The sequence below is a fragment of the Paenibacillus sp. S-38 genome, assembly GCF_049942825.1.
Lineage (GTDB): Bacteria > Bacillota > Bacilli > Paenibacillales > NBRC-103111 > Paenibacillus_G.
The window spans coordinates 6,367,995-6,483,337 of record NZ_CP187970.1 but is presented as its reverse complement, the minus strand read 5'-3'; the positions used below and the strand labels follow the sequence as shown (position 1 = coordinate 6,483,337).

At 53.9% G+C, this 115,343-nt stretch carries 83 protein-coding genes and 1 pseudogene (2 of these 84 cut by a window edge); 72 read left to right on the top strand and 12 right to left on the bottom strand.

What is annotated here, in order from left to right; genetic code table 11:
• The 12 genes and pseudogenes from ACP26L_RS28320 to ACP26L_RS28265 all read left to right on the top strand — a co-directional run.
• Positions 1-1,156, top strand: the 3' portion of a protein-coding gene (locus ACP26L_RS28320) for a GBS Bsp-like repeat-containing protein (protein ID WP_426448484.1). It extends 551 nt beyond the left edge of the window; only the last 1,156 of its 1,707 coding nucleotides appear in the window; its start codon lies beyond the left edge, outside the window; the stop codon is at positions 1,154-1,156.
• A 23-nt stretch (positions 1,157-1,179) separates the two neighbouring features.
• Positions 1,180-2,277: an RICIN domain-containing protein gene (locus ACP26L_RS28315; RefSeq protein WP_426448483.1), complete on the top strand. Its 1,098-nt coding sequence runs from the start codon at positions 1,180-1,182 to the stop codon at positions 2,275-2,277.
• 69 nt (positions 2,278-2,346) lie between these two features.
• A complete protein-coding gene (locus ACP26L_RS28310) occupies positions 2,347-5,262 on the top strand; it encodes a S8 family serine peptidase (RefSeq protein ID WP_426448481.1) in 2,916 nt (971 codons plus the stop codon).
• 32 nt (positions 5,263-5,294) lie between these two features.
• Entirely contained in the window at positions 5,295-10,481 is a 5,187-nt protein-coding gene (locus tag ACP26L_RS28305) for a polymorphic toxin-type HINT domain-containing protein (RefSeq protein ID WP_426448479.1), read from the top strand.
• Complete coding sequence (locus ACP26L_RS28300; protein WP_426448477.1) at positions 10,468-11,358, top strand: hypothetical protein; 891 nt, start codon at positions 10,468-10,470, stop codon at positions 11,356-11,358. The genes ACP26L_RS28305 and ACP26L_RS28300 overlap by 14 nt, the downstream gene beginning before the upstream one ends.
• A gap of 174 nt (positions 11,359-11,532) precedes the next feature.
• Positions 11,533-12,579: an FG-GAP repeat domain-containing protein gene (locus ACP26L_RS28295; protein ID WP_426448476.1), complete on the top strand. Its 1,047-nt coding sequence runs from the start codon at positions 11,533-11,535 to the stop codon at positions 12,577-12,579.
• An 18-nt stretch (positions 12,580-12,597) separates the two neighbouring features.
• Positions 12,598-15,252, top strand: a complete 2,655-nt coding sequence (locus ACP26L_RS28290) for a hypothetical protein (RefSeq protein ID WP_426448474.1) — start codon at positions 12,598-12,600, stop codon at positions 15,250-15,252.
• A 110-nt stretch (positions 15,253-15,362) separates the two neighbouring features.
• The gene (locus tag ACP26L_RS28285) at positions 15,363-16,889 is read left to right on the top strand and encodes a hypothetical protein (protein WP_426448472.1); all 1,527 of its coding nucleotides are present in this window, start codon (positions 15,363-15,365) and stop codon (positions 16,887-16,889) included.
• Between the two features lie 50 nt (positions 16,890-16,939).
• Entirely contained in the window at positions 16,940-17,989 is a 1,050-nt protein-coding gene (locus ACP26L_RS28280) for an RICIN domain-containing protein (protein ID WP_426448470.1), read from the top strand.
• 480 nt (positions 17,990-18,469) lie between these two features.
• On the top strand, positions 18,470-19,174 hold the full coding sequence (locus ACP26L_RS28275; RefSeq protein WP_426448468.1) for an ABC transporter ATP-binding protein: 705 nt from the start codon (positions 18,470-18,472) through the stop codon (positions 19,172-19,174).
• The gene (locus ACP26L_RS28270; RefSeq protein WP_426448466.1) at positions 19,174-21,498 is read left to right on the top strand and encodes an ABC transporter permease; all 2,325 of its coding nucleotides are present in this window, start codon (positions 19,174-19,176) and stop codon (positions 21,496-21,498) included. Before ACP26L_RS28275 ends, ACP26L_RS28270 begins: the two co-directional genes overlap by 1 nt.
• Positions 21,499-21,559: 61 nt before the next feature.
• Positions 21,560-21,664 (top strand): annotated as a pseudogene (locus ACP26L_RS28265) (hypothetical protein); the annotation flags it as partial.
• A gap of 191 nt (positions 21,665-21,855) precedes the next feature.
• Here ACP26L_RS28265 and ACP26L_RS28260 read toward each other — a convergent pair.
• Together ACP26L_RS28260 and ACP26L_RS28255 are read right to left on the bottom strand one after the other, a co-directional pair.
• Complete coding sequence (locus ACP26L_RS28260) at positions 21,856-24,960, bottom strand: S-layer homology domain-containing protein (RefSeq protein WP_426448464.1); 3,105 nt, start codon at positions 24,958-24,960, stop codon at positions 21,856-21,858.
• Positions 24,961-25,311: 351 nt separating this feature from the next.
• Complete coding sequence (locus ACP26L_RS28255; protein WP_426448462.1) at positions 25,312-26,670, bottom strand: jacalin-like lectin; 1,359 nt, start codon at positions 26,668-26,670, stop codon at positions 25,312-25,314.
• A gap of 292 nt (positions 26,671-26,962) precedes the next feature.
• On the opposite strand from ACP26L_RS28255, the gene ACP26L_RS28250 reads away from it, so the two are divergent.
• From ACP26L_RS28250 to ACP26L_RS28125, 26 genes are all read left to right on the top strand, one after another.
• Entirely contained in the window at positions 26,963-29,329 is a 2,367-nt protein-coding gene (locus tag ACP26L_RS28250; RefSeq protein WP_426448460.1) for an AraC family transcriptional regulator, read from the top strand.
• Positions 29,326-30,942: an extracellular solute-binding protein gene (locus ACP26L_RS28245; RefSeq protein ID WP_426448459.1), complete on the top strand. Its 1,617-nt coding sequence runs from the start codon at positions 29,326-29,328 to the stop codon at positions 30,940-30,942. The genes ACP26L_RS28250 and ACP26L_RS28245 overlap by 4 nt, the downstream gene beginning before the upstream one ends.
• Positions 30,943-31,161: 219 nt before the next feature.
• A complete protein-coding gene (locus ACP26L_RS28240; protein WP_426448457.1) occupies positions 31,162-32,151 on the top strand; it encodes a hypothetical protein in 990 nt (329 codons plus the stop codon).
• Between the two features lie 228 nt (positions 32,152-32,379).
• Positions 32,380-33,978: a xylulokinase gene (locus ACP26L_RS28235; protein WP_426448455.1), complete on the top strand. Its 1,599-nt coding sequence runs from the start codon at positions 32,380-32,382 to the stop codon at positions 33,976-33,978.
• Between the two features lie 381 nt (positions 33,979-34,359).
• Positions 34,360-35,319 (top strand): ABC transporter permease, encoded by a 960-nt coding sequence (locus ACP26L_RS28230; RefSeq protein WP_426448454.1) that lies wholly within the window; start codon positions 34,360-34,362, stop codon positions 35,317-35,319.
• 20 nt (positions 35,320-35,339) lie between these two features.
• Positions 35,340-36,221, top strand: a complete 882-nt coding sequence (locus tag ACP26L_RS28225) for a carbohydrate ABC transporter permease (RefSeq protein ID WP_426448452.1) — start codon at positions 35,340-35,342, stop codon at positions 36,219-36,221.
• 50 nt (positions 36,222-36,271) lie between these two features.
• Positions 36,272-37,792 (top strand): extracellular solute-binding protein, encoded by a 1,521-nt coding sequence (locus ACP26L_RS28220; RefSeq protein ID WP_426448451.1) that lies wholly within the window; start codon positions 36,272-36,274, stop codon positions 37,790-37,792.
• Positions 37,793-37,805: 13 nt separating this feature from the next.
• The gene (locus tag ACP26L_RS28215; RefSeq protein WP_426448449.1) at positions 37,806-39,263 is read left to right on the top strand and encodes an aldehyde dehydrogenase family protein; all 1,458 of its coding nucleotides are present in this window, start codon (positions 37,806-37,808) and stop codon (positions 39,261-39,263) included.
• Between the two features lie 41 nt (positions 39,264-39,304).
• Positions 39,305-40,234: a dihydrodipicolinate synthase family protein gene (locus ACP26L_RS28210; protein ID WP_426448447.1), complete on the top strand. Its 930-nt coding sequence runs from the start codon at positions 39,305-39,307 to the stop codon at positions 40,232-40,234.
• Positions 40,231-41,400: a mandelate racemase/muconate lactonizing enzyme family protein gene (locus ACP26L_RS28205; RefSeq protein WP_426448445.1), complete on the top strand. Its 1,170-nt coding sequence runs from the start codon at positions 40,231-40,233 to the stop codon at positions 41,398-41,400. Before ACP26L_RS28210 ends, ACP26L_RS28205 begins: the two co-directional genes overlap by 4 nt.
• A gap of 109 nt (positions 41,401-41,509) precedes the next feature.
• On the top strand, positions 41,510-43,786 hold the full coding sequence (locus tag ACP26L_RS28200) for a helix-turn-helix domain-containing protein (RefSeq protein WP_426448443.1): 2,277 nt from the start codon (positions 41,510-41,512) through the stop codon (positions 43,784-43,786).
• Positions 43,787-43,807: 21 nt separating this feature from the next.
• Entirely contained in the window at positions 43,808-44,974 is a 1,167-nt protein-coding gene (locus ACP26L_RS28195) for a glycoside hydrolase family 88/105 protein (protein WP_426448441.1), read from the top strand.
• 176 nt (positions 44,975-45,150) lie between these two features.
• The gene (locus ACP26L_RS28190) at positions 45,151-46,521 is read left to right on the top strand and encodes an MFS transporter (protein ID WP_426448439.1); all 1,371 of its coding nucleotides are present in this window, start codon (positions 45,151-45,153) and stop codon (positions 46,519-46,521) included.
• Positions 46,522-46,875: 354 nt separating this feature from the next.
• Positions 46,876-47,847 (top strand): ABC transporter permease, encoded by a 972-nt coding sequence (locus ACP26L_RS28185; protein ID WP_426448437.1) that lies wholly within the window; start codon positions 46,876-46,878, stop codon positions 47,845-47,847.
• 15 nt (positions 47,848-47,862) lie between these two features.
• Positions 47,863-48,768 carry a carbohydrate ABC transporter permease gene (locus tag ACP26L_RS28180; RefSeq protein ID WP_426448435.1) on the top strand — a complete coding sequence of 302 codons (906 nt, stop codon included), beginning with the start codon at positions 47,863-47,865 and terminating at the stop codon, positions 48,766-48,768.
• 119 nt (positions 48,769-48,887) lie between these two features.
• The gene (locus ACP26L_RS28175; protein ID WP_426448433.1) at positions 48,888-50,462 is read left to right on the top strand and encodes an ABC transporter substrate-binding protein; all 1,575 of its coding nucleotides are present in this window, start codon (positions 48,888-48,890) and stop codon (positions 50,460-50,462) included.
• A 107-nt stretch (positions 50,463-50,569) separates the two neighbouring features.
• Positions 50,570-53,470 (top strand): beta-galactosidase, encoded by a 2,901-nt coding sequence (locus tag ACP26L_RS28170; protein WP_426448431.1) that lies wholly within the window; start codon positions 50,570-50,572, stop codon positions 53,468-53,470.
• A 37-nt stretch (positions 53,471-53,507) separates the two neighbouring features.
• Positions 53,508-54,524, top strand: a complete 1,017-nt coding sequence (locus tag ACP26L_RS28165) for a glycoside hydrolase family 43 protein (protein ID WP_426448429.1) — start codon at positions 53,508-53,510, stop codon at positions 54,522-54,524.
• 217 nt (positions 54,525-54,741) lie between these two features.
• Complete coding sequence (locus ACP26L_RS28160; RefSeq protein WP_426448428.1) at positions 54,742-56,235, top strand: sugar ABC transporter ATP-binding protein; 1,494 nt, start codon at positions 54,742-54,744, stop codon at positions 56,233-56,235.
• Between the two features lie 18 nt (positions 56,236-56,253).
• Positions 56,254-57,243 (top strand): ABC transporter permease, encoded by a 990-nt coding sequence (locus ACP26L_RS28155; RefSeq protein WP_426448426.1) that lies wholly within the window; start codon positions 56,254-56,256, stop codon positions 57,241-57,243.
• Positions 57,244-57,306: 63 nt separating this feature from the next.
• Positions 57,307-58,341: an ABC transporter substrate-binding protein gene (locus ACP26L_RS28150; protein WP_426448424.1), complete on the top strand. Its 1,035-nt coding sequence runs from the start codon at positions 57,307-57,309 to the stop codon at positions 58,339-58,341.
• A 138-nt stretch (positions 58,342-58,479) separates the two neighbouring features.
• Complete coding sequence (locus ACP26L_RS28145; protein WP_426448422.1) at positions 58,480-60,114, top strand: helix-turn-helix domain-containing protein; 1,635 nt, start codon at positions 58,480-58,482, stop codon at positions 60,112-60,114.
• Positions 60,111-61,901: a cache domain-containing sensor histidine kinase gene (locus ACP26L_RS28140; RefSeq protein ID WP_426448420.1), complete on the top strand. Its 1,791-nt coding sequence runs from the start codon at positions 60,111-60,113 to the stop codon at positions 61,899-61,901. Before ACP26L_RS28145 ends, ACP26L_RS28140 begins: the two co-directional genes overlap by 4 nt.
• Complete coding sequence (locus ACP26L_RS28135) at positions 61,898-62,887, top strand: substrate-binding domain-containing protein (protein WP_426448418.1); 990 nt, start codon at positions 61,898-61,900, stop codon at positions 62,885-62,887. The genes ACP26L_RS28140 and ACP26L_RS28135 overlap by 4 nt, the downstream gene beginning before the upstream one ends.
• 137 nt (positions 62,888-63,024) lie before the next feature.
• Positions 63,025-64,626: a sensor domain-containing diguanylate cyclase gene (locus ACP26L_RS28130; RefSeq protein ID WP_426448416.1), complete on the top strand. Its 1,602-nt coding sequence runs from the start codon at positions 63,025-63,027 to the stop codon at positions 64,624-64,626.
• A 94-nt stretch (positions 64,627-64,720) separates the two neighbouring features.
• Positions 64,721-65,788, top strand: coding sequence for a LacI family DNA-binding transcriptional regulator (locus ACP26L_RS28125; protein ID WP_426448414.1), 1,068 nt, complete (start codon positions 64,721-64,723; stop codon positions 65,786-65,788).
• 123 nt (positions 65,789-65,911) lie between these two features.
• On the opposite strand, the gene ACP26L_RS28120 is transcribed toward ACP26L_RS28125, so the two are convergent.
• Positions 65,912-66,592 carry a cupin domain-containing protein gene (locus tag ACP26L_RS28120; protein ID WP_426448412.1) on the bottom strand — a complete coding sequence of 227 codons (681 nt, stop codon included), beginning with the start codon at positions 66,590-66,592 and terminating at the stop codon, positions 65,912-65,914.
• A gap of 307 nt (positions 66,593-66,899) precedes the next feature.
• On the opposite strand from ACP26L_RS28120, the gene ACP26L_RS28115 reads away from it, so the two are divergent.
• The 6 genes from ACP26L_RS28115 to ACP26L_RS28090 all read left to right on the top strand — a co-directional run bounded on the left by ACP26L_RS28115 (position 66,900) and on the right by ACP26L_RS28090 (position 78,139).
• A complete protein-coding gene (locus tag ACP26L_RS28115; protein ID WP_426448410.1) occupies positions 66,900-70,559 on the top strand; it encodes a discoidin domain-containing protein in 3,660 nt (1,219 codons plus the stop codon).
• Positions 70,560-70,762: 203 nt separating this feature from the next.
• Entirely contained in the window at positions 70,763-71,755 is a 993-nt protein-coding gene (locus tag ACP26L_RS28110) for an ABC transporter permease (protein ID WP_426448408.1), read from the top strand.
• Positions 71,756-71,788: 33 nt separating this feature from the next.
• A complete protein-coding gene (locus tag ACP26L_RS28105; RefSeq protein WP_426448406.1) occupies positions 71,789-72,676 on the top strand; it encodes a carbohydrate ABC transporter permease in 888 nt (295 codons plus the stop codon).
• A gap of 89 nt (positions 72,677-72,765) precedes the next feature.
• Entirely contained in the window at positions 72,766-74,463 is a 1,698-nt protein-coding gene (locus ACP26L_RS28100) for an extracellular solute-binding protein (protein WP_426448404.1), read from the top strand.
• 312 nt (positions 74,464-74,775) lie between these two features.
• Positions 74,776-76,356 (top strand): response regulator transcription factor, encoded by a 1,581-nt coding sequence (locus tag ACP26L_RS28095; RefSeq protein WP_426448402.1) that lies wholly within the window; start codon positions 74,776-74,778, stop codon positions 76,354-76,356.
• Between the two features lie 4 nt (positions 76,357-76,360).
• Positions 76,361-78,139 (top strand): histidine kinase, encoded by a 1,779-nt coding sequence (locus tag ACP26L_RS28090; RefSeq protein ID WP_426448400.1) that lies wholly within the window; start codon positions 76,361-76,363, stop codon positions 78,137-78,139.
• A gap of 244 nt (positions 78,140-78,383) precedes the next feature.
• On the opposite strand, the gene ACP26L_RS28085 is transcribed toward ACP26L_RS28090, so the two are convergent.
• Positions 78,384-79,289: a LysR family transcriptional regulator gene (locus ACP26L_RS28085; RefSeq protein ID WP_426448398.1), complete on the bottom strand. Its 906-nt coding sequence runs from the start codon at positions 79,287-79,289 to the stop codon at positions 78,384-78,386.
• A 145-nt stretch (positions 79,290-79,434) separates the two neighbouring features.
• On the opposite strand from ACP26L_RS28085, the gene ACP26L_RS28080 reads away from it, so the two are divergent.
• Together ACP26L_RS28080 and ACP26L_RS28075 are read left to right on the top strand one after the other, a co-directional pair.
• Entirely contained in the window at positions 79,435-79,845 is a 411-nt protein-coding gene (locus tag ACP26L_RS28080) for a tautomerase family protein (RefSeq protein ID WP_426448396.1), read from the top strand.
• Entirely contained in the window at positions 79,845-80,585 is a 741-nt protein-coding gene (locus ACP26L_RS28075) for an SDR family NAD(P)-dependent oxidoreductase (protein WP_426455122.1), read from the top strand. The genes ACP26L_RS28080 and ACP26L_RS28075 overlap by 1 nt, the downstream gene beginning before the upstream one ends.
• A gap of 320 nt (positions 80,586-80,905) precedes the next feature.
• Here ACP26L_RS28075 and ACP26L_RS28070 read toward each other — a convergent pair whose 3' ends face one another.
• From ACP26L_RS28070 to ACP26L_RS28060, 3 genes are all read right to left on the bottom strand, one after another.
• Complete coding sequence (locus ACP26L_RS28070) at positions 80,906-82,027, bottom strand: IS110 family transposase (RefSeq protein WP_426448395.1); 1,122 nt, start codon at positions 82,025-82,027, stop codon at positions 80,906-80,908.
• Positions 82,028-82,723: 696 nt separating this feature from the next.
• Complete coding sequence (locus tag ACP26L_RS28065; RefSeq protein ID WP_426448393.1) at positions 82,724-83,053, bottom strand: YnfA family protein; 330 nt, start codon at positions 83,051-83,053, stop codon at positions 82,724-82,726.
• Positions 83,054-83,064: 11 nt separating this feature from the next.
• On the bottom strand, positions 83,065-83,460 hold the full coding sequence (locus ACP26L_RS28060) for a MerR family transcriptional regulator (RefSeq protein WP_426448391.1): 396 nt from the start codon (positions 83,458-83,460) through the stop codon (positions 83,065-83,067).
• 350 nt (positions 83,461-83,810) lie between these two features.
• On the opposite strand from ACP26L_RS28060, the gene ACP26L_RS28055 reads away from it, so the two are divergent.
• The 3 genes from ACP26L_RS28055 to ACP26L_RS28045 all read left to right on the top strand — a co-directional run bounded on the left by ACP26L_RS28055 (position 83,811) and on the right by ACP26L_RS28045 (position 85,781).
• Complete coding sequence (locus tag ACP26L_RS28055; RefSeq protein ID WP_426448389.1) at positions 83,811-83,987, top strand: hypothetical protein; 177 nt, start codon at positions 83,811-83,813, stop codon at positions 83,985-83,987.
• A gap of 104 nt (positions 83,988-84,091) precedes the next feature.
• Positions 84,092-84,502, top strand: a complete 411-nt coding sequence (locus ACP26L_RS28050) for a DUF6157 family protein (RefSeq protein ID WP_426448387.1) — start codon at positions 84,092-84,094, stop codon at positions 84,500-84,502.
• Between the two features lie 334 nt (positions 84,503-84,836).
• A complete protein-coding gene (locus tag ACP26L_RS28045; protein WP_426448385.1) occupies positions 84,837-85,781 on the top strand; it encodes a diguanylate cyclase domain-containing protein in 945 nt (314 codons plus the stop codon).
• A gap of 142 nt (positions 85,782-85,923) precedes the next feature.
• Here ACP26L_RS28045 and ACP26L_RS28040 read toward each other — a convergent pair whose 3' ends face one another.
• Positions 85,924-86,367, bottom strand: a complete 444-nt coding sequence (locus ACP26L_RS28040; RefSeq protein WP_426455121.1) for an AraC family transcriptional regulator — start codon at positions 86,365-86,367, stop codon at positions 85,924-85,926.
• Positions 86,368-86,598: 231 nt separating this feature from the next.
• Between ACP26L_RS28040 and ACP26L_RS28035 the strand changes: the two genes are divergently transcribed.
• The 10 genes from ACP26L_RS28035 (at position 86,599) to ACP26L_RS27990 (ending at position 100,591) form a co-directional block, all read left to right on the top strand.
• Positions 86,599-88,143 carry a response regulator transcription factor gene (locus ACP26L_RS28035; RefSeq protein WP_426448383.1) on the top strand — a complete coding sequence of 515 codons (1,545 nt, stop codon included), beginning with the start codon at positions 86,599-86,601 and terminating at the stop codon, positions 88,141-88,143.
• Between the two features lie 21 nt (positions 88,144-88,164).
• Positions 88,165-89,949: a cache domain-containing sensor histidine kinase gene (locus ACP26L_RS28030; protein ID WP_426448381.1), complete on the top strand. Its 1,785-nt coding sequence runs from the start codon at positions 88,165-88,167 to the stop codon at positions 89,947-89,949.
• A 189-nt stretch (positions 89,950-90,138) separates the two neighbouring features.
• Positions 90,139-91,437 carry an ABC transporter substrate-binding protein gene (locus tag ACP26L_RS28025; protein WP_426448379.1) on the top strand — a complete coding sequence of 433 codons (1,299 nt, stop codon included), beginning with the start codon at positions 90,139-90,141 and terminating at the stop codon, positions 91,435-91,437.
• 129 nt (positions 91,438-91,566) lie between these two features.
• On the top strand, positions 91,567-92,466 hold the full coding sequence (locus tag ACP26L_RS28020; RefSeq protein ID WP_426455119.1) for a carbohydrate ABC transporter permease: 900 nt from the start codon (positions 91,567-91,569) through the stop codon (positions 92,464-92,466).
• Positions 92,459-93,283, top strand: a complete 825-nt coding sequence (locus ACP26L_RS28015; protein WP_426448378.1) for a carbohydrate ABC transporter permease — start codon at positions 92,459-92,461, stop codon at positions 93,281-93,283. Before ACP26L_RS28020 ends, ACP26L_RS28015 begins: the two co-directional genes overlap by 8 nt.
• Before the next feature lie 243 nt (positions 93,284-93,526).
• A complete protein-coding gene (locus ACP26L_RS28010) occupies positions 93,527-94,477 on the top strand; it encodes an ABC transporter permease (RefSeq protein WP_426455117.1) in 951 nt (316 codons plus the stop codon).
• Positions 94,478-94,495: 18 nt separating this feature from the next.
• Positions 94,496-95,374 (top strand): carbohydrate ABC transporter permease, encoded by an 879-nt coding sequence (locus tag ACP26L_RS28005; RefSeq protein ID WP_426448376.1) that lies wholly within the window; start codon positions 94,496-94,498, stop codon positions 95,372-95,374.
• An 80-nt stretch (positions 95,375-95,454) separates the two neighbouring features.
• Positions 95,455-97,044 carry an extracellular solute-binding protein gene (locus tag ACP26L_RS28000; protein ID WP_426448374.1) on the top strand — a complete coding sequence of 530 codons (1,590 nt, stop codon included), beginning with the start codon at positions 95,455-95,457 and terminating at the stop codon, positions 97,042-97,044.
• A gap of 77 nt (positions 97,045-97,121) precedes the next feature.
• Entirely contained in the window at positions 97,122-98,993 is a 1,872-nt protein-coding gene (locus ACP26L_RS27995) for a histidine kinase (protein ID WP_426448372.1), read from the top strand.
• Complete coding sequence (locus ACP26L_RS27990; RefSeq protein WP_426448370.1) at positions 98,978-100,591, top strand: response regulator transcription factor; 1,614 nt, start codon at positions 98,978-98,980, stop codon at positions 100,589-100,591. The genes ACP26L_RS27995 and ACP26L_RS27990 overlap by 16 nt, the downstream gene beginning before the upstream one ends.
• Positions 100,592-100,647: 56 nt before the next feature.
• Here ACP26L_RS27990 and ACP26L_RS27985 read toward each other — a convergent pair whose 3' ends face one another.
• The gene (locus ACP26L_RS27985; RefSeq protein ID WP_426448368.1) at positions 100,648-101,124 is read right to left on the bottom strand and encodes an Lrp/AsnC family transcriptional regulator; all 477 of its coding nucleotides are present in this window, start codon (positions 101,122-101,124) and stop codon (positions 100,648-100,650) included.
• Positions 101,125-101,272: 148 nt separating this feature from the next.
• Here ACP26L_RS27985 and ACP26L_RS27980 point away from each other — a divergent pair, with 148 nt between their 5' ends.
• The 7 genes from ACP26L_RS27980 to ACP26L_RS27950 all read left to right on the top strand — a co-directional run bounded on the left by ACP26L_RS27980 (position 101,273) and on the right by ACP26L_RS27950 (position 108,338).
• On the top strand, positions 101,273-102,094 hold the full coding sequence (locus ACP26L_RS27980) for an alpha/beta fold hydrolase (protein WP_426448366.1): 822 nt from the start codon (positions 101,273-101,275) through the stop codon (positions 102,092-102,094).
• Positions 102,095-102,459: 365 nt separating this feature from the next.
• The gene (locus ACP26L_RS27975; protein ID WP_426448364.1) at positions 102,460-102,942 is read left to right on the top strand and encodes a DUF2975 domain-containing protein; all 483 of its coding nucleotides are present in this window, start codon (positions 102,460-102,462) and stop codon (positions 102,940-102,942) included.
• A 367-nt stretch (positions 102,943-103,309) separates the two neighbouring features.
• On the top strand, positions 103,310-103,951 hold the full coding sequence (locus tag ACP26L_RS27970) for a hypothetical protein (RefSeq protein ID WP_426448363.1): 642 nt from the start codon (positions 103,310-103,312) through the stop codon (positions 103,949-103,951).
• A 43-nt stretch (positions 103,952-103,994) separates the two neighbouring features.
• Positions 103,995-104,417, top strand: a complete 423-nt coding sequence (locus ACP26L_RS27965; protein ID WP_426448361.1) for a hypothetical protein — start codon at positions 103,995-103,997, stop codon at positions 104,415-104,417.
• A 106-nt stretch (positions 104,418-104,523) separates the two neighbouring features.
• A complete protein-coding gene (locus ACP26L_RS27960; protein WP_426448359.1) occupies positions 104,524-105,408 on the top strand; it encodes an RCC1 domain-containing protein in 885 nt (294 codons plus the stop codon).
• 18 nt (positions 105,409-105,426) lie between these two features.
• Positions 105,427-105,645, top strand: a complete 219-nt coding sequence (locus ACP26L_RS27955; RefSeq protein ID WP_426448358.1) for an MOSC N-terminal beta barrel domain-containing protein — start codon at positions 105,427-105,429, stop codon at positions 105,643-105,645.
• A 644-nt stretch (positions 105,646-106,289) separates the two neighbouring features.
• On the top strand, positions 106,290-108,338 hold the full coding sequence (locus ACP26L_RS27950; RefSeq protein WP_426448356.1) for a serine hydrolase domain-containing protein: 2,049 nt from the start codon (positions 106,290-106,292) through the stop codon (positions 108,336-108,338).
• A 561-nt stretch (positions 108,339-108,899) separates the two neighbouring features.
• On the opposite strand, the gene ACP26L_RS27945 is transcribed toward ACP26L_RS27950, so the two are convergent.
• Positions 108,900-109,421 (bottom strand): GNAT family N-acetyltransferase, encoded by a 522-nt coding sequence (locus ACP26L_RS27945; protein WP_426448355.1) that lies wholly within the window; start codon positions 109,419-109,421, stop codon positions 108,900-108,902.
• 292 nt (positions 109,422-109,713) lie between these two features.
• Between ACP26L_RS27945 and ACP26L_RS27940 the strand changes: the two genes are divergently transcribed.
• From ACP26L_RS27940 to ACP26L_RS27930, 3 genes are all read left to right on the top strand, one after another.
• Positions 109,714-110,304, top strand: coding sequence for a hypothetical protein (locus ACP26L_RS27940; RefSeq protein ID WP_426448353.1), 591 nt, complete (start codon positions 109,714-109,716; stop codon positions 110,302-110,304).
• Between the two features lie 33 nt (positions 110,305-110,337).
• Entirely contained in the window at positions 110,338-110,796 is a 459-nt protein-coding gene (locus ACP26L_RS27935) for a hypothetical protein (protein WP_426448352.1), read from the top strand.
• A 250-nt stretch (positions 110,797-111,046) separates the two neighbouring features.
• A complete protein-coding gene (locus tag ACP26L_RS27930; RefSeq protein WP_426448350.1) occupies positions 111,047-111,493 on the top strand; it encodes a VOC family protein in 447 nt (148 codons plus the stop codon).
• A gap of 17 nt (positions 111,494-111,510) precedes the next feature.
• Here ACP26L_RS27930 and ACP26L_RS27925 read toward each other — a convergent pair whose 3' ends face one another.
• A complete protein-coding gene (locus ACP26L_RS27925) occupies positions 111,511-112,452 on the bottom strand; it encodes a helix-turn-helix transcriptional regulator (protein ID WP_426448348.1) in 942 nt (313 codons plus the stop codon).
• A gap of 190 nt (positions 112,453-112,642) precedes the next feature.
• Here ACP26L_RS27925 and ACP26L_RS27920 point away from each other — a divergent pair, with 190 nt between their 5' ends.
• The gene (locus ACP26L_RS27920) at positions 112,643-112,894 is read left to right on the top strand and encodes a GNAT family N-acetyltransferase (protein WP_426448346.1); all 252 of its coding nucleotides are present in this window, start codon (positions 112,643-112,645) and stop codon (positions 112,892-112,894) included.
• A gap of 466 nt (positions 112,895-113,360) precedes the next feature.
• Positions 113,361-114,512, top strand: a complete 1,152-nt coding sequence (locus ACP26L_RS27915) for a DUF418 domain-containing protein (protein ID WP_426448345.1) — start codon at positions 113,361-113,363, stop codon at positions 114,510-114,512.
• Between the two features lie 210 nt (positions 114,513-114,722).
• On the opposite strand, the gene ACP26L_RS27910 is transcribed toward ACP26L_RS27915, so the two are convergent.
• A complete protein-coding gene (locus ACP26L_RS27910; RefSeq protein ID WP_426448343.1) occupies positions 114,723-115,151 on the bottom strand; it encodes a YybH family protein in 429 nt (142 codons plus the stop codon).
• A gap of 118 nt (positions 115,152-115,269) precedes the next feature.
• Between ACP26L_RS27910 and ACP26L_RS27905 the strand changes: the two genes are divergently transcribed.
• On the top strand, positions 115,270-115,343 hold the beginning of the coding sequence (locus tag ACP26L_RS27905; protein ID WP_426448341.1) for a winged helix-turn-helix transcriptional regulator. The gene runs 277 nt beyond the window's last position; only the first 74 of its 351 coding nucleotides appear in the window; the start codon lies at positions 115,270-115,272; its stop codon lies beyond the right edge, outside the window.

Sequence of the window (115,343 nt, the reverse complement as noted above, 5' to 3'; positions counted from 1 at the left end):
TGAGGTTAATGTGTCGCCGGGTTCTTATGAGATCTTTATTGAGAACGTAAGTGAGCAAGTTAGCAAGGTGCGCTTCCCGACATGGACCGCATCCGGGGATCAGGATGACCTGGAATGGCCTTGGGTGGAAGGACAGCAAGTAGCTCCTCGAACCTGGAAGGTTAACATCCCCTTCAGCAAACATAACTATGAAGCAGGGAGTTATATCACCCACATCTATACAGAAGATTCGTATGGTAACAAACAATTTGTGGGGGCACATACGGCCACTGCTAAGACAGCTTTGTACGCTCCTTCCAAAGTGGATTTGTCCAACGCATCATACGACGTCTATGTCTATGGAGTATCGAAAACCGCAGGCAAGGTTCAATTGCCGACATGGACGGATTATAACGGTCATGATGACCTGGAGAGCCCATGGATCGAAGCGGCCAAGGTCAGGGATGGAGTCTGGAAAATCAATATTCCATTCCATAAGCATAAGAACGAAACAGGTCTCTACGTAACTCATGCCTATATTGATGGGACAGGCCTGCCTGCAGGCAATATAACGGAAGTGGTTCCTACGTCTGCAGTGGTAAGGGGCCCGGCTGAGACGAATGTCTCTTCAGGATATTATGAGGTATATGCCGACAACGTGAGCGAAGGGGCGGCCAAGGTCTACTTCCCTACTTGGACGATATACGGAGGGCAAGACGATATTGAATGGATGGAAGGGCAGCGGGTTAACGAACGGACGTGGAAAGTCCAGGTTCCTTTCGGCAAACATAACTTCGAAGCTGGCAGCTATGTTACCCACGTTTACACAGAAGATATTCACGGGAATAAGCAGTTTATTGGTCAGAATACGACCAACGCGAAGACAGCTGCTGCCGGTCCTTTGCAGGTAAGCTTGTCCAGCAAATCCTATGATGTTTATGTCTACGGTGTAGATAAGGCAGCCCAATCGGTTACGTTCCCTACGTGGACAGAACTTAAAGGCCAAGATGATCTGGAGATCCCCTGGGTTGCCGGCACGAAAGTCAGCGACGGGGTCTGGAAGATCAATATTCCCTTCTCTAAGCACAATAATGAAACGGGGAATTATATCACCCATGTTTATGTCGATGGCAAAGGACTTTCTACGGGCAGTGTAACGGAGGTTACGAATCCCTAAATTAAGATAAAAGGGGAATATGAATGGGTTCTTTAGGAGAGAACAAATGGCGTTTGTGTGCAAGGATAATGGTACTTGTCCTATTCGTTTTCTGCTTCGGTTCAGTTACATGCTATTCAACTGGCTACACATATGACAAGAACGGAAGATTAGATAGCGTAATGATAAGAACCGGGGAGAACATCAATTACTACTATGATAAGAATGGAAATCTGCTTACGCGGCTCAAAGCAATCAAGACCAATACCTACTATAAAATTCAATCGAAAGTCAGTGGCAAGTTCTTGGATGTAGCAGGCGGATCTATTGACAATGGAATCGAACTGCAGCAGTGGGAGAACTACAATGTAGACAATCAAAAATGGAAGTTAGAATACAGCGGAAATGGATACTACAAGATTCGGGCAAAGCACAGTGGAAAAGTTTTGGATGTAAACAATTCCAATACTCAGGATGGTGTATCCGTCATCCAATGGGTTGATACAGAAGGAGATAACCAGCTCTGGCGACTTGTCGATGCGGGGGATGGTTACTACTTTATCCAAGCCAAACATAGTGACAAGGTTCTGGATCTCTACGCTTTATCCGATCTAAATGCTAATGGTGTCCAAGTAAACCAATGGACCAAGCACGGAGGAGATAATCAGAAGTGGAAGCTTATCCAAGTCGAAGAAGTGATCAAAACCGACGTCTATTACAAGATTCAGTCGGCTGTAAGCGGGAAGTTTTTGGATATTCCCGGAGGTTCGTTAGACAATGGGATCGAGCTACACCAATGGGAAGATTATAACGTGGATAATCAGAAATGGAAATTGGAGTATGCCGGGAACGGATATTATAAGATCCGTGCTAAACACAGCGGTAAAGTATTAGATGTAACAAACTTCCACACTGAAGATGGAGTTGCCGTAATTCAATGGCTTGATACAGAGGGAGATAACCAGCTCTGGAGATTTATAGATACTGGCGACGGTTATTTCATGATCCAAGCAAAGCATAGCGGCAAGGTTCTTGATTTAAATGCGTTAACCGATATGAATGCTAATGGCGTGAAGGTAAGGCAATGGACAAGGAATAATGGCGCCAATCAAAAGTGGAAATTAGTGCAGCTTCTTAATTGATATTTACCTCTTGCTAACCCAAGAGTTGAATATATACTTGCTTGCAATTACAGGTAAAGGAGTTATCACATGACCCAAAGTACCATCAAAAGAAAAGTGCCGGCCATGCTTAGTGCGTGCCTGCTGGCTAGTTTAATCCTGCCTCAGCCCAGTTACCTGGAGCATTCTACTGCTCTTGTGGCGAATGCCAGTGCTAGTGAGCTGCCGGTAGTCTCGCCTTCTCTCATGAGTGCTGCTAAGAAAGGCAAGGACAAGCGGATAATCGTCACATTCAAGAAGAAAGCGGACAAGACTGTTCTTCAAAAGGCAAAGGGAAAGATTAAGCGGGAGCACAAACATCTTCCGGTTATTGCAGCAACCGTGACAGATACGGAACTGGAAGCTATGAAGAAAAATCCGCTGATTCAATCCATTGAGGAAGATATCCAGTTGAAAGCGGAAGAGCAGGTTCAGGACTGGGGAGCAACCGTGTCCGGCGCAACCTATGCATGGAGTTCAGGTTTCACAGGTCAAGGGGTTAAGGTAGGGGTCCTTGATTCGGGGATCTCACTGAATCATTCCGATCTATCGGTTGCAGGTGGCGCTTCGTTTGTAGACTATACCACTTCGTACGATGACGATTACGGGCATGGCACCACGGTTGCAGGGGTCATCGGGGCCAAGAATAACGGGATTGGCATGGTTGGCGTAGCTCCGGATGCATCTTTGTATGCTCTGAAGGCACTGGATTCCAAGGGTGTCGGTTACCTGTCGGACGTGATCGCAGGGATTGATTGGGCGATTCAGAATCAACTCGATGTTCTGAACATGAGTTTGTCCACCACCGTCGATTCACCTGCCCTTCATCAGGCTGTGGATCAGGCAAATGCCAAAGGAATGCTGATTGTAGCGGCTGCCGGTAATAACGGGAATGCGCAGGGATCGGGGGACACCGTACTGTATCCCGCCAAGTATGATTCTGTCATAGCCGTCGGCTCTGTCGATAAAGAAAACAACCGTGCTGCATTCTCAGCAACGGGAAGTGCTCTGGAGGTAATGGCCCCAGGGGTTAACGTCTACAGCACGACACTCTCCAACGGATACAAGTACGCGAACGGAACTTCGATCTCCTCAGCGTTTATTGCGGGTCAACTTTCATTGCTCAAGCAAAGCAGTCCTGGGGCAGACCAAGCAGCGCTGCGTGCAAAACTAATCGAAAGTGCGAAAGACCTGGGTACAGCAGGCAAAGATATGCTTTATGGCCACGGACTGGTTCAGTATGGTTGGGTGAACGGGAATGAGCAGCCGGCCGATCCCGATCCTACAGTTAATGGGGATGTATACGGCTCCGTAACAGAAGATGTGTACAGTGTCACGGGAAATGTGTATGCCTATGCTGCCGCAACAGGTCCTGTGGTTTGGTGGAAATCTGGCGACCTAGGGCCCACCGATTATACGAGTTTTTTTCCTGATTTATCGAATGCGAAGTCAATTACCGTAGACTGGTATGATTCGTATTCAACAGATTATCATACCTACTATGCTCTCTATGAAAACAATACTGTCCGTTCGGTAAAGATTGATAAGGATGGGTATATTAGTAGGGAGGATTTGACTTTCGAATTTCCTAATCTGGAAAATTCAAAATCAATAGCAGTTGATAGTGTTCAAGGAGGCGTCTCTTATTTTGTACTTTCATCAAAAGATAACACGAATAGCGTTAGACTTTTAAAGAATAATTCTAATACAGATGTTACAGCTAAGTTTCCTTCTCTGGTTGGAGCTAAAGCTATTGCTGTTAAAAATGTAAACTATCCTACTGCCCAATATTATGTCTTATACAATAACAATACTATAGTGACGCGAAATAACTCAGGTGTCGATAATGATGTAACAATCGAATTTCCGAACGTAACAAGTCAGACTGATTCAATCGTTGTAGATCGAACCCATTCAGGGGCAGTCACATATTACACTGCGGTTCTTAATCTACTGCCTAAAATTCAAGTGAATACGGTAAATCAGAATGTAATTAAGGGCACTTCGACAAACCTTATTACGATCACTGGTACAGTCCAGGATGCAGATATGGATACTCTCACGGTCAAAGCAAGCGTAAATGGTGTAGAAAAAAGTGCAGTCATCTCGAATGCAAGAGATGCCCAGCCGTGGTCCCTTACCTGGAATGCAGATACGGACAATATTCCGGTAGGAACCTATAACAACATCCGGGTTTCGGTAACGGATGGCGTATGGGGCAGCGATTCAAAGCTATATAAGGGCATGATCAATGTATCCCAATTGCCTGGTGCGCCTACGAATTTGACAGCTATGCGTCCAAACTTTAGCGTGGCCTCTACCACTACACCTACACTGCGCTGGACATTCAATGACCCTGACGCAGATGACGGGCAGTCCGCATTTGATTTGTATCTATACAACAGCGCGGGAACTGCAGTTCATACTACCGGATGGAAGAGTTCAACGAATACAGCCTATACCGTACCGGCAGACATTCTTCAGCGCGGCTCGACTTACTCCTGGAAGGTGAGAACGAAAGACAGCAAGGGAGTGATCTCTCCAATGTCTGGTTCCAATTCGTTCAAGGTCAACGCGCTTCCGGTTGCAGCTGTAACTTCCTACACGGAAGGACAAACATTAACCGTAAACACCCCGAAGCTGACTTGGAATTTCAGTGATGCGGACAGCCAGACACAGGCTGCCTACCAGGTGTGGGCCTCGAAGGATAACTGGGCAACCATCGGATACAGTTCAGGTATTGTCAAGGGAGATGTGAAGGAGCATACGACAAAGGCATTATCCGGGGGAACTTGGACATTCAAAGTGGTAACTTTTGATGGCCTCGAATGGTCCCAACCAGTATACCGCAAGTTGGTTATTCCTGCGGGTGCTCAGGATCCGGCAAGCCCTACCTATAACCCGGTACAGACTCAATATCAATACGATGCAAGAGGCAACATTATCAGCAAACAAACGAATCCGTAACCGTAATCGTGATATGTCAGGAGGATAACACTTTGAGATTCAAGAAGGGTTTCATTATATCGGCCATGATTTGGAGCGTTCTGCAACCCAGCCTGCTCCCTTTCCTGGCGGAATCAAGCGTGTATGCGGCGGAGAAGAAACAGGAGAAGCAGCAGGAAGCGGCGGAAGACAAACGTCTGAAGCTAGCCAAACAATATGGGGTTAGTGAGGAAGACATTCAGTCGATACTGAATCAAGGGTATACGCTAGATGAAGCGGAGCAAGCATTCAAGAGAAAGATGGAGACAGGGCGCGACTTGATCCAAAGCCTCAACGAAGTCAACCCCAAGTTCGTAAACAACTCAGCTGAAGTAGAAAGTACCGTTAGCGGGGACGTCTACGTTCCGGAAGCATCTGCCGCTGAGGTAATAGCAGCAGAAGAGGTTGTCCAAACGGTGAATACCAAGCCTTCTGAAGCACCTTATATGATTAATTCGGAATACGAATCGGTCTCAACTGTATCAGGTGGCCTTTCTCTTCAGGCCACAGATATGACCATTTCCTCAAGGAATGGATTGTCCTTTGCTTTAACTCGAACTTATGACAGTAATAACGCACAGACCGAATATAACATTAGACGATTGGGGTTTGGCTGGAATTGGGATTTGCCTTATATTTCTGGTGAGTTTCTGCATCTAGCCGGAGGATTAGGATCGGGTGCCTATAGGATGCATTATGAGAATGAAGATGGCTGCACATCTTTGGGGTGCCCGAGCGTTCTCAAATTAAAAGGATACCCCTACGCAAATTTAAAGTTGTACACTGAATCCAATTACAAAGTAGTACAAACTTTAGACGGAACTAAATATTATTTCGGATTTGAGGGCTTGTTAGAGAAGATAAGTGATGTATATAATAACACACTTGAATTTTCTTATACTAACACTGATTATTCTAGATGGCATGATGTAAACAGCTTGTCTTCTATCAAGAGTGACACCGGACAAACCATTACAATCTCAGACGAAGCTCAGGGACTAGTTATTACCAAGGGAGAGCAACAGGTAAAGTTGCTAAAAAAGCAGTTTGGCAATGAGCGTTATTTTTATATTGCACAAGCTATCGATCCGGAAGGCCGAGTTACTACCTATGATTATAAAATTGGTGCTGCATATAAAGATTACTCGGATTCCAGTACTGATACGTACGCACCTTATCTTCTGCTAACCGGGGTTACACACCCTACAGGAGCTAAGAGTGTATATGTATACGAATCTTCGCCAACTGAAATAAAAGATCCAAATACGGCATTGCAATTTGTCAATGAAGCTTATAGAGTTCAAGAGAAATATTTGACTGCTACATTAATGGATGGGACAAGCAAAATCTTTAATCGTCAATCTTATAGCTATTTTGTTCCGGCTGACAGCTATAGAGACATGACCATATCTACAACGGTTGATGATGGCTTGTCCAAGACAAAGTTTACTTATGACAAGGTGCTCCGGTCGGGGATCTATGAGGAAATTCCGGTATATTACAATACCAATACGACCAAAAGTGCTTCTTACAACAATATTACTTACACCATTTCAACGGATTACACGCATGATCGGGCTAGACTATACTTTATTGAACCGATCAATGAGAAGATTACCTACAGCGCTTCAGGGCAATCAATCGAGTATACAAGCTCACGGCAGTACGATTCTTACGGCAACGTACTGTCGTCGACCAATCCACTTGGTGTAACAACAAATTATGCTTATGAGGCAGGGCTGCTTAGGAGTGTAACCGAACCAATCACTGATACACAGAAGCGTTTCACGCTGATTACTCGCAATGCACAGAAGAAAGTGATTAAAGAACAGGTATACGATGGCAGTGAGTCCGGTACCCTGTTGTCCGAGAAGACCTATGAGGACATTGACGCATATGGGAATACTCGAAAAATAACAAGCAAGACAGGCACAGCCAAGAGCAGTGTTGTAACGATCGAGTATGCTGATGCGTACCAGAACCGGTTCCCAACCAAAACGAAGTCGACCGTAACGGATGCGGATGGGAAAGTATCGACAGTTGTGAACAGCTATGAGTATAACTCCAATACTGGTCAGGTTACCAAGCTTTACGATGGCAAGAATGCTGCTACCACTTATCAATATGACTTGCTCGGACGGATTATTAAAGTTACGAATCCGGATAACAGCACATCACTTATTCAGTATAACGATACAAATAACTCGCTCCAGCTTACGGATGAGACAGGCGTTCAGACGTATACGCAGTGGAATCCGATAGGCTGGAAGATCCTTGCGGGCTTTAATGAGAAGCTGATCAAGGCAAAGATGGGTTATGACGATTACGGACGGCTGGCGTGGACAGAAGACGCCAAGGGCAACAGAACAACATACGGATACGACCAGTGGAGTCGCCAGAACAAAGTAACAGCGCCAGATGGCACCTATTCAACGGTAGAAACGAATGATGTAGGTCTCACCAAGACAACGACAGATGCAACAGGATACAAAGTAACTGAAATCCTGGACAAATTAGGACGTGTGACAGAGCAAAAAGAAACAAAGAAAGTGATTGTTAATGGACAAAGCACGGACGAGACTACGGTACTGTCTACTTCGATTTATGACTATGCGGGACAAGTTCGCGAGGCGACGGATGCGCTCGCAAACAAAACCAAGTTCGATTACGATACAATTGGCCGGTTGATCAGTGTAACCAATGCCAAGCAGGAAGTAACGAAGTACGATTACTCGGCTTCAGCAGACAGCTTCAACCAGATGAGTATTGTATACCCGGACGGAAAGGTAAGAACTAAGAAGCTGGACGAATTGAACCGGGCGATGCAACTGACAGCACCTGGCGGAGAAATAGAGAAATATTACTACGACGCCAATGGCAACCGGGAAAAGTTCAAAAACCGCAACGGATATACGTATCAAAGCACGTTCAACAATCGTAACTGGATGGCCAAACAGGATATTCTCGCACCGGATGGTCAAGTGGTAGCAGGTGACACGGTCTCTTACACCTACGATAAGAGCGGCCGACGTTTATCGATGAACGATATGACGGGAACCACTTCGTATGCATACGATCCGTCAACTGGCGGATTGAGCAAGATTACGTATCCGGATGGAAGAACCATTCAATACAATTACGACGTTCTCGGGAATCTGCAGGACTACAAAGATCCATTTGATGTCAATGTATACTACAGCTATGACGCATTGAACCGTATGACTTCTGTGGGACAAACTGCTGGTTCCACCTTAACGGGTAGCCCCTATGCGCAGTACAGCTATTATGCCAATAGCCAGTTGAAGCAGATCAAGCAGAGTAATGGGGTAACGACGGATTACACTTACGAAGGTCCGCAGTTGAAGACACTAATAAACAAAACATCTACGGGAACTGTCCTGCACAACTACACCTATATTTACGACAAAAACAGTAATCAGACCTCGATTAATACGGATGGTCAGACAGCCAGCTTCAGTTATGACCAGTTAAACCGCATCTCCACATCCAATAGTAAAGAAAAGAGCGACGTGGAGTTTGCGGAGACAGGCTACAACTACGATCAGCACAACCGCTTGACGAGTCTTACCGCCAATGGCCAAACGGTTTCGTACAAGTACAACGGTGACGGCTTGCTGTGGGAACGGACGAAAAACGGCGAAACCAGTAGATATTACTACAATGGTGACCAGGTTATTGCCGAAGCTACCGTATCCGCCGCAGGAGAAGTAGAGTTTAAGGCTCGGTATTTGAGAGGCCTCGGACTTGCAGCTATGGATAATGGCCAGATGGTCGCGTACTATCTGCACAATGGACATGGCGATGTAACGGAGCTTCGAGATAGTACAGGGACTACGCGTCTGAACGAATACTCGTATGACATTTGGGGAAATCCGTTAGTTTCAAATGAGAGTATTACGAATCCCTTCCGTTACAGCGGTGAGATGTGGGACAATGATGCCAAGCTACAGTACCTGAGGGCTCGTTGGTATGACCCGAGTGTGGGTAGGTTTATTAGTGAGGATAGCTACGAGGGTGATATAACAAATCCGTTGACATTGAATTTATATTCTTACACTGCGAACAATCCCTTGCGATTTATTGATCCCAGTGGCCACGACTACGAATTACCAAGCGCAGGAAGACTGAGTGAGCTGGCTCAGAGTAGCTGGTACACAGGGGCTGTTAACTACTTCTTCAATTCCTTCTCGATAAATCAATACTCTGGGTATGATGGATTGTTGAATGGCATGCAACAATATAATCTAGAGTTGTTGAAAACGACCTATGCAGTAGCTGATAGTAGTATGAGATCGGTAATGGAAATACAGGGTCTTGCTTTAAGAAATGATGGATGTAGTTATTTAGATGGCGGTTGTCAGGGTGGAACGACTTCAATCACTGCTTCGGGTGATGGCTACCTCAATATAGATTTATATTTGGACGGTGAAGTAACTTCTTACGCAGTAGTGCAGTTAGAATCAGGACCTGTTCAATTTGAATGTAACTGCTTTACGGCTGGGACAAAGGTATTGACCTCTGATGGTGAAAAGCCGATAGAAGAAATAAATGTTGGGGATAAAGTTTTAGCAAAAGACGATAAAACAGGAGAGATGGCGTATAAGGAAGTTGTAAGCTTATTTCAGAAACAGGCTGATGAAATCTTTTATCTGCATATTGGCGGAGAGGTTATAGAGGTAACAGGTGAGCATCCGTTCTGGTTGGATGATAAGGGCTGGACATTAGTTAAAGACCTAAAAGTAAATGACTTGCTAGTAACAAGTGATGGACGTAAAATATCAATAGATAAAATCGAAAAAGAACCAAGAGAAGCTACTGTTTATAATTTTGAGGTAAAAGACTTTAACTCCTACTTTGTGTCAAATCTCGGGATATGGGTTCATAATTGTCAGGTAGGGACTTATACAATTACGTTCCAAAGCGGGACTGTTTATCACGGAAAAGGTCCGATTTCAAGAATGGACCAATCTGCAAAAGAACGCTCTTTAGCTAATAATGACCCAGTTATCACAAAGGTATTTACCCCTGCAGCTAACGTAAGGGAAGCACTTATGGAGGAAGCGAGAAGAATAAGGGATGACGGAGGTCCAGGCAAAGGGAACTATAACCGAATTAATAGCCCAGGTAAGAAAATACTCGAAGAAGAAGAGAGAAGGAGGCAACAAAATGGCGGTTATTGACCGAGACGGGTTTAAGTTTTTAAACGGAACGGATAATTATATAGTTGTTGAAGGCAGCAAACTAGACGATTGCATCGATTATATCAATGAAAAAAAAATTACTGCTGTTTATTTAATGAATCCATACTACACGCTTGATAATGTTGATTTTTTTTCTAAATGTAATCTAATTGAGAAAGTAAATCTTTCGTCTTCTTACATCACTGATTACAGTGGCTTTACTTATCTGAACAATTTGAAAACTTTACGCTTGCAAGAACCAAAAGGGAAAATGAGTTTATCGATATTCCCCAAATTGGAGGTTCTTTTACTTGATTTAGACAAAAATATAACAGAGTTTAATCGTTGTAGTCTTCTAAACCATATTAGTTTTTGGAAGTACAAACCTAATACTGGGGATCTTGGGGAGTTTTCTCAACTTTCATATTTGAGAGAACTGACACTTATCCAATCCGTAATTACAACGCTTAAAGGATGCGAAAACTTAAAAGCTTTATCTAGGCTAGAGCTTAACAGCATCAGTAAGTTATCAAATATTGATGATTTACGGAAAAACTCTGCAACGTTGAAGGAATTAAAAATTGAATCTTGCAAGAATATAAAAAGTTTTGAAGTAATAAAAGAACTGAAAAGCTTAGAAAGGTTGTCGATTATAAATTGTGGAGAAATACCTTCGCTTGATTTTGTTCCGCATCTTCCGAATTTGCGATTTTTAGTATTTTTAAAAACAAACGTAGTTGATGGAAACCTTTCTTATTGTGAAGGTATTGAATATGTGGGTTTTGATAATAAAAAACACTATACTCATAAAATGAGCGATTTTGTAGATGTAAAAAGACTGTATGGCAGTACTACAACAGTAATCGAGAAAAATTGACTTTTATGAAAGAAGTTCTGGTAATAACGGCGGAGTGATTGTAGAAGTCACTCCATAATCGGTCCAATTGGTGCGCCGCAGCGCTTGTCCGGATGTACTTTCTTGTACACCGTACTTGCCGCGGCGCTTCTTATTGTGCCCACGATAAACATAGCAAGCTAATGGGGGTGCATCATGAGGCTTGGTAAAAAGCTAATTTGGCTGCTAGTGATCAATATTCTAGTAAATGCCGCTATGTTCGAATACGTTCATGCCTATGGATCGACGACGTACAAATATGATCCGTCCGGCCGGTTATCGTATTATGTTACACCGAACCAACAAATCGTATCCTACCAATATGATAAGAACGGCAACATGCTGAAACGAGATCTTATCCGAAGCTTTCTCGGTGATGTCAATGGGGATAAGCGAATGGATGCAGTGCAGGTTATGAACGGTGCTTGGTCCGTTGGCTTATCGACCGGTACTGCGTTTAATCCGATGTCCAGATTTATGGGGGCCACTGGAGGTCCGTGGCTTAATCAAATGCTCGGTGATGTTAATGGTGATGGTAAGGACGACGCTGTTTCTTACAAGAACGGAGAGTGGTGGGTCTCGCTATCTAATGGTACCTCTTTTGCCGCTCCATCCAAGTGGGTTGCGGGTCATGGAGTAGGCTCCGAAAGCCAGCTGCTTGGTGACGTCAATGGCGATAAGAAACAGGATGCGGTTGTCTATTTCAACGGAGAATGGTGGGTTTCCTTATCTAACGGAACCTCCTTCCAAGCCTATACCCGGTGGATGAATGGATTCGGCGTAGGTTCCACCAATCAACTCCTTGCGGATGTGAATGGAGATGGTAAGCAGGATGCGATCATCTATTATTCCGGTGAATGGTGGGTGGCATTGTCTACCGGAACTGTCTTTGGTAGTTATACGAAGTGGATGGAAGGGCATGGCGTTGGTTCCGAGAGACAGCTGCTTGGTGATGTGAATGGAGACAGTAAGGCAGATGCCATCGTCTACTATAATGGGGAATGGTGGGTCTCTCTCTCCTTAGGCAATCGCTTTGAGGCATACAGCAGATGGATGAACGGTCATGGTGTCGGCTCGCAGGCACAGGCTTTAGCAGACGTGAACGGAGACGGCAAGGTGGATGCCATCGTGTATTTTTACAACGAATGGTGGGTGGCGCTATCGAGCGGAGAGCGGTTCCTGGCCTACTCGAGATATAACTAGATAAAGGAGTCCAAAAGAATGGGTAATCGTCGACGCAGTCTGACTATGTTTCTTATATTGCTCATCCTGGGTTCATTGGTGAGCCCTGCTGTCTATGCTACCAATAGCAATTATTTCTATGATAGTAACGGCCGCTTGGAGACAGTAAAAGGGGAACTGGAGAGCATAAGGTATGAGTATGATCCTAACGGTAACCTGACTCGGAAGAAGAAAGACGAGAATCTGCTGCTCAATGGTCATTTCGAACAAGCTGCCGAAGCCAGTGCTGCTGTGGCTGACCGCTGGACGAAAGCTGCTGCACCAGGTACGTTATACGAACTGGTTCAAAGTTCAGAGCCTTCTAACGGTACTAAAGCTCAAAAGGTCAGTGTATCGGGAATGACTCAGTCGCAATATTCCGGAATTATGCAGGATGTGTCTGTTGTACCTGGCAATTCGATGAATGTATCAGGTCGAGTTAAGATTGAAGCTCTTCAAGGGGCAAAGGTTCAACTTTATGTTGATTTCTTAACCTCAACCGGACAGTACACTAACTCTTCGATTATTGCGGAGTATGATAAGTTAACCAATGGGGGCTATATAACTATAGCCGGCAGTGGTGCGGTGCCGACCAATGCTGCTATTGCCAGGGTCTATGCTTTTTTGAGATCTACGGGTGACAGCGGAGGAGGCACAGTCTATATCGATGATACGGATTTGCGGTATGGAGGTGCCAATCTGATCTCCAACGGAGGATTCGAGACTACAGATAAAGGCAGGGATGTGGCTTACAGTTGGTCCAAAGCCGCGGCGCCTAACACGAATTATAAGCTCACGGAAACCAGTATTGCCAATGGGGGAATGGTGCAGAGGATTGCAGCAACGGGGATGACCAATTGGCAGTATTCTGGAGTCATGCAAGACGTCGCCGTGATCCCCAACAGACCGATCCAGATTAGTGGACGTGTAAATGTGGAGAGTTTACAAAATGCCAAGGTCCAACTCTATGTTGACTTTATGACCGTAGATGGACAGTACACGAATGCTCCAACTGTCGCAGCAGAATATGAACACACAACAGGGGGCGGTTATATCACAATAAGCAGCAATGGGGTAGTTCCTTCCAATGCGTCTTTTGCAAGGGTGTATGCCTTCATAAGATCTCTGGGCAGCGGTGGAGGGGGGACCATCTATATTGATGCTGTGGATCTACAATATGGCGAGCCTAATCTCTTGGCTAACGCTGGATTCGAGAGCTACACAGGCAGTAACAATATTGCCGATCTGTGGAGAGGGGAGTCGTCTCAACCCCTGGTCTCTGAATACCGCATAGAGCAGCCCAATACGGCGAATGGACGCCGGGTTCAAAAGATCGTCGCTTCTTCCCTGAACAGCGGACAGTATACAGGCATTGCTCAGGAAATAGGTATCCTTCCTAATTGCTCTGTCCAAGTAAAAGGTCGCGTCAATATTGAAAGCATTCAAAGTGCGAAGGTCCAGCTGTACGTTGATTATCTTACCAGTAGTGGACAGTATACCTACGTTGCTCCACTTATTGCTGAGTATAGCAATACAACCGGTGGAGGCTATGTAACAATCTCGGCTACCGGGGTAGTCCCGTCTAACGCCGCGTTTGCCAGAGTATATGCGATGATTAGATCTACAGGAACAAACGGGACTGGTGTCGTGCGTATCGATGCTCTTGAGTTGAATTACGGAAATGATAATATGCTTTCTAATCCCGGGTTTGAAGCGTACACGAAGAACAATGCAGCGGATAGCTGGGCAAGAGCAGAGGCACCGGGTACGGTTTACGAGAACTCCAATGCCAATGCCGCTGCTGGGGACAGGCTTCAAAAGATAGCCGCCTCGGGGCTTAACGCAGGACATTATTCAGGCATTGCTCAAGATGTTGCAGTAGCCCCAAATAAAAAACTGAGTATCAGCAGTCAAGTGAAGGTCGAAGGCTTGCAGGATGCGAAGTTCCAACTGTATGTTGATTTTATGACAGCGGATGGACAGTATACGTACGCTCCTCCCATCATCTCGGAGTATGCGAAGGCTACCAATGGAGGTTATATCACGGTAGCGGGTACCGGAACCGTGCCTGCTAATGCGGCTTTTGCCCGTGTGTACGCGATGATAAGGTCTACTGGAGTAGGTGGAGCAGGTGTTATCTTTGTGGATGTGCTTGAACTACGGTACGAGGAACAACTGAACCTTCTGTCCAATTCCAAGTTCGAATTAAGTACAACCGATCCTGCCGTGGCGGACTCTTGGAGAAGAGCAGATGCACCAGGGGCTCAATACCGATTAGTCCAGTTGACCCCGGAGAACAAAGTCCAAAAGGCTACGGCTGCCGGATTGAGTACCTGGCAGTACTCGGGTATTGTTCAAGATACGGCTGTTATCCCAAACAGCAAGATAAACATAAGCGGTAAATTGAATGTGGAAAGCTTACAGAATGCAAAAGTTCAGATTTACGTTGATTTCCTGACCTATGATGGACAGTTTACAAACTCTTCTGTAGTAGCAGAAACAGCTAGTACAACCAACGGGGCTTACGTGACGATTAGTAATAGTGGGACGGTACCTGCCAATGCAGCTTTTGCAAGGGTGTATGCTTTTGTAAGATCCACCGGTTCTAACGGCAGTGGGACTTTTCTTGTTGATGATTTGAGGTTGTGGTATTAACGAGTTAGCATTAGGAGGTGTTTGGAGTGACCGTAAGTTGTATTCGAAAGATCTGTTATGTTCTTAGCGTTCTATTAATCTTCCTGTCAACCTCAAGAACAGGCTATGCAATGAGTAAGTACCATTTTGATGATAATGGCAGACTAATACAAGTGGATATTTCGCCAGATGAATCCATTAAGTATGTCTATGATCAGAATGGCAATCTTACATTTAAATCATATGGCGAACCATCTTATCCATTGTCTTCAGCATATGGGGACCAACAGGGGAAGGACAACTGGTTTTATCAAATATGGAATGGTACCAACTATGAGAATATGACGTGGGATCCGGTTTTATATAGATGGGAAGGGAAAAACAGCTGGGATCTTATCACGAAAGACTGGATGCACCCTGACGGTAATGATGCGGTTCTCAAGTGGGTTGCTCCTCAGACAGGTTCAATTAGAATAGCAGGTATCGTATCTAAACATCTCACGAATCTCCAAGGGGACGGCGTCCGCGTTAAGATTATGAAAAACCAATCTCAAATATGGCCTGCATCTGGATGGAAAACGATTGAAGGCAATGATGCTACCGGTTTCGACCTTAATTTAAATGTAAATGTAGTAACTGGAGATTCGATTTATTTCATACTCAATCAAAATGGCAACAACGGATATGACGCGACAAGATGGAATCCTTCGATCAGTTACATAAAAAAAGCATCTTCGGCTTTTGGACCTGAACAAGGAAGAAACAACTGGTACTATCAAATATGGAATGGTACCAGTTATGAGAACATGACCTGGGATCCCAACTTATCGGGATGGAGAGGAAAGAATAGCTGGGATTTGATTACCAATCGTTGGATGCACCCTGATGGTAACGATGCTGTGCTTAAATGGGTTGCTCCTCAAATGGGATCTATTCGGATTAGCGGTACAGTAGCCAAGCACCCTACGAATCTCCAAGGCGATGGAATAAGGGTGAAGATCATGAAGAACACCACACAAATCTGGCCGGCCTCTGGATGGCAAAGCATAGAAGGCAACGATGCTGCTGGGGTAGCAAATCATTTGAACTTGAATGTAGCGACTGGGGATGCAATTTATTTTATCCTCAACCAGAATGGTAACAATGGGTATGATGCTACCAGATGGGACCCTGCAATTACCTACGTTGAAAAAGCATCCTCGGCCTATGGTGCGGAACAAGGAAGAAACAACTGGTACTATCAAATTTGGAATGGTACCAGTTACGAGAGTATGAAGTGGAATCCGGTTTTATCGAGATGGGAAGGGAAAAACAGTTGGGATCTTATCACGAAAGACTGGATGCATCCTGATGGAAATGACACTGTACTGAAATGGGTTGCTCCTCAAACTGGCACCATTAGAATAGCGGGTACTGCAGCCAAACATCCGGTGAATCTTCAAGGTGACGGGGTTAGGATAAGAATTATGCAGAATAGCACTCAAATCTGGCCTGCATCGGGATGGCAAAGCATACAGGGGACCGATTCTATAGGAATTGCTATTCATCTGAATAATATAAAAGTAACAGCGGGGGATTCCATTTATTTCATACTCAATCAAAACGGAAACATGGGCTATGACGCTACGGCATGGGATCCTTCCATCTTGTATCAGTAATTTGGTTCGAGATCAGATGGTCTTATTACCTAATGAAAGGAACTTTCATTATGAAAAAACTTGTGAGTATGTTGTCCACTCTGCTGATTTTCTGCTTTCTCTTGACCAATACGGTTCAGGCGGCAGTGTACCATTATGACAGCACTGGACGGTTGACGATCGTGGATCGGGGAAAAGGACAATTTAGGAATTATCAATATGACAACAATGGTAATCTCTTGACGACACGCGAGCTGTTTTGTGAAGAGTCGGACTACAAGATTATCAATCCGGGCAGTGGTAAGGTGCTGGAGGTTCAAGGAGCGTTTAATCAGAATGGCGCTGCTATACAAATCGGCGAAGATAAAGGAACCGCGGCGCAAAGCTGGTTCGTATGCAAGATGTCAGATGGTGCCTATAAACTGATTAACAAAAATAGTGGTAAAGCATTGGATGTTGCTGGGGGAGTGGTAGATAGCGGGACAAGAGTTCAGCTCTTCACGGATAATGGTACACTGGCCCAACGCTGGCGCTGGCTTGAGAATGCTGATGGCACTCTCAAGCTGATTAATACCTTGAGCAATAAGGTGCTGGATATTAAGAACGGTACGACGGCTGACGGGACGCCGGTACAGATCTGGGATGATAATGGAACCACTGCGCAAAAGTGGAAGTTAGTAAAGAAAGCAATCGATACATCCAAGGTATATAAATTGATCAACGTAAACAGTCAGAAGGCTCTGGATGTGAAAAGTGGAGGAACCACGGACGGTACTCCGCTGCAGATCTATATGGATAACAACACCAATGCCCAAGCATGGCGGATTACTTTAAATGCAAATGGGACTTATAAATTAATGAATGTAGAAAGTAATAAGGCATTGGACGTGAATGGCGCCGGTGTTGAAAACGGAACAAAAGTTCAGATTCACACGGATAACGGAACCCACGCGCAGCAATGGAGGATCGTAGACGTGGGCAAAGGGATTTATAAGCTGATCAATGCCGGCAACGGGAAGGCATTGGATGTAAATGGTGGCGGTACAGCGGATGAGACGCCTGTATGGATATGGACCGATAATAGTACCGGTGCTCAGCAGTGGAAGCTTGTAGCGAAATAAAGATATGCATGACATAAGAGGATTCACTCTTATGGCTTTTTTAGAAGTTTGACAACTTCGGAGAGGACCTGGAGGATCTCATCGGCCTGATTAGCCAGACAAGGGCACGGGGGGCTCCCTTCTCCGCACGCTGTAACAAGAACGGGATTCTAATGCACCTGTAGTCGTTGAGTTCCATGCCCCATGCTCCGGGGAACGGCAGCAGTTAGAAGCGTACGCTGATGAAACTGTATCATGAGTTTTATAAAGCAAAGCGGTGAGGAGAATGCAGGCGTACCGATCATGGGCGCCTGTTTTCTTTGTTGTGGAACCCGACTTTGGTCCAGCTTCAGGGGGGACTGAAGTTGGTTGTTCCTTTCTTTTTGGCTTCGTATAATCAATTTGAATGTAGAGGATACATATTCTAAAAATAACAATAAAAGGTTAATGTGCGATGTGCCCTCAGCTTGCGGTCCGGATTCTTATATGAGGAGATGTAAGGTGAAACCATTAATCGAATTCAAAAACGTGACGAAAGAATACAACATAGGCGAAGTGCCGGTCAAGGCGCTGAACGGCGTTGACTTTATTATCAACGAGGGTGAATTCGTCGTAGTTCTAGGTGCAAGCGGGGCCGGCAAAAGCACGATTCTGAATATACTTGGAGGCATGGATACGGCTACCTCGGGTAAAGTGACGGTCGGCAGTCAGGATCTTACCAGCCTTAACGAGAAGAAGCTTACGGCATATCGCGCTGAGAAGGTAGGCTTTGTCTTTCAATTCTATAACTTAATCCCCAATTTGAACGCTTTGGAGAACGTTGAGTTCGCTGCGGAAGTATGTAAGAACCATCTGAATGCCCAAGAGATTTTAAATAAAGTCGGTTTAAAGAGCCGCATGAATCACTTCCCGTCCCAGCTCTCCGGAGGGGAACAGCAGCGAGTCGCCATAGCCCGCGCCGTTGCCAAAAATCCTTTGCTATTGCTCTGCGATGAGCCGACCGGCGCGTTGGATTATGTGACCGGCAAGTCCGTGTTGAAGCTTCTTCAGGATTTGAACAGGGAGACGAATAAGTGTGTTGTGCTCGTCACGCATAACTCCGCCATTGCGCCGATGGCGGATAAAATCATTCGGGTGAAAAGCGGAAAAATCGAAAGCGTAACGGTCAATGAGCTCAAACAAAGCGTTGAGGGGATAGAGTGGTGATGATATTAATCAAGAAATTGTTCAGGGATATCAAGCAGTCGATCGGCCAATTTCTTGCCTTAGTGTTGGTTATCGCCGTGGGCGCTTTTTTCTATACGGGGCTGGTTACGTTAAGCAGCAATCTTAGCGCTTATACGAAGGACTACTTTCACGCGCATCATTTAAGCGATTTGAACGTCTACTACGATCAAATTTCCAAGCAGGACACGGCGAAGTTGGGCAATATCGAAGGGGTAAACAAAGTTGAAGGACGGTACACCTTCGATGCGACGCAATTTTTTGACGGTACGAAAGCGGCCTTAAAGATCCATTCGATCCCTGCGGGCAATACCATCAATACGCCTGTGATGATAGAGGGCAGCCTTCCGTCCGGCAAGGATCAACTCCTGCTGGATTCCCATTACGCCAGGGAACATCAGTACAAAGTCGGGGATCAAATCAAGGTAAGCGTCAATGACAAGGTTGTGGCGTTCACCATTAGCGGCTTGGGCGAGAATGCGGAATATGCCAAAAAGAACGAAACCCAAGACCATAAAACGTCCGGATTCGCCTATGTGGCTGAATCGGGAGTTCCCCGAATCGCCGGCAGCCTTTACTATAATGAGGTTTTGATCGATGCGGAAGAAGGGGTCGATGTAGACCGGTTAGGCCAGAACGTTGAAGCGCAATCCAAGAGACTTTCCTACGAAAGCCAAATAAGCAAAGAACGGACATTCAGTTATTCGCAGCTCCAACAAACCATCCATAACAATAAATTGATGAGCAAGGTTATTCCGTTGGTTCTCTTTCTGATCGAAGCGATCATTCTCTTCCTTATCATGTCTCGGATCATCGATTCGCAAAGGAACCAAGTAGGCATTATGAAGGCATTGGGAGTGAAGAACAGCAGCATCATGCTCCATTACATGGGATTCCCGGTGCTTGTCGGCATCATAGGCTCCATTCTTGGCTGCGCCGCTGCGGCGGGCCTGTTCATTCCATTGATTGAGGCGTCGAATGCCAGAGCTTACTCACTGTCGAACATTGCTTTCCCCCTATCCCCCTTCTCAGTCATTCCGCCCATCCTGTACTCGAGCGCATTCGGTATGCTGTCTTGTTACCTGAGCGGCCTAGGCATTCTGCGAGAACGCGCAGCGCAGGCGATGCGGCCCAAACCGCCGAAGAAGATGAAGAAGCTGCTCATCGAACAGTTTCCGGGGATCTGGAGACGCATTTCCTATAGCCACAAGCTCATTCTTAGAAACATCTTTCTTCATAAGCAAAAGGCGTTAGCAAGCTCCGTTGGCGTTGTGGTGAGCACCGTACTCTTGATCACTGCTTTCGGGACGCAAACGTCTTTGCAAAGGGTGGCCGACCAGATCGAGGAGGTGAATACCTATGATCTGAAGGTCGAATATACGAGGGAAGCAGAGCTGCAGAAGCTCCAGCTGCCCATCGGGATTGAAAGCAGTTATCATCAATCGTCCTTTCCCGTGGAATTCCTCAAGGGAGATCAGCATGAGAACGCCACGTTGATCGTTACGGAGAAGGACAATGCGCTCATTCAATTTTTCGACGAGAACGACAATCCCGTTGCGCTTGAGGACAGCGGCGTGCTGGTACCCAAATCGTATGCGGACCCCTATCAGATTGCGGTAGGGGATACGATCCGCATCAAATTCACCGATCCGTCGTTTGCGAATAAAACGGTCGAAATGAAGGTTACGCAAATATCCAATCAGTATTCGAATCCGTCGTTCTATTGCACGACAGCGTATCTCAAGAGCTTCGGCATCGACTACAAACCAACCTCGCTTCTAGTGAAAGCCGGCAGCGCCGCAGACCTTGCTTCCGCCCGTCAGTTCTTCGAGCAGGATAAGCAGGTAGTTACCATCGAGGACAAGAATGATTTGAAAGAATCCGCACAATATATTCTGAGGCAGAACCGTTTTGTCTTTATCCTGTTTATCATAAGTGCCGTCATTCTTTCGTTTGGTGCCATCTATACAATATCCTCCATCAATATCTATGAAAGAAATCGCGAGCTTGCCACTCTTAAGGTATTGGGTTATCCCAAAAGCAAAATAAACCGGCTTATCTTCGGTGAGAACATGATCCTCACCGCCTTTGCGGTCATTGCAGCACTGCCGGTCAGCGGCTATATGTATTCCATTATTGTAAAGGCGCTGTCGAGTACCCATCAGCAAATCCCAGATCAATTCAATCTGTTGGCTATACTGGTATCCGTCATTCTTGCCTTCTTGCTCACCACTCTCTCTAACCTGCTGCTTCGGAGAAAAGTGTCCCGAATCCATATGATTGAATCGTTAAAAAGTATAGAATAATCGAGATTCAGGACCGAACCGGCGGCGACTTATGGACGAGTAACGGCGCGGACGACGCTGCGGGAACAAGCTTGCGGCCAGTGCGGAACAAGGGCAGGGGCCGGCTGGCGGTGAAGCAAGCTTTACCAACGTAAAAGTGAACAACCTCGGCTTGAAAGCCATGTAGGGGGAGGACAAGAGCACGAACTTCAAAGGGGTGAGAGTGTCGGGGAACACTGGTAAGCGGGGATCGGAAGCGGGCGCTGCTGAAGCGGTGCCGCGAGTTTTATAAGGCGGAGCCCCAGAGATACATCAATGAACAAAAAAGGTCCGGCTGACATCATGTCAGACCGGGCCTTTTGCTTGGTCTTTAGTATTCTAGCGCTGCTCCATCATGCCTTGAAGGAACACCGCGAACAGCTTCGCGGCTTCGGCTCTCGTGGTGCTGCCCTGCGGGTCAAACTGCCGGTTGTCTTTGCCGGCAATGAATCCCGCTTGGGACAGGGCGCTGACCGCATCGGCCGCCCAAGGGCTGATCAGCTGCTGGTCGGCAAAGCCCGCGGAGCCGGCGGAGGCTGGCAGGGAGTAGCCCGTCAGAACGGCAAACCGGTTCAGCATGACGCACATTTCTTCGCGGCTGATTTGGGCATCCGGACGGAACTGCCCATTCGCGTCTCCCTCGACAAGCTTATGCTGGGCAGCCCACGCCACGTAAGGCATGTGCCAGTCGCCTGCCTGGACGTCAGTGAATGCCGAAGCCGTGAAGCCGGAACCATCGGCATTGGCGACACCCGCCAGCAGCTTGGTGAATTCGGCCCGCGTGATGTTCGCATCGGGAGCGAATGTGCTGTCGCCGGACCCGGATACGATGTCACGCGCAGCCAGGTAGGTCACATAGCTGCCCGCCCAATGCGTGAACGTGTCGTTGAAGCTGACGCTGTTATAACTTACGGCATAGGTGCTGGGATGGTCGGTCAGGAAGAAGAGCTGTCCATCACGCGGGCCGAAGGCCGATTGCGGGAGAAGGTGCGGCCTGCCGTCCGCATCGATCTCGCTGACTACAAGCGCATTCGTATCTTCTCCTTGCGCTGCTTGGTACGGGATGCGAATCCCGATGCGGCTTCCGCCAAAGCCCGTGATGCCGGAGGTTCCGGAATGAAGGGTCACCTTCAGCGCAGGCCTTGTGCCGGCGAGGTTCCTGGCTTCGGCAGCAAAATTACCGGTGTCCGCTGGAGCCATACCGATCCGGATCACGTCTCCCGCCGTATTTTGCAGGCTCATCAATCCGGCTTTGCCGAGCGTCATGCTGCCGAACGGGGTGACGATAGCGATTTCCTTTGCTTTGCTGTCGGCCAGCTTGCGAATCGCCTCCTTGGACAGGGAGAGCTCTACCGTCTTGGCCAGTTTGGAGGGCTCTACTTTCAGCTCCGCCACTAGGCCTTCTCCCGTCAGGGAGTTGACTTTACTGAGCAGATCGCTGAGCTGGGAAGCCTGCAGCTCGGCTGCTGCGGTTCCACTCTCGTCTACAGCAGCTGGGATGGATACGCTCATCTTATCCCGGTCGCCTGCGGCTGGCAGAGCACCATCAGCCGGCTTGGTACTCTCGGCTGGCTTTGCATCTACAGCCGGTGCGGCAGAGGAGGAAGACGAGTTGTCCGAGCTGGAGGACGACGACGATGTATTCTCGATCGCTGCCTGGATCCGGTCGGACAGGTAGATGATGTTGGCTTTGTACCCGCTCGGCAGGCCTGCCGTCTCTACAGAGGTGAACTGTCCGGTCCGCTGATCCTTGGCATGGGTCATGATGGTCATGACATCGCCAGGCACATAGGCATCGGTAAAATTCAGACGGAGCTTACCATTCAATTGGGCCGCACCTTTGATCTCCAGCAGATCCTGGGCGCTGCCGACGTTCAGCTCTAGCGTACCGCCTGCAGCCTGCGTATAACTCCCGCCGATGGTCATGCTGCCGGCAACCTGTTCCGCCAGGCTTCCCTCACCAACGGCTACATCACCGGTTCCGAAGGCCGTTCCCGACTCGCCCACGAGCAGGCCGCCGATGATCTGCGTGCCGCCGGAATATGTATTGCCGCCCTGCAGCTTGAGCGTGCCCGATCCCGCTTTGGTCAGCTTGCCCGTACCGGAGATAGCGTTGCGCCAGCGGTCGCTGGCATGGAAGCCGCCTTGGTACGCGTCCATGGTTACCGTGACGTCCTGGTGGAAGGCGCCGTATCCGTCCGCAGCGGCAAAAAGATTGAGCCGACCCCAGCCCTCGGGGTCATCCAGCAGCGGGTAGCCGGAAGGCAGGCCGGTGGTGGCCAGCACCTCGCGGCGCTGAGCGCTATCCAGGTAAGGCAGACGGGTCTCCAGCAGCACTTCGGCGCCCTTCGGCACGCTCATGGGCTTGGAGGTATCGCCGATCTGGCTGAAGCCGTAGGTCAACCGCTCGGTATACTGCGCTTTATTCTTCGCATAGTCGCTGAAGCGGTCTTCCGCCGTACCGGTTTGCGTGAGGAGCTTCGCGTGCGCTTGTTCATAAGCAGCCTGCTTGACGTCAGCATTGTCGGGATCGGCCAGGATCGCAGCCGACAGTGCCGTCGCCATGATCCTTCCGCCCATGACATCCATCGGGGAGTGCATGCCGGCGACAACCCGGCTGTTGCCCATCTCCGATGCCCGCGTGAGCAGCTCCTGATACCGCTCAGGCACAGCGTAGGCCATCGCGAACGCGCTCAGATAAGAAGCGTTGGTGTGTCCGCTCGGAAAGCCGCCGTCGGTTTCGGGTGTCTTGCTGATGGCAGGCACCAGCGAAGGCACGATAATCGACGTGTCGGCCCAGCGGAACGGACGCTTATAGGCATAGAAGTTTTTGGCGGGGTTCGTGGACGAATAGTTGCCGCGCAGGGTTTTGACCAGTGTCACCATCCGGCCGAAATTCGAGTTCGGGTCGCCGGCATCGGTTCCGCCGTCATCGTACTTGACCGTGGTGGCGTCAGACGGTATGTCGTTGATCGTTGTCGTGGCGCCCGCGTTCGTGCGGTACACGTCGGTGAGCGAGCCAAGGCCGTCGATGACGCCGTAGCTTTGCTTCCGGCGGTCGTCGTAATAAGCCCTATCGGCTTCGGCGGCGGTCCGCTTGGCGGCAATGTCGACCACCTTCTGGATGTTGGCGTCGAGCACGCTGCTGTTCAGCTTCGTGCCGTTATCCCAGGAGTTTCCCGGTGTCCAAAGCTCAAGGAAGGGGGAAAGCACCCCGATGGCCGCATTGGAGGTGGCAGTACTGTTCGCCGCCTGATTCGTTTTGTAGGTATCGACGAAATGTCCCCAGGCCGGCGCGGGCAGATACACAGCGGATGATACTGCGGCTGCCGGTTCCGTCGAAAAGGTTGATGTGACGGCTTCCGCGCTGGCGTAAGGTGCTGGAATGGTATTCAAAAGCAGTGCCAGGCTTAACGCAGTGGGTACGGTTCTTTTGGTTTTCATGTTTGTGACTCTCCTCGAACGCTCGGCTATCTCTTTTTGCACTCCGTTATGCTTCGCATAAAGGTCGCTATCAAAAAGAGATAGCCTCGCTGGTAGTGTGAAGTGCATCCGCCGCTTATGGCTTCGCATATCCTTGCGGATAAACTTGAAAGAGATGCTTCGCATAAAGTCGCTATCAAAAGAGATAGCCTCGCTAGCATAGGGGAGTGCACCCAGCCGCCCATGGCTTCACATCTCTCGCGGATAAACTTGAAAGAGATGCTTCGCATAAAGACCGCTAGCAATAAGATAGCCCCGCTGGTAGGGAAGTGCACCCGCCGCCTACGACTTGGCCTATTTCTGCAAACCAGCCTACTTCGCAGGCAGGGCCTTGTAGACCAGACCCAGCTTGTCGATCGTATCGCCAGAGCGGCCGAAGAAGCCGGCGATCCCGCTGCCTGCCGGGGCTGTCAGCGTGGTGGCGGTGCCGCTCTTTGTGCCGGCGGCGACCTTGCGGCCCTGGTTCGTGGTCAGTTCCAGATAGAACACGCGGCTGCTTCCGTTGTATGTATTCTGGTACAGGAGCGCGCTGACGAAATATTCCCCGCTGCCGAGCGTGAGCGATGCCGCACTGCCGCCGGCTCCGCCGCTGGTCAGCACCGTTCCGTTCGCATAGGCCATCGACACGGCATCCAACCGGCTTCCGCCTCTTAAGGTGACCGAGGCCGGCTGGCTGGATACCGGGGCGGTGCTTCCGAGGAAGTTAAAGGGGGTTCCGCCGCTGCCGCCAACCAGGTCACTGTAGCTCAGGCCCCCGCCGGTGGAGAAGGAGAAATTAGCGCTGATCGCATAATGGTCGGACAGCTGGTGCCCGGCGGCATCGGTGAAGTAGGTATCCTCCACTTTGTAGGTATTCGCCTGCAGCGATACGGCAGCGCCGCTTCGGTAGAATATTTTATCGACGACTTCGTTGTCCGGACCGGTTGACCCCGGCGTGCCCAGCAGTGCCTCGGTGCCCATGGCCGGGTAACTGCCGCCCCGGATCTTCTCCACCCATGCGTCCTTCATGCCCAGTCTGTCGACGAACAGCGTCTTGAGCTGATCCTCCGACCGGGTGTATCTGCAGTTGGTGTCGCCGAGGACGAGCACGGCATGTCCCTGCGAATTGGCCTCGATGTAGGCGGCCAGCTGGGTCAGGTTGTCGCGTCTCGCCTCATTCGACAGCGTATCGGTATTCGCGTCAGCATGGAGATTGTAGACGTCTATATAAGCTCCGTCGGCAAGCTTGACTTGCTTGTAGGTGAATCCCTTCGGAGTGAGCTCGTCCGAGCCGTTATCGAAGAGCCCATACCGCTTGTTCCAGGTAACCCGTTTCAGATCGTACAGCGGGTAACCCGACAAGGTGTTGAGGCCGCTGCCGATCCCGGCGCCGCCGGAGGTAGGTGTGCGGTAGGGATGGGTATCACTCGCATAGAGCGAGGCGTGATAATTGAAATCCTCCTGCACGTTCACCAGCTCATACGGAGCAAGCTTGGCGCCGATCTGCGGGGTATACTTCTCGGGATCGGCACTGCTGGACAGGATGGCCGGCAGCCCTCCTATGTTATAAGAAAGGACATCGAAGCTCCCCGCTGCCGCATGCGCTGATTTCACAGGGCCGCCCGTGATCCCGAGAGGAACCGTGACTGCCGCTGCCAGCGCGAAGGTCAGCACTTTTCGCCATTGCATCATTCTCTTTCATCACCCTTCTGCATCCAAATTGGGACTACGACATCAATCTAGCATCCGGGTAGGAACGCCTCAATAGAACAAATTCCGCATGATATCAAAATCGTACGATGTAAGACGGCGCCCGCGAATTCAGGCACCTTTTCCTGGTACCGGGCAGCCGGTCGGCCGGTGTGGAAATCGTCCGCCCCTCAAATATTCCCATTCCTCCCAAACCAACTGTTAAGTTTCGGTAAATGGCCGAACCTGTCTCCGGGGATGCTGTATAATCTGGAATGGGAAGGAGGGGAACGCGATGATCATGAGGAGAAAGTGGAATACCGTATTCGCCAACCTGGCGATTTCCTACCTGACGATCGTTATCGTCGTGGTTCTCTTGCTGTGCTCGATTTTCTATATGGTTGTGCCGCGTAATTATAATGAAGAAATCCGCAGCAAGAACGAGATGATGCTGAAGAATGCAGCCGATACTATAGAATCCGCCGTGCTTGAGCCCGTTCATAAGATTTATCTGGATATTGCACTCCGAAACATAACGAATGCCGGTATCGATGCGAGGGGTTCTTTTCGGGGACAAAGCAGTACCATTCTTGATCTTCAGGAGCTGCTGAAGCAGGAGGTCGTGACTCATTCGGATCTCGTGCACGCGATTCATCTGTACTATCCGAAGTCGGGTGTCATGATCTCCTCTCTGTATGGACTGAAAACCAATGTTGATACGCACAGCGAGGCATTCCGCACGATGGACTGGATCGACAGGATGCAGACCAGCAAGAACAGCTGCTTGTGGACTGAGCCCCGGATGGTGCCCAAAGACATTCACGCGAGCGTATCGGCCAGCAATACGATGCAGCCGTTGATTACGTATGCCCGCAGCTACCCCTTCCATTCGACGGGCGAAGCATCCGACCTGATGATCGGCATGGATATCAAGGAATCCGCCTTCAGCGGCATTCTCCAACAAATGATGCCCGCTGACTATCCGAACACTTACCTTATGGATCAGCAGGGGATCGTGATCTCGGCGGCGGATAAAAGCATGCTCGGACGCAGGGCTGCGGAGCCGGCCTCCTCGATCGAGAACATGCTGGCCTCTCAGGCGGAAGCACAAAGCTTCACCGAAACCGTCGGGGGCACCTCCTATGTCGTATCCCACCATAAGCTGGAGTCCAATGGGTGGAAAATCTACAATGTCGTTCAGGAGAACAGCTTCTATCAAAAGTCGATCATGCTGCAGCAGGTGATCCTCTACATCTGCTTGCTCGCCATCCTCATTGGCATGGTGCTCTCCGGGATTTTCACGGTCGTGAGCTATTCGCCTGTAAAGCGGTTGCTAACCAGAATTAAAGGCCTGTTCGACCACCCTTCCGAGACCCGGCATAATGAGTACGTGCTGATCGATACGGCCATTCACAAGTTGACCAGCAGGGTGAGCAGCTTGGAGGAGACGCTTCAGGCGAATCAACCGGTGATCAAGCACAATGTGGTGCTCAATATACTGCGGAACAGTTACCAAGCCGACGAGCTGGAAGAGCAGCTCCAATCGCTGAGCCTATCCATGGCCTACTCCGGCTACTGCTGCCTGGTGATCGACCCGTTCAGCAAAGGCTTCAAGGAGCTGGATTCCAAGATGAATCAGTATGCCGTCTACAAACTGATCAATCAGTTGGAAGCGGCGAGGCTGGAAGATACGCGCCTCATTGCGGAAGAACTGCCGGACCGCAAAATCGTCGTGATTGTATGCACGCACCGCCCTCAAGACGCCTTGCTGGAATCGATATCGAACCGGATTCTGTCGGAGGTCGAGGCTCACTTCGGTCTTCATTTTAAAATCGCCTGGGGCCTGTGGGTGGAGGAATGGAGCCGTGTCTACCAAAGCTTCGCGGATGCGCAGATCCTGATCAAATACGGCTTTTTCTTCCCGGAAACCTCTATTATCCGGGATTACAGCCTGCTGAACCGGGAACACAGCCACCTGGAAATGCCGCAGTCCGCCCTGCTGAAGTTTAAAGAAAAGCTGCAGGCCAGGAATACGGAGGGCTTGACCGCCGCCATCGACAACCTATTGAGAGACTTGAAGGAAGGCATGTATGCGGCGGATTACGGTCAATTTGTGCTCAGGAACCTGATCTCGATGTACGCCGATTTCCTGAAGACCGCGAGGGTTAAGCCATCAGGTGCCTTACAGACCGATCTATACAAGCAGTACCGTTCCATTTATGATATCCAGGGCTTCCGGGAGTGGCTGGTTCTGTCCATTGCCGAGTGTTACGTCCATATGGACAAGCGCAGTGACGAGCGGGCTGTGGAGAGCATAGAAGCCGTGAAACATTACATTGGCTCACACCTCTCGGAAGATTTATCACTGGAGGCGGTCGCGGCGAAAGTCTTCCTGAGCGCGAAATACTTGAGTAAGATCTTTAAGGAAGAAACGGGAATGGGCTACACGGAATTCGTCACGCAGAAGCGCATGGAACGGGCATTGGAGCTGATGAAGAACAACTCCCTGACCGTCGAACAGATCGCGGGTGCCGTCGGCTATGGAACCCCCGCTTACTTCATCAAGAAGTTCAAGGAAATCCATGGATGCACACCGAAGAATTATGTCCGGAGCCTGTGGAACACGGGCAGCCATTCCTTCGATGAAAGGTCATGCTTATGAAAATGACGATTGGCCGCCGATGGGGGCTTATCCTTCCAGTGTTACTCCTCCTCCTAAGCGCCTGCAGTATGCCGGACGACCAGGCTTCTGGGGCTGAAGGATCTTCCGATTCAGCGGAGCACGCGCAGGAGAAGCGGTACCACATCACGTGGACGATGCATCTGAACGAACCTGTTCCTGAGGATGCGGAGATGATCCGGCTCCTGGAAGAGAAATTCAATGTGGATCTGGAGATATGGAATCTCGAGAACAATAACTATGAAGCGCTGCTGGATCTCAAGCTGGCGCAGGGCGAAATCCCCGATCTGCTGCGCATCCGGCAGTCGCATGACCTCTTGAAATACCGGAACCAACAGGTGCTTGCCGAAATCCCGCCGGGGATGATGGAGCAGTATGCGCCGAACCTGACCCGCCTCCTTCATACCAATGCCCCGGGGTACATGGAATACGGGCAGCTGGATGGCAGGCAGTATGGCATTCCGGTGATCAATTCGACCAATGCTTACAGGGTTCCCGTCGTATACAGGGAAGATTGGCTGAAGGGGCTTGGTCTTCAGCCGCCCGCAACCCTGGCGGAGTTCGAGAAGGTGATGTATGCCTTCACCCGTGAGGATCCGGACCGCAACGGCAAGCAGGATACGTACGGCCTCTCGAGCGAAGGGATGAACGTCGTCTTCGGCGCGTTCGGCCAAATGGTGTTCACCGAGCAGCTCTATTTTGCGGAGAAGGATCAGCGTCTTGTCATCGGGGCACTCGAGCCGGAGATGAAGGAAGCGCTGGGGTATTTGCAGAAGTGGTACCGGGACGGCGTCATTGATCCCGAATTCGTGACCGGAGAGAACATGGGCGGCTATAAACATCTGTCCCATGCCTTTATCAATGGTCGAATCGGTATGACGTCGATGGGCAACTACTATCACTGGGTTCAGGCCGGCGATTACCGGGTTGTGAACGACCAAGGTGAAGAGGTTCCGGTCGAACCGGCTTTCAATGCGCTCGAGCTCATCCAAAAGAACAGCCGGGCGAGGCTCGTATTCGGGCAGCCGGTTACCGGCCCCCAGGGACAGAGCGGCTCCAAGGCCTATGACAGGCTGATGAGCTATACAGCGATTGGGGCGGGCGCAGTGCAAGAGCCCGGGAAGCTGGCCAAAATTCTCGAAATTCTCGATTATGTCAGCGCGAACCCGGATCTGGAAGAGAGCATGACGATGAAGCATGGAATCCAGGGGAAGCACTGGAAGTGGGCCGGGGATGCGAAGGACGATGTCGTCATCCTGCCCCCGTTCGACCATAGTGCCAATTATACCAATCACATCGGCGCCAATATCGGCATGATGGTTCCGGAACGGCCGAGGGGCCGGAGGGAGCAGTGGGCTTCCACCCTTGGGCTCGAGGAGCACGGGATTTACAATGCGTTGAAGGTTCCCCTGCCATCCCTGATCCAATACAGCCCGGAGCTGATCAAACTTCGCAATAAGGCCTATGTTTCCATCATTACGGGGGATATGCCCGTCGATGAGTTTGACCGTTTCGTCAAAGAGTTCAGGGAAGCCGGCGGCGAGCAGGTGCTGAGCGAGGCGAACGAGTGGTACCGGGGCCAGGCGGGCAAGTGAGCTGTGTCTCGAAGGACGGGCAGGCATACCGAACAGCGGCCGCCTGCTTTTCTTTGCCGGTCATCCGGCGCGCCGCAGTGCTTGGCCTTGACGTTCCGGGCAGGGAAAAGATACCATGAGAATATGCCGGAATGGAAGGATGTGGGGTGTGTTCCTGTTTACATAGGTTGTTCGGCATGCTGATCAAACCTATATCCACCAACAAGGGAGGAATTCGTAATGTTGACCATGCAAGCGTTGAGTCCGATTCGAAAGCAGCTAAGAATCCTTACCTCATTGTTTATCGCCATTCTTGTAGCTGGATTGTCCGGCATGCCGGCATACGCGGCAGCTCCCGAGAAAACGGTAAACGCATCGGCGGTACTGGCCTACAATCTCAAAGGACTGAAGCACAATGTGGCGGTCCAGAAAGCTTACATCGCTTCGAAGTATGTTTACGTCACCCAGCGGTCCAAGGGAACCTGTTATCTTTCGAGACTGCTTATCAGCGGCAATGACGCCACCTACGTGGATGAAATGACCATCACCAATTCCGGCCACTGCCAAACCCTGGACATGTATACGTACAATGGAATCAATTACTTTTATTTCAGCTCCAAAGCGGATTCCGCAACAGACTATTACTGGTCGCTGCAGGTAGCCAGACTTCAATATGCTCCCGGCACGACCATGGATTACACGGATCTTCACCGGTTCACTTATATGAACTACGCCAATAAGACCGGAACGAGATTAGGTGAGACCTACCGTGTGGATGGAGGAGGCAACAGTACCCACACGGTATTCCGTGTACAAACGGCAGAAGGAAATGTCACTTGGTCCATTTATGACACGGTGGCATTGAACAAGCTTCTGGACGGCAGCGAACAGGTGCGGATGGACAGTGCGGCGGCGGTCAGCGAATCCGTGGCCAGCTTCACGCAGTCGGGCAGCGGGATCGTCAGACCGAACGGCTCTTTCCAGGGCCTGGATATGCTGGGGAGCACGGAAATCTATACGTCAGGCGGCGCGGAAGGCCAGACCCCGCAGATTGCCAGGATGTCAGAGACAGGGGCCTACAAAACCCTGGTCAACATCACCAATGTGGGAACCCATGAAATCGAGGGAGTACAGACAAAGGACGGGAACGTTTATTTTACTATCGTTACAGATCCTGTGAACAAACAGAATACGCAGAAAATCTATTATGTTCCTGACAGCATTTTTTAATTTACCGCTCAAGGCATCAAGAGCTAGCGAGGAATGGCCGCGTAACGCGGCTTTTTTTCATGGGAGGACCAACGCCGCTATCGAAAATTTGTATAGTGGGATAGAATATTTTTAAATCTCCTGTCTTTTATTCTATGGTATAGTAAGTGTATAATTTATTTATCTTTATATGAATTAATTTACCGTAATGAAAACCATTAATTTAAATTGTATGATGGGGGAACGTTCATGAGTTTTGATGTGAAAGCTGCCATCCAGAGCGGCAAAACAGTACTTGGTATTGAGCTTGGTTCCACACGGATTAAAGCGGTTCTCATTGGTGAAGATCATACCGCTATTGCGTCCGGAAGCCATGACTGGGAGAACAGCTATGTGAACAACATCTGGACCTACAGCGTAGAGGAGATTTGGAAGGGCATACAAGACAGCTACCAGAAGATGGCTGCCGATGTGAAGCAGCAGTATGGCGTCACACTGCAGACCATCGAAGCAATTGGCTTCAGCGGCATGATGCACGGCTACATGGCCTTCGATCAAGCGGGCGAGCTCCTGGTTCCTTTCCGCACCTGGAGAAATAACATCACGGAACAAGCTTCCGAAACCTTGACGGAATTGTTCAACTATCACATCCCGCAGCGCTGGAGCATTGCCCACCTGTATCAGGCGATCTTGAATGGGGAAGAGCATGTGGCCGAGATCCGCTTCCAGACCACGCTCGCCGGATACATACATTGGAAACTGACGGGACAAAAGGTGCTGGGTGTCGGCGAAGCCTCCGGCGTCTTCCCGATCGATATCGCTTCCAAGGACTATAACGCTTCGATGATCAGTCAGTTCAACGAGCTGATTGCCTCCCGTAACCTCCCATGGAAGCTGGAGGAGATCCTGCCTACGGTTCTGACCGCAGGTGAAAGTGCCGGCGTCCTTACGGAAGAAGGAGCCAGGCTGCTGGACGTGACCGGCGAACTGCAGGCCGGCATTCCGCTGTGCCCGCCGGAAGGCGATGCAGGGACCGGTATGGTCGCAACCAATAGTGTAGCGAAGCGCACGGGTAACGTATCGGCCGGAACCTCCGTATTCGCCATGGTGGTCCTGGAGAAAGAATTATCCAAGGCCTATGGCGAGATCGATCTCGTCACCACGCCTACCGGTAACCTGGTCGCCATGGCGCACTCCAATAACTGTTCCTCCGACCTGAACGCATGGGTTGGATTGTTCGAAGAATTCGGCAAGGCCATGGGTCTGGCCACGGATATGAACAAGCTGTACGGAACGCTGTATAACCTTGCGCTTCAAGGCGATCCGGATTGCGGAGGGCTGCTGGCTTACGGCTATCTCTCCGGTGAACATATGACCCACTTCGAGGAAGGACGTCCGCTGTTCGTGCGTTCCTCGGACAGCAACTTCAACCTCGCCAACTTCATGCGAGTTCATCTGTTCACCGCGCTTGGCGCCCTGAAGATCGGCATGGACATTCTTCTGAAGGAAGAGAATGTCCAGTTGGATGAAATCCTGGGCCACGGCGGCTTGTTCAAAACCAAGGGCGTAGGACAGCGCATTATGGCTGCAGCGCTCAATACACCGGTTTCCGTGATGGAAACGGCTGGAGAGGGCGGAGCCTGGGGGATTGCCCTGCTGGCCTCCTACATGATCAACAAGTCGGAGAATGAAACGCTGGAAGCGTACCTGAGCCAGAACGTATTCGCAGGAGAAGCAAGCGAAACCATCTCCCCTGATCCGAAGGATGTCGAAGGCTTTGAAGTATTCATGCAGCGGTACAAGAGCGGGCTGGCTATCGAAAGAGCGGCGGTCGAATATCTGAAATAGATCGACGGACGCCAAGATGAACGGCACTGGGCAGGGCAAGAAGCCATGACAAGGAATAAACCGATCGCTGCAATAACAGCGATCGGTTTATTTTTTGTATAGAAGGGGCTGGGGGGAGCGCGGCGGCACTTTCGGAAGGGGGCCTGGAGGCCGGAAACATCGTGGAGAAGGTACATAGGGGGCAGTTCGGGCAGGTTAAACGAGTACGATGCCCATGCAAAAGATGATCATCCTGTCGAAAAAGGCTTGCGGCATCAGGCTTCGGCGCTGCTGTACCATTGGTTGCGGCAGTATGATTGCGTGTCAGGCTGCGGTCTCGTATGATCGGTTTTGTAAGCGCTATCCCGGGTGCAGCGGACAACAACAAAAGGAGGGAAATGGATGAAGCGCAATTATGAAGTTCGGCTGGCTGCGGCTCCGGCGATCAAGACGAGACGCTTTCCGGCGGCCCAACAGATCCTAAGAGACAAGTGGCTGTATATCCTTCTCATCCCGGGCGTGCTGTACTTTCTATTATTTAAGTACGTGCCCATGTTCGGATTGGCCATAGCCTTCCAGGACTACAAGCCGCATATCGGCTTTATGAATAGTCCCTGGGTGGGGTTGAAGCATTTCGAACGGTTCTTCACCGAGCCGCAGTTCGGGATGCTGTTCCGGAACACGTTTGTACTGGCCATGTACAATCTGGTCTTCTTCTTTCCTCTGCCGATCATCCTCGCCCTGATGTTGAATGAGGTGCGCAGGGAAGCGTTCAAGGGCTTTGTCCAGACGATGCTCTACCTGCCGCATTTCGTTTCGTGGGTGGTCGCCGTTGGTATTTTCTACGTGCTCCTTACGACGGAAGGAGGCATTGTCAACGACATCATCGCCCGGCTTGGCATGGAGAAGATTCCTTTCCTGCTCAGCGAGGAATGGTTCCGGACGATGATTACCACCCAATCCATCTGGAAGGAGGCCGGTTGGGGAACGATTATATTCCTGGCGGCTCTGTCCGGCGTCGATCTGCAGCTCTACGAGGCGGCACGCATCGATGGAGCGGGGCGCTGGCGGCAGCTCTGGCACGTTACGCTTCCCGCAATCCGCAGCACGATCGTCATCCTGTTCATTCTGCGTCTGGGCAGCTTCCTGGATACGGGCTTCGAGCACATCTTCCTCATGCTCAATTCGGTGAACAGGGAAGTCGGGGAAGTATTCGATACCTATGTCTACCTCAAAGGGTTAACACAAGCCCAGTACAGCTACAGCGCAGCGGTAGGATTGTTCAAATCGGTGGTCGGACTGGTACTGGTAGTCGGCGCCAACTGGCTTGCCAAGAAATTCGGGGAAGAGGGCGTGTACTAGCGCGAGAGGAGGATTGTGAAATGACAATAGAGAACCGGACGATGGGCAGTAAAGTGTTTCACGCGGTCAATGCCTCCCTGCTGCTGCTCTTTTCACTGATTACGGTCATCCCGTTTCTGTACATTCTTGCCGTATCGTTCACCTCCCCGGCGGAGGTAGTCAAGGGCGGCCTGATGCTGTTCCCGAAGGAATTCACCCTTGCGGCCTATCGATATATTTTCTCGACGGATACCATGGTGAGAGCGATTCTGGTTTCGGTATATATTACCGTGTTCGGAACCGCAATCAATCTGTTCTTCACCTCCATCACGGCGTATCCGCTGGCACGCAGCACACTGAAGGGCAGGCGCACGATTCTGCTTCTGGTTCTGCTCACGATGCTGTTCAGCGGCGGGATGATTCCGACTTACTTTGTCGTGAAGGCGTTCGGCATGATCAATACGTATTGGTCGCTGATGATCCCCACGGCGATCAGCGCCTTTAATCTGATCGTTCTCAAGAATTTCTTCCAGCAAATTCCGGATGGGCTGGAGGACGCCGCGAAGATCGACGGCTGCAGCGATCTCGGGATCCTGTTTCGCATCGTGCTGCCCTTATCTCTGCCGGCTATGGCGACCTTCGGTTTGTTCTATGCGGTGGGCCATTGGAACACGTACTTCAACGCCGTCATGTACATCAACGATTCCGTCAAGTTTCCGGTTCAGATCGTTCTCCGGCAGATTGTTCTGCTCTCGCAGGACCAGATCGGGGACTCCACCACACAGCAGGACCCGGGGGATTATCTGCCGCAGACGATACGGATGGCTTCGATCGTCATTGCGACCGTGCCGATCCTGCTCGTGTATCCGTTTCTTCAGAAACACTTTGCCAAAGGCGTTATGCTGGGATCGGTCAAAGGATAGCCGGTACCGGTTCTCATTCGATACAATCAGAGGGATAAGGGGGGCGCACAATGAAGAACAATCGTCAAGGCGCAGCATGGGTACTTAGCATCGCCCTGGCCGCTGGGTCGCTTGCCGGATGCAGCTCCGGTCCAACGGCCGCGGAAGATTCGGCGGGCACGGGGGGAGGGCCGCTCGAGATTACGATCGGGACGCCGCAGGTCGGCGAGGCGCCTAAAGCGGATAGTGAAATTGAACAGGCCATCGAGAAGTACACGAATACCAAGCTGGACATTCAATGGATTCCAAGCGCGGCCTTCGAGGACAAGAAGAATGTCATGATCGCCTCCAGCGAAATGCCCAAAGCGTTCAAGCTGACCTTCAATGCGACGACGCTCAGCGCGATCCAATCCGGCCTGTTCTGGGAGATCGGCCCGTATCTGAAGGATTACAAAAACCTGGCCGAAACGAACCCGATGCATTACGACAACATCAAGGTGGATGGGAAGCTCTACGGGCTCCCCTTGTACCGGGACATCGGAAGGGCCGGCATCACGCACCGCAAAGACTGGTTCGATGAGCTGGGGCTGAAAGCTCCGGTGACGATCGACGATTGGTATCACATGATGAAAACGGTCGCGGAGAAGGATCCGGACAAGAATGGCCAAGCCGACACGTATGGGATGTTTCTCGACAAATCCTATAATGACCCGGTGGCCAGCAGCGCCTTCCTGACCCGTCTGGCCGTCGCTCAGGGAGCGCCGAACAAATGGGGGCTTGTGGACGGCAAAGTCATCCCGGAGTTCATGACAAAGCCTTACCAGGACTCGCTCAACCTGCTGAAGCGGTTATATGCGGAGAAGCTGATCAACCAGGACTTCTCCGTCGTCCAGGCGGCGGATGCCGACAACAAGTGGAACGCCGGCAAAGTCGCCATCCGGGTGAATACCGTGGCCTCCGCTGCGGCTACATCCGCGAATAACCTCAAGAAGGCCGTCCCGGATGCGGTAGTGGATGTGCTTCCGTTCACGGGCCCTGGCGGCAACCGGGTACCGGCGGAGCCGGGCAATAACGGGTTCTTCGTCTTCCCGGTCTCGAGCGTGAAGTCGGAGGAGGAGCTGAAGCGTGTGCTGGCGTTCTTCGACAAGCTGCTGGAGCCGGAGATGTCTACGCTGCTTACCCGCGGGATCGAAGGCAAGCATTTCAAGAAGACGGACGACGGGAAAGCCGAATTCCTCGATCTGAACCTCTTCAACCTGGAGGTCAAGCCGTTCCGCGACAGCCTGCCGTCGTTCGAGGTGACGGGCAAGGGGCTTCCTCTCAAACTGGACGCCCTGCAGGAGAAAGGCTGGAAGGTCGTCTCGGACAACCTGAAGAACGTCGTTCCGAATGTGGCGCTCACGCTGAACTCCAAGACCTACGTGGAGAACGGCTCCGAGCTGGATACGCACATTCGCGACGCCCAGACCAAATACATTATGGGCAAAATTGACGAAGCCGGCTTCCAGGCGGAGATCGAGGCTTGGAGAAAGATGGGCGGAGACAAGGTCATCGAAGAGTTTACCGCAGAATACGCGAAGCTGAAAAAATAGGAGGATGGACCGAATGACCATGGTGATCGAATCAACCGCATTTGTGAACGGGGGCTGGATCGCCCCCGAAGGCCGGCCGCTCAAGGAGCATTACAGCCCGCTGGACAGCTCGATACTGGTGGGGCGCAGCCTGCAGCTGACCGCGGCGGATGTCGACCTGGCGGTACAGGCCGCAAGGCGCGCGCTGCCCGGATGGGCCGGCCTGCCGGGCGGCGAGAGGGGAGCGTATCTCTTCAAGGCTGCGCAGAAGGTCGAGGAGCATGCGCAGGAGCTCGCGGAGCTGCTGACCCTGGAGATGGGCAAGCCGATCGGCGAGGCCAGAGGCGAGGTCAACCGCGCGGTCGTGCTGCTGCGCTACTACGCGGGGGAAGGGCTTCGCAGCATCGGGGAAGTGCTGCCGGCGACCGACGGCGTATCCCATCTGTATACGACCCGCGTTCCGCTCGGAGTCGTCGGTCTGATCACGCCCTGGAACTTCCCGGCGGCCATCCCGGTCTGGAAGATGGCGCCGGCGCTGATCTTCGGCAACACCGTAGTCTGGAAGCCGGCGGAGCATGCCACGATCACCGCGTCCTATCTGATGAAGCTGCTGACAGCAAGCGGGCTGCCTGACGGGGTCGTGCAGCTCGTGAGCGGTTCGGGCTCCGTTGTCGGGCAGCGCATGCTGGAGCATCCGGACATCACAGGCATCTCCTTCACCGGCTCGGATGCGGTAGGGAAGACGGTAGCACAGGCGGCTTCGGCCCGTCACGCCAAGTATCAGCTGGAGATGGGCGGGAAGAACGCAAGCGTCGTGCTGGCCGATGCGGATCTCGGCAGGGCGGCGGACACGATCCTCAGCGCGGCCATGCGCTCAGCCGGTCAGAAATGCACGGCGACCAGCCGTGTGATCGTCGAGAAGCCGGTCAAGGAAGAGCTGACGGCCCTGCTGGTCGAGCGAGCCCGGCGCATCAAGCTGTCCGATCCGCGGGAGGGCGATTGTTATCTCGGCCCGGTGGTCTCGAAGCGCCAGTATGACAGCATCCTGGGCATGGTGCAGCAGGGCATCCGGGAAGGAGCGAGGCTGCTGGCCGGGGGCAGAGCGAGGACGGAAGGAGAATTCGGGAAGGGCTATTATATCGAGCCGACGATCCTGGATGGGGTGGAGCCGGACAGCCTGCTCGCACAGGAGGAAATCTTCGGCCCGGTGCTGGTCATTCTCGAAGCGGACGATCTGGAGCATGCGATCGGGCTTGCCAACGATGTCCGGTACGGCCTCGCCGCGGCCCTGTTCACCCAGAACCAGAAGAGCATCCACCGCTTCGTGAATGGCATGGAGGCGGGATTGATCAAGGTCAACGGGGAAACGGCGGGGGTGGAGCCTCAGGCGCCGTTCGGGGGCATGAAGCTGTCGAGCTCCTATTCCCGGGAGCAGGGAAGAGCGGCCATTGAATTTTTTACACAGGTCAAGACGGTGGTTGTGACGCCTTAAGGTTAGGCCGGCAGAACTCTTAAGAAGGGCAGGGATGGGGAATGAACTATGGTGATTTCAGCAAACGCTTGGAAACGATTTCGGCCATTCATATCACACCGTTCGACGAGGTTACCGGTGAGATCGATTGGAAGGGCCTGGAGGCCAACATCGAATTTCTGCTCGCCAGCGGTTCCGAGGTCATTGTGACGTGCGGCAATACCGGCGAATTCTACGCGCTGACGCTGGAGGAAGCGAAGGAAGTAACGAAGCGGGTCGTCGAGCAGGTGAAGGGGCGGGCGATCGTCATGGCCGGGATCGGTTACTCGGCAGACACCGCTGTTGAGCTCGGCAGGCATGCCCAGCAGGCCGGGGCCGATTGCGTCATGATCCATCAGCCCATTCATCCTTACATTACGAAGGAAGGGGCGGTCTCTTACTTTAAGAAGATTATGGAGAGCCTCGACATCCCGTCGACGCTGTATCTGAAGGATGCAGCGGTCTCCGACGAGATTTTGCTGCCCCTGGCTGCACTCCCTGAGTGTGTCGGAGTGAAATATGCGATTAACGACCTGCCCCGCTTTACGCATACGGTTCGGAGCATCCCGGAGGAGTACGGAATCGCCTGGATCTGCGGCACAGCGGAGAAGTGGGCGCCGTATTTCTTCCAAGCCGGGGCCAAGGGCTTCACCTCGGGTCTTGTCAATGTCGTTCCGGATAAGTCTCATGCTATGCTGAAAGCGCTGCGGGAGGACGACTGGACGACCGTGTGGCGGCTGTGGGAGGATATTTTGCCCTTCGAGAACCTGCGGGCCAAGTATAACGCCGGGAACAACGTGGTGATCGTCAAGGAAGCGATGGAGCAGCTGGGGCTGCGGGCGGGGATCACGCGCGAGCCTGTCGACCCGCTTAACGAATCGGATAAGAAGGAAGTCACCGCTCTGCTGGCGCAGTGGGGACTGCTGAAAGTACAAGAGGAGGCTGTTCAATGAAAATAACGGACATTAGGCTGACGGTAGTCGGGATGCCGCGTCATACCGGATTTGTGAGCAAGCACGTGATCGTCGAGATCGACGCCGATAACGGATGGACCGGGATCGGGGAGATGTCCGATTTTTCCCATCTGCCTTATTACTCGCTGGATATCCGCGATCTGCTGACGGTATTGAAGTCCACTCTGCTCGGGATGAGTCCATTCGATATTTCGCTCACTAACAAGGTGCTGGGGAGCTACTTTCCTGAAGCGATGTTTTATTACGAGAAGGGCAACTTCATCCGGAACGGGATCGATACGGCGCTTCATGATCTGTGTGCCAAATCGCTCGGCATCTCGGTGTCGGAGCTGCTCGGCGGCCGAATCCGGGAGAAGATCAAGGTGTGCTTCCCGATCTTCCGGCACCGCTTCATGGAAGAAGTCGAAGAGAATGTGGCGGTCGTCCGCCGCCGGCTGGAGCAGGGCTTTGACACGTTCCGGCTGTATGTCGGCAAGAATCTGGATGCGGACGAGGCGTTCATGGACCGGGTGCGGACGGAGTTCGGCAGCCGGGTCACGATCAAGTCGCTGGATTTCAGCCATCTGCTCGACTGGAAGCTGGCGCTGCAGGCAACCAAACGGTTTCGCCAATACGATTTTCAGCTCATCGAGAGTCCTGCGGTCCAGAACGACTTCGAGGGTCTGCGCCATTTCCGCATGAAGGCCGATCACCCGGTCAGCGAGCATGTGTGGAGCTTCCGGCAGCAGTACGAGATGATCCGTCAGGACTCCGTCGACATCTTCAACATTTCTCCGATCTTCATCGGAGGCTTGACCAGCGCGAGGAAGGCGGCAGCGGCCGCGGAGGTCGCAGGGAAGTCGTGCCTGATCGGAACGACGCAGGAGCTGTCCGTCGGAACGGCCTCCATGGCGCATCTCGGCAGTGCTCTTGCCAACCTGGACTACACGTCGGATCCAACCGGACCCCAGTTATACATCGGAGACATTGTGAAGCATCCGGTTCAATATCAGAACGGTTACCTGCTGGTACCGGACCGCGGCCGGATGGGCTTGGGCGTGGAATTGGACTGGGAGCAGATCGAGAGATACCGGGTGGACGATCTCAGCTGGGGGACGATTTCGGTGCATCAGCTCCAGGACCGCACGGCCCAAACGAAAGCGTAATCTTTCAAACTTTCTGATATAATGATAACCGGGGGAGCCTTATTCGGCTCTTTCCCGGTTCCTTTCTTTCGGTGAACCGCATGATGTCAGAGGGGAGGGGGGTTATCCATTGCCCAAATACTTGTATCGGTTACTCGTTTTCACCTTATTGTTAGTCGCTGCGCCGGTTATTTCCATTGGGATGATTTCCTACTATATCGCCTCCCAGGATACCGAGAAGAAGGTTAACGAAGGAAATACGCACATTCTGCTTCAAAACCAGATGAGAATCGAGCAGGTATTGAAAAATGTGGAAATGGGAGCCGTCCAGTATTTAAACTCCTCTCTGGTGACCGATCATTTGTACGATCATTTGACTCCTGACGATTTTGTCACGATCACGGATCTGGCCAAGGGCTTGTATAACTTGCACTCCTTGTCGGGTGTAGCGGATACGCACCTGGTGAACCTGGAGCATGACTGGATGATCAGCAATCTCGGCTTTACGAAGGTCCGCGATTATTTGAATCCGGAGGTGCTCAGCGAGTACAGCAGACACCCCAAGAATTTGTATTGGCTGGCCGGCGGCAGCGGGAAGAAGACCGGCGGCGGCACTGAAGCGGAAGCGCCCGCACGGGATACGGTCCGGATGATCGTCAAGCTGCCGATGATTGCGCCTTCGAGCGAGCCGAGAGCGCTCTTGATCATCGACATGGATGTGCAGAAGCTGGAGAGCGACATGACGCCGAACGCGCAGTGGGGAAACATGGTGGTGCTGAACCGCGAGAGGCTGCCGTTCCTGACGAATCCCGGCTCCGCTGCAGTAACCGATGAAATTTTGCTTCATATGAAAACGCTTACCGACACCGAGGGTTATTTTGAAATGGACGGCATGGCCGTGAACTACCGGGTTTCTCCTTATAACCAGTGGACGTATACCTCCATCAACTCCATCGAATCGATGACGAAGGAATCCAGGAAAATTGCCGCTGTTACGCTCAACGCCTGCCTCATCATCTTTGTTATTATCGCTGCCGGCGCGTACTACGGGTCCAGGCGCATGTACTCCCCGTTCCGCCGGTTGATGAGATTGATGGAACGGTATGGCGGCGAAGCGGCCGCAGTCCGGGAGCAGGATGAGTTCGCCTATATCGAGGACCGTTTCGATTCGCTCTTTAGTACGCGCAAGCAGCTGCAGAGCCAGCTGCAGGGCCAGCGCGGACAGATGAAGGAGTTTTTCGTGCTCAAGCTGCTCATGGGGCAGATCACCGAAAGCGAATTTACCTACAAGAGCGAGTCCTACGGATTCGCGGACAAGGGAAAATCGATGGGTGTGCTGGCCCTTCAAATCGATTCACTTGACGAGACCCGGTTCACGGAGAACGATAAGGAGCTCCTGCTGTTTGCCATCAATAACATGGTGGGCGAGCTGATTCCGCCTTCGGGGATGCTCGGCCATCTGCTCCTGGACCAGTCCCAGGTCTCGATATTGACCAGCGGCACGGGCGACCCCGAGGCGGGTAAAGCCCTCTTTCATCAAACGGCCGCATTGATCAAATCAAAGGTGTACGAGCTGCTGCAATTAAAGGTCAGCATCGGCATCAGCCGGAGCTTCACCCGGTATACCGATGCGAACCATGCTTACACGGAGGCTTTGGAGGCATTGAAGCGAAGAATTCGTCTGGGGAACGACATCATCCTCCATTATGACGATACGAAACTTGGCGCCGGACAGCGGGACCGTGCGTTTATGTCCCTGGAGCATTTCGAGGATGATGTCATTCATGCGTTGAAGACCGGCGATTCCGTCTCCACGGAGGAGCAATTGGACCGTTATGTGGAGGCGATGATGGAGAAAGAAATCGGCTTCAACGATTTCCAGCTGGTGATGCTGCAGCTCGTCAACCGGGTGTGCCGGCTGGTGAACGAGCAGGAGGGCTCACTGCACAGTCTCGTGCGCAACCAATCGATACTGAACCGGTTCGTCAAACTGCATACCGCCTCGGAAATTAACGCCTGGTTCAAGCAGGAGCTTCTGCCGCCTGTCCTGGCCTATATGAAGGAGCGTGTCGATAACCAATATATCAACATCGCCCATGAGATGGTTCAGCTCATCCATGAACAGTATAACCAGGATATCACGCTCGAAGCGTGCGCCGAACGGCTCAAGTACCATCCCGTCTACTTAAGCCGCGTGTTCAAGAAGGAGATCGGCGTCACGTTTATCGATTATTTGACGGATTACCGGATCAAGATGGCCAAGTCGTGGCTGGAGAATACCGATCTGAAAATTACCGAAATCGCGGCGCGTCTGAATTATACGAATTCGACGGGCTTTATCCGGACCTTCCGGAAGCTGACCGGCATGACCCCGGGACAATACCGGGACAGCCATTCGAATGGATAACCTACGAAGGGAAGTGAAGATATGTTGGACTACTCTATGGTGGACAAGTTGAAAATGCAGTACAAGGCACAGCCGAAGTGGTATTCTGTCCGCTGGCACTATATCGAGGGCTGCATTCTGAAGGCGTATCTGGACAGCTGGGCGCAAACCGGCAGTGAAGACGACTATGGGTTCGTCAAGGAATTTATCGATGGGCTGTATGATGAGGAGGGGCATATCCCCGCTATTGATCCCGGCTACTACAATATCGATCAAATTCGGATGGCCTCTGTGTTGTTCCCGCTATACGAGCGGGAGCGGGATCCCAAATATAAACGGGTCATGGATCTGCTGTACCGGCAGCTGTCGGAATATCCGAGAACGGAGTCGGGAGCGTTCTGGCATAAATCCAACTACCCCAATCAAGTATGGCTAGACGGACTGTACATGGGTCAGCCGTTCTATGTCCAATATACAAAGAGGTTTGCCGAACATAAGCTCTATTCGGATACGCTGGCCCAGTTCCGCAACGTCCGGAAGAACATCTACAACGAAACCAAGCGGCTGTACAGCCATGCCTATGATGAGAGCCGGCAGATGTTCTGGAGCGACCCGGTCACCGGTCAGTCTCCGAATGTGTGGGGGCGTGCGGTTGGCTGGTATGTGATGGCCCTCGTGGACGTGCTGGAGCTGCTGGAGGGCGAGCAGGCGGACGCGGGATTCCTGCAGCAGTACCTGCAGGAAACCGTAGACGGCATGCTGCCGCATCAGCACAGCGAAGGCATGTGGTACCAGGTGGTCGACCGGGCCGACCATCCGGATAATTACCTCGAGAGCAGCGGCACCCTCATGATGGCTTACGCGATCCTGAAGGGAGTACGCCTCGGCTATTTGCCGGGCGACTATGCAGGGCACGGGAAGAAGGCGTTCGACGGAACGGTCAGCCGTTATCTGCGGGAAGAGGATGGCGAAGTGCGGCTGGGTGGAATCTGCCGGAGCGCGGGCCTCGGGACCCATCCCGATACCGGAGTCGTCCGCGACGGCAGCGTCGACTATTATCTTCATGGCGAGAAGATCGTGGACAATAACGGCCACGGCGCTGCGCCGCTGCTTATGGCCTACAACGAAATGAGGCTGCTTCGGGATCCCGAGGGGCCGTCGGCAGAGGGCCAAGAAGCGGGCGCGGACCAAACGGCATCTCGAGGTTGACCCATCAATAACGGTGAGAGGCAGGCAGGTGTCCCGGACAGCGGGCGCCTGTCTTCTTTTCCGTTCCAGAAAAAGGGTTCGATCTTCGTAATCAGCGGGGATTGCGTTATACTATATATCATGATGTATAGGCAGCGCCCTCTCAGGTGCGGATACAGAGAAAATGAGGTGACAACATGGCGCATCAAGAGCCGGCCGGTTTGAAACGGCAGGACATGCTTCTCATCACCGCCGTAGCGCTGGGGACCCTGCTGAATCCGCTAAATACGACGATGATTTCGGTAGCCTTGGCCCGGCTTCAGGAGGAGTTTCAGCTGACCTTCACCGATGTGTCCTGGCTGATCTCCACGTATTACTTAGCTAGCGCCATCGGACAGCCGATCATGGGCAAGTGGAGCGATATGTTCGGACGCAAGCGGGTCTTCATGCTGGGGCTGCTGCTGGTGACGGTGTCGTCCTGCTTGGCTCCATTATCCCCCAGCTTCGGCTGGCTGATCGGTTTTCGGATCATCCAGGCCTTCGGAAGCTCGGCTTTGTTCCCCTCCGGCATGGGAATGATCCGAAGCCAGATTACTTCCAACCAGGCCAGAGCGCTTGGCGTATTATCGATATTCTCCAGCACCTCGGCAGCCTTCGGACCCTCCCTTGGGGGCTTGCTGCTGCATTACGGCGATTGGCCGCTCATCTTTCTATGCAATTTCCCGTTCATTCTCGGTTCTTTTCTCATTGCGTGGAAGGTCTTTCCGCGTGATCCGCAGACAACCGGACGGGCCTCGGATATGGATTGGCGGGGCGTGGGATTATTTTCGGCGGCGATTTTCATGTGGCTCCTCTTTTTCTTGTCGATTGCGGAGGGGCCGAGCCTATGGATGCTGGCGGCCGGTATCGGGTTGTCCTTCGGGTTTTACCGGTATGAGCTGGTCCAGAGCAAACCGTTCATCGATGTGGCGTTCCTTCGGAACAATGTCAATGTCACCCTGATTTATGTCCAATTTATTTTGACCAACATCGCCTTTTATTCCATCATGTTCGGGATCCCGTCGTACCTTCAGCGGGTGCAGCACATGGACCCTCAGCAGACGGGGCTCGTTATGCTGTCCATTGCCGGCTTCAGCGTTCTGGTCACACCGATGGTCAGCCGGTGGATCGACCGGAAGGGCTCCAAGCCCTCTCTGATTGCCGGGACGATCTCTGTGATTGCCGGGTCGCTGCTGCTTTTGCTTATCAGAGACCAGGCCCATGCGATAACCATCTTTTCCGTGCTGTGCATTCTCGGCATTGCGAACGGCTTTAACAATCTCGGCATGCAGACGATCCTTTATGATTTTGTGACGAAGGAGGAAACCGGGGTCGCATCGGGACTGTTCATGACCTCCCGGTTTATAGGCACGATTCTGTCATCCAGCTTACTGGCCGCCCTGTTCGGCAAGACGATCACTACGGGGCAGCTGCACAGCATGGCATGGACCTGCGCGGTTCTCGGAGTCCTGATGCTGGGGCTCACGGTAAGGCTGCCCGCCGTAAGGCAGGGCTTGGCCAAAGAATAAGCGCAGAGCAGTGAAAGGATCACCAGCCATCGGGCGCAGCAGGGAGAGGCTTTCTTGGAGATGTTTAGATCCAGGGGAGCCTCTTTCGAATTTATAAAAGCGGTTTCAACAAACATCTTGACAATAAGAGGGATACGAAGGTAAAATTTACATCAATGAAACCCCTTTCATTAACAAACATGTTCGAATGCATTAGGCCGGGCGTGGCGGCAGTTCGCTTATTCCTTGGATGCAGGCGGTGATAGCAGCGGAGTACTTTGGGCCCCTCAGGATACACCAGCTCTTTTTTTTTATGAATTATGAAACCCATTTCATGAAATGGGTTTCAAAAAATATGTCGAAGGGGGAAACCTAATGAATCGTGCGTTTGCGGAGCAGTCCGTACCGCCCGCTCTCACCAAGCAGAGCCAGTTTACGCTCTGGAGGAAGCTGCGGAATAACCGGACGCTGCTCATTATGTGCTTGCCGGCCATCCTGTTCTTCATTCTGTTCTCCTATCTGCCGATGCCGGGCCTGTACCTGGCCTTCATTAATTACAATTATTCCGACGGCATCTTCGGCAGTGAGTTCATCGGCCTCGACAATTTCAGGTTTCTGGTTTCGTCGGGGGACCTGTGGAGGCTGACCTTCAATACCGTGGCCTACAACCTTGCTTTTATCCTGCTCGGCAACGGTCTCCAGATCTTCGTGGCCATCATGCTCAATGAGCTGCGGAATAAATATTTTAAGAAAGTCTCCCAGACGCTTATGTTCCTTCCTCACTTTATTTCGGCGGTTCTGATCGGTCTGATCGCTTATAACATTCTGAGTTTTGACTATGGTCTGCTCAACAGCATCCTGAAGTCGGTCGGGATGGAGCCGGTGAAGACCTACTCGAACCCCGGTATATGGCCTTACATCATCATTCTTACTTATCTGTGGCAGTCCACAGGGTACGGCTCGATCGTGTATTTCGCCGCCATCATGGGCCTGGATTCCGAGATCGTGGAAGCGGCGGAGATCGACGGGGCGAACGGCTTTCAGCGGATCCGGTACATTATTCTCCCGTGGCTCAAGCCCACCTTCATTATCCTGCTGCTGTTCTCCCTGGGCGGTGTGCTAAGAGGCAACTTCGGCTTGTTCTATAACCTGGTCGGGGCCAATAACACGATGCTGTACAGCACGACGGATATTATCGAGACCTTCGTCTTCCGTTCCCTGATGAACAATTTCAACTTCTCCATGGGCAGTGCCGTGAGCTTGTACCAGTCCTTGTTCGGCTTCGCCTTCGTGCTGACCGCCAACTGGCTGGTGAAGAAGTTCTCGCCCGATAATTCCTTATTCTAAAAAGGAGGTTCAGCCGTGCAAGCTTCCATGAATGTTAGGCATACGGACCGCTCATCCCTGATCATACGGGTCATCTCTTACGTGTTTATCGCTTTGCTGGCGATCTGCTGTCTGCTTCCCTTCGTGCTGATCGTGGCCACCTCGCTCACCTCGGAAGCCTCCATCATCAAGAACGGCTTCAATCTGTGGCCCAAAGAATTCAGCACCTATGCTTATAAGATCGTCTTCGAGAATCCGGACCTCATCGTCGGATCGTATATCGTCACTCTGGGCATTACGGTGGTTGGAACGGCGGCAGGCTTGTTCCTGGTCGCGATGACCGGGTATGCGCTGCAGAGACCGGATTTTCACTTCCGGAACAAGATCTCCTTCTTCATCTACTTCACGACCCTGTTCTCCGGGGGCATCGTTCCTTTCTATCTCCTTATCACCCAGTATCTGCATCTCAAGGACAATTACCTTGCCGTCCTGCTGCCGGGGCTGCTGAGCCCCTTCCTGATCATCATGATGAAGAGCTTCACCCAATCGATCCCCCACGCGATTACGGAATCGGCGAAGATCGACGGGGCCGGGGATTTTACCATCTTCACGCGCTTGATTCTGCCGATGTCGACTCCGGCTCTTGCCACGATCGGATTATTCATCGCCCTGGGCTACTGGAATGAATGGTATAACTCCATGCTGTTCTTGTCCCCGGACATGAAGTACAGGCCGCTGCAGCTGTTCCTGTACAATGTGGTCACTTCGGCGGACTTCATACGCAATTCCGCTGCCGCTTCGAACGTGCCCCTCCGGGATGTGCCTCTGGAGTCCATGAAGATGGCAACGGCCGTAGTCGCTACGGGGCCGGTGATCCTGTTCTATTCGTTCGTGCAGCGGTATTTCATTCAAGGTATCACGGTAGGGGCGGTAAAAGGATAAAAGAATATCCGCGCCTATTGAAACATAAACGATCCGCATGTCCTGGTCCCACCCGGGAGGGCAGCGGTTTCGCCAAGCACCTGTATCCACAAGCTCGATATCAAAGGGGAGGCAATAACATGGTAACGAGAACTATCGGTAAAACTCTGCTTGCGGCTGTGATGGCAGTCAGCCTGACGGCTTGTTCCGGAGGCGGCTCCGATTCCGGTAAGGCGGCACCGGGCACGGGGAGCACAGCGGATAACGGGTCTGACACCTCGAAGTTCGAGACGATTACCTACGTCATGCTTGGCGATAAACCGAAGAACGGCCAGGTCGAGAAGGTGCTGGAGAAAATCAATGTCATCATGAAGGACAAGATCAATGCCAAGCTGGAGCTCAAATGGGTGGAATGGGCGGATTGGCAGACCAAATACAATCTCCTGCTGGCTTCCGGCGAGCCCGTGGATCTGATCACGACGGCAACGGACTGGCTGGATGCCTGGCCGAACGCGCAGAAGGGCGCCTTCCTGCCGCTCGATCAGCTGCTGCCCAAGTATGCGCCGGAGACATGGAAGGAAATCAAGCCGGAGGAATGGGATCAAACGAAGTACAAGGATAAGATCTATATGATCCCGGAGAACAGTTATACCCAGTGGGTCAATCACGGGTTCTTCTACCGGGGGGACTGGGCCAAGGAGTTCGGGATCACGGAGCCGATCAAAGATTTTGAAACCTTGGGCAAGTACTTCCAGGGAATCAAGGACAAGAAGCCGGATGTCATTCCTTGGGATTCCAATGGAACGAACGGCGAGCATACCAAAGGCTTCATTCAATCCAAGACGGATGCGATTGAGCTGGCGGTTCCGACAGGCTATCTTCCTGTGGTATGGGGCAAATCGTACGACGAAAGGTACACCGCGCACAGCCCGATCTTCGACGATACGTTCGTGGACTTCGCGAAGATGATGAAGGATTGGGCGGACCGGGGCTACTGGCGGGAGGACGTGCTGAACTACAAGGGCAACGTGAGGGATGAGCTGAAGGCCGGCCAGACAGGCGCGGACCAGCACCATACCCAGACGTTCAGCGGACTGCGCGTGGAGATGGATACGAAGCAGCCGGGCTCCGAGCTTCAGATGTTCGCCTGGTCTGATACGCGGGGCAACTTGATCTCGCAGCCGATTACCCACGGCGCTACCGCGGTCGGAGCGAAGAGCAAGCATCCGGAGCGCGCCCTGATGGCCTATGAGCTCATCCGCCAGAACAAGGAAGTGTATTACCTGATGAACTACGGCATCGAAGGGGTGCAGTACGTCATTAAGGACGGCAAACGTGCCCAGCCGGAAGGCTACGATGCGACGCGTGACAGCTTCTCGTCGAACTTCTGGGGCGGCCGGGTGGACCGCTTCGAGATCCCAAGCGCGACGACCTGGTCCGGTATCACGGAGGTCTACAAGAAATATGACGGGATTAAGAAGCCTTACCCGTACGGCCGGTTCGTGCTCGACAAGTCGAAGATCGACTCGCAGCTGACGGCGATGTCGCAGGTTACTTCCCAGATGGGTCCGGCGATTGCCTACGGCAAAGCGGGCGATCCGGTGAAGGCGGTGGAGGAGCTCCGCAGCAAGCTCAAAGCAGCGGGGTACGATAAGGTAATGGCCGAAGTGCAGAGACAGCTCGACGAATACAAGAAGCTGGTTGAAAGCAAATAACCGCATAGGATGCCGGAGGAGAAGGGCTGGTCTTGCTGTTGGAGGACGGCCCTTCTTTCATGGAAACAGGAATAGAAGCAGGAATAAAACAGAAACAGGAGGCTGGGATGAAACCGATGAATGAGACAAATGCGGTGAACGGATGGAATACGGCCCGTGAGGCAGGACCGAAGGGGATCCTGGATTCGAAGGTCCGCTTTGACGCGGATGGGGTCTATATCGAGGGCACACCGGTGATCCTGCTGTGCAGCTCCGTCTTCTACTTCCGGATCCCGCGGGGCCTGTGGAGGGACCGCCTGCGGAAGGTGAAGGAAGCGGGCTATAACGCCATCGATGTGTACTTCCCATGGAATCACCATGAGAGGGAGCCGGGGGTATGGGATTTCAGCGGCGAGCGGGATGTCGAAGCTTTCTTGAAGCAGGCGGCCGATGAAGGCTTGTGGGTGGTCGCCAGGCCCGGGCCTTATATCTGCTCGGAGTGGGATGGCGGCGCCCTGCCCGCCCATCTGTTCACGGACCGGCAGATGCGGCTGCGGGACAACGACCCCGGCTTCCTGCAGGAGGTGAACCGCTGGTTCGGCCGGATGATGCCCATCCTGAGCCGCTTTGAGCTGGGGAAGGAGGGGACGGTGATCGCCGTACAGCTGGACAATGAGCTCGACTTCTATGACTGCCAGGACCCTGCAGGCTATATATCCGCGCTGCGTGATATGGCTTTGTCTTACGGGGTGACGGTTCCGCTCTTTGCCTGCGCGGGCCAGGGAGACCTGTATATGGCGAGCGGTCATGCGAAAGGCGTTATGCCTACCTGCAATTTTTATCCGAACGACAGGGAAGCGGACTTCGAGCATAAGGTGGTCCGGTATGCCGAAGTGCTCCGAAGCCGGGGCTATCCCTTGTGCGTGACGGAGACGAACCGTTCCCACTTCCTGCTGCGCCGTCTGCTTTCGGGCGGAGCCAAGCTGTTAGGCCCCTACCTTCAGGCATCGGGAACGGACTTCGGCTTCACGAACGCGATTAACAATTGGGGGAAGCCGCTCGCTTTCCTGACCTCTGACTATGATTTCCACGGCATGATCACCCCCGAGGGGGGCAGGCGCGAGGAGTTCTATGAAGGCAGGCTGCTCGGAGGCCTCCTGCGATCCTTGGGGAGCGGTCTGGCCAAGGCGGCACCGGTCCCAAGCTTCTTCCGTGTGGAGACGGATCTCACGGTGAGCGGCGGGATGCAATATGTGCTGGAACTGGATGGAGGCGGGTACGTGATCGCTCTGCCGAACGTGGACCAGAGGGACGGGAGCGTACAGCTTCATCACGGGGGGCAGGTGATTCCGCAGCATAGCGAGCTGAAGCTTGCCGCCGACCGCTGCCCGCTGCTGCTCTATGACTTCCCTTTGGAGCAGTGGGGCGGTAAAGGACGGATCCGTTATTCAACCGCTGAGGTGGCCGCTGTCCGTTCCACGGAGCGGAAGCTGACCGTCGTCTTCACGGCAGAGGGAGATTCCGAGTCGGAGATCGCTTTGACCGTGCCGGATGCGGCTGAGGTGATCGAAGGCGGTGCTGAGGTGTATGGGAATGGACAGGAGCTCGTGCTGTGTTTCAGACAAGGAGTGCAGGGCTCTGCGGAAATTCGCTGCCAGGACGGCCGTATTCTTGCCGTTCATGTGCTGGATCGACACCGGGCGTCGAGGCTTCTGGAGATTACATCAGGCGGGGAGCTGCTGTTCGAAGCGGAGTCCGAATCCGAAGCGAAGTCCGAATCCGAAGCGGAAGCGGGAGGCCAGGAAGAGGAAGCCGGGAGGGCCTCTGAGGCGGTGAACCTGAGCTGGAAGAAGGAGATGATTCCATCCGGAGGGGCCGGTCTTCCTCAGCGGTGGCTGGAGCTCGGCGATCAGGCCAAGCCTCTGGAGGAGGCGGGCATCTACCGGGGGATGGCGTGGTACGGAGCCAAGCGTAAGGATGCGGTGGCGAAGCCTGTCCTCGGTGTCCTGCTTCAAGATGCAGGCGATATTCTGAGCGTGTATGCGGAAGGGACATACGCCGGCACCGTATTTCCCGGAGGGGGCCATGCTTATATCCCGCTCGAGCACCCGGCCGAGGTCTCGGACCTGCTGATCCGTGCCGAAATCTGGGGCCATACCAACTTCGACGACAGTGTGCTGCCGGGTCTGAGGTTGAATTCCCTCAAGGGCGTAAGCCATGTCGTCACCGTCACGCAGCAGATCAGTCTCGCGTCTAATTGGAACTTTCAGATCTGCGCTCCCAAGGAGGCCGGGGAGCCTTTGCCGGCCGGCGATCCGGACGCGGAGTCCTGCTCGATTCAAAGCTGGGGCGGCTGGATGACGACACGTCTGCCCGAGTCGGGAATCTATTGGAAGAGTTTCACGGCTTCCACAGATGCGGACAGATGGATGCTTCACGTGCCGGGGGCCCAGTGTGTGCTCCGGGTGTATGTCAACCGGCAGTATGCGGGTGAGGTTGTGCCCGTCGTTCCGTTTGTCGATCTGACCCCTTACGTAGAACCGGGAGAACAAACGGAAATAGCCCTCTATATGCAGCGCAGCTATCACCAGATGGCAGGGAGGGTGATGCTGTACGAAGGCAGCGATGTCGTACAGTGGCGTGTCGCGGGCTGCCAGGAGGAGCAGCTCTGGCAGGCGTCAGAGGATAATGTCGGCGGAGCCGCACCGTGCGAGCTGCCCGTGCGGTTATTGCCCGGGGAATTGGCCTGGCTGCAGACCGAACTGCCGGCAGACATGGCTGCGAAGTGCCGCAAGGTGCGGTGTGAGGGCAGCGGCGTGAAGCTGACCGCCTTTTTTAATGGACATTTGGTGGGGAGGCTGTGGCTGGAGGGCGGCGGCGTACGTCCGCATATGACCGGGGGCGGGCAGGATGTGATTTATTTGCCGGAGCCCTGGTACCGGGAGGGGAATAACCGGCTGTCCCTGCTCGTAGAAGGTATAGGAGAAGATGCGGAGCTTCGGGGATTTACGTGGAAGACTGATTTGTAAAGGAGCTGTATGCTCCCGTTAAGCAGGAGGATGGTTTATGAGCATCTATAACGAGGCTTCCGACGCAGCCCGTCCCAAGTCCGGACTGCGCCTGTGCGACATCCCGGCTCACGATCCCTTCGTGGTGGCGGATGAGCGGAGCGGTATGTACTATCTGTACACGAGCGGCGGACCGCGGATCCACGGGATGGAGAGATACGGGGTGGTCACCTACCGGAGCGCGGATCTTCGGCACTGGGAGGGGCCCTATGTCGTATTCACGGTGCCGGATGGAATCTGGGCGAATCCCCAGCACGGAACCTGGGCGCCGGAGGTTCATGCGTATAAGGGAAGCTGCTACCTTTTTGTTACGCTGCACAACAACGACAGGAGGCTCCCTGATTCCCCGCTGATCCCCATGCCGAATCATTGGCGCGGAACGGCGGTGGCGGTGAGCTCCTCGCTGGAAGGGCCGTTCGAACTGCTCCAATCGGAAGGGCCGACCACACCTTCCTCGCTCATGACACTCGATGGGACGCTGTATATCGATGAGACGGACGGCAGCCCGTGGATGGTGTACTGTCACGAATGGATCCAGACGAGGGATGGCACGGTCGAAGCGGTTCCCCTCGAAGCGGATCTGTCGCGGGCGGCCGGGGAGCCGGTTCACCTCTTCCGTGCGTCGGAAGCTTCTTGGGACACGGCGGAGCAGACACCCGGAGTAGAGGGGAGCATCTATGTTACGGACGGCTGCCAGCTCTATCGGACCCGTGGCGGCCACCTCGTGATGCTGTGGTCCAGCTATGATCAGGGGCAGTATGTGCAGACCCAGGCCCGCTCCGTATCCGGCAGGCTGGAGGGGCCGTGGGAGCAGCTGGAGCCTCTAGTTAGGGGAGACAGCGGCCACGGCATGCTCTTCCGCACCTTCGAGGGGACCCCGATGCTCATCCTCCATCAACCGTTCAGGATGCCGGATTCCCGCTGCAAGCTGTACGCCATGGAGGACACGGGAGACCGGTTCCGGGTCGTGACCGCACGGGAGGATCTTCATGGCCCGGAGGAAGATGTAAGGTGACTGAGCGGGGAGGAAACTTCTTCCCTGCAGACAGGCACGAAGCTGGAGACCTAGATACAACCAGGCGTCCCCCATCAGGGGAGCCTGTTTTTTTTTCTTTTGGGTGCCATCGTACAAAAATGAAACTTTTTCCATAGATTCCTCCACTCCGCCGGTACGGGATGGGTTCTACAATGGAACCACAGGCAGCGAATACCAGAGGGAAGGGGGAAAGGGCATGAGCAGCAGAGCCTTGGTTTGCATGGAGGGAATCGTGAAGCGGTTCCCCGGAGTACTTGCGCTGAATGGGTGCCGGTTTGAGCTTCAGGCCGGAGAGGTGCATGCATTGGTGGGAGAGAACGGTGCCGGCAAATCCACCTTGATGAAGATATTGACCGGAGTGTATGCCAAGGACGAGGGCCGGATCCTGTACGAAGGACAGGAAGTCGGGATCCCGAATACCAAGGCGGCGCAGGAGATGGGCATCAGCATCATCCACCAGGAGCTGAATATGATGCCGCATCTGACGGTGGCCCAGAACATCTTCATCGGACGCGAGCCGCGAAGGGGCTGGTTTCTCGATGAGAAGGCGCTGCACCGCAGGACGCAGGAGCTGTTCGACGGAATGAACCTGCAGCTGGACCCGGGAAGTCCGGTCTCCGAGCTGACGGTGGCCAAGCAGCAGATGGTGGAAATCGCTAAGGCGCTGTCGTTCGACTCCAAGGTTCTGATTATGGATGAGCCGACGGCGGCGCTGACCCAGTCGGAGATTGAAGAATTGTTCCGGATCATCGGGCAGCTGCGGAGCCGGGGCGTCGGCATCGTCTATATCTCCCACCGGATGGAAGAATTGAAGCGAATCACAGACCGGATTACGGTCATGCGGGACGGCTGCTACATCGATACGGTGCGGACGGAGGCCATCACGATCGATCAGATTATCGCGATGATGGTGGGCCGGTCCATCCAGCATGTCTCGAGACCGTCCATAGGGGAGAACGGCAGTCCGGTCGTCCTGGAGGTACAGGGCTTAAGCCGGGGGACGCAGCTGAGGAATATCTCCTTCCATCTGCGGCAGGGCGAAATCCTCGGCTTCGCGGGGCTGATGGGGGCGGGGCGTACCGAAGTGGCAAGAGCCGTCTTCGGGGCGGACCCGGTCGATCAGGGGGAGATCCGGATTCACGGCAGGCCCGTGAAGATCAGGCAGCCCCATGACGCGGTAGCCCATGGCCTCGGGTACTTGTCGGAGGACCGCAAGCAGTTCGGGCTGCTGATCGACATGGATGTCCGGTCGAATATTGCAGTAGCCAGTTATTCGGGGTATGGGCGATGGGGCTGGATGAATGACCGGAGCATGGACGAAGCGGCGGAGCAGTACGTCGAATCTCTCAAGATCAAGACCCCGGGCACCGGGCAGCTCGTCAAGTTCCTCTCCGGAGGCAACCAGCAGAAGGTCGTCATCAGCAAATGGCTGGCGCGGGACTGCGATATTCTGATCTTCGACGAGCCGACCCGGGGCATTGACGTAGGAGCCAAAAGCGAGATCTATGCGCTGCTGGAGCAGCTGGCTGGCGAAGGAAAAGCGATCATCATGATTTCCTCGGAGCTGCCCGAGATCCTGCGCCTAAGCCATCGCATCCTGGTGATGTGCGAGGGGCGGATTACCGGAGAGCTCCGTAGTAGGGAAGCCACGCAGGAGAACATCATGAGACTGGCTACGATGCGATCTTAACCCAAGGAGGTTCTACCCATGAAAGTCGCTTCCATCCAACGGCAGCCTTCGATCCGGGCAGGCGCGATGCAGAAAGTACTCGCTTTTGCCAGTTTGATCCTGCTCGTTCTTATTTTTTCTTTGGCCTCAAGCAATTTCTTCCGCTTCGACAACCTGGTGGCGATCATCCTCTCTACGGCGGTCATCGGTGTCTTGGCACTGGGCTCCACTTTTGTGATCATTACTTCCGGTATCGATCTTTCCGTGGGCACGGTCATGACGTTCTCCTCCGTGATGACGGGGGTGATCATCGCCACCTGGCAGCTTCCAATGCCGCTCGGCATCATCGGGGGCATTCTCACAGGAGCTGTATGCGGGCTCATCAGCGGGCTGGCCGTGGCCAAGATGAAGATTCCGCCGTTTATCGCCACCTTGGCAATGATGATGATCACCAAGGGCTTATCGCTGGTCATTTCGGGCACGAAGCCGATTTATTTTAACGATGCGCCTCAGTTTATGGATATCTCCATGGGTTCCCTCATCGGCGGCATCCTGCCGGGTGCCGATATACCGAACGCGGTGCTGATCTTCTTCGGGCTTGCGATTGTCGCCAGCATTCTTCTGACGAAGACGATCATCGGCCGATTCACCTTCGCGCTGGGCAGCAATGAGGAAGCGACGAGATTGTCCGGCGTCAACGTGGATTTCTGGAAAATCATCATCTACACGATCACCGGGGCCTTCAGCGGGATTGCCGGCATCCTGATGGCGTCCCGCCTCAACTCGGCGCAGCCGGCGCTGGGAGCGGGCTATGAACTCGAGGCTATCGCAGCGGTCGTCATCGGCGGCACTTCGCTGAGCGGAGGCCAAGGCTCGATCCTCGGCACGGTGATCGGCGCATTGATCATGAGCGTCCTGACCAACGGCCTGCGCATCTTGTCCGTTCCACAGGAATGGCAGACCGTGATCGTCGGACTCGTCGTCCTTCTTGCGGTGTATGCGGATATTCTGCGGCGCAGGAAGAAGTGAGACCAGGGTACGGACTCCAGCCGGAGTAGAATAAACCACGCGAAGAACAAGGGGGAGAAGACGATGGCCAAACGAAAATCATGGCTTGCGCTTACGGGGATGACGGTGATGGCGGCAGTCCTTCTGGGAGCCTGCGGGAGCACAGGGGGCAGCGGGGGCGGGACCCAGCAGGCGAATGTGCCTGCTCCGGCCGAAGCCGCGAAGTCCGCGGACGCGCCGGCAGCCGCCGGCAAAGTATACATCCCTGTGATCTCGAAGGGCTTCCAGCATCAGTTCTGGCAGGCAGTCAAGCAGGGCGCAGAGAAAGCGGCCAAGGAGTATCAGGTGGAGATCACGTTCGAAGGGCCGGAGTCCGAATCGCAGGTGGATAAGCAGATCGAGATGCTGCAGGCCGCGCTCGGCAAAAAACCACAAGCGATCGCCCTGGCCGCTTTGGACAGCAAAGCGGTCGCTCCGCTGCTGCAGAAGGCGAAGTCGCAGAACATCCCGGTCGTCGGCTTTGACTCCGGCGTCGAAAGCGACGTTCCGGTCACTACGGCAGCCACGGACAACAAGGCCGCCGCTGCGCTGGCGGCGGATAAGATGGCGGAGCTGATCGGCAAGGAGGGTGAGATTGCCTTGATCGTCCATGACCAGACCAGCCGTACGGGAGTCGACCGACGCGACGGCTTCGTGAACCGGATCAAGGAACAGTACCCGAAGATCAGCATCGTCGATATTCAATACGGCGGAGGGGACCACCTGAAGTCCACGGACCTGGCCAAAGCGATTCTTCAGGCGCATCCGGGGGTGAAGGGGTTCTTCGGGGCCAATGAAGGCTCCGCGATCGGAGTCCTCAACGCGGCGGCCGAGCTCAAGAAGGAGAAGCTCGTGGTCATCGGCTTCGACTCCGGCAAGCAGCAGATCGATGCGATCCGCAGCGGCCGGATGGCGGGGGCCATTACCCAGGATCCGATCGGGATCGGCTATTGGTCCGTCAAGGCGGCAGCGATGGCGGTCAAGGGCGAGAGTGTGCCGAAGAGCATCGATACGGGCTTCCATTGGTACGATAAGACCAACATGGACTCTGACACGATCAAGCCGCTGCTCTATAACTAGCCCCGGCATTGTAACTCGGCATAATAACCCGGCAGAGACAGTCCCGCAAGGGGTTGTCTCTTTGGGCATTCGTTGTACAATGAATAAAGCGGTTACATGCTGCGGTGTTTTATTCTGGAGAGCGGAGAGGTCGATCGAATGTATTCGCTGATGCTGGTGGACGATGAGGATGAGGTCAGGGAAGGCATCATGAAGAAGACCGATTGGGCGGCCTGCGGCTTTCGGCCGCTTGGCGCTTACGATAACGGGAGGGATGCGGCCGAAGCTCTGGAATCGCTGCGGCCGGATGTCCTCATCACCGATATCTGCATGCCGTTCATGGATGGGCTGGAATTGAGCCGTTACGCGGCGGAGAGGTGCCGGGATACGAAGATCGTGATCATCACGGGCTATGAAGAGTTCGACTATGCCAAGCAGGCGATCAAGCTCAGGGTGAGCGAGTATCTGCTGAAGCCGATCAATGGCCGGGAATTCACAGCTTTCCTTGGCAGGCTGAAGGCCGAGCTGGATGAAGAGAGGGCGTCCCGGGAGAACCTCTGCGCCATTCGGCAGCAGCTCAACCAGAGCCTCCCGCTGCTCAAGGAGCGTTTCCTGGAACGGTTGTCGACCTCGGTCATGAAGAAGGAGGAGATCGAGCGGAAGCTGGACTATTTTCAACTGCCGCTGCGCGGGCCGGCCTTTCTGTCGCTCGCGGCCGACATCGACCCGAGGGTGATCCCTCAGACCCAAGGCTCCCAGACCAATCCCGATGCCGGAGCGGATATCGAGCTGCTGCACTTCGCCGTGTTCAACATCTTCCAGGAAATCTTCGAGAAGGAGAACGGCGGGGCGGTCTTCCGCACGAGGGACGATAAGATCGGTGTGCTGCTCAGCGGCACGCCGGAAGGAGTCGGGCCGCTGGCCCAGACGCTGGCCGGCCACACGGCGTACAGCGTCGAGAAGTACCTCAAGCTCACGCTGACCATCGGCATGGGCAGAGCCTGCCCGGCATGGACGCAGATCCCGGAATCGTTCCGGGAAGCGTGCTCGGCGCTGGACTACCGGCTGCTGCTCGGAAGCAACCGGATTCTGTGCATCAGTGATGTGGAGCGGGGAAGCAGCCTTCATTCCATGGCCTACCTGGAGTGGGAGAAGAAGCTGCTGTCGGCGCTGAAGAGGGGCAAGGGGAATCAGATCAGCGGCGTCCTCTCCGCTTGGCTTGAGGAATGGAGGTCGGCCGGCCTGCCGGTGGAGAAATGCTACAGCATGCTGCACAGGCTGCTGGTGGCCCTGATGAACTGGGTGGCGGAGACCGGCTTCGAGGAAGCGGAGGTGTTCGGGGAAGATCCGTTCAAGGAGATGAGGGCGATCCGCACACTGGACCAGCTGAAGCTTTGGCTGGAGGGGCTGTGCCACCGGGTAATCTGTTCCCTCGGAGAGAAGCGGAGCATCCAGGCCGAATCTCAAATGCGGCTCGCTGAAGCCTATATCAAAGAGCAGTATGCGGATGAGAACCTGGCCCTCCAGGGGGTGTGCCAGCATATTTATATGAGCACCAGCTATTTCAGCGCCCTGTTCAAACAGCATACCGGACTCACCTTCGTGGAATATTTGACCCGCCTGCGGATCGACAAGGCGAAGGAGCTGCTGGCGGCTACGGGGCTCAAGGCCTACGACATCGCCTCTCGTGTAGGGTATCCTGACCCGCAGTATTTCAGTGTCATCTTCAAAAGGCATACCGGCATGACGCCGAAGGAGTTCCGCAGCCGGACACAAGCCGGAGAGACCGAATGAGAGGCGTCCGGCTCTTTCAGTTTCAGAGTATCCACACTCAGATCGCGCTGGCCTTCTCCGCCCTGATCCTCTGTACCACGGCCATCCTCAGCTTCACCGCCTACCGGCTCTCCGCGGATGCGGTGACCGGCACCTCGCTGGAGTATACGAAGGAATTGGTCCGGCAGGTTCATACCAATATCGAGACGTACATCTACAATATGGAGAGCATTTCGGCTCTTGCGCTAAGCAGCGGGGAGCTGAAGCGGTACGCCTCTTTACCGCGCCAGGACAGCGAGGAGGGGGCCGAGCTGGGACATCGTCTGAGCGAGTATTTCCGCTCGGTCGTCACCTCCCGCAAGGACATCGCCTCCCTGCTTTTTGTCGGCGGGCAGGGCGGCATGGTCTCCGACCGGGCCGGGGGCGATCTCAAGCTTTATTCCGAAGTAAAGGAACAGGAGTGGTACACGGATGCCCGGCAGGCGGAGGGGGCTGCGGCCATTACTTCCTCGCATGTTCAGAATTTGTTCCGGGGCGAGTACCGGTGGGTCGTTTCGATCAGCAGAACCATGCCTTCGGGTGGAGGTGCGGGCGGGGGAGTGCTGCTGGTGGATCTGAATTACAATGTGATCGACAATCTGTGCAAGCAGATCCAGCTTGGCAGGCGGGGCTATGTATTCATTCTGGCCCCCTCCGGCGATCTCGTGTATCATCCGCAGCAGCAGATCCTGAATACCCGGCTGAAGACGGAGCGGGTGCAAGAGATTCTGGCATCCACGGACGGGACGCTGACCTTCGGCTCAGGCTCCGACCGGAGAATCTACACCGTGTCGACGACCCGGTTCGGATGGAAGATCGTTGGCGTCGTCTTTCCGGAGGATCTCGCACGCAACAAGCGGGCCATGCAGGGGTCCGCCGCCTTTTGGGGAAGCCTCTGCCTTGGCATCGCTTTATCGATCTCGGTGATTCTGTCTTTTACCCTAACCAGACCGATCAAAGCGCTGGAATCCCATATGAAGCTGGCGGAGAAGGGGAACTTCGGACAGCGCGTGGAGATTGAGAGCACGAACGAGATTGGCAAGCTGTCAAGAAGCTTCAATGTCATGATCGGCCGGATTCAAGAGCTCATGGAGCAGATTGTGCAGGCACAGGAGAAGAAGCGGGTCAGTGAGCTCAAAGCGCTGCAGGCTCAGATCAAGCCCCACTTTCTCTACAATACGCTCGATTCGATAATCTGGATGGCCGAAACCGGGAAAATGGAGGACGTCGTGAGCATGACCTCCGCGCTCGCCAAGCTGCTGCGTTCGAGCATCAGCAAAGGGGAGGAGCTCGTCCCCCTGACCGTAGAGCTGGAGCAAATCCAGAGCTATCTGACGATCCAGCAGATCCGCTACCGCCGCAAATTCACCTACACCCTGGAAGTGCCGGAGTGCCTGCATCACGTCCGCCTCCCCAAACTTGTCCTGCAGCCGATTGTGGAGAACGCCATCTACCACGGAATCAAGCATAAAGCGGAGCCGGGTCATATCTGCATCACAGGCCGCCGGACGCCGGACGGCATCGAGCTGACCGTGTCCGACGACGGAGTCGGCATGCCTGAAGATCGGGTGCGGACGATTCTGAACGAACCCCGTCGGGCAGCGGACAGCTTCACGAGCTCGGGCGTAGGTGTACACAACGTGAATCAGAGGATGGAGCTTACGTTCGGACCCGGCTATGGCCTTCATTTTGTAAGTGAACTGGAGGAAGGGACGGCGGTGACGATTCGGATTCCGGAGCTTGAGGATCAGGGAGGGACCGCGGGGTGAAAAAAGGGTGGAGACTGCTGGCGGCCGCTATGCTAGTGCTTGCGGCGGCACTCGGAGCCTATGGCTGGTTCATGGGTCCCGATGCCAAGAGCAGCCCGATTCTGTTCGTGCCCAAGACGACGGATCCGCGGGTAGCCTTCTGGCAGGCGATGAATCAAGGCGTCACGGCAGCGGCCAAGGAGTACGGCGTGGAGGTGCAGGTTGCCGGCATGCCGGCGGAGACCGAGATCGAAGGGCAGATCCGCCTGCTCGAGGAGGCGATCTCCCGCAGGCCCAGAGCCATTGTCCTGGCAGCCACAGATTATAACCGGCTGGCTCCGGTAAGCCGCAGGATCAAGGAAGCGGGAATCCCGCTCATCTCCGTCGATTCGGGGGTGAGTGGAACGATGGCCGCAAGCCTGATCACCACAGACAATTACGCGGCCGGGAGGCTGGTCGGCGACTCCATGGGGGCGCTGCTGAAGCCGGGAGCCAAGGTCGCGGTGGTGAGCTTTGTCAGGGGCTCGACCCCCGCGATGGAACGGGAAAGAGGCGTGAGGGACAGCCTGGAGGAGAAGGGCATGATCGTGGCGCAGACCCTCTATACGAACGCCGAGGAAGAGCTGGCCTACCGCATGACCACGGAGCTGCTGCAGAGCGGGGACTTCAAGGAGCTGAGCGGGCTCGTTTGTCTGAACGAGCCCTCCACCGTAGGAGCTGCCAGAGCATTGAAGGAGCAGCAGCCGGAGAGCCCGAGGGTGCCGATGGTCGGCTTCGACAGCTCGATGAGGGAAATCGCCTATCTCGAAGAGGGCATTCTGCAGGCCATCGTCGTGCAGAAGCCGTTCAACATGGGGTATCTGGCCATCAAGACGGCCGTGGAAGCCTCGGCGGGAGGCGTCGTGGAGCCCCGAATCGATACGGGGGCGGTGAGCATTACCAGAAGCAATATGTTCACGAAGGAAAATCAGAAGCTGCTGTTTCCGTTCATTAACGAAGTGGAATAAGTTCGGTCTTTCCTTGCTCCTCTGAGACCATCCTTTCACAAGATGATAAAAATGTTGTCGAACCATGGCAGGAAATGTGGGAAAACGTGTCGAAAAGAGTGGCCAGCGAGTTTGTGAACATGTAGGAGTGTGACAGAATGCCCGGATGGGTGCAAATAAGACGGGGCCATATCAAATTTCATGTGCTCCTGATCGGGCTGCTGGCCTTCTCACTGGCAGGAACTACCGCTATTCTGACGGGAGTGGCGCTGAGCAAACAGAACGATTCGCTGACCGAGTCGATCCTGCAGTCGAACTTCGAAGGAGCGCGCAATCTCAACGTAGCCATGGATACGCTTATCGATCTCATGCTGCGCGACCTGGGGTCCGCGGCCAAGGTGATCGGCGGGCAGGGCGGTCCGCTGGAGCGGCAGGCCGAGTATGTCGGCGCGATGCTCGGAGGCCGGCGCATGTTTAGCGGAGCGATCCTCGCGGACCCGGCGGGGATTCTTTGTGCGGTTACGCCCGGTCTGAAGATGCGGACGGGGAAGGGCGAAGCCGCCGCGGAGCCGGCTGTAAGGCGGGCTGTGGAGCAGCAGGGTCCCTTCGTGTCCGAGCCCTTCACGGCGGCTGACGGCCATCGTTCGGTCCTGCTGTCGCATCCGCTCATAGGAGATGAGGGGATGCGGCTGGGCATCATTGGGGGGGTCATCGATCTCGAGGAAAGGAACGTATTCAGCGATCTGTTCGAGCATGCGAGCAAGAGCAAGAATGGGACGTACGTTTACCTAGTCGACGGGGGCGGTCAAGTGCTGCTGAATCCCGACGCAGGACGGGGGGATGAAGTGATCGCGCCGGAGGTGCTGCGGAGGACCTTCCCGAATGGGGCCGTCCGTTATGCCTCTGTTCGCAATATCGAAGGAACGGAAGTGCTGGCCGGATACCTGGTGATCCCTAAAGTAGGGTGGGGGATTGTATACCAGTCTCCGGCAAAGGTGGTGGATGAGGCCCAGGGCATGCTGATTAAAGCACAGCTGGCATGGATGCTTCCCCTGTTCGCCCTTATGCTGCTGCTGAGCCTGTGGGTCACCCGGAAGCTGGCGGCACCTTTTGAATCGCTGACGGCTGTCGCCCGCCAGATATCGGCCGGAAGACGGATGGTCGACCCGCCGTTCACGAGACATTGGAACTATGAGGCGCATCATCTGGCGCAGGCGATGACATGGGCGGTCGGCGCGCTGCAGCATCGGGCCGACCGGATGAGCGAGCAGGCAAGGACCGATCCGCTTACGGGGCTTGCCAACCGGGCGTGTCTGGAGGAGCGGGTGGCTGAGGATGCGGCCGGAAACCATCTGTATTCGCTGCTGGTGCTGGATATCGACCATTTCAAATCGGTCAATGATGTCTATGGGCATCAGATGGGGGACGAGGCGCTCGTGCATCTGGCCCGCATCCTGAATCTGGAGGCGGGCGAGGAGAACCTTGCCTTTCGGTACGGAGGGGAAGAGTTCGTGGTCCTGCTGCCGGGGAAGGGCCTGGAGGAGGGACTCCACCTCGCGGAGCGGATCCGCAGCCGGATGGAGTGCTCGGTCTCGCCGACCGGCAACCCGATCACCGTATCGATCGGAGCCGCCGCTTGTCCGAGGCATGGGCAAATCTTCGGCGAGGTATTCGAGCGGGCGGATCAGGCGCTCTATCACGCCAAGCGGAACGGCCGCAACCGGACCGCCGCCGCAGAGGAGCTTGTGCACGTGGGCTGAAAAGAATCAAGGTTCTATTTTGTTAGGATTGTTTGGCTAACCGTGTTATAATGAACTATCTTAACATCGATAGAGTATGGGTTGGTGCAGACGGATGGCAAAAAAAGTAACCATGCAGCAGATTGCGGATTATATGGGCGTGTCCAAATTCGTGGTGTCCAAGGCCTTGTCGGGCAAGGGCGGGGTCAGCGAGGCGACGAAGGAGAAAGTGATCAAGGCGGCGTCGCAGCTCGGGTATTTCAGTAAAATGAACCCCTATCTCCCTCCGAAGCCGGCGGAATCGCCGCAGGAGGGAGGGACAAAGCAGTCCGTCCTCGTACTGATGCCGAACGTTCGGTTCCAGACGAAGGAATCCTTGTACTGGGGGCGGATCTTGGACGGGATCTCGGCGAGGCTGGAAGCGGCCGGGCTCGGTATGATGATCGTGATGGAGCAGAGCGCGGACCACTTCCTGCAGGCGCTGAACCCGAGCAGCATTCTCGGCCTGATCGGGGTCGGGGAGATCTCGAGCTCCGTCCTGCTGGAAGTCCACCGCCTGGGTCTTGCCTTCATTCTCGTGGATCATGAAGACGGGCTGATTCCATCGGATACGGTATTCGTGAATAACTATGATTCGATGCACCGGCTGACGAATTACCTGATCGGCATCGGGCACAAGCATCTGCTCTTTGTGGGCGATCCCCGCTACTCGCGCAGCTTCTACGACCGGTGGACCGGCTTCCGCAGTGCGCTGGAAGAGCAGGGGCTGGCGGCCGACTCGCCGGCCTCGCTGCTGATCCGGCTGGAGGGGTACGAGGGCTTCACCGGACAGATCGGGGAGGCACTGGAGGATCTTCGCCGGACGTCCTTGCCTACGGCCCTCGTCTGTGCGAACGATACGATTGCGCTGGATACGATCGAGGTGCTGCAGCGCATGGGGGTCAAGGTGCCGCAGGAAGTGTCCGTGACCGGCTTCGACAACATCGAGAGATCGTATCAGATCTCTCCCTCTCTGACGACGGTGAACGTGCCGAAGGAGCTTATGGGCTCCCGCGCCGTGGAGAAGCTGCTCGAGCGGGTGGGCAAGGACCAGGATGCGACGGAGAAGCTGCTGATCGCCGGGGAGGTTATGTACCGGGAATCCAGCGCGGGGGCGGCCAGGACGGCGGCGGCTGAGATCTAAGGCGGCGGCCAGGCAGAAACGTGCGGGACAAATACCCTTGGATAGGATGGGAATCCAAGGGTATTTGTGCTGCTCCGGAACCTAAAGTACCCAGGGCGGACTGCTGCCGCTGGAGCCATTGCTCTAATACGAATAAGGCCAGCCGTATCCCTGCGGCAAATAAGGGGACGGATAGGCCGGGCGCTGGTAGTGGGCCGCCTGTTCCGCTTGCACGGGCTGACGGGGGGCGGCGCCGTAAGGGACGTAAGGCATAGGCGTTGTGGTCTGCTGGCCGGGGAGAGGCGGACCGATGATCGTCGTGCCGGTAATAGGGGCGAGGGCCGCAGACACCTGGGCTTGATTAAGGCCGTACGTATGGGCCCAGACGCCGGGAGGCGTCAGGCGGAGAATGTCCGAGCCGAAGATCGCCTCGGGAACCGGGGAGTCGAAGATCGCCAGCAGGTGCGTGCCGTCTGTGGAAGCGACCTCGTAATGCCACCAGCCCTGCGGAATGTTGACGACCTGCCCGGGACCTGCCGGGAAGTTCAACAGCTCGTTGGTGAACGGATTGATCAGCGAGATCACGGCAGAGCCGACGATAACGTACACGAGCTCAGAGGCGTTCTGGTGAATATGCGGCTCGACGACATTCCCGGTATCGAGGTAAATGTCGAGCAGCGAGGTTCTGCCCAGGGTGTTGAGATCTTTAATCGACAGGCGGTTAATGTAATTCCGGGCGTCCTTGCGAAAATACAGGTCCTGGCTGAGGTCAAAAAAGAACTGTGCGGACGGCGACGTGAAGTCAACGTCTGGCGTCTTCGGCATCTGGGGTTCCTGCCTTTCTTTTGGAAATCAACGGGATGGCTCATGGGTATCTACCTAGGCAGGGTATGCATCTGCCCAGGGGATGGTTACCGGTTGAAGAAGGGGCTGGCGGCCTGGGACGGGGCAGACGGAGAAGAAGAACAGGATCATTAATAAGTACTAGCAATCGTTGATTTCTGACGTGTTCAATCCCCATCGCCATTTGTATGATGGTACTAGCTCAGCGAAAGGGAGGAATGTCAGCCCGCTATCGTAGGGCATGTGTTAAGCAAGCAAGATTTATACACGGCATGAGGAGGAGAAAAGATTGAAGAACTACCGCAAATCGTCCATAAGGGGAGCGAAGCGCTCCGTGTTATCGACTCTTGCGCTGCTGACGGCGCTGAGTCCCTTGTCCCTCTCGGTTCCGCAGTCTGCCCGTGCAGCTGATCCTTACCTGCTCTCCCAGAACCGGACCGTCTACGCTTCTTCCGTGGAAGGGGCCAACTCGCCGGACCTGGCGGTGGACGGCTCTACGTCCTCCCGCTGGTCTAGCCAGTGGGGTGCCGACCCGCAGTGGATCTATACGGATCTCGGCGCTCAGGCAGCGATCAGCCGCGTAGTTATCCGCTGGGAAGGGGCTTATGCCAAGTCGTACAAGATCCAGGTATCGAATGACGAATCGAACTGGACCGATGTGTACTCGACGACAACCGGGGACGGCGGCGTGGACGAGGTGACGCTGACCGGTACAGGCCGGTACGTCCGGGTGCTCGGCACGGAGAGGGCGCTCTCGAATTACGGCTATTCCATTCTCGAGTTCGAGGTGTACGGCACGGGCGGGGTCAATCCGCCGCCGGTGAATCTCGGCCCGAACGTGGCACTGAACCGGCCGGTGAAGGTATCGTCCTACGAGCAGGCGGATTACCTGCCGCCGGGCTCGACCCTGCCGGAGAACGGCGTGGACGGCAACCGCCAGACCCGGTGGTCCTCGAAACCGACGGACAACGAATACTACCAGGTGGACCTCGGCAGCCAGCGCACGATCGGGCGTATTATTCTCGACTGGGAAGCGGCGGCCGGACGGGCCTTCGATCTGCAGGTATCGGAGGACGGGAATCAGTGGACCACGATCTACCGTGAGATGAAAGGCCAGGGCGGGGTGCAGAATATCCCGGTCTACGCGACGGGCCGTTATGTGCGGATGCAGGGCATCTCCAGGGCGACAAGCTTCGGCTACTCCCTCTTTGAGTTCCTGGTGTATGACTACGTGAACGGGGACCCGAAGCCGGTCTACCCGATCACGCCGCTGCCGACCAAGTCGGTGGTGACGGAAGGCTCCGGCAGCTACCTGCGCAATGACATCACGATGCCTCAGCCGAAGTACCCGCTGTACAAGTCGGACAGCCTCCAGAAGCCGCTGGCTTCCAACGACTGGTGGCAGTCGCTGTTCATCAACAAGCTGGGGAACGGCATCATCACGCTGCCGCTGAAGTCCAAGTTCCAATCCCAGGGACTCGGCATCCTGACGCCGGGGAGCGGCTGGATTACCTCCGACGGCAAGGCCGTTGAAACCGGCATGAACTTCGACCTGACGCTGATGGCTTCGAACATCAATACGTCATCGATGTCCAATCGCGTAGTTTCGTACGGTGACTACTCCGTGGATACGGTGCTCAGCGACAGTGCATCCGAGGACAAGATGAAGGTCACCTTCGTGAAGGGCTCGCCTTACATCTATGCCCAGTTCAGCGATCCGAAATCGGCCGAGCTCTATTCGCCGGCGATTACGCGACTGTTCAATGATGCGAACGCGGCTGTGCTGGGGGCGGACGGGGCGACCCTGACGGCCGACCACATCGGTATCGAAGTCACGAACACGGACGGTGCTCCGAATCCGAAGCAGGTGAAGCGCTACTATGCGCTGAACGCTCCGGAGGGGACGGTGTTCAAGCGGGTGGGGCCGAAGATCAAGATCACGCTGCCGAGCGGCCAGAACTACTTGTCTTTGGCAGCGCTCCCATCGCCCGATAAGCTCAACTACTTTTACCAGCACGGGTATGCCTTCGTAACCGATACGAAGGTGGGCTACACGTTCAACGAGTCGACTTCACAGGTCGAGACGACCTTCAATACGACCACGGCGCTGAAGCGCTCAGGCTTCCCGAACACGACCTTGATGACGCTCGCTCCGCATCAGTGGAAGATTGCGTCTACACCGCTGACGGACCTGACGTACCCGTCCATCCGGGGGACGCTGAAGGTCAGCGAAGGCAACAGCTTCAAGACGAGCGACAAGTTCTACGGCATCGTGCCGCAGTTCACGGAGCCGAACGACGGCGGCTACTCCCGCCAGCAGCTCATCCAGCAGCTCGGCATCCTCGACCAGTCGACGGATACGACAGAGGAGCTCATGAAGGCCGATGCCTACTGGCAGGGCAAGACGCTGCACCCGCTCGCCATGGGCGTCCTGATCGCCGACCAGATCGGCGACACGGCGTACAAGTCCAAGTTCCTAGCCCGCCTGAAGACGGCGCTGACGGACTGGTACACGTATACCGAAGGAGAGCCCAGCTACTTCATGTACTATAACGACGATTGGGGCACGATGTACTACAAGAACAGCGAATTCGGCGCAAACGTAGGCATTACGGACCACCACTTCACGTACGGCTATTTCGTCTTCGCGTCGGCCGTACTCGCTACGTATGACAAAGACTTCGAGACCCGCTACGGCGGTATGGTCGAGCAGCTCATCCGCGACTATGCGAACCCGTCCCGTACGGATGCCCAGTATCCGTTCTTCCGCAGCTTCGATCCGTATGCGGGCCACTCCTGGGCGGGCGGCTATGCCGACCAGGATAACGGCAACAACCAGGAAGCGGCCGGCGAGTCCCTCTTCGGCTGGGTCGGCCAGTACATGTGGAGCATCCTGAAGGGCAACAAGACTTACCGCGACGCCGCGATCTGGGGCTTCACCACGGAGCTTAAGGCGGTGGAGCAGTACTGGTTCAACTATGATAACGACAACTGGATTCCGGAGTACAAGCACAAGTCGGTCGGGCAGATCTACGGCTCGTCCCAGTTCTTCGGCACGTTCTTCAACGGCAACCCGGTCTATGTCTACGGGATTCACTGGCTCCCGACCTCGGAGTACCTGACAAGCTACGGGTTCGACCCGGCCAAGGCGTCGTCGCTGTACCAAGGCTTCGTCACCGATAACGGCGGTCCGGAGACGGACTGGCAGCATATCGTCTGGCCGATCCAGGCGCTGAGCGATCCGCAGGCGGTCCTGGCCAAATGGGATTCGTCCGTACTGCAGCAGAACGAGGCGTTCAATACGTATTACTTCGTTCACGCCCTGGCCTCCCTCGGCCAGCGGACCAAGGACGTCTGGGCTACAGGCTGGTCGTCGGCTACCGTGTATAAAAAGGGCACCACGTACACGGCGCAGGTGTGGAATCCGACGGATGCCCCGGTAACCGTCACGTTCCGTAACGCTTCCGGCGTGACCGGCACGGCTACCGTCGCTCCCAAGTCGCTCGTCTCCGTGAATCCGATGACGGACAGCGGCGGCGGCACGCTGCAACCCTCCGCCAATGTGGCGCTGAACAAGACGGCGGTCGCTTCGTCTTCGGAGGCCGGCTATGCGGCTTCACAGGCAACGGACGGCAATCCGGCTACCCGCTGGGCTTCCGAATGGAATGATGCCGAATGGATCTATGTCGATCTCGGCGCTTCGTACAATGTAAGCCGGATCAAGCTGAACTGGGAAGCGGCGTACGCCAAGGGCTACAAGCTGCAGATCTCCGATGACCCGAACAACTGGACGGGCAAGGATGTGTTCGTCACCGCAGCAGGTGACGGGGGCGTGGACGATGTGCCTGTAACGGGCCAAGGACGCTATGTCCGCCTGCTCGGCACGGCCCGCGCGCTGCCGTTCGGCTACTCTCTCTTTGACTTTGAGGTATACGGCACGAAATCTTAAGATCCGTCACCTTTTTTCAACCGGCCCAGCACCGGGCAGAGCGCCATCCGCGTTCTGCCCGGTGCTTTTTGCTGCGCCCCTCATGCTATGCGCTGCGTGTTTCCCGTTGATTAAGTCAAAGAATCGTTAATCGGTGTCCTAGAATGCATGCGCGCCATCCCGTACCATAAGGATAAATACAAATAGAGATGGTGATGTGAGAGATGAAAACCGCCAGGAGCACCCGCCTCCCGGGAGCCGCAACGAAGGCGCCGGGCAAGCTTGCAGGGCGGGAACCGGGAGTATGGCAGCGATTCGTGCAGCAGTGGGATTACCAGTCGATGATTCTGCCGTCCATTGTGTTCCTTATTATTTTCAGCTATATTCCGATGTGGGGCGTGCTGCTGGCCTTCAAGGAATATGATTTGTTCACCGGCTTTGCCGCGAGCCCCTGGGTGGGCACCCTGCATTTTCGGATGTTCTTCGAGTCGCCGGAATTCTGGCTGATCCTACGCAACACGCTCTGCATCTCGCTGCTGAAGCTGGCGGTGGGCTTTCCCGCTCCGATTGTGCTCGCCCTGATGCTGAACGAAGTGGCCCATATGGCCTTCAAGCGGATCGTACAGACGATCACGTACATTCCGCATTTTATCTCCTGGGTCGTGGTCTCGGGCCTCGTCTTCTCGATGCTGGCCGTGGACGGCGGACCGGTGAACGGCCTGCTCCTGCAGCTCTCCCTGATCGACCAGCCGGTGAACTGGATGTCGGTGCCCGAATACTTCTGGGCCATCCTTGTGTCGACAGGGGTGTGGAAGGAGATCGGCTTCGGCTCCATCGTCTACCTGGCAGCCATCGCGGGGATCGATCCCGCGTTGTATGAAGCGGCCTCCCTGGATGGAGCCGGCAGGTTCAAGCAGATTTTCCTCATTACGCTCCCAAGCATCGCTCCGGTCATCATCATCTTCCTGATCCTGGGCGTGGGCAATATCCTGAATGCCGGGTTCGAGGATATCCTGCTTCTGACGCAGAATCTCAACAACGGCATCCTGATGCCCTATGCGGAAGTCATCGATACCTACGTGTACCAGATGGGCATCATCAACCAGCGGTTCTCGTATGCCACGGCGGCAGGCCTGTTCAAATCGGTCCTCTCCGTACTGCTGCTCCTCATCGCTAACCTGACGGCTCGGAAGCTGGGGCAGGCGAGCTTATGGTAGCCTACAACACATGGAAAGGAGGGACATCCGCACATGAGATTGAATGCTTATGACAAAGCGCTTCGCGGAAGCATCTACGCGCTCCTCTTGCTGCTCTCGTTCGTCACGTTCTATCCGTTCTGGAATTCGCTTGTGATCTCGTTCAATACGGGCAGCGATACCGCACTCGGGGGCGTCACCTTCTGGCCGAGGGAGTTCACCCTGGAGAACTACCGGATCGTCTTCAAGGAGGATGCGATCTTCCAGGCCTATCTCATTACGATTCTCCGCACGGCGGCGGGCACGGCGCTCTCCATGTTCTTCACGGCGCTGTTCGCCTATGGGCTGTCGAAGAAGGGAATCGTGTTCAAAAAGTTCTACATGGTTCTCTGCGTCATCACGATGTACTTCAGCGGGGGGCTCATTCCCTACTTTGTTCTGATCTATCAGATGAAGCTGTACGATACGTTCGCCTTTCTGGTGATCCACGGCATGATCTCCGTGTACAATATGATCATCTTCCGCACGTTCTTCGCGGAGCTCCCGGATGGCCTGGAGGAGTCGGCCCGGATCGACGGCTGCTCGAATTACGGCGTGTTCTTCCGCATCGTGCTGCCGGTTTCGGGCCCTGTGGTCGCGACGCTCTCGCTCTTCACGGCGGTCGGGCTGTGGAACGACTGGTTCACCCCGGCGGTGTTCATCAACGATCAGAGCCTGATCCCCCTGCAGACGATGCTCGTCCAGATCATCAATGCGGGCACGACGGCCACGCTGGTCTCAAACCTGAACTCCTATGCCCAGAGCATGGTGCAGAACACGGTGACGGTCAAGGCGCTGCAGATGGCGACGATGATGGTGGCGACGCTGCCGATCCTGCTGGTGTATCCTTTTCTTCAAAAGTATTTCGTCAAAGGCGCCCTGGTCGGTTCCTTGAAGGAATAGCCCGAATGCAGTCGGTCCGGTTCTGTGGTACCGGCGGGAGTCCGCCATGACTATACAAGCATTGTACCTATAGAGAGGGGTAAGACAACATGAAAGTGAACATCAACGCAAGGCTGCTCGCCGCCGGCATGCTTGGGACAAGCCTGATCCTGTCCGCGTGCTCGGGAGAAGGGGAGCAGGCGCAGAAGCCGCAGGAGACCGCACCTGCGCAGACCACGGCGCCTGCCGAAGGAGGCAGCATCCAGTCCAGGGTGAAGCCGGCGGAATTCAGCCTGTACGTCAACTACGATTGGTATACCGCCCCGGCCTGGGCGGAGCGTCCGCACGGCAAGTGGATCACGGAGAACCTGAAGGTGTCCCTGAAGCCGATTCAATCAAACGGCGCTGCGGCGCAGAAGCTCAACGCGATGATCGTCTCCGGCGATCTGCCCGACGTGGTGGTGCTCGACCGTGGCAAAGATGTGGAGCGGCTGCAGAAGGCGGGCAAGCTCGTCGCCCTCGACCCGTACCTCGCCAAGTATCCGGAATTCGTGAAGAACGTCGGCGAGAAGAATCTCAATATGCTGCGGAGCGCGGACGGCAAGCTGTACCAGATTCCGAACTGGTACATCAACGGGGGCAAGGGCAACGGCAACGCGGCCTATCTCGTCGAGCGAAAAATCCACAAGGCGCTCGGCTCCCCGAAGCTGGAGACGTGGGACGATGTGGAGGCATACCTGAAGCTCGTCAAGGAGAAGTACCCGGACGTGATTCCGCTCGACTTCGGGGAGATCCGCGACGGCGCGGACGTGCAGATGCTCGGCATGCTGTACAGCGGCGCGGCCGATGACCGCACGCCGGCCTTCCAGTCGCCGGGCTCCGGCCAGGTGTTCGGCGTGCCGAAGGACGGCCGGCTCACCTCGATCTACCAGGATGAGGCGTTCCGTGAAGCGGCGCTCGTCAGCTCCCGCTGGTTCCGCCAGGGTCTGACCTCGCAAGATCTGTTCACGCAGACCCGCGACCAGATTCTCGAGAAGCTCAAGACCGGGAAGATCGCCGTCTTCGGGGCCTATGACGCGGTCGTGGAAGGCATCGGCCGGGAGGCGAACAACCTGCTGAAGGCGAAGGATCCGCAGGACGGTTACGACGTCATCTGGCCGATTCACAAGGCCGGCGTATCCAAGGACAAGGTGTTCCCGTCCGGCTACAATACGCTCGGATGGAACGTCAACGTGATTACGACGAAGGCGAAGGACCCTGAGGCGATTTTCTCTTACATGAACTGGGCGACGAGTCCGGAAGGACAGCAGATTCTGTTCTACGGGCCGCCGGGACTGTTCTATGACAAGGTGGACGGCGGCGTGCCGATCCCGAACGAAGCGTACATCAAGCGCGATCCGAAGAAGTACGACGAGCTGAAGATCGGCGAGTTCAACTGGAACGGCAATACGGCCTATGTCGACTCGACGAAGGGGCAGCGCGAGAAGCTGCTGCCGGAGGCGGCCCAAGATTGGACGACGCAGAGCCAGGCGAACGTGTCGTTCAAGACGTCGAAGGACATGACGGAGTTCTCCAATCTGGATCCCGTGCCGAACTCGGAGGAAGGCATCATCCTCCAGCGCCTGAAGGACCACTACAAGCAGACCGTGCCGAAGATCTTCTTCGCGAAGAGCGACGAAGAGGTGAAGGCGCTGATCGCGGAGGCCGACCAGGAAGCGGCGAAGCTCGGGTACGAGAAGCTGCTGCAGTGGAAGACGGGGCAGTGGCAGGCCAATCTCAAGAAGCTGCAGGGGCAAGCCGGCAAGTGAGGGGACTGTTTTGTAGCAAGTGAGGATATATGGTTATGTTTTATGCCAAGTGAGGATATATGGTTTTGAAAGTGACCTTTGTGCGAAGCACAACGGAACGCAAAACCATATACCCGAACGTCCGAGTGGTTCCACCCCAGCAAACCCCTTTTGCCATATGGAAGCTTGGCAGCTTGGGGCTTGGCTTGCAGGCAGGAGAAGGTATAATGAACTTATACCTTCTTTTTGCATCCCATCGGGGACGCTCTCTAAGGATGCGGTTGATGCAGCCGCAGAAGGGATAACTCGCATTCAGGAAACGGAAGTGAACAGATGTACAGGGCGGTATTGGTAGACGACGAAACCTTCGATCTCGAGGGCATGCGCGTGCTGATCCCTTGGGAGGAGATCGGCATTCAGGTGGTCTGCAGCGAAGAGAAACCGCTTGCAGCCCTGCAGTACATCGAGGGGCACGAGATCGATCTCCTCATTACGGATATCAAGATGCCGGTACTGTCGGGGCTGGAGCTCTCGCGCAAAGCACAGGAGCGCAACCCGCAGCTGAAGACCGTGTTCATCAGCGGGTACCAGGATTTCGAATACGCCAAGCAGGCGATGCATCTTAAGGCCGACGGCTATATTCTCAAGCCGGTCGACGACCAGGAGATTATCGAGACGCTGCAGCGGGTTGTGGCGGAACTCGACCGGACGCAGATGACCCGCAGTGAGGAGACGGCAAGGATGATCGCCTCCTTCGAGTTCATCAGGAACGACTTCGTGCAGCACCTGCTCGAAGGGACGGTAGATGCGTCCACACTCCACGCGTTCCTGCAGAGCTATCCGCTGCCGGTGCCCGAAGGCAGGGCGGCAGCTGTGCTGATCGAGCTTGACGATGTGCTCTGGAAGTACGGGACGCCGGACAGCCCGGAGCGGTCCGATCCCCAGCGTGCGGTGCGGGGCATCGGGGAGCTGATCGAAGACTGGGGGCTCGGTCCCTGGTCCCCCCTGTCGGAATCGCAGCTCGGCCTGCTCTATACGGCCGGAGACAGCGATCCGGCGCAGCGCCTGCAGCAGCTGTGTGCCGAGATCGCCGGGCGGGGCGAGGGCACCGTCACGGTCAGCCTCGGGGACGCGGAGCGCTTCCCGGAAGGAACCGCGGCCTCGTTCCGGCAGGCGAAGGACCGGATGGCGCTCAAGATGTTCCTCGGCAAGAACCGGGTGATCTTGCCGGATGCGGACTCGGGTCGGGGGAGCATGGCCAAGGAAGCCAAGGATCTGGAAGCAGTGCTCGACGAGACCTTTGCGGCGATGACGAGCTATGGTCTAGTGGCGATCTGCGACTGCGTGGATGATCTGTTCACGGTGGTGGAGACGTTCGAGCATCCCGTCAAGGTGCGCAGCTTCTCGATTCATATCGCCACGAAGCTCGAGACGTACCTGCATACGATGAACGAATCGTTCGCGAGCCTGCTCGGCTGGAGGATCGAGCATCTCGAGCGGATTCTCCAGTTCGAGACGATCGACGATATCAAGTCGTGGTTCCGCCGGACGCTGTTCGAGATCGCGGAGAAGCTGTTCCTGCGCAAGAACGGCAAGAACCGGCGCCTCATCGAGCAGATCGAGCAGCACGTTCAGGCGTATCTCTCCGAGGATTTGACGCTGAAGGAAGTGGCGAACCATTTTTCCTACTCTCCCAACCATCTCGGGTACTTATTCAAGGAGCATACGGGGGAGAGCTTTAACGAATATCTCGTCAAGCTCCGGATGGAGAAGGCGAAGGCCATGCTGAGGGACCCGAGATACAAGATTTATGAGATTGCCGAGCTCGTGGGCTACAAGTCGCTGGCCTACTTCAGCCGGCAGTTCCGCGAGCGCGTCGGATTGACACCGGGAGATTATCGAAAGCAGAGTTGATGACATGCGGCAGCGCGGCAAATTGCGGTATGTGCCCCTCCGGTACAAACTGCTCCTGTCTTATTTGTTCCTTGTGCTCGTTCCGGTGATCGGGATCGGCAGCTATTCCTATGTGTCATCGGTGCGCTCTATCAGCGAGCACACCCGCAACAACATCGAATTTGCAGTGAAACAGATTGCCGGCGGCATCGACGGCCGGCTGGCGAATATCGTCCGGGGGGCGGAGGAGATCTTCGCGGATCAGACGCTGTCGCGGTACCTCTCGGGCTATTACCTCAGCTTCGAGAAATACGCGATCACTACGCAGTACATCCTGCCCCGGCTGGAGTCGGCGGCGAATCTGCCGGATCCGAACGTGCAGCTTTCGTTATACCTGGACAACGGGCATATCAGCGAGTTCTACTACAACACGCCGGAAGCGAACAGCGGCAGCGGGCGGCAGTACGCCATCTACCATACGGAGCGGATCCGCGGGGAAGCGTGGTACCGCTCGCTCGATCTGAACTACGCGACCGCCGTATGGAGGCAGGTCGGCGAGGATGCGGCCGCAGGGCAGATCTCCTATCTGCGGCCGCTGATCAACTACGACACCCTCCAGCCCATCGGGCTGATCAAGATGACGGTGCGGATCAAGGATATCTTTCATACCGCGGATATGAGTCGTCTGGGGGAGGGGAGCCGGCTGTTCGTCGTGAACGATCAGGGGGACCGGCTCTGGTATTCTTCAGCAGATGAAGGGCAGTCGGATTGGACCGTATGGACGGAGGAAAAAGAAGATGGCGGTACGGACGACCTGCAGATCGAAGAAGCGGTCACCGGCATGCCTGCGAAGGTCGTGGCCCGCATTCCGTACGCCTCCTTCCAGGAGAGCTCCCGTCAGGTACGCACGGCGACCATCCTGATCTGCCTGGCGAGTCTGATTGTCCTGACGGCCATCAGCGTCCTTTTGTCCAATTACGTGCTGCGTCGCTTTCACAAGATCATCGGCTCCCTGCATGCCTTCAAGGAAGGGGACTTCGCCAAGCGGATGGGGATCCAGGGGCATGACGAATTCTCGCAGATCGGCGAGGCATTCAACGAGATGGCTTCGACCATCGAGAAGCTCATCGAAGAAGTGTATGTCGAGCGGTTGGAGAAGAAGGAAGCAGAGCTGAACGTGCTGCATTCCCAGATGAATCCGCATTTTCTCTACAACACGTTCTCCTCCATCTCCCGGATGGCGAAGCTCGGCGAGATCGAGAAGCTGCACCAGGTGATCCGGCACCTGGCGAAGTTCTACCGCCTGTCGCTGAACAAGGGGGAGACGATCATCTCCATCGAGAAGGAGCTGCAGATTCTTCAGTCGTATGTGGATATTCAGCGGATCAAGCATGCGGACCGGATCATCGTCCACTATGACATAGACCCCGAACTGCTCGGGTACGACACCGTCAAGTTCATCCTTCAGCCCTTCGTCGAGAACGCGCTGGAGCATGCCTGGTATGACGATGTGATCCGGATCGACATCCGGCTGTACGGGGAAGGGGATACGGTCTCGATGGAGGTCCGGGACAATGGGCTTGGGATGAAGGAGGAGATTCGGAAGGCCATACTGGATGATTCGGGACAGGGCATCGGGTACGGCATCCGCAATGTGGACCAGCGGATCAAACTGCAGTTCGGCAGAGGATATGGGGTTTCGCTGAGCAGCGAGCTCGGAGAGGGGACGACGGTAAGACTGTCCATGCCGAAGTATGTGCAGAAGGCTGTGGAGCAGACGGAGCATCGTGAGGATTTGGAGTAAGGCGGATCCGAAGGGGCATATCGCGCGGCTCTGAGGGGACTCGGCTATCCTCCGTGTTTAGTTGAAAGGCAGCTTCGCCCCAGGGGGCTGAAGCTGCCTTTTTTGGAAGGGAGCCAGTTGACCACGCCCCACGTATGCTCTATTTTTTCCGCGCGGCCGGCCCAAGCTGCACTGCATCGTCTGAACCCCGATCTAAGGCATGGACCGCGTCCTGCTCCTTCACCCGCTTCTTGAACTTCGCGGCCTAGATCATGGGGGCCGGGACGGCATCCTGACGGAGCCGCTCCTTCAAGAAGTCGTTCAGCCTGCCCAGGGCCAGCTTCAGCGGTACATCGGAAGCCCGGCAGAGCAGGCCAAAGGTAACCGAGATGCGGGCGTCTTTCACTTCGCGCACCAGCGTTCCGGCAGGCAGCGGATCCAGAAGGCTGTGCGGCACGAGGGCCAGCCCAAGTCCGCAGGCGGCATAGTGCTTCATGGCGGCCATGGAAGAGATCTCCATGCTGTTCAGCGGGCTGCCGCAAGCTTCCCCGACCAGCATCTCCACTTTATGCCTGTAGGGGCAGTTCTTCGCCGTAAGCAGGATGCGGTGATCGCGGAGGTCCCGGAAGGCGATGCGCTCCAGCACAGAGAGCGGATGCCCTTCAGGGAGCAGGAAGATGAGCTCTTCGGAGAAAAGCGGCTCAAAATACAATCCTTCGCCGATGACCGGCCTGGAGCACACCGCAAGGTCGAGCTCCCCCCTCAGAAGCCGCTCGCCGAGGAGCGGGGTACTGCCAATCTCTACGGCGATGCCGATCTTGGGGTAGGCGGTTAGGAATTCCTGCAGCAGACGGGGCAGCATCGCGCTCGCAAGGGGCTCTACCGCGCCCAGCCGCAGCTCTCCGGTTTCGCCGAGCATCCAGTCGGACATGCGGCCCTGGAGGCGCTCCATCTCCTTCACGATCCCGGTGCTCTGCTCATGGAACAGCCGCCCGGCTTCGGTGAGCTGGAAGGTTCTTCCCCGCTCAATGAGTGTAATGCCGAGCTCGGCCTCCAGCTTTTGTATCTGCATCGTGACCGTCGACTGGGCGTAATTCAGCTCCTCCGCCGCCCGGTTGAAGCTTCCCAGCGCTACGATCCGGTGGAAGGTTTTGAGGGACTTGAGGTCCATGCCGTGCTCCTCCTGTTCAGTAATATTGAATCATTCGTTCAATTAATTCAATTATACAAAACATCCCTGCGGCCTTACAATACATTCATGCAGTGATTATCCTGTACTTCCTCAAGTACAGGCAGGAATAAAGGAGGAAGCCAGCATGCCGTTCGTACGAATCGATCTTCGCCGGGGACGCACGAAAGAAGAGCTGCAGATCGTCAGCCGGGCCGTCCATAGGGCCTTAACCGAAACGGTCAACGTGCCGGAGGATGATTATTTTCAGGTGATTACACAGCATGAAGCGGAGGAATTCCGTTACGATCCGGGGTACCTCGGCATCTCCCGAACCGATGGACTGATCTTCATCGCGATCACGATGAGAGAGGGCCGGGGAGCGGGGAAGAAGCGGGCTCTCTACGCGAGGGTCGCACAGCTGCTGGAGGAATCTGCCGGCGTAAGGCCGGAGGACGTGATGATTATCGTGACGGAGAATGCTTGGGAGGACTGGTCGTTCGGCCAAGGCATCGCGCAGCACGCGCCGGGCGGCAGCGGGGAGGAGGAGGCTGGATGATGGATTTCAGAGGCAAAGCGGCACTGGTAACCGGAGGCGGGACCGGCATCGGCCGGGCGGTGAGTCTGGCGCTGGCGGAACGGGGAGCGGCCGTCGCCGTCAATTACTCCCGGTCGCAGGCCGAAGCGGAGGAGACCGTTCGGGAGATCACAGCCAGAGGAGGCCGCGCCGTGGCCATCCGGGCGGATGTGTCCGTCGACGCGGAGGTCAGGGAGATGGCCGCCGCTGCAGCGGAAGAGCTAGGGGGGCTGGACTTCCTCGTCAACAATGCGAGCATCACCCGGCACATTCCGCTCGATGACCTGGAAGCGGCCGAGGAAGGGGTCTGGGACGAGCTCTTCGCGGTGAACGTCAAAGGCATGTTCTACTGCGCGCGGGCAGCCGCCCCCTTTCTGAAGCGGAGCGGCCGGGGAGCGATCGTGAACCTGGGCAGCATCGCCGGCTCGACCGGGCTCGGCTCCTCCCTGCCCTATGCCGTCTCCAAGTCGGCGGTTCATGGGCTGACCCGCTCGCTGGCCCGCGCACTCGCGCCCGAGATCCGGGTGAGCTGCGTGGCCCCGGGCGCCGTGGAGACGCGCTGGTGGGCAGGCCGCGAGGAGCGGATGCGCCAGCTCGCCGGGAATCTCCCGCTGCAGCGCATCACCACGCCGGAGGAAGTCGCGGAGCTGGTGGTCACCCTGCTCGGTCTGGAATCCATGACCGGGCGGATTGTCACCATTGACGGCGGGCAGACAATGTGACGGTTGCATCACTAGTCGGGGTGCGATTCTGCCGGCGCGCAAGCTGTCTATGGAAATAGCGGAAGTTCTTTGCGCCGGCTGGCAACCTGATATTCGTGGGTTCTCACATGTGATTACATACGACCAGAGAGTTTCCTGCTAACTATCAACGCACATAAAGCTCCTGTTCCCTTGCTTTGTGCAGCGGAACTACGCGGATTTCTCTCTGCCTAGCTTTGTACTTTGCCCCCGAGCCAAAGAATGTAACGCATCTTCCTCAAATCCGTTCTCTTACCACCTCCTTCTTCGTATTTTCAAACTTCTATTACAAGCACAAGCGATTATGCTGCCGCCCTTTGCTTCTGGACTTCCTTGGCTATAGCCCAGATAAATCCCAAGAGCTCCCTGGCCACGGCGGTAACGATGGTTCCTTTGTTCTTTCCCCTGAAGCTTAACCTATTAAATTTATGATGCAGTCTTTTATGCGCCTTCCAAGAGATCTCAATAATCTCCGAGCTTAGCTCCTTTTGCCTCTCTCGCAGGGCTCTTCTTACAGCGGGTTTGCTCCGATAGGTCCAGGCGGCTTCGACCAGTACCCGTCGGATATGCGCATTTCCGACTTTCGTGATTCGCCCTTGCCGGCGGCTGCCTCCGCTTGAACTTTCCGAAGGTACCAATCCGGAATAACTCATAAGCTGCGGCGCAAAAGCAAATCTTCCTGCGAGATCTCCGAGTTCGGCCGCAAGAGTAGTGGCCGTAACTAAAGCAATACCATGAAGTCCTTGCAGCGCCTGAATCATGGTAGCCTGGCACCCTGCCGAAGCCTGCCGTTCCATTTCCTTTTCGTATCGCCCAATCCGGTTTGCGGCCTCCCTGATGGTGTTGCGGTATTCTTGAAAGACTATATCCTCGCACGCATCCGTAAAGCGCAAGGTATCCAGCCAGTTCTCGTAGGCCGATGTCCATACCTTCGTGCCGCCCGGTGGATGAAGCTGGTGCCGAAGCAGGAACTTCGTTAGCCGCTGCTTGTGCCGATTCATATCCTGAACCGCATCCTCCCGGGCCCGAACCAAATCCCGCAGCGCTTCGTCCTCGGGCGTAGGTACGTAGATTTCGGTTAACTCTCTGGCCCTGTAGAGCTGCGCTAAACGTATGGCATCCCTTTTGTCGGTTTTAATGCGCTTGTTGCCATCCAATGCTTTGGGCGCAACGACGCTGCAATTGACAAAGAGTTCAAGGAACCAACGATACAGCTGAAACCCTGTAGGCCCGGCCTCATAGCAAACGTCGAGTTTGATCTCATCGTCCTTTGCAAGCTGCTTGACTAACTTTCGCACGGCCTCCTTGGTATGGGGAATCGTCCCCCAGAACCGCACGGGCTCATCTCGATTTTCCGTGGCTATGGCAACGGCAATTTTTTCCTTGGATACGTCTAACCCTACATACTTTGTGGACATACTCATTACTAACCGACTCCTTTTTGTTTGTAGCTCTGTTTTGGATTTGATTGGTGTATTCACTCCAAGTCATTTCCAACTTCAACCTACGTGATGCAAAGAGGTAGTCGGTTTCGTTCATTATAACTATGTTCCGAGAAATGCCGGGAAATACCTCGATAAGATACCTCACTTCCGCTATTTTAAAATCGACGTCCCGACACTATGCCGAAACGACCGGTCACCGGAGGCGAGGCGGAACCGCATACCTTCCGGCTCGAAGAACGGGTCTCGCATCGCGGCCATCTGAGGCGAATAGCGAATGGGCGACGCCTGCAGCGGCTGCAGCTGCGACCGTCCGTCCGGCAGGCTACTCCCCGCACCTCTGTCCCAGTATGACTGGGGGGAGATAGCGATCCTGCCGGATCAGGGTGAAGAACAGCCGGCCTGCCGCCTCCCAGCGGTCCTGTTGAGCAGCTGCACATCCAATATTTTTAATAAACGTGCATCATCCTTAAAAGAAGAGCCAAACAGATAAATAAGAGAGAGAATGGGTATGGGGTGGAAAGTTTCCGGGCCGCTTTTAGAGTCATGTCCTTGCCTCAAATTTGGACACGATTCCAACCGCAGTTGAAACCCCATATCCCTCCCTTCCCGCGAAACAACGTATGGAGGACTGGCACGCAGAGATTGTAAAGGACGCCGAAGGGCGTTTTTTTTTCGCTATCCGTTTCTTGGTGCCCACAGCATAATGGATACGCCTGCAGCGCAGACCACGGCTCCGATCCAATCGTACATATCGGGTGTCTTCTTGTCGACAAGCCATCCCCACAGCACAGCAAGAATGACAAATACGCCTCCATACGCAGCGTATACACGACCGAATGACGGAAAGCTCTGCAGGGTTGGAATGATGCCGTACCCAATAAGAAGGATCCCGCCGACCACTCCATACCACAGGGGTTTGGATTCACGGAGCCAAAGCCAAACCATATACCCCCCACCGATTTCGGCAAGGCCGGCAAGTACAAAAATAACGATAGCGAACAGCACAAAGTGTCCCCCTAACACGAACCTTTCTTGTCTATCTTCTCCAGGCATTCCGACCAGGTCATGCATTTACAGTTGAGGCCGTTGTCTAGAATCCGTATCATCGAACGAATTTGTTTCTTTCGTTCCTCTAACTCAGAGCGTTTTTGCTTAGCCATCCGCTCCCAGCGCTCGGATAACGATGTACTGCCTTCGAATCCTTCTAACAAAACCGTGATTTCCTGAATGCTGAATCCCGTTTGCTGAGCTACTTTAATAAAGTGGATGCGTTCCAGCAGTCCCTCGTCATAGCGCCGCTGGCCGTTTCTACGCTCCGGAGCAGGAAGCAGGCCAACGGATTCATAATAGCGCAGCGTAGATGCGTTCACCTCCGCCAAGGCCGCGAGCTGCCCAATGCTCATTTCAGACATAACAACACCCCTTGACTTAAAGTTAGCTTTAAGTTTTATGATCGAAGTATAGCTCTTATGGGAAGGGGATGCAAATGAAAAAAAGAATTGGGTTCGCTGTTCTTGGTATGTTAGGAGCCTGCGCCTTGTGCTGCACGCTGCCGCTGATCGGAGGTGCCGCTGCTCTTGGGATCTCTACTGCCTTTTTAAGTCCCCTTGCTGCCGCGGCAGTGGTTCTGGTGGCAGCAGTCGTGGGGGTTGTCATTTATCGGAGGCGCAAAGCAAACGGATCGTCCTGCATGAAAACCGGATGCAGCTGCAGTTCCTGTGGAAAGTGAAGAGGAATATTGAAAGGGAGGGTGAGTATCAAGATGAACAAAGAAATACCGGTGGCCTGCAGCCACATGGTTTTTACAAAACAACAGCGGATGGAGTACAAACGCATTTGGGAAAAGCTCGAAGCTGGAAGGCTTGGCATTACGGAGCTCGAAGACGGGTACCAATATCAATTTCCGGGAGACCCCGAAACGCTTCGGCTCCTCCATTAACTAGCCCTCTCACGAAATCGACGAAATGACTGTAAAGTTATGGTATTATTGGGTTGGAGTCTAATCCATAGATGGTGAACCAACTCTGACGGGGAGGAAACGAAGTGAAGGATCATAACTCTTACGATACGTTTATGGAAGTGGCCGAGGACAGCACCGTCACAGCTGCCGAGATTCCAAGAGCCAAAGGCGATTCGAAGACGGTACCGGTGATCCAGTATGAATTGATCGCGAACCATCCTTACCGATACACGCAGGAAGATGTGTTGTTTGAAGTTTACGCCATACGGAACGAAATACCCGAAGCCCAAAGACAAGCCTCGCGCGAGTTGTTTTTTTCCAAAGGGCAGCCGTGCCTCCGCACATCCTCGCTGGGAAAGCGTTACGGGTGGGGAATCCATCATGATGCCGAGGGCCGGGTTGCCCTCTATCCTGTTGAATCGGAGGAGTATCAGACGTTCCTGAACGATCAATCCATCAAAAAAGTAAAGGCTATGCGCTCCTCGCGAGCCTAAAAAGTTCTCCGATGGCGGACAGGCAGTCGATGGTTGAGCCTGCTTCCTCGCTTCCGAAGAAGCTTCCTATATAACGGGTGAGGAGATCGATATTAACGGGGGTTCGCATATGGATTCATACCGGAGGAAAAGCCGCTCAATGGATAAGCGGCTTTTTTTCATTATATGTAAGGGGGAATCAGGAATTCACTTCAGGAATTCACTTCATTATACCGATATATAGGGGGAATGATGAAGCATTCATACAGGGGAATATTTTGGATACAATAGCATTACAGTATCCTGAACCTGGAAGAACGATCAGAGGTTAATTGCGATAAAGGGTGGTAGCTAGATGGCGATATCCGCTAATGAACTGCAGATGTATACCAATTTTGAAGAACTGGCAAACGATATTTTACAGATGGCCAATGAATTTATGCAGGACAAATTGATTTTTTTAAGTGCGATGACCGATACACACCAAATCATTTTAAAGGTACTGGATAATAACTCGGGGAGCCGCATAACGGAAGGCTTAGCACTCGAACTGACGGGTACCGTGTGCAAACGCATTGATTTTGATAACCGGGTTCCCTTAATTTATGAAGACATGAGCAAAGAACCCTGCTTGGATGATGTTCGAGGGGCACTGCAGGAGGCGAATATCAATTCCTATGTAGGCGTGCCTATCATACTTCACAATGGACAAGTATTCGGAACGCTTTGCGCGGTCCATCCCTCTGCAGCCGTGTTTGACACAAAGAGCGTACAGATGTTTCAGCGCATTTCCAAAATGTTCTCCTATTATCTTGATCTGGAGCGAATGGCATTTCGGGACGCACTGACCGGACTTTATAACAGGCAGTACTTGTTCAAATATTTCACCGACCTTTCGAATCATGGCTCGATTTTTTTCGTCGATCTGGATGGGTTCAAGAAGGTGAATGACGTTCACGGCCATGATGTGGGCGACTTTGTCCTGAAAGAAGTCTCTCTTCGTGTAGATAAGTACATGGCAACCCATAATGGATTTGCAGTACGGCTTGGGGGAGACGAGTTCATTCTTCATTTCCATGAAGTGAGCGACCCTGAACGGCTAGCCACCTATGCGGTAGAGGTCATCTCCCGTTTGTCCACGTGGGATCTTCATATGGAGGAGTTCAGCCTATCGGCCAGTATCGGTATTGTTACATACAGCCCAAAGGACAGAAACAACTTAAAAGTACTTTTAAAAAATGCGGATAATGCGTTATACAAGGCGAAAGCATTGGGTAAAAAAACCTTCCAATTTTTCTAATAACGCCGCAGGCGCAGCGGAAAAATCAGGAAGGCAGCTGGCCAATGGCAGGATGATCTTCTAACGATATTGGAATGGCAGCCGGGGAGGATGGTCGGCTGCCGTTTTTTTATGCTCGGAGCTGAGAGGTTGAAGTTGTAACCTAACGCTTAATAGGCACGCATATCTCGCAGAAGTCCATATCAGCTGTGTATCGTTCCAAGATCGGTTTATGGTCCATCCCATATCCGTTATGGTGTAAGGCTGAGAAGATCTCCGTCCATGCTCTTTGGACATCTTCAGCCGTATGTTTGATTTTGCAAATAAAATAGTTCCCGCCGGTAAGTTCATAGACAAGAATGGAATCATCCGTTTGATAATCCGGCGGGATGACAATGCCCGCGTCATAGGTGCAATGCTCAGGAAGTGTGGAGTCCGGGTTATCGTGCGGAATTCCAAGCAGGATCGCCGACTCCGTAAGCAGCTTTTTATCCCTCGCCCATTGCTTCAGCTTTTCCATGGCCTGAGCATTGGACGGACCATAGGGTCCCATTTGCCGTACGCAGGCAATGCGATAGTTCGGAATCGTTTCGACTCGAGTATCCATAGCTTCTTCATTCCTTTCTCTCATGGTATTTCTGCTGCTTTTGGATACTATCATGATATAAAATAGAATTCATCTGTTTTTTTGGAGGGCCGAACCGTACATCCAGCATCTGGAATCGTTCCAGAGTGCCGGGATTTGATACAATGGGCGTAAGATTTGCCTAAAGCGGGTGCACCGTGGTATACAACGGATACATAGAAAACCAACACTAAAGCGCAGGGGGTCTGGCCGGTGAGCGAATACTGCAAGGTATTGATCGTGGATGATGAGCTGCTGGTGAGGCAGGGAATCAGGCACCACCTGAACTGGGAAGGAGAGGGCTTTCGAATCGTGGGCGAGGCGGCGAACGGGCAGGAGGCCTTGGCCCGAATCGAGGAACTGCGCCCCCACATCCTTCTAACGGACATCGTCATGCCGGTGATGGACGGGGAAGAGCTGACCCGGATTGTCAAAAGAAACTATCCGGAGATCGAGGTCATCGTGCTGAGCAGCTTCAGCGAATTCGCCTACGTGCGGTCCTCATTCCAGAGCGGGGTCGCCGACTACATCCTGAAGCCGAGCCTGGAATCCCAGGAGCTGCTGCGGGTGCTGAAGAATACGGCCGACCGCATTCCCGAGCTGAAGCTGCAGGCGGCCGACGAGGGCCGGGCGTCGATCGAGAGCCTGATCGACAAGGCGGTGTCCGGCTATCCGCTGCCGGACAACCCGGCGGCCTGGGCCGATGCGCTGCCATACGGCCGCTTCGCTCTGCTCGGCTGCATCCTGCCCGGCAGTGCCGGCGGCCACGGGGACAGCGCGGCGGCGGACCGGCTCGCCGCCATGGCCGAGCGGGAGCTGCGCACGCATCTTGTGTCATACGTTTGCCACAGGGTGCCTTCGCCCGGCCACTTGGTGCTGCTCGTGAACGCCGAAGAGGGCGCGCTCGGCCGGCTGCCGGAAGCAGCCAAGGCTCTGGCTGAGGCGGGCAGAGAACAGGTGCCCGATCTGCTCTGGGCCGTTAGCGGGCCGTTCGGCTCGTTCGCGGAGCTCGGCACCGTGCACCGCGGGGAGCTGCTGAAGCTGCTGCAGCAGTACCGCTTCTTTTTTCCGGAGGCGGGCTTTCTTGCGAAGCGCATGCTTCCCCCACGGCCGTCGGCGCTGCCGGAGTTTGAGGTGGGGCGCTACACCGAGGAGCTGAAGCGCGGACAGATCGAGCCGGCCTTCGGGCGGCTGCGGGACTATGCCGCCGCCTTCGTCCGGGACTATGAGACGGATGTGTTCGAGCTGAAGGCCTTCTTCGTCAATCTTCTGTTCCATACCACGCTGGCGCTCGGCGAGGCGGGGCTTGACGTGAAGCGGCTCGATGAGGAGAAGTACGCGTACTTCAAGGGCATCGACGAAGCGCAGTCGGCCGCCAGCGTATTGGAGCTTCTGGACGCGTTCCTCGAGGAAGCTGCCGCATGCGAGGAGCCCCGCGTCGACGCCAACATGAAGCGGCTGCTCGCGTACATTCACGAGCATTACAGCGAGCCGCTGACCTTGTCGGAGGTGGCGAAGCATTTTCACTTCAACCCGTCCTACCTCTCGAGCTACTTCGCGGCGAACAGCAAGGAGGGCTTCAACGAATACGTGAACCGCATCCGGATCGAGGAGGCGGCCAAGCTGCTGCGGACCGGCGATGTGGCGATCTCGGATATCGGGGCCCGGGTGGGATACGCGGATCACAGCTACTTCTGCAAGGTGTTCAAGAAGTTCACAGGGATGTCTCCCAGCCGCTACCGCAAGAATCATACGTGACGAAACCGGGGGAGAGAGACCTTGAAGCTCATCAAATCGTTATGGGGAAGATGGAAAAAGAGCCGCTTGTTCGTGAAGCTGATTGCCGTGATGGTGGTCAGCATCGTGTCCGTATCGGCGGCCACATCCTGGATTACGCTGCATATGTCGGTGAAGCTCTTCACCGAGACGTTCGGGATCACCAACGCGAAGGTCATCTCCCAGATCAAGACCAACATGGACTCGTTCCATTATACGGTGATTACCGCCGCCAATAATGTGTTCCAGAGCGGGACGGTCAAGTCGTTCCTGACGGAAGGGGACAGCGACTCCCTGACGATGGCCCGGCAATACGGCGCGATCCGCCAGGAGATGGACCGGATCCAGTCGATCATCGACGCCTACCAGGTCAGCATTACAATCAGCGGCGTCAACGGCCGGAGCTACTCGACGGACCGGTCTCTGCTGCCGCTGCAGGCCCGGCAGCTTGAGGGATTGGAGATGACGCGCAGGGCCTTGGAGCAGCCGAAGAAGATGACCTACCAGTATTACCGGCCGGGTCCGTCGGATGCGGGAAGCAAGGAACCGCTGATCGTCGCCACGCAGGCGATCCGCGAACGCTCGACCGGAGAGGTCTATGGCACCCTGTATGTGGCGGTCCGGGAAAGCGACTTCCGCCAGTTCTATGCCAGCTTCTCGAGTGTAGGCAACGATGTGTTCCTGCTGGACCGAACAGGCCTCATCGTCTCGAGCAATAAGGAAGATTACAGGGGGGAATATACGCCGGACCTGCTGCGGTATGCCTCGCAGATTACCGAACAGCAGATGCGCACGATGAACGGAAAGGTGTGGGGGAAGGACAGCATTATCCTGGCGGAGGAGCTGCCTTTCTACGATGTGTACCTTGTGAATGTCATTGACAGCGAGCTCGCCTCAGGCCAAATGCTTAACAAGAAAGCCATCGTTCTCACCTGCTCCCTGTTCGTGCTGGGTGCGCTGGTCATCGTCTTCCTCATTACAAGAGGCATGACCCGCTCTCTGACGCTGCTCGTCCGTCAGATGTCCCGGATTACGGAGAATGACTTCACGAACTATATCTCGGTGACGGGAAGCTACGAGACCCGGCAGGTCGGCCAGGCCTTCAATTATATGCTCGATGAGCTCCACGAGTATGTCGACAAGCTGGTAGCCACGCAGAAGGAGCAGCGCAATGCGGAGCTCGCCGCCCTGCAGCGGCAGATCCATCCGCATTTTTTGTACAACACGCTCGCTTCGGTCAAATTCCTGGTGCAGCAGGACAGCAAGGAGAAAGCAGCGGAGACGATTCATGCGCTGATTATGCTGCTGCAGAATGCGATCGGCAATGTGAGCGAGACGGTCACCGTCGAGCAGGAAATCGCCACGCTCAAAAGCTACGTCTTCATCAACCATGTCCGCTACGGGGACCGGGTAAGAGCCAATTTCTTCATCGCGCCCGACTGCCTGCGGTACCATGTGCCGAAGCTGATGATCCAGCCGTTCATCGAGAACGCGTTCTTCCACGGCTTCAACCGCAAGCAGCTGGGCACCGTGCATGTTCTGGTCTCCAGAGACGGGGAGTCGCTCGTCTGCGAGATTGTCGACAACGGGGACGGCATCGAAGGACTGTCCGGGGAACACATGCTGCCGGAGGACGGGGGAAAGAGCCACTTTTTCTCCGGGATCGGCATCAAGAATGTGCATGACCGCATCCTGCTGCTCTACGGGGAGCCTTATGGAGTCACGATTACGAGCCGGTCCGGCGAGGGGACGAGGGTCAAGATCCGGCTGCCGCTTCTGGAAAGCTAAAGAGAATACAAGAAAACCAAAAAGAGTACAAACGGCGGAAGAAAGCGGATACAAATTCACAAATAAAGTACAAAAGCGGACAATGATTCTCCTAACGGCACCGCCCACCCTTTCGGTATGATACCTGTATAAGCGCTTACACATTCGGCTTCAGTTCATACGATCATACTTAATGGGGGAATGAAAACGATGAAGAAAACGATTGCAGTATCCATGGCAGCTCTTCTGCTCTCAGCAGGATGCTCTTCCGGTGCGACCGAGACGCCGAAGAGCGAAAGCGGCGGAGATGCCGGCGCAGTAAAGAACGTTACGATCTGGGCATGGGACCCGAACTTCAATATCGCGGCATTGAACAAAGCGAAGGAAGCTTACCAGGCGAAGAAGGGTGACGCCAACATCAACATCGTGGAGAATGCGCAGGCGGACATCATCCAGAAGCTGAACGCCGGCCTGAACTCCGGCACGACCAAGGGGCTGCCGAACATCGTGCTGATCGAGGACCTCCGGGCGCAGAGCTTCCTGAGCTCTTACCCGGATGCCTTCTACGACCTCTCCTCCGCCATCAAAGGAACGGACTTCGCCGACTACAAGGCCGGCCCGACGTCCTTCGGAGGCAAGCAGTACGGGGTGCCGTTCGACTCCGGCGTGACCGGATTCTACTACCGGACGGACTACCTGGAGCAGGCCGGCTTCAAGGCCGACGACCTCAAGAATATCACATGGGACCGGTTCATCGAGATCGGCAAAGCGGTAAAGGCCAAGACCGGCAAGGCGATGATCTCCCTTGACCCGAACGACCTCGGAATTATCCGGGTGATGATCCAATCTTCGGGCTCCTGGTACCTGGACAAGGACGGCAAGACGCCGACGCTGGCCGGCAACAAGGACCTGAAGGAAGCGTTCGAGACCTATAAGAAAATGATGGAGGCGGACATCGTCCGGATGCACTCCGACTGGAGCCAGTTCGTGGCCGGCTTCAACAACGGCGAAGTGGCGTCGGTGCCGACAGGCAACTGGATCACGCCTTCGATCAAGGCGGCGAAGGACCAGTCGGGCAAGTGGGCGGTGGCGCCGATTCCGAAGATGGCGGGCAATGCCAAGTCCGTGAACGCCTCGAACCTCGGCGGTTCCTCGTGGTACGTGCTTAATGTGCCGGGCAAGGAAGCGGCGGCGGATTTCCTCGCGAAGACCTTCAGCTCCGACGCGGACCTGTACCAGAAGCTGGTGACGGATGTCGGCGCACTCGGTACGCTGAAGGCAGCCTCGAGCGGCACAGCGTATGAGAAAGCCGACGAGTTCTTCGGCGGCCAGAAGATTACCGCCGATTTCGCGGAGTGGACCAAGCAGATCCCGAACGTCAATTACGGCATGCATACGTATGCGGTGGAAGATATCCTGGTCGTCGAGATGCAGAATTACCTGAACGGCAAGGAGATTGACAAGGTGCTCAGCGATGCGCAGGCCCAGGCTCAATCGCAGTTGAAGTAGAAAAATCAAGACGGCAGGGAAGAGCTGCCGGGCGGTGGTGCCCACGGGGCCATGGCCGTCCGGATTGCCTTCCCTCCAGAAAGGAGGCGAGAGAGCAGGATGAATAATACGGCAAAGGCAAAGGCGGTCATGACTTCCACACCGAAGCGAAAGAAGGGCTTGAACGCGAATTACAACCGGGTCGGATGGGCGTTCGTGTTCATGGCCGTCGCCATGATCATCGCATTCTACTTCTACCCGATGGCCGAGGCGCTACTGCTGAGCTTCCAATCGGGCAAGGGCTCGAATCTGACCTACACGGGACTGAACAACTATGAGCGTCTGCTGACGGATACCACGTTCCTCACCACCGTGAAGAACACCCTGATCTACCTGGTGATCCAGGTTCCGGTCATGATCATTCTGGCGCTGTTCATCTCGGTGCTGCTCAACGACAGCAAGCTGAAGTTCAAGGGCTTCTTCCGGACGGCGATCTTCCTGCCGTGCGTGACTTCCCTTGTCGCGTATTCGGTTATTTTCAAATACTTGTTCGCATCGAACGGCCTGGTCAATGCGCTGCTGCTCAAGATCGGACTGATCTCCGGTCCGATCCAGTGGATCACAGACCCGTTCTGGGCGAAGATCACGATCATTCTGGCCATTACGTGGCGATGGACCGGCTACAACATGATTTTCTACCTGTCCGCCCTGCAGAATATCGACAGCTCGATCTATGAGGCGGCCCGGATTGACGGGGCTTCGGCCTTCCACCAGTTCTTCAAGATCACGATTCCGCTGCTGAAGCCGATCATCCTGTTCACCTCGATCACCTCCACGATCGGTACGCTCCAGCTCTTCGACGAGGTCATGAACATCACGAAGGGCGGGCCGGGGAACGCGACGATGACGATCTCGCAGTACATTTATAACCTGTCGTTCAAGTATTCGCCGGACTTCGGTTATGCGGCCACCGTCTCGTATTCGATCCTGATCATGATCGTCGTGCTGTCTATCGTGCAGTTCAAGCTTGGAGGTGAAAAGAATGGGTAAGCTCCGGCGTACGTTCATCTATCTGTTCCTGACCGGGGCCGCCTGCGTCTCGGTCTTCCCGTTCCTGTGGATGGTGATCTCCTCCACGAACCGGTCGGTCGACGTCACGAAGGGCACGCTGCTGCCCGGCTCCTACTTCATGGCGAACCTGCGCAAGCTGCTGGACAGCACGGAACTCATCCAGGCGCTCGCTAACTCCGCCAAGCTCTCGCTGAGCACGACGATCCTTGCGCTGCTCATCGCTTCCTTAGCCGGGTACGGCTTCGAGGTCTTCCGCAGCAAGGCCCGGGACATCGTCTTCACCGTGCTGCTGCTGTCGATGATGATTCCCTTCGCAGCGATGATGGTGCCGCTCTACCGGATGTTCGCCCGCATCTCCCAGGTCGTTCCGGCCATCGGGATCGACACGATGTATGCGGTCGTCCTGCCGACGGTGACCACCGCGTTCCTCATCTTCTTCTTCCGGCAGAGCACCAAGATGTTCCCGAAGGATATGATCGAGGCGGGGCGCATGGACGGGCTGACCGAGCTCGGCGTCTTCTTCCGGCTCTATGTGCCGACGATGAAGACCACCTATGCGGCGGCGGCGATCATCACGTTCATGTCGAGCTGGAACAATTACCTGTGGCCTCTGGTCGTCCTGCAGTCGCCGGACAAGATCACGATCCCGCTCCTGATCTCGAACCTCGGATCGAGCTATTCGCCGGATTACGGCCTGATCATGAGCGCCATCGTCATTGCGACGGTGCCTACCGCTCTCGTGTTCTTCCTGATGCAGAAGCACTTCGTGGCGGGCATGATGGGGTCAGTGAAATAGCTGCTGTACAAGACCATTACGCGAACCGCGTCCTTACTCCAGGGCGCGGTTTTTTGCCGTTCCCGTTCTCCTTCCCAGGCTCAGGCTTCATCACCCGCTGCCCGTCCAAGAGGCCGTTCCTGGTCACCAAACCCGTATAGATGGTCACCAGACCAAAAGACAGCCCGGCTGCCTTCATGGGATAATGTGGGAACAGAAAGCGAATGCATCTGATCAATCAAAGGGGGCATGGAAGCTGTGCAAATGGAATCGGCGGTGAATCCCGCCGTACGGAAGGAGAAGGGGAGGCGCTCCGGCTGGCGGCGGCTGATGGCCCAGAAAGAGCTGCAGCTGATGGTGCTGCCGGGGATTTTGTTCCTGATCGTGTTCAAGTTCTTCCCGATCTACGGCATGCAGCTCGCCTTCAAGGAGCTCTCGGTGACCAAGGGCATCTGGGGCAGTCCATGGGTGGGACTGCAGCACTTCGAGGACCTCTTTACCTCCCCGGCCTTCGGGACGGTCATGTACAACACAGTGATGATCTCGCTGCTGAAGCTCGTGATCCTGACCCCGCTGCCGGTCCTGTTCGCCCTGCTGCTCAACGAGATCCGCTCCTCACGATGGAAGAGCGCGTTCCAGGGGATCTCGTATCTGCCGCATTTTCTCTCCTGGGTCATTGTCGGGGGCCTGATCCTCACGGTGCTCGGCAAGGACGACGGGACGCTGAACAACATCCTGATGGCTATGGGCTTCATCAGCGAGCCGGTCTTCTTCATGGGAACGCCCGAGTATTTCTGGCCGATCCTGATCATTACGGAGAACTGGAAGGAGATGGGCTGGGGCGCGATCATCTACCTGGCGGCCATCGCGGGCATCGACCCCGAGATCTACGAGGCGGCCAAGATGGACGGGGCGAACCGGTTCAGGCAGATGCTGCATATCACACTGCCTTCGATTCTGACGACGATCGTGATTCTGCTCATCCTGCGGATCGGCTACGTGCTCGACGCGGGGTTCGACCAGATCCTCGTGCTGCGCAACCCGGTCATCCAGGAGGTATCGGATATCCTGGACATCCACGTACTGGAGGCGGGGCTGCAGGAAGGCCGGTACGGCTATGCCACGGCGGTCGGGATGTTCAAGAGCGTCATCGGGTTCGCGCTCGTATGGGGCAGCAACGCCATCGCCCGCCGGTTCCAGATGGGCATATGGTAAGGAGGAGGGCATAAGACAATGAAGCGAACGCTTGGAGAGCGGACCTTTGACACACTCAATATCATGCTGATGGTGCTGCTCAGCCTCGGGACCCTGTATCCGTTCATCAACACGCTGGCGATCTCGTTCAGCGACGGGCTGGACGCCCAGAAGGGCGGGATCTACCTGTGGCCCCGCCAATTCTCGGTGAGCTCCTATCAGGTGGTCTTCTCGGACAAAACGATCATCGGCGCGTATATGGTCACCCTGTCGCGGACCGCGCTCGGCATGCTCGTGACCGTATTCTGCACGGGCCTGCTGGCCTACGGCTTGTCCAAGCAGGGACTGATGGGCCGCCGGGCCTACCTGCTCATCTGCGTCTTCTCGATGATATTCTACGGCGGCCTGATCCCGACCTACCTGCTCTACAAGGAGATGGGGCTGCTCAGCAATTTCCTGGTGTACATCATCCCGGGCGCGATCAACGTCTGGTACATGATCCTCATGAAAACCTTCTTCGAACAGCTGCCCAAGGAGCTTGAGGAGTCGGCGATCATCGACGGCTGCGGCTACTTCAGCACGTTCTACCGGATCATCATTCCGGTGTCGATGCCCATCGTGGCCACGATCTGTATCTTCGTCGGGGTTGATCACTGGAATTCCTGGTTCGATGCGTACATCTTCAATAACAATCCGAAGCTGCAGCCGATCCAGACGTTCCTCTACAAGATTATCGCGCTGTCGCAGACGCCGGTCACGAACGCGGCCCAGTCCCAGCTCATGGACCGTCTCAAGGCGAACCAGATGACGATCAAGGCCGCTTCGGTGGTGATCACGGCCGTGCCGATCTCGCTGATCTACTTCCTGTTCCAGAAGCATTTCACCAAGGGGCTGATGGTCGGCGCGATCAAGGGCTAAGGGGTTATCGAAAGAATATAGGATTGTCAAATGAATCTATACCATTTAAGATAAATCTAAATGAATGGGGTGTCCTGCCTATGAAATCCTGGAATAGAAAGCTTCCGCAGACTGTCCTCGCCGTGAGTGTGGCCGCTTCACTGACCGCCTGCTCCGGAGGGGCAGCGAATGAGACGCCGGAGACGCCGGCGGCGGCGGAGAACGCCGACCCGAACGCACCGGTCACGGTACAGGCGTCGTGGATGTACGAGTGGTGGAAGCCCAAAGTGTGGGGCAGCGACCCTGTTACGAAAGCGCTTACCGAGAAAACGGGCGTATCCTTTCAGTTCAATGGCGTATCCGGCGACGGCAACGAGAAAGCAAGCATCATGCTGCTCGCCAAGGACTACCCGGAAGTCATGTGGATGGACCGTGGCCCTGTGCTCGACAAGTATATCGCCGCGGGAGCGCTGTATCCGATCGACGAGCTCGCCGAGAAGTACGGGTACAAGGACATCCTCACGAAGTACATTCCCCAGGGGGCGGTCGATGCGCTCCGCAAGCCGGACGGCCATGTGTACGGCATTCCGAACTGGTTCAACGAGAAGGGGGAGTTCTCCGTCGGCGGCTCCTTCAGCGTAAGGAATGACATCTACGCCAAGCTCGGTGCCCCGCAGTTCAAGACGGTTGACGAATTGACCGAGTACCTGCGCAAGGTCCGCGACAGCAAGCTGACCATTGACGGCAAGGCGGTCTACGGCATCGGCTTCCAGGGCGTGACAGGGAACGTGGAACGGATCGCGAACCTGTGGGGCGCACAGAACGCCAGTTCGCGATACTATGACGCCGGGGAGAAGCGGGTGAAGCATTTTATCCGCAGCGAAGCGACCCTGAATGCCCTCAAGTGGATGAACACGCTGTACAAAGAGAAGCTGCTCGACCCCGAGAATTTCACCTACAAGACGGAGCAGTTCGACGAGGCGGCCGCCAAAGGCCGGTTCGCGGTCATCGTGGCGAACTTCTGGGATCTCTGGAAGGCGAGCGAAGTGCTGAAGCTGACCGACCCGCAGGCCTTCTACAAGGTGGTGCCGCATCCGGCGGGTACGGCCGGCGTGAAGGCGAACGGCGATGGCTATGACAAGACCGGCTGGAACATTGCTGTCATTACCAAGAATGCCAAGAATCCGAAGAAGATTATGGAATTCTTCAACTATTACCTGAGTCCGGAAGGCCAGATTCTCTCCTTCTACGGCATTGAGGGCCAGACGTGGGAGAATGTGAACGGCAAGCCGACGCTGAAGCCCGGCGTCTACGAGGAGATCATGAAGGACTCCGAAGGCTATGGGAAGAAAACGGGCGTCCGCTACCTCGACCTCAACCAGTACCAGAAGTACAACTGGGAGCGGGATGCGGAAGCGCCGGACCGCCGCGAGGACCGGAAGCTCGTGGAAGCGGTGAACTTCGATGCCACGCAGCTGCGCATCCTGACGCTGAACGGTGAGTCGAAGGAGGGGATCGCGTTCGCCAACATGACCTCCGCCATCGACACGGAGCTCACGAAGATCATTATGGCGGGCTCGCAGGAAGACGTTGTTACGCTGTACAACGAGCTGATCAAGAAGCTCGAGAAGCAGGGGCTGAAGGGGGTCGAGGACGCCTGGACGGCCATGTATAACGAGAAGAACAAGTAAGACATGGGCAGCGGAGCTGACCGGTCCGGAGGGTGCGGACGGGTTGGCTTCGCTATCGCCGTTCGGAGGGTGGGACTATGAAGATCCGTACGTCACTGCAGCTCAAAATGATCGCGGCCTTCGCGCTGGTGCTGGCGCCGCTGATCATTTTTCTCTATTACATTACGCTCTATTCGATGGACGTGGTCCGGGTGCAGGTCGCGCAGTCCAATCAGAACCTGCTCGCCACGTACGTGCGGCAGATGGACCAGTCGATCGCCGGCATGACCAATTATCTGTACAAGCAGGTGCTCAGCGACACGGACCTGAAGACGGTCGGGATCTACGAATACGGCTCGGAGGCGTACGACCTGTCGCAGGTGGCACTCTCGAAGAAGATGTACATGGAGCTCAACAACCATCCGGTGGCAGGCGCCTTCTTCGTCTATGACAGCGATGCGGACAACTTCATCGTCAGCTACCGGGACAAAGACCTGCAGGACGAGGAGCTCGGTGCGATCAAGGCGCATACGCAGGCGGCCGTGCCCTCCACGGCCTGGAGCGTGGTGACCACCGGGGGGAGCCACTCCCTGCTCAAGGTCGCGTCCTTAGACGGCAGGGTATACCTCGGCGCCTGGGTGCCGTTGTCCGGTCTTACCCAGTCGATCAAGCCGTTCAACTTCGGCCGGGAGGGCGAGATCTTCCTGCTCTCGGGCAAGGGCGTGCCGCTGACCGCCACCACACTTGCCCCACACGATACGGAGCGGCTGCGTCAGCTCCTGGGCGACCGGCAGGAACCTTACCGTATTCTTGCCGATTCGCAGGGGGGCGGCGGCAGCCGGCTGACCCTGTGGATGAAGCTCGGTGAGACCGACCTGTTCCTTGTGATTTCGATTCCGGAGAAGAACGTGCTGCTGCAGCTGCCTTTTTACAAGAAGATGATCTACGTGATTCCTCTCCTCTGCATAGCGGTGCTCTGCGTCTACTACTTCATCCTGCGCCGGATTCTCCTGGTGCCGATGAGCCGGCTGCTCGGAGGGATGCGCAAGATGGTCCATGGCGACCTGAGCGTGCAGGTGAAGGAGGAGCCTTCCAGCGAATTCTCCTACCTGATCCAGACCTTCAACCAGATGGGGGCCGAAATCCGCGATCTCAAAATCGACAGGTACGAGGAACGGCTGAAGGTGCAGCGGGCGGAGTTCAGGTACCTGCAGGCGCAGATCAACCCGCATTTTTATCTCAACACGCTTAATATTATCTACAATGCCGCGGTGCTCCGGGAGATGGAGACCGTGAAGACGCTTGCCCTGCATCTGGCTGAGTTCTTCCGCTTCCGCATCCGCAAGAATACCGACGAGGTGCCGGTCCGCGAGGAGATCGCGTTCATCGAAGGCTATCTGGCGATCCAGAAGGTGCGCTTCCCGGATACGCTGACCTGCCGCATCGACGTCGATCCGGCCTACGAAGGCTTGATGATCCCGCCGCTGACAATTCAGACCCTGGTCGAGAACTGCATGGTGCACGGCTTCAAGGGGGAGATCGAATCGCTGCAGATCGAGATCCGGGTGACGGGATCGGACGGGGGAGCTGCCGGATATGCGGAGACTGCCGGGTATGTTGAGCCTGATGGGAATGTGGAGCCTGATGGAAATGTGGAGCCTGCTGGATATGTTGAGATCGAAGTGAGGGATAACGGGGTGGGATTTACCGAGGAGAAGCTTCAGGCGATGAATACCCGCGCTTACTTCACGAATGTCTCGGATTCGGACAGCCATATCGGCCTGTGGAATGTGTACCACCGGCTCCGGATGAAGCATGCGGACCGGGCGTCGATCTTATTCCGCAATCTGGAGCCGCATGGGGCGGCGGTTGTCCTAAGGATACCGGCCGTACCGGGACGCTCCGGGGCGGAAGGGAAAGAGGAAGCCGGCAGCAGCGGGGAGGGAGAGGCGTCATGCATTCTTTATTGATCGTAGACGACGAAAGAACGGCGGTCCGCGGCTTGTCGCAGGGGATCGAATGGTCGGAGCTCGGGGTGAGCGAGGTCTATGAAGCATACAATGCCAAGCAGGCCAAGGAACTCCTGGCCGCGCACGACATTCACCTTCTGATCTGCGATATCGAGATGCCGGGGCAGAGCGGCATTGAGCTGCTCGAGTGGGTCAACGAGCATTCGGAGGGCACCGTATCGATCTTCCTGACGGGCCATGCCGACTTTCAGTACGCCCGCAAAGCGCTCCAGCTCGGGAGCCAGGACTATCTGCTGAAGCCGGTCAGGCACGAAGCGGTCCAGGATGCCGCCGGGCAAGCGCTGGCGAGGTGGAGGCAGAACCGGCAGACCCGGTCCTTCGGCGAGCTGCACGAGCAGTACGTGCGGCAGTGGGAAGCGCAGCTGCCCTATCTGGTCGAGCGGTTCTGGCAGGATCTCGTCAACCGGCGCACCACCCCCCGTCCGCATGAGCTCGAAGCCGCGCTGAAGCAGTACGGGATTCCCCTGCGGGGGGAGGACGGCGTGCTGCCGATCCTGGTCTCGGTCGAGATGTGGAAGGAGGAGCTGACGGCCAGGGACGAGGAGATCATGGAATACGCGCTGCGCAAGGTGGCTGCGGAGGTGATCCTCGAGGCGCTGCCGGGGACGGTCCTTCTCGACCGCAGCGGGATCAACCTGGTACTGGTGTATGCGCCGTGCGGCCGTACACCGGATATGGATGAGGTCCGGCGTCTGTGCCGGGAGTATGTCCGGTATGGCGAACGGCACTTCAAGTGCAGCCTCTCCTGCTATGTCGGGGAGAGAACGGAGCTGCTGCAGCTTCCCGGGATCTTCCAGGACCTGCTAGAGATGGAGCGGGTCAACGTCTCCGCTTCGGGCACGGTGCAGATGAAGGCGGACGCGCCCGCGGCGGGAGAGCCTCCGGGCGGCGGCAGGACGGCTCCGCCGGTGCCTGTGGCCGACTGGGTGCTGCTCTTCGAGCATGGACGCACGGCGGAACTCATCGGCGGGATCGAGGAGCGCTGCGCCGCGCTGGAGAACAGGGGCAGCCTCAGCAAGGAGGAGCTCGAGTGCCTGTATGCGGGCGTGCTCTACACGCTGTTCACCGCTTTTCACAAAAAAGGGCTGTCGGTGTACGACGCGTTCGGTCGTAGGGATCTCATCGATCCGGTGTCCGGCATCCGCAGCTTCTCCCAGCTCCTTCAATGGGCCGGCAGAGCGGTGAGCACAGGCAGCACGTATTACCAGGCGCACGCCGGAGGCGGCTCCGAGCTGATCGGCAGGGTCAAGCAGTATATTGCCGGGCATCTGCATGAGGAATTCTCACGGGAGGATATCGCCGAGGCGGTCTATCTTAACCCTTCGTACCTCTCGCGTCTGTTCAAGAAGCAGACGGGCGTCTCGCTCTCCGACTACATCATCCAGGAGCGGATGGCGGAGGCGAAGCGGCAGCTGGCAGGCACCGGACTCAGCATCGGCCAGATCGCGGAGGGGGTCGGCTACATGAATGTGTCGCACTTCATTACCATGTTCAAGAAAGTGACCGGCGTGACGCCGATGAGCTACAGGAAGGGGTAGAGGCGGCTGGGCCGCACGGACGGAGGCCGGGACCGAATATAAGCTCCAATCACCGCTTACCCACGTTTGGTCCGCTCTGAAGCGATGGAAATGTTGGGTGCTTCATGGCTTGCCACAAGACTTTTGTCCTCGAACCGCGTGGAAAGAACGACGAGCGTCGTTGAAAATCCGAATGCATTGCAAGCTTCAAGAAAGGCGGCCAACGATTCGCTTGTCTCGGTTACAACCTTCAACAAATAATTATATTCTCCGCTGGTTCTGTATAAATCGACGATCTCGGGTGCCGCTTCACTGAATGCTTCGAACTCCTTGCAGTTATTGGACTTGAACAGTACAAACGCGGTGGTATACTTGCCCAGCTTGGTCGGGGAAATATCCGCCCGATAACCGGTAATGACCTCCTGTTCCTCCAATTTTCGAAGTCGTTCGGTAACCGCCGGTTGTGACATGGCAATCATTCGACTCATCTCTGAAACGGTAATTCGGGCATGATCATGAAGAATGGACAATATTTTATAATCGATTTGGTCCATTAAGGGAACACCTCATTTTTATATAGTTAGACTCGGAAACAACGATAAAAATAAGTTTTTAGGCCTCCATCTCCTTAATCCTCATATGTAAAGTGTAGGATAGATCCCATATAATGTCACTAACAACGGATAAGGGAGATGGAGAACGATGAGTGTAAACGAAACCCGAGGGACTGAGGGGATAAATTATTTTACGACCGGAGATGGCGTTCGGATTGCTTATCGGATCGATGGCATGGCCGACAAGCCGGTACTCGTGCTGGCTAACTCCATCGCTACCTCGATGAACATGTGGGACGGACAGATCCCCGAGCTATCCAAGCATTTCCGTGTTCTTCGCTACGACTATCGGGGGCATGGCCATTCAGATACGCCCGACGGTCCGTATTCGTTCGACAGACTGGGACGCGATGTCGTCGAGCTGCTCGACTCGCTTCACATGGACCGTGTCCATTTTCTTGGTCTGTCGCTCGGCGGCGCCGTCGCACAATGGCTCGGAATTCACGTTCCTGAGCGAATCGACCGGCTTATTCTGAGCAATACCTCATCTTACTTGGGACCGGCCGAACAATGGGAGGGCTTGATCGCCGGCGTGCTGGCCCCGGGGAAGCTTCCCGAATTTGCCGAGATGTTTATCAATAACTGGTTTCCCTCACATATGCTGAAGTCGGAGAACCCGCTCGTCGCCTCCTTCCGTGAAATGGTACTTCGGACCCGTCCGCAGGGAATCGCAGGAAGCTGGGCTGCCATCCGTGACATGGATATGCGCCGGACTGCTGCTCTCATCAGTAACCCGACTTTGGTCATATCAGGCCAGTATGATACGGTGACGCTTCCCGAACACGGTGAATTGATTGCCAAGACCGTGCCCGATGCGAAGCTGATCATCATGCCTTCCGTTCACCTGCCGAATGTGGAGTATCCAGCCGAATTCCTGAGTGCCGTAATCGAATTTCTGCGAGTACAATAAGGATGGACCAGGTTGCGGCGGAAAGGGTACGCTTGGCATGGTCATATGAACCGGGGACAATAGCACAACAACCAGGGAGCAGATCGCGTGCGGCGGCTGCTCCCTGGTTCGCGTGAAGCTAAACGAGGAAATAAATGTGGTGATACAATAACTAGCAGTTTTGTTGAACAACTTGTAAATTTAATAGGTTAAAGTAAGAGCATTTCTTTGTAATGAGAAATGCTTTTTATTTTTTTGATTAAAACAAAAGGAGGATATTCATTCATCTAACAATAACAACATAATAAAAAACAATATTAGTTTATTGTAAAACAATAAATTTGATGATAAAGTCATTTTATAATTAATTTAGAGAGGTGCTCTTAATGAACCGGGGAACAACCCTTTTTTTGAAGATGGCCGTTATTCTTATTGGAATCCCAATTCTTGCTTTGTGTATATTTGTAGTGCCTAAGATCGGGAATTTTGCTGGAGAATTGTATCCAGACATCGCGTATATGAAATCTCTCGTTTTAATCGATATGTACGCGGCAGCGGTCCCTTTTTACTTTGCTCTGTATCAAGCTTTTACACTTTTGAGCTATATGGATAAGAACCAAGCGTTCTCGGAATTATCCGTAAAGGCTTTAAACAATATAAAATACTGTGCCCTCACAATCAGTGCCTTGTACCTGCTAGGTATGCCACTCTGCTATCTTATGGCAAGGAGAGTTGACCCTCCAATTATCACAGCTACGGGATCCGTCATTATTTTCGCTTCTCTGGTGATCGCCGTTTTTGCTGCTGTTCTCCAAAGACTTCTACAGGAAGCTATTCATATTAAATCAGAAAATGACCTGACGATCTGAGGTGAATAACATGGCGAGATCATCCATATTGATGTGATGTTAGCAAAACGAAAAATGGGAAAGCCAAAGCGGTTCGTTTTTCAACCTCATGTCGAGATGGAGGGCATGGTGTCATGTCCAGACAAGCAAGACGGTTGATTCTGTGGTGCCGCGTTCGCGTGGCATGGATGGCTAAAGGGCAGGTTGGTAGGAAAATATGTTAAAATTGAATGGTGTTCAATCAAATCCATATGAAGGGGAGATAGGTAACCTGAAGATTGACCCAATATGGAAACGCATGAATTTTCCTGCTGCCCCTGAGTGACGATTCTACTATTGAATGTAGAGAGATTGCATTTTGTAAGGAAAGATGAAAGGGTGAGGATTCATGGAAGTAAATGTGTTAGAACATTTACCAAATCCTATAATCTTAAAAAAGCTAATGAAAATCCAAGCATCACTAAATATTATTCTTTGTGAAGATGAATGGCTTCGTTACCATAGGTTTGTTCAAGATTGGGATGAGGGTGTTTGTATGGCGAAAATAGATAATGGGGCAGGTGACCATCTACTTATTTTGTTTTCCCCTGAAGGCACCATAATAAAAGGTTTCGATCATGAATCTGAATTAAGCCCATATGCTCAAGATGAACATAAAGTATGGCAAGGGATTTATGATGACGTTCCTAAGGAATTGTTATCTTTACTTGAAAACGATGCAATTGAAAAAGATGATGTTACTTTTTGTATTTGGCGTGAAAACAGTGACACGAACTGGCGCAAGGGAAAAGTTGAAATCCCAGAAGGTGAAAGCGATGGTTCTGATTTTTTAGTGGGCTGTATATTCCATACACCAGAGGATTTTGTAGAATTTGCAGAAGGTTATTTTGAATTATCACCATCAGTAGATGTTGTTGCAAAAATTTACGATGATTTCCCCATTACGGCAGAGATGATCAATATCTTAAATCCCGACTGTGATGCAAAGGAAGTTCTTCAAGAATTAGAGTTATTACGCTTAAGGAATTAGCGAAGGTAAAGATGATTGCTGGCTGGGAATTAGGGGGGAGCATATGAAGAGTAGATTAGAGCAAGACATTATTAGTACGGCAGAAAGTTTCGCAACTAATTTTTCTGATAAAGGAAATTTTGATTTTAGTGTGCAAAGTCTACGAAAACTTGATGACATTCTAGAAGAGTTACGTGAGTATCATATAGATGATGATACATTAGATTCTGTTTCCTCTATGGCTGGAAGTTACATTTTTGAAGTGGCAAGAAGGAATTATGGTGGACAGTACATCTGGGTAGAAGAAAGTGACCAACCTGTGTTAGTTACTGGAGCGCCTGAATTTTCAATTTCTATATTTGCATTCGATAAAGTTAGAGGCAGAATTCGGAATGGTAAAGAAGATGATATACCCTATTATTTCGATGGCTATATCGAGGCAGTTGAAAAAGGTAAGAATACAGGGTACAGAGCTACAATAGTTTAACATATGGTGTAATTTAAAATTCAGAAAAGAAAAATGGTTATCGTGAGAACATCAGTTGGCGACTCGGTGTATATTCAAAGTAGCAGAAGGGATATTGGGTGGGCTGATGCAGGTGGAGTTAAAGCCGAGACGGTGGCCTAAAGATAGTATAGCGGCGGGTAGACGTCATACCGTTGGGCTTAAATCGGATGGCACGGTGACTGCTGTGGGTGATAATAAATATGGTCAATGTGATGTAAGCGGTTGGCGTGATATTGTAGCCGTCGCAGCGGGAAATGTTCATATGGCGACTAACACGGGTAATGCTCATACGATCGGTCTTAGATCGGACGGCACAGTGGTGGCTGTGGGTTGGGACAAGCATGACCAATGCAATGTAAACGACTGGCGAGATATTGTAGCGGTATCGGCGGGTTGGCGTCGTAGCGTCGGGCTTAAAGCTGATGGCACGGTTGTAGCCGTCGGTCGAAATAATGATGGCCAATGCGATGTAAGCGACTGGCGTGATATGGTGGCGGTAGCGGCGGGTGATTGGCATACCGTCGGCCTTAAAGCTGATGGCACGGTGGCGGCTGTGGGTAATAGTCGGTATGGCCAATGCAAAGTAAGTGGCTGGCGCAGCATAGTGGCGGCAACGGCGGGGTACCTTCATACCGTCGGGCTTAAATCGGACGGCACAGTGGTGGCTATAGGTTTGAAAAAGCATGGCCAATGCGATGTAAGCGTTTGGAGCGGTATTATAGCGATAGCGGTGGGTAGTAATCATACCATCGGCCTTAAATCGGACGGTACTGTGGCAGCTGTGGGTTGGAATGAGTTTGGCCAATGTAATGTAAGTGATTGGCGCAATATAGTGGCAATCGAGGCGGGCTGTGCCCATACCATAGGGCTTAAATCGGACGGCACGGTGGTTGCTGTAGGTGATAATGACTATGGCCAATGTGATGTAAACGGCTGGCGCGACATCCGTTCCCAGCTTCCGCTCAACTAAACGGGAGACGTTAGTACCATGAAGACACGAAGGCAGCCGGTCAGACTGATCGGCTGTCTTCTGCTTGTTGGAGAAATCAGTGAAATAACACGTTACCCTGTAAAGTCGTTTTCCGGAGAAAATTTGAAAACTTGTAAGGTTGATACATATGGAATGTATGGCGACCGTTTCTGCGCCTTTTATGATAAAACCAAAGAAGGTTTAGCTATAAATTCAAGTGGGTCAGAAGGTATATAATAACTAACTGATTGATCTCTTTTGCATTACACGAATGTCACAGAAGCTAAGCGGCCAGCACAATCGGCTGCTTTTGTATTATCTGCAAAATTGAACAAGCAGAAAAGATAATACGATCCTTGGCGACACTGAAGGAGTTTGCGTCTCCACTTGATCTGAGAGGCCTCTCCAACGGAGAGGTTATTACAGGTAGTAGAAAACACATGCAGCGAGCCGGCGGTTCCTCAGGTATTCATGCGTTGATCAACGGTCCCATTTTCCTCCAAGGATAAATCGGCGAATTCCTTCAGCCGGGCGATCGATCATCCTCGTCTCACAAAGGCAGCTAGCCCCTTTTCTTGAAACGGCATGCATGAAGCATGCCTTTTTTATGCTCGTGAAATGATAAATGGTCGGCTGGGAGTCATTAAGGTAAAATATTATTTTTTTTGTCAATTTAACCCAATCACGTTTTGTTGTGTTATATTTAATCGGAATTTATTCATAGTTTGGGGGGGGACCAGATGTTCAACAGAAAAAACGTTATCATCGCAAGTTCATTTTTATCTTTATCTCTACTTTTCCTTCCAGCAGGACCAACAATGATAAAAGCTGAATCTATTACGAACGCAATGAAAGAAGAAGTGGCACTGCATACATCTGAGATGAACGAGCCAAGCGCTGTACCGTTAACCGAGCTAACGGTGGAATTTGACTTGCCTTTGAACGAGGCCGTGATCACCTACGAAGGAACCGGGAAAGCTGCAAAGGAGAAGGCGGAGCTCCTCACGAAAAATTACGGAACGAACAGCGTGCAGTACGCCGTTATCGATCATGGCCACATTGTCGTATCCGGCCAATCCGGCAAGAATGATGAGAAGGGACAGAAGCCGCTCACGAAAGACACGATGTACGGGATCGGCTCGACGAGTAAAATGTTTACCACGGCTGCCGTCATGCAGTTGGTCGACCAAGATAAAATCGATCTCGATACGCCGATCACTCGGTATATCCCCGAGTTTACGATGAAGGATGAACGTTACAAGCAGATTACGCCGCGCATGCTGCTGAATCATTCATCCGGTCTGGACGGCTCGTCGATGACGAACGCTTTTTTATTCGAAGATAACGATACTTACGCCTACGACACACTACTGAAGCAGCTGGCCGGCCAGACCTTGAAGGCGGACCCAGGCGCTTATTCCGTTTACTGCAATGACGGGTTTACGCTGGCCCAGATTCTGATCGAGCGGGTCAGCGGTATGGACTTTACCTCTTATATCCATCGGTATATTACGGAACCTCTGGGTATGGCCCATACGGTGACGCCGCTCGATCCTCCGAGTACAGCGAAGATGGCGGGACTCTATTATCCTACCTACACAGGACAACTTCCCAACGAGACGTTCAACGTGATCGGAACGGGAGGCATTTATTCCACGGCGGAAGATTTGGCTCGATTCTCGCAAGTGTTCACGGGGGAAGCGGAAGAAGTCTTGTCCGGCAAATCGGCTGCGGCCATGGCGCAAGACGAGTACAGGACACCTTTGTGGCCTGATGATGCGGACAACTCAACCGAATACGGTCTCGGCTGGGACAGTGTCCATCTGTATCCCTTCAGCGAATACGGAATGAAGGCGCTGTCCAAAGGCGGGAACACCTTTCTCTTTCACTCATCGCTCGTTGTGCTTCCCGAACAGGGCATGGCAGCCGCTGTCGTCACTTCCGGCGGTCGCAGCGAGTTCGACGAGCTCCTGGCGAAAGAAATCCTGCTTCAGGCACTGAAGGAGAAAGGGACGATTGCTGAATTTAAACCTGAAAAGTCGTACGGTGTGCCGGTAAAGGCTGATATGCCGGAGTCCGTGCTGCAATATTCGGGAATCTATGGCGCGACCAATGCAACGACAACTATCGATATTACCGAAGGCGGCGTCATGTCCATTACTTCGGAACAGTCGCCCGATAATCCGGCTGAGATCTTCGAGTATTCGGCGGACGGCACGTTCCGGAGTGCGGATGGGAATGTGATGATCAGCTTCGTGACGGAGGAGAACGGCCGCATCTACTTATGGATTCGTCAATACGCTTCGCTGCCGGGTCTTGGGCAGATGGCTATTTCAGAGTACAAGGCCGAGAAGCTCCAGCCCCAAAACCTTCCGACAGAGACAAAAGAAGCATGGATGCAGCGCGACGGCAAGAAATATTATCCACTGAATGAGAAGTATACGTCGCTCGTTTATTTGATGTCGGGTACCATCCAGTTGAATGTGTCGAAACAATTGCCGGGGTACGTGTTGGATAAGCGTATAACAGGCCCGAATACGGCCGTCTCCGAATTGCAAATTCCAGGCACGAGCGGGCGGGATCTTTCAGATTATACGTTCTTTACACAAGATGGCGTTGAGTACCTGAATCTTGGTGGAGGCATCTTAGTAAACGAGGACGCCGTGAAGCCTATCGACGTCGCTAAGAAGTCAATCGTTACGATTCCGTCGAGCGGCTACGCCCAATGGTATACGATAAGCGATAAAGACGGGGGCAAAACCGTTAAGGTGAGCATGTCCTCGAAGGCTTCCTTCGCTGTTTATAATGCAGGGGGAACATGCATCTACTTTAGTGTCATCGGAACCAATGATCAAGTCGAGCTGCCTGCGGGAGGATCGATTGTTTTCGCCGGGGATGCCGGCACGAAGTTCGAGATTTCCGCGCAGTAACCGGAACGTAACAAGTACACCTTTACATTCAGGGCTTTGGACACTGACCCCGATTCATGATTCATGATCGGGGTCTTTTTTACCTTGGTAGAAGTTGGGGCTAAAATAATCCAAAAGCCTTCGATGGGCGTTATCCCGGTATGAAATAACGCTAAATAGAAAATCGTCAATCAAAATAATGGTTGGCGATTCCAAGAGCATTAAGGTAACGGTAACTGTTTCGTCAATATAGTTGACTTAGTCAATTAAATCTTATAATTATAACTATTAATCAGGGTATTTGCTGCGAAAAAAGATTCATCCACCCGGTTACATAAAAAAGCCTCCGTTTAACAAACGGAGGTTCATCTATAGAATTCACGGTTTATCTTTTAATAACAAATCACTCGATTGTAGTGATGCACATAACAGCCCAACTTGGGCAGAAAAAGACATTCTTGAATAAGTCGAACGATTTGTATTTGAATTCCTTTTCGTACTTTTCCGTCGTGTCGGACACCTCGATTATGAATCCTTTATTTTCGCCCATCGGTTCTCCGAGTCCCATATTGAAAGACATATTTAAGATTTGTTGGATATCTGCCAATCGGATTTTAACATTCCCATATAATATGTATCATAATATTGGCCATTACAAAATGCATGCTCTCTCAATTTTCCTTCGACAACAAATCCAATTTTTTTGTACAGCGTTATCGCCTGTTCATTTAACCCTCTTGTAGTTAGATAAATTTTATGTAACCGGAGTTGGTTAAAGCCTATTGTAATCATGGCTTTCATCGCTTCTTTTCCGTAACCTTGTCCGCGAGCCTCTTGGGCTAGAAGGATTCCAATACCAGCTCTGCCGTGCTCATGTTCGATATCTTTAAAGAAAACCCAGCCAATAAGTTTATTTTCTTCATTCTCAATTGCTAGCAGAAGATCTCCTTTTTGTCTTTTACTCATAACTTGCCGTTCAATTTGTTCGTAGGTTTGTTGAACTCTGCCAACCAACAGGATGGAAACCGGGTCATTGGACCATCGATGAAGCTCTTTTATATCTTCCGTTTCGAAAGGACGCAGGCTGACTCTTTGAGCGGTCATTCTCAATTCCTCCTAAGTGTGAACTTTCTCTAACGAGGGCAAGCATATTTTACCATGAATGGCATCTGAATTAGCCAACTCCAAACCATTTCGAGCCTGGATAGTTTAGACTCTGAATACCCAACATGTTATGCACTTTACTTACATACTTCTAACCCGTGCAATTCATTGCCTTTTATAAACCAGAGTATGGATGGTTGGGCAGGTTAATGCAACAACATACCGGTTTTAATCGTCTTAACGGCAGTGGTGAATAGACACCCTTTAAAACAGTTAAGCGAGGATGAAACTTATGAAAAAATTCGTAATGGGATTTTTACTTGGAATTTCAATTTCACTATCGGCTGTTTCGTATGCCTCTGATATTCAGGAAGTTATGCGTACAAATGTGAAGTTACTGTATAAGAATGCGGAGATAGATCTTGAGAAAGGACCATATGAAGTATTTAATTATCATGGGAACAATTATGTGTCAGTAAGACTTATTGCTGAAACGTTGAAATTGCCCATCGAATTTGACGAGTTGAGCAATAAGATATTACTAGGTAGTTATCGCTTAGACGAAAGTGTAGAACTCAGGGAATTATTAAATAATGATTTTAAGTCAGTTATGTCGATCTCGATACAATATGGTGATGGTACAAAGACGGAGGTCAATGATCTGAAAAATGTTAATGAGATTACTCAAAGGCTGAGTGAATTAAAATTATACATATCTGAAAAACAAGAAAACGGCTACGGATATTTGTATAATTTATTAATAAAGACACAGAATGGAGACATTATGTACCCAAGTAATTTGAATATTCAAGGGGATATATTTAAAAGTAACGCAAAGACTGATGAGCTCGATTCATTCATCATGTCATTGCGATCCCAGTGAGCAGGTCAGAGGGAAACTGTTTGCAATCAGGTTTTGGGACAAGGTCAGATTTTAACAGAATACGTGTTCAATAGCGAGGCAGCAGATTATTGCGCTATTTGCACCACATTCGTCTACGAAGGGCGTGGAAACTCTGTGAAACCTAAATTAGTCCCATTACGAATACCGTCAGGATGGATGGTATCCTATAATAACTTTCTTGAGCTCTCAACAGAAGAATTTACTGATGATACCTTTAAGTATGAAATAGACCTGGACGAGGATATTTTGCAAATCTCCAGCCAGGCCCACAGAAGAATCCTAGACCTTGGCTGGTACCCGTCATTCCATCCAGATGGTCAATATAAGATTATGTTAGTGGAGTTAGTTGAGAAGGAAATCCAGCCGGAAAAATGGGACGATCCTCTATTTACATTCAGCTCGAGGAGTGTGAATGAAATCAAAGATAAAATTGATTTAGTTTTACAACAGGTCGTGGAGGGACGTTTATAGTCATCGATGCTTTGACCTTAATTATTATGTTATTGAACTATCAAAGAACGATAGCACAACAACCAGGGAGCAGTTCGCCGCGCGGCAGCTGCTCCCTTCTTCATTAATGTAACAGGCAAACTGTTGATTTGGTTGTACTTTCAAGCTAAAAAAAAGTTTGTGACAAGATCTGTCACGAATAGGCGATACAATAAGTTCGAGCCCGGCATTACAGTCCGAGCTAAATTAAACCAGAAGGAGCTGCTTTATCATGACGTTTCAAGTTACACCGTTTATCGCGTTGAATGGAAATGCCAGGGAAGCAATTCAATTTTACGAATCCGCGCTGGAGGCCAAAGTGGTATTTATGCAAACGTTCGGAGAAGGACCCGAGGATCCATCACACCCGCTGCCGACACACGCAAAAGACTTAGTAGCACATGCTGTTTTAAAAATCGGGGAGGCGGAATTGTTTGTAGCGGATTCGATTTCGGACAATCCGAATGAGACTGGGAATCGCCTGCAGATCTGCATCACAACCCCCGATACCAGAACATCGGCCCGCTTCTTTGATGCTCTCCTGGAGGGCGGCCAAGTGGTGATGCCTTTGCAAGAAGTGTACTTCAGCCCAGCTTTAGGCATCGTAACGGACCGATTTGGCATAACAATTCAAATCTTTACCCCAAGAGACGAAGTGAAGGACGGGACAGTGCAATAAGCAGGATCATTCCGTCTTCATCCCTGATATTTATTAAGAAGCTCGGTCAGCCTTCTGCGGATTGATTCTTTCAATTCCGCCGGCTCGCTCAGCTTGACTTCGTCTCCCAGCGAAATAAAAAATCCAGTATAAAATGGGATGTCGTCCCGGTTGATGTCCGCATCAATCGCTCCAGACCCGTCCTCACGCACATGGAGCATGGGTGAGAGCCAGAGCTCGGCTTCGCAGCGCTGGGTACCGATGTGGGTCAGCTCGGCTCTCAACCTTACGGCATCCGCTGGTGACGCTGCCTCATGCCGGGGCATGCGGATATCGCTCAGTTTAAGCGGCTCGGTCGGATCGTCTGCCGCATCGCGGATCCGGTCGCAGCGGAATAAACGGTAGCCCTGGCGCAGTAAGCAATATGCCGTACAGTACCAGAAGCCGTTGTGCGCATACAGGAAAACCGGCTGAATTCGACGCCTGGTCGTGCCTTCCTCCTTCGATTCGTATAAAACTGCAAGCACCTTCTGCTTTACGGCGGCATCCAGCAAGGCGGACAGGAACGGGGCATCGGACCGCCGCGTCGGCGTGATAAAATCGACCCGCTCTTTCATGCCATCGATCCGGTCCCGAACGTCACCCGGCATGTGCAGATAAAATTTGCTCAAGGCCGAGGCAGATTCCGCATCGAACGGCAGCGAGGGATAGTGGCGAAGTGCATGCATGGCAAAAAACATTGCAGCGGCCTCGCCCTCGGTGAAAGCAATCGGCGGCAGCACCCGTTCCCTCACCACCTGATACCCTCCGTGCGGCCCCACCTCCGAATAAAGCGGCACTCCAAGCTCACTCAGTTCCTGCAAATCCCGCAGGATCGTCCGCGTGGAGACACCAAATTCGTCTGCCAGTTCTTGAACCTTGAACTTCCGTTTACGGTTCACCGTCATCATGAGCTCCATGAGCCGTTTCGATTTCGGCATCGCTGCTCCCCCCTCGGATTCGCCCGGGTAATCCTGTCGAAATAGGCAGATTCGCAAATTTCGTACCGCACCTTCATCCTCTCCGTTTCGAAGTAAATCGGCCTATGTCAATTATTCGCCAGATGAGCAAAACGAACCTGCACGTCCGGATTTTCGCAAGATATTACTGGGCCATGAGGACAACAGTAGTATGGATGAAACATATAGAAACTACTTTGATTCCTCATTATCAGACAAGTCACTTGTTGTATGGGTTGCTGATGATAACGGAGTAGTTGTATCAACTGTATGTTTTTGCATATGTCGACTTGCGCCACGATTTGAGAAACCTTCGGGAATGGTTGCATACATGACTAATGTTTTCACAATTCCAGCTTACCGTCGTCAGGGGATAGTTTCCAAACTTGTTACTGCTGCAATTGACGATTTGAAGACACAATGAATTAGAAAAATCCTGCTGCATTCGTCTGATATGGCTAAACCGATGTATGAAAATCTTGGTTTTGTTGAAGGAAAGAACTATATGTCAATGAATTTTTGAGTGTTAGAACTGACTCTAATCAGCACTATTCTTCTTGAGAGATCCGTAACCTAAATTAGGTTCGGGTCATTGCTCTAAACGGCCGGCAGGACAAGCATGGAGCTCATGTTCGGGTTTTGCAAGATAATCTAAAAATAAAGGACGCCCCGTATTTAACATTCTGTAACATAAAGTTTGTGGAATCGTATATGGTATTATCAGTGATGGATCGTTAGGCTAAACCTTCCTGTACAGCCTAAGCAGTCGGCTTGTCAAAAAAGGAGCGCCTCGGTATGATGGGGTTGTCCACGGGTGGGTTCCAAACCCAACATCATCAAGAAGGCACTCTTTCTTGAATACAGTATGGAATGGGAGGATCGGCCATTCGATGTCCAATGATGCGAAAGGTAATCCATCATCCTCCAGCAGCGGGCGCAAGCTTGCGCCGGATCTGGCCAGAGGCTTTATGCTGCTGCTCATTGCCCTGGCTCATGCTAATCAGAATCTATTAAACCTCGAAGCAACCACTTTAAATCGAATGATCGTATTATTGCGGCAGATCTTTGTTGACGGCCGGGCGTTTCCTGTATTTTTTCTTCTATTTGGCTATGGAATGGTCCAATTATTACACCGCCAAGAAGTGAAGGGTCATGATTGGCCCTTTATACGCAAACTGTTCCTTCGTCGGGGCTGGTGGCTGCTACTTCTTGGTTTTGCACATGCAGTATCGCTTTACGACATTACCATCGGACTGTATGGCATGGCAACGGTCATCTTTTTCTGGTTCCTTCGTTTATCGGATAAGAAATTGATTTGGATCGCCGCAGCAACCCTCCTGCTGGCGGCCGTTCTTGGTTCTGAGATTACACGCGGTGAATATGAATGGGGTCATGTGACTGCAGCTCCAGAAATAGCTGCTTCAGCCGGCATCGTAGATACCATTCTGACTCGATCGTTCAACTGGGCTCTCTACAGTGTGATTCTACTGCATCAAGTTATACCGGCTATGGCACTTGGCATCTGGGCAGGCAGGAAGAAGCTGCTGGATCATCCGGAGCTGCACCAAAGCCTCCTCCTGCGGACGGCAGCGGTTGGTCTTGCGCTTTCCACATTCGGCGGCATACCGTTTGCGCTTTTGTCCTCACTGTACTGGAATTCCCCTTCCGAAGCAGCAACAGCCATTGCAGGTTCCTTACATACGGTTACCGGCTATGCTGGGGGAATCGGCTGGGCTGCTCTTATTGGATTTATCGCTGGGAGTCCAAGAATAGTGCGCAGCAAGCTGACAAGGGCTGTCGCAGCTCTTGGTCAGCGATCCTTAACGTTTTATATTTTCCAATCGATCGTGTTCTTTATTGTTTTCACGGAGGGAATAGGCGGTCTGGGCGCTATTGGGAATCAACTTAGCAGCGATATTGTCGCCTGGCTGACATGGATCGTATCCATAATAATTGCTGAGTTCATGCAGCGCGCTAACTACGCCGGCCCCGCCGAGCAGCTCTTACGCCAATTGACTTACCAAATTCCTCAAAACAGGTGAAGTGGTAACTATCCAGACTGGTTAGAACCCGCAGCCGGAGAGGAATATGCAAAAGTCTGGTAATTAAAAACGAACGGCAGCCAATCATGGCTGTCGTTATTTTTTGTCCTCTCGTCTGAGGACGGCTGGTGGCACAGCTGGGATCGTTGAAGTTAAACATACGGATGGTTGAACAGGGGAATAGCTCTGCTCAACCACCTGTATGTATATTCAGGGATGCTGCTCAGGTCCCGCCGCCTGCAGAGGATCCGCTCCAAACGGATGATCCACAATATAAAGCCAGCGGTCGTCGGGCTGCTTTCGGACAATCTCCGTAGTGTGGCCTTCGATCTGAGACGGAGTACCGTCCTCCTTCACCGTATGGAGGATAAAGTGGGCTCGCAGCAAAGCGATATTTTCAAAAGGAAGGCAGTAGATGTTCGTGGATACCATGCGACCCTGCAGCTTCAGCAGTTGGGCGAGAGTTGTACGGATACCATCCATTCCCTGCACTCGTTGATTGGTCAAATCCATCAGTATGCTGTCCGGTTCGTATAAAGCAAGCAGTAGCTCAATGTTCCCTGAATTGAAGGCATAGGCAAATGCCGCATTCATATCCTCGGGCTTCATCACCTTGATTTCTTCTGTAGGGGATATCATAAGATCGCCTCTTTCGGTATGATGATTACATAAGCGAGCTTAGCATAAGGGAAATGGGAATATAAGTACGCAGAATAGAATGACATAGTCATAAATAACTGACCATCAGGAGGGATCTATGCCATATCAGGATGAAACATTTGGCTGCCCTGCAGACGTGGGTCTTCACATGATCAGCGGGAAATGGAAGCC

Excerpts from the sequence above, each read along its gene's own strand:
- ACP26L_RS28005 (WP_426448376.1), top strand. The coding sequence starts at position 94,496 with ATGAAGCGAACGCTTGGAGAGCGGACCTTTGACACACTCAATATCATG.
- ACP26L_RS27950 (WP_426448356.1), top strand. The coding sequence starts at position 106,290 with ATGAACGAGCCAAGCGCTGTACCGTTAACCGAGCTAACGGTGGAATTT.
- ACP26L_RS28235 (WP_426448455.1), top strand. The coding sequence starts at position 32,380 with ATGAGTTTTGATGTGAAAGCTGCCATCCAGAGCGGCAAAACAGTACTT.
- ACP26L_RS28095 (WP_426448402.1), top strand. The coding sequence starts at position 74,776 with ATGTACAGGGCGGTATTGGTAGACGACGAAACCTTCGATCTCGAGGGC.
- ACP26L_RS28310 (WP_426448481.1), top strand. The coding sequence starts at position 2,347 with ATGACCCAAAGTACCATCAAAAGAAAAGTGCCGGCCATGCTTAGTGCG.
- ACP26L_RS28315 (WP_426448483.1), top strand. The coding sequence starts at position 1,180 with ATGGGTTCTTTAGGAGAGAACAAATGGCGTTTGTGTGCAAGGATAATG.
- ACP26L_RS28215 (WP_426448449.1), top strand. The coding sequence starts at position 37,806 with ATGACCATGGTGATCGAATCAACCGCATTTGTGAACGGGGGCTGGATC.
- ACP26L_RS28285 (WP_426448472.1), top strand. The coding sequence starts at position 15,363 with ATGAGTAAGTACCATTTTGATGATAATGGCAGACTAATACAAGTGGAT.
- ACP26L_RS27925 (WP_426448348.1), bottom strand. The coding sequence starts at position 112,452 with ATGCCGAAATCGAAACGGCTCATGGAGCTCATGATGACGGTGAACCGT.
- ACP26L_RS28270 (WP_426448466.1), top strand. The coding sequence starts at position 19,174 with ATGATATTAATCAAGAAATTGTTCAGGGATATCAAGCAGTCGATCGGC.
- ACP26L_RS28055 (WP_426448389.1), top strand. The coding sequence starts at position 83,811 with ATGAACAAAGAAATACCGGTGGCCTGCAGCCACATGGTTTTTACAAAA.
- ACP26L_RS27995 (WP_426448372.1), top strand. The coding sequence starts at position 97,122 with ATGAAGATCCGTACGTCACTGCAGCTCAAAATGATCGCGGCCTTCGCG.
- ACP26L_RS28110 (WP_426448408.1), top strand. The coding sequence starts at position 70,763 with ATGAAAACCGCCAGGAGCACCCGCCTCCCGGGAGCCGCAACGAAGGCG.
- ACP26L_RS28140 (WP_426448420.1), top strand. The coding sequence starts at position 60,111 with ATGAGAGGCGTCCGGCTCTTTCAGTTTCAGAGTATCCACACTCAGATC.
- ACP26L_RS28295 (WP_426448476.1), top strand. The coding sequence starts at position 11,533 with ATGAGGCTTGGTAAAAAGCTAATTTGGCTGCTAGTGATCAATATTCTA.
- ACP26L_RS28225 (WP_426448452.1), top strand. The coding sequence starts at position 35,340 with ATGACAATAGAGAACCGGACGATGGGCAGTAAAGTGTTTCACGCGGTC.
- ACP26L_RS28120 (WP_426448412.1), bottom strand. The coding sequence starts at position 66,592 with ATGCCGAAGACGCCAGACGTTGACTTCACGTCGCCGTCCGCACAGTTC.
- ACP26L_RS28195 (WP_426448441.1), top strand. The coding sequence starts at position 43,808 with ATGTTGGACTACTCTATGGTGGACAAGTTGAAAATGCAGTACAAGGCA.
- ACP26L_RS28105 (WP_426448406.1), top strand. The coding sequence starts at position 71,789 with ATGAGATTGAATGCTTATGACAAAGCGCTTCGCGGAAGCATCTACGCG.
- ACP26L_RS28000 (WP_426448374.1), top strand. The coding sequence starts at position 95,455 with ATGAAATCCTGGAATAGAAAGCTTCCGCAGACTGTCCTCGCCGTGAGT.
- ACP26L_RS27985 (WP_426448368.1), bottom strand. The coding sequence starts at position 101,124 with ATGGACCAAATCGATTATAAAATATTGTCCATTCTTCATGATCATGCC.
- ACP26L_RS28165 (WP_426448429.1), top strand. The coding sequence starts at position 53,508 with ATGAGCATCTATAACGAGGCTTCCGACGCAGCCCGTCCCAAGTCCGGA.
- ACP26L_RS28300 (WP_426448477.1), top strand. The coding sequence starts at position 10,468 with ATGGCGGTTATTGACCGAGACGGGTTTAAGTTTTTAAACGGAACGGAT.
- ACP26L_RS28075 (WP_426455122.1), top strand. The coding sequence starts at position 79,845 with ATGGATTTCAGAGGCAAAGCGGCACTGGTAACCGGAGGCGGGACCGGC.
- ACP26L_RS28160 (WP_426448428.1), top strand. The coding sequence starts at position 54,742 with ATGAGCAGCAGAGCCTTGGTTTGCATGGAGGGAATCGTGAAGCGGTTC.
- ACP26L_RS28280 (WP_426448470.1), top strand. The coding sequence starts at position 16,940 with ATGAAAAAACTTGTGAGTATGTTGTCCACTCTGCTGATTTTCTGCTTT.
- ACP26L_RS27975 (WP_426448364.1), top strand. The coding sequence starts at position 102,460 with ATGAACCGGGGAACAACCCTTTTTTTGAAGATGGCCGTTATTCTTATT.
- ACP26L_RS28150 (WP_426448424.1), top strand. The coding sequence starts at position 57,307 with ATGGCCAAACGAAAATCATGGCTTGCGCTTACGGGGATGACGGTGATG.
- ACP26L_RS28190 (WP_426448439.1), top strand. The coding sequence starts at position 45,151 with ATGGCGCATCAAGAGCCGGCCGGTTTGAAACGGCAGGACATGCTTCTC.
- ACP26L_RS27960 (WP_426448359.1), top strand. The coding sequence starts at position 104,524 with ATGCAGGTGGAGTTAAAGCCGAGACGGTGGCCTAAAGATAGTATAGCG.
- ACP26L_RS27955 (WP_426448358.1), top strand. The coding sequence starts at position 105,427 with ATGAAGACACGAAGGCAGCCGGTCAGACTGATCGGCTGTCTTCTGCTT.
- ACP26L_RS28170 (WP_426448431.1), top strand. The coding sequence starts at position 50,570 with ATGAAACCGATGAATGAGACAAATGCGGTGAACGGATGGAATACGGCC.
- ACP26L_RS28070 (WP_426448395.1), bottom strand. The coding sequence starts at position 82,027 with ATGAGTATGTCCACAAAGTATGTAGGGTTAGACGTATCCAAGGAAAAA.
- ACP26L_RS27980 (WP_426448366.1), top strand. The coding sequence starts at position 101,273 with ATGAGTGTAAACGAAACCCGAGGGACTGAGGGGATAAATTATTTTACG.
- ACP26L_RS28040 (WP_426455121.1), bottom strand. The coding sequence starts at position 86,367 with ATGGATACTCGAGTCGAAACGATTCCGAACTATCGCATTGCCTGCGTA.
- ACP26L_RS28210 (WP_426448447.1), top strand. The coding sequence starts at position 39,305 with ATGAACTATGGTGATTTCAGCAAACGCTTGGAAACGATTTCGGCCATT.
- ACP26L_RS28090 (WP_426448400.1), top strand. The coding sequence starts at position 76,361 with ATGCGGCAGCGCGGCAAATTGCGGTATGTGCCCCTCCGGTACAAACTG.
- ACP26L_RS28130 (WP_426448416.1), top strand. The coding sequence starts at position 63,025 with ATGCCCGGATGGGTGCAAATAAGACGGGGCCATATCAAATTTCATGTG.
- ACP26L_RS28260 (WP_426448464.1), bottom strand. The coding sequence starts at position 24,960 with ATGAAAACCAAAAGAACCGTACCCACTGCGTTAAGCCTGGCACTGCTT.
- ACP26L_RS27990 (WP_426448370.1), top strand. The coding sequence starts at position 98,978 with ATGCATTCTTTATTGATCGTAGACGACGAAAGAACGGCGGTCCGCGGC.
- ACP26L_RS28125 (WP_426448414.1), top strand. The coding sequence starts at position 64,721 with ATGGCAAAAAAAGTAACCATGCAGCAGATTGCGGATTATATGGGCGTG.
- ACP26L_RS28025 (WP_426448379.1), top strand. The coding sequence starts at position 90,139 with ATGAAGAAAACGATTGCAGTATCCATGGCAGCTCTTCTGCTCTCAGCA.
- ACP26L_RS28290 (WP_426448474.1), top strand. The coding sequence starts at position 12,598 with ATGGGTAATCGTCGACGCAGTCTGACTATGTTTCTTATATTGCTCATC.
- ACP26L_RS28145 (WP_426448422.1), top strand. The coding sequence starts at position 58,480 with ATGTATTCGCTGATGCTGGTGGACGATGAGGATGAGGTCAGGGAAGGC.
- ACP26L_RS28185 (WP_426448437.1), top strand. The coding sequence starts at position 46,876 with ATGAATCGTGCGTTTGCGGAGCAGTCCGTACCGCCCGCTCTCACCAAG.
- ACP26L_RS27965 (WP_426448361.1), top strand. The coding sequence starts at position 103,995 with ATGAAGAGTAGATTAGAGCAAGACATTATTAGTACGGCAGAAAGTTTC.
- ACP26L_RS28020 (WP_426455119.1), top strand. The coding sequence starts at position 91,567 with ATGACTTCCACACCGAAGCGAAAGAAGGGCTTGAACGCGAATTACAAC.
- ACP26L_RS28175 (WP_426448433.1), top strand. The coding sequence starts at position 48,888 with ATGGTAACGAGAACTATCGGTAAAACTCTGCTTGCGGCTGTGATGGCA.
- ACP26L_RS27940 (WP_426448353.1), top strand. The coding sequence starts at position 109,714 with ATGAAAAAATTCGTAATGGGATTTTTACTTGGAATTTCAATTTCACTA.
- ACP26L_RS28240 (WP_426448457.1), top strand. The coding sequence starts at position 31,162 with ATGTTGACCATGCAAGCGTTGAGTCCGATTCGAAAGCAGCTAAGAATC.
- ACP26L_RS28255 (WP_426448462.1), bottom strand. The coding sequence starts at position 26,670 with ATGATGCAATGGCGAAAAGTGCTGACCTTCGCGCTGGCAGCGGCAGTC.
- ACP26L_RS27970 (WP_426448363.1), top strand. The coding sequence starts at position 103,310 with ATGGAAGTAAATGTGTTAGAACATTTACCAAATCCTATAATCTTAAAA.
- ACP26L_RS28015 (WP_426448378.1), top strand. The coding sequence starts at position 92,459 with ATGGGTAAGCTCCGGCGTACGTTCATCTATCTGTTCCTGACCGGGGCC.
- ACP26L_RS28230 (WP_426448454.1), top strand. The coding sequence starts at position 34,360 with ATGAAGCGCAATTATGAAGTTCGGCTGGCTGCGGCTCCGGCGATCAAG.
- ACP26L_RS28100 (WP_426448404.1), top strand. The coding sequence starts at position 72,766 with ATGAAAGTGAACATCAACGCAAGGCTGCTCGCCGCCGGCATGCTTGGG.
- ACP26L_RS27930 (WP_426448350.1), top strand. The coding sequence starts at position 111,047 with ATGACGTTTCAAGTTACACCGTTTATCGCGTTGAATGGAAATGCCAGG.
- ACP26L_RS27915 (WP_426448345.1), top strand. The coding sequence starts at position 113,361 with ATGTCCAATGATGCGAAAGGTAATCCATCATCCTCCAGCAGCGGGCGC.
- ACP26L_RS28085 (WP_426448398.1), bottom strand. The coding sequence starts at position 79,289 with ATGGACCTCAAGTCCCTCAAAACCTTCCACCGGATCGTAGCGCTGGGA.
- ACP26L_RS28045 (WP_426448385.1), top strand. The coding sequence starts at position 84,837 with ATGGCGATATCCGCTAATGAACTGCAGATGTATACCAATTTTGAAGAA.
- ACP26L_RS28080 (WP_426448396.1), top strand. The coding sequence starts at position 79,435 with ATGCCGTTCGTACGAATCGATCTTCGCCGGGGACGCACGAAAGAAGAG.
- ACP26L_RS27945 (WP_426448355.1), bottom strand. The coding sequence starts at position 109,421 with ATGACCGCTCAAAGAGTCAGCCTGCGTCCTTTCGAAACGGAAGATATA.
- ACP26L_RS28250 (WP_426448460.1), top strand. The coding sequence starts at position 26,963 with ATGATCATGAGGAGAAAGTGGAATACCGTATTCGCCAACCTGGCGATT.
- ACP26L_RS28245 (WP_426448459.1), top strand. The coding sequence starts at position 29,326 with ATGAAAATGACGATTGGCCGCCGATGGGGGCTTATCCTTCCAGTGTTA.
- ACP26L_RS27920 (WP_426448346.1), top strand. The coding sequence starts at position 112,643 with ATGGATGAAACATATAGAAACTACTTTGATTCCTCATTATCAGACAAG.
- ACP26L_RS28010 (WP_426455117.1), top strand. The coding sequence starts at position 93,527 with ATGGAATCGGCGGTGAATCCCGCCGTACGGAAGGAGAAGGGGAGGCGC.
- ACP26L_RS27910 (WP_426448343.1), bottom strand. The coding sequence starts at position 115,151 with ATGATATCCCCTACAGAAGAAATCAAGGTGATGAAGCCCGAGGATATG.
- ACP26L_RS28205 (WP_426448445.1), top strand. The coding sequence starts at position 40,231 with ATGAAAATAACGGACATTAGGCTGACGGTAGTCGGGATGCCGCGTCAT.
- ACP26L_RS28155 (WP_426448426.1), top strand. The coding sequence starts at position 56,254 with ATGAAAGTCGCTTCCATCCAACGGCAGCCTTCGATCCGGGCAGGCGCG.
- ACP26L_RS28220 (WP_426448451.1), top strand. The coding sequence starts at position 36,272 with ATGAAGAACAATCGTCAAGGCGCAGCATGGGTACTTAGCATCGCCCTG.
- ACP26L_RS28060 (WP_426448391.1), bottom strand. The coding sequence starts at position 83,460 with ATGTCTGAAATGAGCATTGGGCAGCTCGCGGCCTTGGCGGAGGTGAAC.